107 protein-coding genes (2 of these 107 only partly in view) are annotated in these 113299 nt (G+C 63.2%); 58 read left to right on the top strand and 49 right to left on the bottom strand.

The window, feature by feature from the left end; genetic code table 11:
* Both BJG93_RS31985 and BJG93_RS31980 read right to left on the bottom strand, forming a co-directional pair.
* Window positions 1-378, bottom strand: partial view of a peptide ABC transporter substrate-binding protein gene (locus BJG93_RS31985; RefSeq protein ID WP_027194477.1) — the 5' end (the start) only. The gene continues 1239 nt to the left of window position 1, outside the view; only the first 378 of its 1617 coding nucleotides appear in the window; the start codon lies at window positions 376-378; its stop codon lies beyond the left edge, outside the window.
* Window positions 379-508: 130 nt separating this feature from the next.
* Window positions 509-3199, bottom strand: a complete 2691-nt coding sequence (locus tag BJG93_RS31980; protein WP_027194476.1) for a TonB-dependent receptor plug domain-containing protein — start codon at window positions 3197-3199, stop codon at window positions 509-511.
* Between the two features lie 1068 nt (window positions 3200-4267).
* Between BJG93_RS31980 and BJG93_RS31975 the strand changes: the two genes are divergently transcribed.
* From BJG93_RS31975 to BJG93_RS31945, 7 genes are all read left to right on the top strand, one after another.
* A complete protein-coding gene (locus BJG93_RS31975) occupies window positions 4268-4879 on the top strand; it encodes a MotA/TolQ/ExbB proton channel family protein (protein WP_027194475.1) in 612 nt (203 codons plus the stop codon).
* A 24-nt stretch (window positions 4880-4903) separates the two neighbouring features.
* Window positions 4904-5323, top strand: coding sequence for an ExbD/TolR family protein (locus BJG93_RS31970; RefSeq protein WP_027194474.1), 420 nt, complete (start codon window positions 4904-4906; stop codon window positions 5321-5323).
* On the top strand, window positions 5320-6048 hold the full coding sequence (locus tag BJG93_RS31965; protein WP_027194473.1) for an energy transducer TonB: 729 nt from the start codon (window positions 5320-5322) through the stop codon (window positions 6046-6048). The genes BJG93_RS31970 and BJG93_RS31965 overlap by 4 nt, the downstream gene beginning before the upstream one ends.
* Before the next feature lie 163 nt (window positions 6049-6211).
* Window positions 6212-8110, top strand: coding sequence for an extracellular solute-binding protein (locus BJG93_RS31960; protein WP_034477711.1), 1899 nt, complete (start codon window positions 6212-6214; stop codon window positions 8108-8110).
* 7 nt (window positions 8111-8117) lie between these two features.
* Window positions 8118-9170, top strand: coding sequence for a microcin C ABC transporter permease YejB (locus tag BJG93_RS31955; RefSeq protein ID WP_027194471.1), 1053 nt, complete (start codon window positions 8118-8120; stop codon window positions 9168-9170).
* A complete protein-coding gene (locus BJG93_RS31950) occupies window positions 9124-10236 on the top strand; it encodes an ABC transporter permease (protein ID WP_027194470.1) in 1113 nt (370 codons plus the stop codon). The genes BJG93_RS31955 and BJG93_RS31950 overlap by 47 nt, the downstream gene beginning before the upstream one ends.
* Window positions 10236-11882 (top strand): ABC transporter ATP-binding protein, encoded by a 1647-nt coding sequence (locus BJG93_RS31945; protein ID WP_027194469.1) that lies wholly within the window; start codon window positions 10236-10238, stop codon window positions 11880-11882. Before BJG93_RS31950 ends, BJG93_RS31945 begins: the two co-directional genes overlap by 1 nt.
* A 51-nt stretch (window positions 11883-11933) precedes the next feature.
* Here the strand turns inward: BJG93_RS31945 and BJG93_RS31940 are convergent, their stop codons facing one another.
* Window positions 11934-13463 (bottom strand): CYTH and CHAD domain-containing protein, encoded by a 1530-nt coding sequence (locus BJG93_RS31940; RefSeq protein ID WP_027194468.1) that lies wholly within the window; start codon window positions 13461-13463, stop codon window positions 11934-11936.
* Between the two features lie 224 nt (window positions 13464-13687).
* On the opposite strand from BJG93_RS31940, the gene BJG93_RS31935 reads away from it, so the two are divergent.
* Both BJG93_RS31935 and BJG93_RS31930 read left to right on the top strand, forming a co-directional pair.
* On the top strand, window positions 13688-14245 hold the full coding sequence (locus BJG93_RS31935) for a TetR/AcrR family transcriptional regulator (protein ID WP_027194467.1): 558 nt from the start codon (window positions 13688-13690) through the stop codon (window positions 14243-14245).
* A 175-nt stretch (window positions 14246-14420) separates the two neighbouring features.
* The gene (locus BJG93_RS31930; protein ID WP_051374189.1) at window positions 14421-15329 is read left to right on the top strand and encodes an alpha/beta fold hydrolase; all 909 of its coding nucleotides are present in this window, start codon (window positions 14421-14423) and stop codon (window positions 15327-15329) included.
* A 31-nt stretch (window positions 15330-15360) separates the two neighbouring features.
* On the opposite strand, the gene BJG93_RS31925 is transcribed toward BJG93_RS31930, so the two are convergent.
* Window positions 15361-16152 (bottom strand): DUF2182 domain-containing protein, encoded by a 792-nt coding sequence (locus tag BJG93_RS31925; protein ID WP_034477448.1) that lies wholly within the window; start codon window positions 16150-16152, stop codon window positions 15361-15363.
* Window positions 16153-16154: 2 nt separating this feature from the next.
* The gene (locus tag BJG93_RS31920; protein WP_027194464.1) at window positions 16155-16757 is read right to left on the bottom strand and encodes a DUF1326 domain-containing protein; all 603 of its coding nucleotides are present in this window, start codon (window positions 16755-16757) and stop codon (window positions 16155-16157) included.
* A 308-nt stretch (window positions 16758-17065) separates the two neighbouring features.
* On the opposite strand from BJG93_RS31920, the gene acnB reads away from it, so the two are divergent.
* From acnB to BJG93_RS31905, 3 genes are all read left to right on the top strand, one after another.
* A complete protein-coding gene (gene acnB / locus BJG93_RS31915; protein WP_027194463.1) occupies window positions 17066-19651 on the top strand; it encodes a bifunctional aconitate hydratase 2/2-methylisocitrate dehydratase in 2586 nt (861 codons plus the stop codon).
* Window positions 19652-20055: 404 nt separating this feature from the next.
* On the top strand, window positions 20056-20424 hold the full coding sequence (locus BJG93_RS31910) for a YciI family protein (RefSeq protein ID WP_027194462.1): 369 nt from the start codon (window positions 20056-20058) through the stop codon (window positions 20422-20424).
* A complete protein-coding gene (locus BJG93_RS31905; protein ID WP_027194461.1) occupies window positions 20421-21689 on the top strand; it encodes an RNA polymerase sigma factor in 1269 nt (422 codons plus the stop codon). The genes BJG93_RS31910 and BJG93_RS31905 overlap by 4 nt, the downstream gene beginning before the upstream one ends.
* A gap of 37 nt (window positions 21690-21726) precedes the next feature.
* On the opposite strand, the gene BJG93_RS31900 is transcribed toward BJG93_RS31905, so the two are convergent.
* Entirely contained in the window at window positions 21727-22347 is a 621-nt protein-coding gene (locus BJG93_RS31900) for an LPS-assembly lipoprotein LptE (RefSeq protein ID WP_027194460.1), read from the bottom strand.
* Window positions 22348-22477: 130 nt separating this feature from the next.
* Window positions 22478-23092, bottom strand: coding sequence for a TetR/AcrR family transcriptional regulator (locus BJG93_RS31895; RefSeq protein WP_027194459.1), 615 nt, complete (start codon window positions 23090-23092; stop codon window positions 22478-22480).
* A gap of 83 nt (window positions 23093-23175) precedes the next feature.
* Between BJG93_RS31895 and BJG93_RS31890 the strand changes: the two genes are divergently transcribed.
* The gene (locus BJG93_RS31890) at window positions 23176-24306 is read left to right on the top strand and encodes an MBL fold metallo-hydrolase (RefSeq protein WP_027194458.1); all 1131 of its coding nucleotides are present in this window, start codon (window positions 23176-23178) and stop codon (window positions 24304-24306) included.
* 97 nt (window positions 24307-24403) lie between these two features.
* Here the strand turns inward: BJG93_RS31890 and BJG93_RS31885 are convergent, their stop codons facing one another.
* Window positions 24404-25255 carry a LysR substrate-binding domain-containing protein gene (locus tag BJG93_RS31885; protein WP_027194457.1) on the bottom strand — a complete coding sequence of 284 codons (852 nt, stop codon included), beginning with the start codon at window positions 25253-25255 and terminating at the stop codon, window positions 24404-24406.
* Window positions 25256-25363: 108 nt separating this feature from the next.
* Between BJG93_RS31885 and BJG93_RS31880 the strand changes: the two genes are divergently transcribed.
* Window positions 25364-26227, top strand: a complete 864-nt coding sequence (locus tag BJG93_RS31880) for an alpha/beta fold hydrolase (RefSeq protein WP_027194456.1) — start codon at window positions 25364-25366, stop codon at window positions 26225-26227.
* A gap of 57 nt (window positions 26228-26284) precedes the next feature.
* Here the strand turns inward: BJG93_RS31880 and BJG93_RS31875 are convergent, their stop codons facing one another.
* Window positions 26285-26995, bottom strand: coding sequence for a FadR/GntR family transcriptional regulator (locus BJG93_RS31875; protein ID WP_027194455.1), 711 nt, complete (start codon window positions 26993-26995; stop codon window positions 26285-26287).
* 130 nt (window positions 26996-27125) lie between these two features.
* Between BJG93_RS31875 and BJG93_RS31870 the strand changes: the two genes are divergently transcribed.
* The 8 genes from BJG93_RS31870 (at window position 27126) to BJG93_RS31835 (ending at window position 35396) form a co-directional block, all read left to right on the top strand.
* Window positions 27126-28004 carry a fumarylacetoacetate hydrolase family protein gene (locus BJG93_RS31870; protein WP_027194454.1) on the top strand — a complete coding sequence of 293 codons (879 nt, stop codon included), beginning with the start codon at window positions 27126-27128 and terminating at the stop codon, window positions 28002-28004.
* Window positions 28005-28006: 2 nt separating this feature from the next.
* Entirely contained in the window at window positions 28007-28792 is a 786-nt protein-coding gene (locus BJG93_RS31865; RefSeq protein ID WP_027194453.1) for an alpha/beta fold hydrolase, read from the top strand.
* Window positions 28793-28944: 152 nt separating this feature from the next.
* On the top strand, window positions 28945-30282 hold the full coding sequence (locus BJG93_RS31860) for a metal-dependent hydrolase family protein (RefSeq protein WP_027194452.1): 1338 nt from the start codon (window positions 28945-28947) through the stop codon (window positions 30280-30282).
* Between the two features lie 28 nt (window positions 30283-30310).
* Window positions 30311-31330 carry an ABC transporter substrate-binding protein gene (locus BJG93_RS31855; protein WP_027194451.1) on the top strand — a complete coding sequence of 340 codons (1020 nt, stop codon included), beginning with the start codon at window positions 30311-30313 and terminating at the stop codon, window positions 31328-31330.
* An 8-nt stretch (window positions 31331-31338) separates the two neighbouring features.
* Window positions 31339-32865 carry a sugar ABC transporter ATP-binding protein gene (locus tag BJG93_RS31850; protein ID WP_051374188.1) on the top strand — a complete coding sequence of 509 codons (1527 nt, stop codon included), beginning with the start codon at window positions 31339-31341 and terminating at the stop codon, window positions 32863-32865.
* Window positions 32862-33872 carry an ABC transporter permease gene (locus BJG93_RS31845; protein WP_027194449.1) on the top strand — a complete coding sequence of 337 codons (1011 nt, stop codon included), beginning with the start codon at window positions 32862-32864 and terminating at the stop codon, window positions 33870-33872. The genes BJG93_RS31850 and BJG93_RS31845 overlap by 4 nt, the downstream gene beginning before the upstream one ends.
* 2 nt (window positions 33873-33874) lie before the next feature.
* Window positions 33875-34831 carry an ABC transporter permease gene (locus tag BJG93_RS31840; protein ID WP_051374187.1) on the top strand — a complete coding sequence of 319 codons (957 nt, stop codon included), beginning with the start codon at window positions 33875-33877 and terminating at the stop codon, window positions 34829-34831.
* Window positions 34832-35018: 187 nt separating this feature from the next.
* Entirely contained in the window at window positions 35019-35396 is a 378-nt protein-coding gene (locus BJG93_RS31835) for a DUF3022 domain-containing protein (RefSeq protein WP_027194448.1), read from the top strand.
* A 61-nt stretch (window positions 35397-35457) separates the two neighbouring features.
* Here the strand turns inward: BJG93_RS31835 and BJG93_RS31830 are convergent, their stop codons facing one another.
* The 8 genes from BJG93_RS31830 to BJG93_RS31800 form a co-directional block, all read right to left on the bottom strand.
* Window positions 35458-35679, bottom strand: coding sequence for a hypothetical protein (locus tag BJG93_RS31830; protein ID WP_407675340.1), 222 nt, complete (start codon window positions 35677-35679; stop codon window positions 35458-35460).
* 181 nt (window positions 35680-35860) lie between these two features.
* On the bottom strand, window positions 35861-36127 hold the full coding sequence (locus BJG93_RS31825) for a hypothetical protein (protein ID WP_027194446.1): 267 nt from the start codon (window positions 36125-36127) through the stop codon (window positions 35861-35863).
* A gap of 48 nt (window positions 36128-36175) precedes the next feature.
* Window positions 36176-36334 carry a hypothetical protein gene (locus tag BJG93_RS31820; protein ID WP_167544179.1) on the bottom strand — a complete coding sequence of 53 codons (159 nt, stop codon included), beginning with the start codon at window positions 36332-36334 and terminating at the stop codon, window positions 36176-36178.
* A 335-nt stretch (window positions 36335-36669) separates the two neighbouring features.
* Window positions 36670-36792 carry a hypothetical protein gene (locus BJG93_RS36160; RefSeq protein WP_269217474.1) on the bottom strand — a complete coding sequence of 41 codons (123 nt, stop codon included), beginning with the start codon at window positions 36790-36792 and terminating at the stop codon, window positions 36670-36672.
* A gap of 554 nt (window positions 36793-37346) precedes the next feature.
* On the bottom strand, window positions 37347-38234 hold the full coding sequence (locus BJG93_RS31815; protein ID WP_231337631.1) for a phosphatidylinositol-specific phospholipase C: 888 nt from the start codon (window positions 38232-38234) through the stop codon (window positions 37347-37349).
* Window positions 38235-38291: 57 nt separating this feature from the next.
* Window positions 38292-39143 (bottom strand): carbohydrate ABC transporter permease, encoded by an 852-nt coding sequence (locus BJG93_RS31810; protein WP_034477440.1) that lies wholly within the window; start codon window positions 39141-39143, stop codon window positions 38292-38294.
* Window positions 39143-40012 carry a carbohydrate ABC transporter permease gene (locus BJG93_RS31805; RefSeq protein ID WP_027194442.1) on the bottom strand — a complete coding sequence of 290 codons (870 nt, stop codon included), beginning with the start codon at window positions 40010-40012 and terminating at the stop codon, window positions 39143-39145. Before BJG93_RS31805 ends, BJG93_RS31810 begins: the two co-directional genes overlap by 1 nt.
* Window positions 40013-40052: 40 nt before the next feature.
* On the bottom strand, window positions 40053-41309 hold the full coding sequence (locus tag BJG93_RS31800) for an ABC transporter substrate-binding protein (protein WP_027194441.1): 1257 nt from the start codon (window positions 41307-41309) through the stop codon (window positions 40053-40055).
* Between the two features lie 441 nt (window positions 41310-41750).
* On the opposite strand from BJG93_RS31800, the gene BJG93_RS31795 reads away from it, so the two are divergent.
* The 4 genes from BJG93_RS31795 (at window position 41751) to BJG93_RS31780 (ending at window position 46502) form a co-directional block, all read left to right on the top strand.
* Window positions 41751-43016, top strand: a complete 1266-nt coding sequence (locus tag BJG93_RS31795) for an ABC transporter substrate-binding protein (protein WP_027194440.1) — start codon at window positions 41751-41753, stop codon at window positions 43014-43016.
* A gap of 113 nt (window positions 43017-43129) precedes the next feature.
* Window positions 43130-44005 carry a branched-chain amino acid ABC transporter permease gene (locus BJG93_RS31790; protein WP_027194439.1) on the top strand — a complete coding sequence of 292 codons (876 nt, stop codon included), beginning with the start codon at window positions 43130-43132 and terminating at the stop codon, window positions 44003-44005.
* A gap of 23 nt (window positions 44006-44028) precedes the next feature.
* Entirely contained in the window at window positions 44029-44955 is a 927-nt protein-coding gene (locus tag BJG93_RS31785; RefSeq protein WP_027194438.1) for a branched-chain amino acid ABC transporter permease, read from the top strand.
* The gene (locus BJG93_RS31780) at window positions 44952-46502 is read left to right on the top strand and encodes an ATP-binding cassette domain-containing protein (RefSeq protein ID WP_027194437.1); all 1551 of its coding nucleotides are present in this window, start codon (window positions 44952-44954) and stop codon (window positions 46500-46502) included. Before BJG93_RS31785 ends, BJG93_RS31780 begins: the two co-directional genes overlap by 4 nt.
* Before the next feature lie 19 nt (window positions 46503-46521).
* Here the strand turns inward: BJG93_RS31780 and BJG93_RS31775 are convergent, their stop codons facing one another.
* The 3 genes from BJG93_RS31775 to BJG93_RS31765 all read right to left on the bottom strand — a co-directional run bounded on the left by BJG93_RS31775 (window position 46522) and on the right by BJG93_RS31765 (window position 50818).
* A complete protein-coding gene (locus tag BJG93_RS31775) occupies window positions 46522-48069 on the bottom strand; it encodes a methyl-accepting chemotaxis protein (protein WP_027194436.1) in 1548 nt (515 codons plus the stop codon).
* A gap of 76 nt (window positions 48070-48145) precedes the next feature.
* A complete protein-coding gene (locus BJG93_RS31770) occupies window positions 48146-49504 on the bottom strand; it encodes a dicarboxylate/amino acid:cation symporter (RefSeq protein ID WP_027194435.1) in 1359 nt (452 codons plus the stop codon).
* A 147-nt stretch (window positions 49505-49651) separates the two neighbouring features.
* A complete protein-coding gene (locus BJG93_RS31765; RefSeq protein ID WP_027194434.1) occupies window positions 49652-50818 on the bottom strand; it encodes a mandelate racemase/muconate lactonizing enzyme family protein in 1167 nt (388 codons plus the stop codon).
* Between the two features lie 179 nt (window positions 50819-50997).
* On the opposite strand from BJG93_RS31765, the gene BJG93_RS31760 reads away from it, so the two are divergent.
* A complete protein-coding gene (locus BJG93_RS31760; protein WP_231337675.1) occupies window positions 50998-51894 on the top strand; it encodes a LysR substrate-binding domain-containing protein in 897 nt (298 codons plus the stop codon).
* 120 nt (window positions 51895-52014) lie between these two features.
* Here BJG93_RS31760 and BJG93_RS31755 read toward each other — a convergent pair whose 3' ends face one another.
* The 3 genes from BJG93_RS31755 to BJG93_RS31745 form a co-directional block, all read right to left on the bottom strand.
* Window positions 52015-52860, bottom strand: a complete 846-nt coding sequence (locus BJG93_RS31755) for a GNAT family N-acetyltransferase (RefSeq protein WP_027194432.1) — start codon at window positions 52858-52860, stop codon at window positions 52015-52017.
* 25 nt (window positions 52861-52885) lie between these two features.
* Window positions 52886-53215 carry a hypothetical protein gene (locus BJG93_RS31750; RefSeq protein ID WP_082194472.1) on the bottom strand — a complete coding sequence of 110 codons (330 nt, stop codon included), beginning with the start codon at window positions 53213-53215 and terminating at the stop codon, window positions 52886-52888.
* A gap of 91 nt (window positions 53216-53306) precedes the next feature.
* The gene (locus BJG93_RS31745; RefSeq protein ID WP_027194430.1) at window positions 53307-54614 is read right to left on the bottom strand and encodes a hypothetical protein; all 1308 of its coding nucleotides are present in this window, start codon (window positions 54612-54614) and stop codon (window positions 53307-53309) included.
* Between the two features lie 351 nt (window positions 54615-54965).
* On the opposite strand from BJG93_RS31745, the gene BJG93_RS31740 reads away from it, so the two are divergent.
* Together BJG93_RS31740 and BJG93_RS31735 are read left to right on the top strand one after the other, a co-directional pair.
* Complete coding sequence (locus BJG93_RS31740) at window positions 54966-55454, top strand: adenosine-specific kinase (RefSeq protein WP_027194429.1); 489 nt, start codon at window positions 54966-54968, stop codon at window positions 55452-55454.
* A 37-nt stretch (window positions 55455-55491) separates the two neighbouring features.
* Complete coding sequence (locus BJG93_RS31735; RefSeq protein WP_027194428.1) at window positions 55492-56394, top strand: ATP adenylyltransferase family protein; 903 nt, start codon at window positions 55492-55494, stop codon at window positions 56392-56394.
* Between the two features lie 121 nt (window positions 56395-56515).
* Here the strand turns inward: BJG93_RS31735 and BJG93_RS31730 are convergent, their stop codons facing one another.
* From BJG93_RS31730 to BJG93_RS31695, 8 genes are all read right to left on the bottom strand, one after another.
* Window positions 56516-57739 carry a YeeE/YedE family protein gene (locus BJG93_RS31730; protein WP_027194427.1) on the bottom strand — a complete coding sequence of 408 codons (1224 nt, stop codon included), beginning with the start codon at window positions 57737-57739 and terminating at the stop codon, window positions 56516-56518.
* A 307-nt stretch (window positions 57740-58046) separates the two neighbouring features.
* Window positions 58047-58496 carry an SET domain-containing protein gene (locus tag BJG93_RS31725; RefSeq protein WP_027194426.1) on the bottom strand — a complete coding sequence of 150 codons (450 nt, stop codon included), beginning with the start codon at window positions 58494-58496 and terminating at the stop codon, window positions 58047-58049.
* A gap of 118 nt (window positions 58497-58614) precedes the next feature.
* Window positions 58615-59442 carry an ABC transporter permease gene (locus BJG93_RS31720; protein WP_027194425.1) on the bottom strand — a complete coding sequence of 276 codons (828 nt, stop codon included), beginning with the start codon at window positions 59440-59442 and terminating at the stop codon, window positions 58615-58617.
* Between the two features lie 52 nt (window positions 59443-59494).
* Window positions 59495-60751 (bottom strand): ABC transporter permease, encoded by a 1257-nt coding sequence (locus tag BJG93_RS31715; RefSeq protein WP_027194424.1) that lies wholly within the window; start codon window positions 60749-60751, stop codon window positions 59495-59497.
* Between the two features lie 39 nt (window positions 60752-60790).
* Window positions 60791-61846 carry an ABC transporter substrate-binding protein gene (locus tag BJG93_RS31710; protein WP_027194423.1) on the bottom strand — a complete coding sequence of 352 codons (1056 nt, stop codon included), beginning with the start codon at window positions 61844-61846 and terminating at the stop codon, window positions 60791-60793.
* A gap of 2 nt (window positions 61847-61848) precedes the next feature.
* A complete protein-coding gene (locus BJG93_RS31705; RefSeq protein ID WP_027194422.1) occupies window positions 61849-63054 on the bottom strand; it encodes an ABC transporter ATP-binding protein in 1206 nt (401 codons plus the stop codon).
* Window positions 63055-63098: 44 nt separating this feature from the next.
* Entirely contained in the window at window positions 63099-64250 is a 1152-nt protein-coding gene (locus BJG93_RS31700) for an SRPBCC family protein (protein ID WP_027194421.1), read from the bottom strand.
* Between the two features lie 122 nt (window positions 64251-64372).
* A complete protein-coding gene (locus tag BJG93_RS31695; protein WP_027194420.1) occupies window positions 64373-65296 on the bottom strand; it encodes a LysR family transcriptional regulator in 924 nt (307 codons plus the stop codon).
* A gap of 209 nt (window positions 65297-65505) precedes the next feature.
* Between BJG93_RS31695 and BJG93_RS31690 the strand changes: the two genes are divergently transcribed.
* Genes BJG93_RS31690 through BJG93_RS31680 form a run of 3 tightly spaced genes read left to right on the top strand, consistent with a single transcriptional unit; the run spans window position 65506 to window position 67983 of the window.
* Window positions 65506-66864 carry a flavin-containing monooxygenase gene (locus BJG93_RS31690; RefSeq protein ID WP_027194419.1) on the top strand — a complete coding sequence of 453 codons (1359 nt, stop codon included), beginning with the start codon at window positions 65506-65508 and terminating at the stop codon, window positions 66862-66864.
* A complete protein-coding gene (locus BJG93_RS31685; protein ID WP_027194418.1) occupies window positions 66864-67295 on the top strand; it encodes a RidA family protein in 432 nt (143 codons plus the stop codon). The genes BJG93_RS31690 and BJG93_RS31685 overlap by 1 nt, the downstream gene beginning before the upstream one ends.
* Window positions 67296-67305: 10 nt before the next feature.
* Entirely contained in the window at window positions 67306-67983 is a 678-nt protein-coding gene (locus tag BJG93_RS31680) for a DUF1028 domain-containing protein (RefSeq protein WP_027194417.1), read from the top strand.
* Window positions 67984-68496: 513 nt separating this feature from the next.
* On the opposite strand, the gene BJG93_RS31675 is transcribed toward BJG93_RS31680, so the two are convergent.
* The 5 genes from BJG93_RS31675 to BJG93_RS31655 form a co-directional block, all read right to left on the bottom strand.
* On the bottom strand, window positions 68497-69492 hold the full coding sequence (locus BJG93_RS31675) for a M14 family metallopeptidase (RefSeq protein ID WP_027194416.1): 996 nt from the start codon (window positions 69490-69492) through the stop codon (window positions 68497-68499).
* The gene (locus BJG93_RS31670; protein ID WP_027194415.1) at window positions 69489-70967 is read right to left on the bottom strand and encodes an NAD-dependent succinate-semialdehyde dehydrogenase; all 1479 of its coding nucleotides are present in this window, start codon (window positions 70965-70967) and stop codon (window positions 69489-69491) included. Before BJG93_RS31670 ends, BJG93_RS31675 begins: the two co-directional genes overlap by 4 nt.
* 87 nt (window positions 70968-71054) lie before the next feature.
* The gene (locus BJG93_RS31665; protein WP_027194414.1) at window positions 71055-72149 is read right to left on the bottom strand and encodes a tartrate dehydrogenase; all 1095 of its coding nucleotides are present in this window, start codon (window positions 72147-72149) and stop codon (window positions 71055-71057) included.
* A 94-nt stretch (window positions 72150-72243) separates the two neighbouring features.
* The gene (locus tag BJG93_RS31660; protein ID WP_027194413.1) at window positions 72244-73167 is read right to left on the bottom strand and encodes a 2-hydroxyacid dehydrogenase; all 924 of its coding nucleotides are present in this window, start codon (window positions 73165-73167) and stop codon (window positions 72244-72246) included.
* A 6-nt stretch (window positions 73168-73173) separates the two neighbouring features.
* Entirely contained in the window at window positions 73174-74058 is an 885-nt protein-coding gene (locus BJG93_RS31655) for a GNAT family N-acetyltransferase (RefSeq protein ID WP_027194412.1), read from the bottom strand.
* Between the two features lie 254 nt (window positions 74059-74312).
* Here BJG93_RS31655 and BJG93_RS31650 point away from each other — a divergent pair, with 254 nt between their 5' ends.
* Entirely contained in the window at window positions 74313-74927 is a 615-nt protein-coding gene (locus tag BJG93_RS31650) for a cupin domain-containing protein (RefSeq protein WP_027194411.1), read from the top strand.
* Between the two features lie 36 nt (window positions 74928-74963).
* Here the strand turns inward: BJG93_RS31650 and BJG93_RS31645 are convergent, their stop codons facing one another.
* Window positions 74964-75110 (bottom strand): hypothetical protein, encoded by a 147-nt coding sequence (locus BJG93_RS31645; RefSeq protein ID WP_154671690.1) that lies wholly within the window; start codon window positions 75108-75110, stop codon window positions 74964-74966.
* Here BJG93_RS31645 and BJG93_RS31640 point away from each other — a divergent pair.
* The 10 genes from BJG93_RS31640 (at window position 75109) to BJG93_RS31595 (ending at window position 84427) form a co-directional block, all read left to right on the top strand.
* Complete coding sequence (locus BJG93_RS31640; protein WP_027194410.1) at window positions 75109-76602, top strand: aldehyde dehydrogenase family protein; 1494 nt, start codon at window positions 75109-75111, stop codon at window positions 76600-76602. The two genes, BJG93_RS31645 and BJG93_RS31640, sit on opposite strands and share 2 nt — an antisense overlap.
* 105 nt (window positions 76603-76707) lie before the next feature.
* Window positions 76708-77376 carry a haloacid dehalogenase type II gene (locus BJG93_RS31635; RefSeq protein WP_027194409.1) on the top strand — a complete coding sequence of 223 codons (669 nt, stop codon included), beginning with the start codon at window positions 76708-76710 and terminating at the stop codon, window positions 77374-77376.
* 81 nt (window positions 77377-77457) lie between these two features.
* Window positions 77458-78735 carry an NAD(P)/FAD-dependent oxidoreductase gene (locus BJG93_RS31630; RefSeq protein WP_027194408.1) on the top strand — a complete coding sequence of 426 codons (1278 nt, stop codon included), beginning with the start codon at window positions 77458-77460 and terminating at the stop codon, window positions 78733-78735.
* Between the two features lie 78 nt (window positions 78736-78813).
* Window positions 78814-79617, top strand: coding sequence for an ABC transporter substrate-binding protein (locus BJG93_RS31625; RefSeq protein ID WP_027194407.1), 804 nt, complete (start codon window positions 78814-78816; stop codon window positions 79615-79617).
* A 113-nt stretch (window positions 79618-79730) separates the two neighbouring features.
* On the top strand, window positions 79731-80387 hold the full coding sequence (locus BJG93_RS31620; protein WP_027194406.1) for an amino acid ABC transporter permease: 657 nt from the start codon (window positions 79731-79733) through the stop codon (window positions 80385-80387).
* Window positions 80388-80405: 18 nt separating this feature from the next.
* Complete coding sequence (locus tag BJG93_RS31615; RefSeq protein WP_027194405.1) at window positions 80406-81182, top strand: amino acid ABC transporter ATP-binding protein; 777 nt, start codon at window positions 80406-80408, stop codon at window positions 81180-81182.
* Window positions 81179-81490 carry a (2Fe-2S)-binding protein gene (locus BJG93_RS31610; RefSeq protein WP_027194404.1) on the top strand — a complete coding sequence of 104 codons (312 nt, stop codon included), beginning with the start codon at window positions 81179-81181 and terminating at the stop codon, window positions 81488-81490. The genes BJG93_RS31615 and BJG93_RS31610 overlap by 4 nt, the downstream gene beginning before the upstream one ends.
* Window positions 81469-82845, top strand: coding sequence for an FAD/NAD(P)-dependent oxidoreductase (locus BJG93_RS31605; protein ID WP_027194403.1), 1377 nt, complete (start codon window positions 81469-81471; stop codon window positions 82843-82845). The genes BJG93_RS31610 and BJG93_RS31605 overlap by 22 nt, the downstream gene beginning before the upstream one ends.
* Window positions 82842-84014 carry an NAD(P)/FAD-dependent oxidoreductase gene (locus tag BJG93_RS31600; RefSeq protein ID WP_027194402.1) on the top strand — a complete coding sequence of 391 codons (1173 nt, stop codon included), beginning with the start codon at window positions 82842-82844 and terminating at the stop codon, window positions 84012-84014. Before BJG93_RS31605 ends, BJG93_RS31600 begins: the two co-directional genes overlap by 4 nt.
* An 11-nt stretch (window positions 84015-84025) precedes the next feature.
* Complete coding sequence (locus tag BJG93_RS31595) at window positions 84026-84427, top strand: helix-turn-helix domain-containing protein (protein WP_027194401.1); 402 nt, start codon at window positions 84026-84028, stop codon at window positions 84425-84427.
* Window positions 84428-84455: 28 nt separating this feature from the next.
* On the opposite strand, the gene BJG93_RS31590 is transcribed toward BJG93_RS31595, so the two are convergent.
* The 3 genes from BJG93_RS31590 to BJG93_RS31580 all read right to left on the bottom strand — a co-directional run bounded on the left by BJG93_RS31590 (window position 84456) and on the right by BJG93_RS31580 (window position 87533).
* The gene (locus BJG93_RS31590; RefSeq protein ID WP_027194400.1) at window positions 84456-84959 is read right to left on the bottom strand and encodes an Lrp/AsnC family transcriptional regulator; all 504 of its coding nucleotides are present in this window, start codon (window positions 84957-84959) and stop codon (window positions 84456-84458) included.
* An 88-nt stretch (window positions 84960-85047) separates the two neighbouring features.
* Window positions 85048-86448: an aspartate aminotransferase family protein gene (locus BJG93_RS31585; protein ID WP_027194399.1), complete on the bottom strand. Its 1401-nt coding sequence runs from the start codon at window positions 86446-86448 to the stop codon at window positions 85048-85050.
* Window positions 86449-86642: 194 nt separating this feature from the next.
* A complete protein-coding gene (locus tag BJG93_RS31580; RefSeq protein WP_027194398.1) occupies window positions 86643-87533 on the bottom strand; it encodes a GNAT family N-acetyltransferase in 891 nt (296 codons plus the stop codon).
* Between the two features lie 319 nt (window positions 87534-87852).
* On the opposite strand from BJG93_RS31580, the gene BJG93_RS31575 reads away from it, so the two are divergent.
* The 5 genes from BJG93_RS31575 (at window position 87853) to BJG93_RS31555 (ending at window position 93911) form a co-directional block, all read left to right on the top strand.
* Window positions 87853-89433: an ABC transporter substrate-binding protein gene (locus BJG93_RS31575; protein ID WP_027194397.1), complete on the top strand. Its 1581-nt coding sequence runs from the start codon at window positions 87853-87855 to the stop codon at window positions 89431-89433.
* A 74-nt stretch (window positions 89434-89507) separates the two neighbouring features.
* A complete protein-coding gene (locus BJG93_RS31570) occupies window positions 89508-90461 on the top strand; it encodes an ABC transporter permease (protein WP_027194396.1) in 954 nt (317 codons plus the stop codon).
* Window positions 90458-91450, top strand: coding sequence for an ABC transporter permease (locus BJG93_RS31565; protein ID WP_027194395.1), 993 nt, complete (start codon window positions 90458-90460; stop codon window positions 91448-91450). The genes BJG93_RS31570 and BJG93_RS31565 overlap by 4 nt, the downstream gene beginning before the upstream one ends.
* Entirely contained in the window at window positions 91450-93405 is a 1956-nt protein-coding gene (locus BJG93_RS31560) for an ABC transporter ATP-binding protein (protein ID WP_027194394.1), read from the top strand. Before BJG93_RS31565 ends, BJG93_RS31560 begins: the two co-directional genes overlap by 1 nt.
* Before the next feature lie 128 nt (window positions 93406-93533).
* Window positions 93534-93911 (top strand): helix-turn-helix domain-containing protein, encoded by a 378-nt coding sequence (locus BJG93_RS31555; protein ID WP_027194393.1) that lies wholly within the window; start codon window positions 93534-93536, stop codon window positions 93909-93911.
* On the opposite strand, the gene BJG93_RS31550 is transcribed toward BJG93_RS31555, so the two are convergent.
* Both BJG93_RS31550 and BJG93_RS31545 read right to left on the bottom strand, forming a co-directional pair.
* On the bottom strand, window positions 93908-94714 hold the full coding sequence (locus tag BJG93_RS31550) for an SDR family NAD(P)-dependent oxidoreductase (RefSeq protein WP_027194392.1): 807 nt from the start codon (window positions 94712-94714) through the stop codon (window positions 93908-93910). The genes BJG93_RS31555 and BJG93_RS31550 overlap by 4 nt on opposite strands.
* Before the next feature lie 79 nt (window positions 94715-94793).
* Window positions 94794-95597: an SDR family NAD(P)-dependent oxidoreductase gene (locus BJG93_RS31545; RefSeq protein WP_027194391.1), complete on the bottom strand. Its 804-nt coding sequence runs from the start codon at window positions 95595-95597 to the stop codon at window positions 94794-94796.
* A gap of 237 nt (window positions 95598-95834) precedes the next feature.
* On the opposite strand from BJG93_RS31545, the gene BJG93_RS31540 reads away from it, so the two are divergent.
* The 3 genes from BJG93_RS31540 (at window position 95835) to BJG93_RS31530 (ending at window position 99061) form a co-directional block, all read left to right on the top strand.
* A complete protein-coding gene (locus tag BJG93_RS31540) occupies window positions 95835-97082 on the top strand; it encodes an ecdysteroid 22-kinase family protein (RefSeq protein ID WP_231337630.1) in 1248 nt (415 codons plus the stop codon).
* Between the two features lie 109 nt (window positions 97083-97191).
* The gene (locus tag BJG93_RS31535) at window positions 97192-98142 is read left to right on the top strand and encodes a spirocyclase AveC family protein (protein ID WP_027194389.1); all 951 of its coding nucleotides are present in this window, start codon (window positions 97192-97194) and stop codon (window positions 98140-98142) included.
* Window positions 98143-98257: 115 nt separating this feature from the next.
* A complete protein-coding gene (locus BJG93_RS31530) occupies window positions 98258-99061 on the top strand; it encodes an enoyl-CoA hydratase-related protein (protein WP_231337629.1) in 804 nt (267 codons plus the stop codon).
* A gap of 18 nt (window positions 99062-99079) precedes the next feature.
* Here BJG93_RS31530 and BJG93_RS31525 read toward each other — a convergent pair whose 3' ends face one another.
* The 4 genes from BJG93_RS31525 to BJG93_RS31510 all read right to left on the bottom strand — a co-directional run bounded on the left by BJG93_RS31525 (window position 99080) and on the right by BJG93_RS31510 (window position 103153).
* Window positions 99080-100660: an AMP-binding protein gene (locus BJG93_RS31525; RefSeq protein WP_027194387.1), complete on the bottom strand. Its 1581-nt coding sequence runs from the start codon at window positions 100658-100660 to the stop codon at window positions 99080-99082.
* A complete protein-coding gene (locus BJG93_RS31520; protein WP_027194386.1) occupies window positions 100657-101505 on the bottom strand; it encodes an alpha/beta fold hydrolase in 849 nt (282 codons plus the stop codon). The genes BJG93_RS31525 and BJG93_RS31520 overlap by 4 nt, the downstream gene beginning before the upstream one ends.
* A 99-nt stretch (window positions 101506-101604) precedes the next feature.
* Complete coding sequence (locus tag BJG93_RS31515; RefSeq protein WP_027194385.1) at window positions 101605-102588, bottom strand: phytanoyl-CoA dioxygenase family protein; 984 nt, start codon at window positions 102586-102588, stop codon at window positions 101605-101607.
* Between the two features lie 40 nt (window positions 102589-102628).
* The gene (locus BJG93_RS31510; RefSeq protein ID WP_231337628.1) at window positions 102629-103153 is read right to left on the bottom strand and encodes a carboxymuconolactone decarboxylase family protein; all 525 of its coding nucleotides are present in this window, start codon (window positions 103151-103153) and stop codon (window positions 102629-102631) included.
* Between the two features lie 210 nt (window positions 103154-103363).
* Between BJG93_RS31510 and BJG93_RS31505 the strand changes: the two genes are divergently transcribed.
* Window positions 103364-104212 (top strand): GlxA family transcriptional regulator, encoded by an 849-nt coding sequence (locus BJG93_RS31505; protein WP_231337627.1) that lies wholly within the window; start codon window positions 103364-103366, stop codon window positions 104210-104212.
* A 13-nt stretch (window positions 104213-104225) separates the two neighbouring features.
* On the opposite strand, the gene BJG93_RS31500 is transcribed toward BJG93_RS31505, so the two are convergent.
* Window positions 104226-105233 carry a LysR family transcriptional regulator gene (locus tag BJG93_RS31500; RefSeq protein WP_231337626.1) on the bottom strand — a complete coding sequence of 336 codons (1008 nt, stop codon included), beginning with the start codon at window positions 105231-105233 and terminating at the stop codon, window positions 104226-104228.
* 36 nt (window positions 105234-105269) lie between these two features.
* Here BJG93_RS31500 and BJG93_RS31495 point away from each other — a divergent pair, with 36 nt between their 5' ends.
* The 5 genes from BJG93_RS31495 to BJG93_RS31475 all read left to right on the top strand — a co-directional run bounded on the left by BJG93_RS31495 (window position 105270) and on the right by BJG93_RS31475 (window position 108563).
* Window positions 105270-106280, top strand: coding sequence for a LysR family transcriptional regulator (locus BJG93_RS31495; protein ID WP_231337625.1), 1011 nt, complete (start codon window positions 105270-105272; stop codon window positions 106278-106280).
* A 151-nt stretch (window positions 106281-106431) separates the two neighbouring features.
* A complete protein-coding gene (locus BJG93_RS31490; RefSeq protein WP_027194381.1) occupies window positions 106432-107217 on the top strand; it encodes an SDR family NAD(P)-dependent oxidoreductase in 786 nt (261 codons plus the stop codon).
* Window positions 107218-107500: 283 nt separating this feature from the next.
* On the top strand, window positions 107501-107698 hold the full coding sequence (locus BJG93_RS31485; RefSeq protein WP_027194380.1) for a hypothetical protein: 198 nt from the start codon (window positions 107501-107503) through the stop codon (window positions 107696-107698).
* Between the two features lie 107 nt (window positions 107699-107805).
* Entirely contained in the window at window positions 107806-108009 is a 204-nt protein-coding gene (locus BJG93_RS31480) for a hypothetical protein (RefSeq protein WP_231337624.1), read from the top strand.
* Between the two features lie 11 nt (window positions 108010-108020).
* Complete coding sequence (locus BJG93_RS31475; protein WP_027194378.1) at window positions 108021-108563, top strand: nuclear transport factor 2 family protein; 543 nt, start codon at window positions 108021-108023, stop codon at window positions 108561-108563.
* Window positions 108564-108688: 125 nt separating this feature from the next.
* Here the strand turns inward: BJG93_RS31475 and BJG93_RS31470 are convergent, their stop codons facing one another.
* Together BJG93_RS31470 and bktB are read right to left on the bottom strand one after the other, a co-directional pair.
* Complete coding sequence (locus BJG93_RS31470; protein WP_051374185.1) at window positions 108689-110386, bottom strand: MBL fold metallo-hydrolase; 1698 nt, start codon at window positions 110384-110386, stop codon at window positions 108689-108691.
* Between the two features lie 43 nt (window positions 110387-110429).
* Window positions 110430-111611, bottom strand: a complete 1182-nt coding sequence (gene bktB / locus BJG93_RS31465) for a beta-ketothiolase BktB (protein WP_027194377.1) — start codon at window positions 111609-111611, stop codon at window positions 110430-110432.
* A gap of 266 nt (window positions 111612-111877) precedes the next feature.
* On the opposite strand from bktB, the gene BJG93_RS31460 reads away from it, so the two are divergent.
* Window positions 111878-113299 carry the 5' portion of an AMP-binding protein gene (locus BJG93_RS31460; RefSeq protein WP_082194471.1) on the top strand. Its footprint extends 513 nt past the window's final position, so only the first 1422 of its 1935 coding nucleotides appear in the window; the start codon lies at window positions 111878-111880; the stop codon falls past the right edge of the window.

Genomic DNA, 113299 nt, shown 5'->3' with positions numbered 1-113299 from the left:
ATCGACCACGCGTTGCCATGAATAGACGAAATCGGCGGCCGTGACCGGCTCGCCGTTGCTCCAGCGTGCGTTGTGGCGCAGTTTGAAGATCCATGTATCGGGCGCGCTGCGGCTCCACGATTGCGCGACGCCCGGCACCACCGCGCCGTCGGCGGCGATGCGCGTCAAGCCTTCGAACAGGTCGAGTCCGATGGTATTCGCGGCCCAGGATTCGATATGCGCGGGGTCGATCGATTCTGCCTCGACAGGCGTTTGTCGCGTGAGCTCTTGGCTGGCTGCGAGCGTGACGCCGGGCGGGATCGTCACGGCGTGGGCGGGAGAGAGAAGGGCGAGCGCCAACGCGGCCAACGCCGCCCGGGTGGCGTGAATCGGTTTCATTGCGTGTTTCAAGTGGCATCCGTAAAGCAAAAAAGCTGGCGGTGCACGAGGCACCGCCGCCAATCCTCTTCAACAACGAAGAAGAGGCAAGAGGAGACCTACGCTCCTGCGATAAAGCCCGCTGTGACGATCAGAAGCGGTAGCTCGCACCGATCTGGAAGAAGCGGCCCAGATTCGTGTATAGCGACTGGTCGTAGCCGGTGATGTCCGGCGTGGCTTGCCACTCCACGTCGAACGGCGGCGCCCTGTCGAAGATGTTCTGGATGCCACCATAGATCGTCCAGTTCTTGAAGCCGCGATACGTCATCATCAGGTTGAACTGGCTATACGACGCCACCGAACCCGTGCCACCGTCGCCGAACTCGGCCGCCACCGCGTTGGTGTACGGACCCGTGTACTGCCAGCTCAGCGTCGTGGTCATCTTGCGGTAATCCCACGTCAGGTTCGTGTTGCCCTTCCAGCGGGGATTCGACGCACCGAACGGTTGCAGCAGCGCGAGGTTGTTGCCCGCGAAGTCCTGCGTTGCAGAGCCCGGGCTGTTCAGCTTGAAGTGCCACACGTACGCCCAGTCGCCCGACAGCGTGAACGTGCCGTACTTCGTGCCGACCGACTTGCGGAAGTTCATATCGAAGCCGTCGGTGTCCAGCGAGCCGAGGTTGATGAACTGTTGCGCGATGTAGCGGACCGTGCCGTCGGGATTGCGCACAACCCTTGACGGGTCGTTGGCATCCAGCACGGCATTCGGATCGTCGGTACCGATTACGCCGTCGATATGAATCTTGTAGAACGCTGCACCGATATCGGTCGACGTATCCGGCGACAGTTCGAAGCCGATGTTGTAGTTCTTGGTGTGCTCCGGTTGGAGGTTCGGGTTGCCGTTGACCTGTTCCGTCGTGAAGTGCTTGGTCGGCACGCCACTCGGGTCGTTGGGGTCGACGAGGTTTTGGTGAGACAGGTAGGTTGCCTGCGAATTTTCGACCAGCGTCGGCGCCCGGAAACCACGGCTGTACGACGCGTACGTCGTCAGCATCTGGACCGGCTGGAAGCGCAGCGCGAAGCTCGGCGAGAATGCACCGCCGAAATCGCTGTAGTGGTCGTAGCGGCCCGCTTGCGTGAACGTCAGGTTGCGGATGATCGGAATTTCGATCTGGTAATACGCGGCCGCGACGTTGCGTTCACCGTCGACGGACTGAATGTTCGCCGGTACGACGATCCCTTGCGAGGAGTACGTGCGCGCGTTGATCAGCGAGCTTTCGTGACGGAATTCCGTACCGAAACCGATGCCGACTGGACCGCCCGGCAGGTTGAACAGATTGCCGGTCGAGGTCTTCGCCGTCACGCTGTCGATCTTCGAGATCGCCTGCTGGTAGTCGTTCTGGAACAGACCGTTCAGACCGTTCGGCGTCGATGCGGGGTTCGCGAAGTTGTAGCCGCCGGTCGGGCCGAGGATGTTTTCAGCCGCGGCCGTGTTGATCATGTTCGAGTACGTCGTGTCGACCGTGCTCTGCGAATGACCATAGTCCACCGACCAGTCCCAGTCGCCGATCTTCGCCGTGGTGAACGAACCCTTCACGCCCGTCGACGCCTTCCAGAACGTCGATACCGTGTCTGCGCGCTGCGCGACGCCCGGGAAGGTCAGGTTGATCGGCGTATCGACACCGTACGGGTTGTACGGATTGAGCGCCGACACCGTGCGGTCGAGTTGCGACACCGAGCCGGTCACCGGATTGAACACGTTCGACGTGCTGCTGATGGCCGGGCTGCCGAAATACTGGACCGTCTCGTTGCGGCTCGCCCACAGGTCGGCGTAAGCCTGTATGTCGTCGTTGATCTTGAAGGTGCCACGCACCTTCGCGTTCATACGCGTCGTCTGTGGAATAAGCGAGTACGTGTTTGCGTTCTTGTACACGCACGATGCGCCCGCCGCGTTAGTGCTGCCCGGAGGGCATGGGCTCAACGCGGCCGTCGAGCCGTCGGGCAGTTGCCAGAATGACTGCTGATTCGGACCCAGAGGACCAGCCGACCCACCTGGGAACTGACTGAAGTCTTCGTTTTTGGTCATGTCGCGCTGGTCGAGCGTCGAACCGGAATCGCGATAGTAGCTGGCGGCTGCCGTCACGTTGAACCGATCCGAGTTCAGGTCGCCGAAGCCGCCGAGCACGCTGAAGTTGCCCTGACCGTCACCCGGATGCTGTGCCTTGCCGAGCTGCCCGTCGATCTGAAGCCCCTGGAAGTTCTTCTTCGTGATGATGTTGACCACGCCGGCAATCGCGTCGGAACCGTAGGCGGACACGGCGCCCGTCTTCACGATTTCGATGTGATCGACGATGTTCAGCGGGATCGTGTTGACGTCGAAGAACGTGTCGGTGAAGTTCACCGCCTGTGCGTAGTTCGCGACGCGTTGGCCGTCGACCAGCACCAGCGTGTACTTCTCGGACAGGCCGCGCAATGCGATCCCCGAGCCGCCCGGCGCCGTGCCGTTCATCGTGGTGGAACCCCAACTGGACGCGGAGTTGGCAGACATGCCGCGCAGGAAGTCGGCCACGGTCGTGTAGCCGCTTTGCTGGATCTCCTTCGTTGTGACCGTCTGAACTTCGACGTTGCCCGTCTTGTCCGATGTGCGAATCAGAGAACCGGTGACTTCGACTCTTTCGAGTTTGCTGACGGCGGGGGGCGTTGCCGCTGGCGTGCTTGCGGCAGTCGGAACCGCCGCTGTATCGGGTTGGCTTTGTCCGTGTGCCAGCGGTACGAACGCCGCGGTCAACACCAGCTCGGCTCCGATGATTCTTTTGATGGCCGAGGCCAATCGCTTCTGTTTCACTTGCGCTCCTTCTTGTCGTTGAGGCCACTTCCGTTGAACGATCACGCAAACGCAGGCGCGAGTTGCGCATGCGCTGCCGTGCGTTGAGGTCAGCGAGTTCTTCGCTGTCGGGCGCATCCCCGCGCCGTCCCGCACATCCCGTCCAGGGTGCGTCGTCGATCGTGTCGGACGCGCGCCTTGGTTTTGAAGCGAGCGCAGCAAGAGCATGAGATATGCCAGGCGCGAGGCCGCGGACTGTGGTGATGCCCGCGAGCCCGCGCCGGAAATACTTCAAAGCGATTGATTTGCTTAGGAATTCAGACTTACCAAAAATTTCCTTTGGACTTGTTCGCGCAAATGGAAGGCGTTCTCGCGCGTAACAGATCGTAAATAAAAATTCATTAAAAAAATATGCGACGGCCGGCTTTCATGGAATTGCAATTGGTGCAGAGTTCGCACCGCGCGAATGCGCCTAATTCTTAATTGGTGCAATGCGTAAAAGCTCAGAAATGCAATTTGATTCACTAACTATGGGCGTTTTTTATACCGGCCAACTGCGCTGTAATAAACGTAATAGAAATTTCTGAAGTAGCTCGATGCTGCCAGGAAACGCCAGCGAGGACTGAATTGGTCTGCAATTGGTGTTTAGCGTTGAACTAAACAGAAAGCGATTTTAAATGAACCTGTAATCAGGTTGTCTAGGCGGCAACCGAATTTGCACCAAATTACTTCAATTGCGATTTTCCGCACTATTTTGGCTATATTGAATTGGGCGCGGTGCCAGGCGAAGGCTTCTAAAGTGCTTTGCGCAGATTACCTAAATCGTTTTTGATTTGTTATATGCGTGCGAGGCACTATGCAAACCGCGGGCATACGACATGTGGGATGCAAAGCAAGTCGATGAAATAGAAGGAAAAGCGTTCGCGAGGAGAGACGAAGGGCGTCTTTGCGGAGCAACTGATGCTCAACCTGGTACGGGCTTTGCATAGGTGGCGGGCCTTTTTAGCCGGCGACTCACAAGGCAGCCGGCATCTCGAAACCCACCGTCATTCAACGGCCGCTTGAGCCCTGTACTAACCGGAGTCCGCTGTGCTGAATACCCTCATTAACTACTCGACCCAGTCGATGGGTCTGATCCCTCTCCTCGCGTTCATCTTCCTCCTCGGTATCGCGATCATCATCGAACGATTCATGTTCTTCTCGCGTGCCGTGCGTGCCGGCAAGACTCTCGAACATGACCTGAAACTCGTCGAGCCGGCCAATCTCGACGATGCCGCAAAAGTGGCCGAGCACTACAAGCAGACCGTGCAAGGCGAACTCGTGAAGTCGGCGATGAAAGTGAAGGGCAAGAGCGAAGCCGTGGTCGAACGCGAGATCGAGGAAACGATCATGTTCCAGTTGCCGCGTCTCGACCGTAACCTTTGGATACTCGATACGGCGGTGACGCTCGGCCCCTTGCTGGGTCTGCTCGGCACGATCATCGGCATGGTCGAATCGTTCAACGTGCTCGGCACCAGCGGCACCGCGAACCCGAACGGTGTGACGGGCGGCATCGGTCATGCGCTGACCGCGACCGCGTGCGGCCTGACCATCGCGATCACCTGCGTGATCTTCCTCAACTATTTCAACAAGCGTATCCGGATGACGGTCAATCAGTTCGACCTCATCAAGTCGCTGCTCGTTTCGCGCTTCGCAGTCTGACGCCCGCACCCAAGGAGACGGACCATGCGAAACCATCGCAGCCATTACCTCGGCGGTGAAGAGAAAGCGCGCATCGAGATCATCCCGATGATCGACATCATGATGTTCCTGCTGGTGTTCTTCATGCTCGCGACGCTGAAGATGATCCAGGGCGCAGGCATCAAGCTCGACCTGCCGCAATCGAGCACCGCCGAACAGTTGCAGCAGACCATCAAGGTATCGATCGGCGTGACGAAGACGGATGAAATCTATCTGGATTCGAAGCCCGTAACGGCCGACGAATTGACCGCGCGTCTGCAAGGTCTGGTGCACGACTCGAAGAAAGTGGATGTCGCCATTGCCGGCGACGAAGGCACCAGCTACAAGAATATCGTCAAGGTGATGGATCTGGTGCGCGCGGCGGGCATCAGTTCCGTTGCATTGGCCACGAACCCGACGACATGAGTTCACCGGCCATCGACATGAAAGACCCGCAGAACCGTCTGGACGGCGCGCTCTGGGCATCGACGACGCCGGCGCATCACGGTCGTATGCCCATGAAGCTGGCGATCGGCGTTGCGCTGCTGGTCGAGGCGCTGGTGATTGTGGGTGTGGCGCACATGAGGTTCCAGCCGCCGCCGCCTCCGCCGCCGAAGGAGATGCGCGTGCAGATCGCTCCTGCGCCACCGCCACCGCCGCCGCCCGAGGTGAAGAAGCTGGAGCCGCCGCCCGCGCCGCCGAAAGCGCAACCGAAGCACGAGATACCGAAGCCGGTTCCGACGCCGCCGCCGCCGCGACCGACGCCGCAGCCGGTGATCCAGCCCACGGCGAACCCGGCTCCGAACGCTCCGGCGGTTGCGTCGCCGACGCCTGCGCCCGCAGCGGCGCCGGCCGCGCCTCCCGCGCTGCATGGCGTGGTGGACGGCCGCGGTCACTGCCAGTCGGTGCAGCCGGTGATTCCGCGCAAGGCATTGACGGACGGTATTTCCGCGGACGTGATCGCCCATCTGACGATCGGTACGGATGGCAATGTCAGTGACGTCAAGATCATTCGCGTCACGCCGCCGACCTCGGTGTTCAACGAAGCGGTGATGACCGCGGGCAAGGCGTACAAGTGCGAGAAGAATGCCGAACCTTATGTCGGCGAAGTCCAGTTCTCGTTCAGGACCACGCCGTCCGACGACGAGTAGCGACGACAACAAAGCCCGGCTTTGACGCGAACTTGCAGCCTTCGCGATTGACCCATCCGGCCTTCAACCGGGAACCGCGCGAGCGGTGGCTACCCGCCGCCGCCCGCGCGGTTTCGAAGCATCGCGCATCGGCTACGAGCCGATGCGCGTCCAGACACGCATGATGACAATCAACAGGTTTCGAGGCCCACGCACATGCGTCGCCACGACGTTCGGGGCGCGGGTTGCGATGACGCTCGTCGCGGGGCTGCTGGTCGCACCGTTGACGACGGTGTCCGCGCTCGCGAGCGCGTCGATCGCGCAGTACGACGCGCCCAGGTATCCGTCCGGGTTCACGCATTTCGATTACGCGGACCCGGATGCGCCAACCGATGGCACGCTGGTTTTTCAGAACTACGACGAAGCGCAAAGCTACGATTCGCTGAACCCTTTTCTGACGCGTGGTGCGCCCGCGCCCGACATCCTGCATCTGATGTTCGATACGCTGATGCAGCGAAGCTGGGACGAACTCGCGTCGGAATACGCATTGATCGCCGACGACGTCGAGGTGGCGCCGGACGGCAAGTCAGCGCTGTTTCATATCGACCCGCGCGCGCGCTTTTCGAACGGCGATCCGATCACCGCCGCCGACGTCAAATATTCGTTCGATACGCTGACCAGCCCGCAGGCATCGCCGCTGTTTCACTCGCAGTTCGCGGTGATCAGCCGCGCCACGGTGCTCGACCCGTCGCGGGTACGCTTCGACTTCAGGCACGTGGAACGTGACGCGCCTTTGATCGCGGGCGACTTGCCAATTTTCTCGCGCAAGTGGGCAATGCAAGCCAACGGCACGCACATCCCGTTCGATCAGTTGACTAACGTACCGCCGGTGTCGAGCGGCCCGTATCTGATCGAGCAGCGCAAGAACGACACGCAGATCGTCTACCGGCGCAATCCGGCTTACTGGGCCGCCGATTTGCCGTCGCGGCGGGGTATGTTCCATTTCGCCCGCGTCGCGTTCAAGCTCTACCACGATCATTACACGCAGCTCGAATCGCTGAAAGCGCTCGATACCGACGTGATGGTCGAATACAGTTCGATGCAATGGGCGCGCCGTTATGTCGGCAAGAACTTCGACAACGGCGCGTTGCAGCGCAAACTGTTTCCGGACCACGGCGCGCAGATGCAGGGGCTGATGTTCAACACGCGCAAGCCGATGTTTTCGGATGTACGGGTGCGGCATGCCCTTGCCCTTGCGTTCGACTACGACTGGCTGAATCGGATGACCTTCTACGGGCAGTACCGGCGCACGAACAGCTACTTCGACGATAGCCCGTTCGCCGCGCAAGGCCTGCCGACCGATGCCGAACTCGCGCTGCTCGACCCGTATCGCGCGAGCTTGCCGGCCGCCGTGTTCGGTCCGATGGTCAGGCAGGCCGACACCATTGCACCGCACACGTTGCGCGATAACCTGCGGCAAGCGCGCGAACTGCTCGCGCAAGCGGGTTGGACAGTGCGCGACGGCCAGTTGCGCGACGTGCACGGCAACCCGATGTCGATCGAAATCATCGACGATCAGCCCGGTATGGATCGCGTTCTGTTGCCGTATATGCGCAACCTGCAATTGCTCGGCATCGGCGCCCATATGCGCGAGATCGATAGCGCGTTGTATCAGAAGCGGCTCGACAACTTCGATTTCGATATGACGAGTTTTGTCTATCTGCGCGTCACGATTCCCGGCTCCGAACTGGAGCGTCGCTTCAGCAGCGCATCGGCGTCCCAGGTCGGCTCGGAGAACTATCCGGGCGTGAAGTCGCCGGCGGTCGATGCGCTGGTGCGCGCGGTGATGCGCGCGAGCACGTTGAACGAACTCGAAACCGCGACCCATGCGCTCGACCGCGTGCTCATCAACAGCTATTACCTGGTGCCCGAATATTTCGCGCCGGATACGCGCATCGCGTACAAGAGCGCGCTCGGCTATCCATCGGTGACGCCGGTCAGTTTCCAGGGCGAAGACTGGATCGTCAGCTACTGGTATCGCAAGCCGACGTCTGCTGCGGGCAGCACCGCCGCCGCGAAGTGAGGGGCTTATGTTCATCTACATCATCAAACGTCTGCTGTTGCTGATCCCGACGCTGATCGGCGTCGTCACGCTGACCTTTTTCGTGACGCAGTTCGTGCCGGGGGGGCCGGTCGAACAGGTGCTGACGCAGTTGCGTCATGGCCAGCAGCGCGGCGGCGAAGGCGCAGGCGGCGGCAGCGCGTATCACGGTAGCCAGGGCGTCGATCCGCAGCAGATCGAGCAGATCAGGAAGCAGTTCGGCTTCGACAAACCGCCGCTTACGCGCTATCTGACGATGCTGAAGGACTACGCGCGTTTCGATCTGGGTCAGTCCTACTATCACCATCAGAGCGTCTGGGCGGTGATTCGCTCGAAACTGCCGGTGTCGATCACGCTCGGATTGTGGACGGTCGTGCTGACCTACATCGTGTCGGTGCCGCTCGGGATCGCGAAAGCGGTGCGCAACGGCTCGCGCTTCGACACCGCCACCAGCGTGATGGTGCTGACCGGCTACGCGATTCCCGGCTTCGTGTTTGGCGTGCTGCTGCTGATGCTGTTTGGTGGCGGCACGTTCTGGCAGGTCTTCCCGATGCGCGGCCTCACGTCCGATAACTTCGACGAACTCAGCGCGGTCGGCAAGGTGCTCGATTATTTGTGGCACATCGCGTTGCCGGTGACGGCTTCGGTGGTGGGCAACTTCGCGATCGTCACGATCCTGACCAAGAATACGTTTCTCGAAGAGATCGGTCGGCAATACGTGCTGACTGCGCGAGCGAAAGGCGCGACCAGGCGCGACGTGCTGTGGAAGCACGTATTTCGCAACGCCGCGATTCCGCTGCTGACCGGGCTGCCCGCCGCGTTTGTCGGCGCGTTCCTGAACGGCAACCTGCTGATCGAAACGCTGTTTTCTCTCGACGGCATGGGCCAACTGTCTTATGACTCGGTGATCCGCCGCGACTATCCGGTCGTGCTGGGTTCGCTGTTCCTATTCACGCTGATTGGTCTCGTGACCAAACTCATTGCTGACGTCTGCTATGTCCTCGTCGACCCCCGCATCCAATTCAACCGTCTGGACCGATAAGCTCCCGCCCGGCGCGTTGCCGGTGTCCGTGTCGCCTGGGCGACGCGTGTGGCAGCGATTCCGCCAGCAGAAGCTCGGTTACTGGAGCCTGATCGTGTTCGCGACGCTGTTCGTGCTGAGCCTGCTCGGCGAAGTGCTGGCGAATGACCGGCCGCTGCTGGTCCGTTACGACGGCCATTATTATTTTCCGACCTTGAAAGACTATCCGGAAACGATGTTCGGTGGCGATTTTCCGACCCGCGCGAACTATCTCGATCCGTTTATCCGCAAGCAGTTGACGGAGAAAGGCAACTTCGCGATCTACCCGCCGAATCACTACCACTACGACACGATCGACTACTTCGCGGCGCGGCCGTTTCCCGCGTCGCCGTCCGCGACCAACTGGCTCGGCACCGATCAATACGGCCGCGACGTGCTGTCGCGATTGCTATACGGCTTCAGGCTGTCGGTATTGATGGCGTTCGCGCTGACGATCTCGGGCATCGTGCTCGGCGTGCTGGCGGGCGCGCTGCAAGGCTTCTACGGCGGCCGCACCGACCTGATCGGGCAACGCCTGATCGAAGTATGGAGTTCGATGCCGGACCTGTATCTGCTGATCATCTTCGCGTCGATCTTCGAGCCGAGTTTGTGGCTGCTGTTTATCCTGCTGTCGATGTTCGGCTGGCTGGTGTTGTCCGACTACGTACGCGCCGAATTCTTGCGCAACCGTTCGCTCGATTACGTTCGCGCCGCGCGCACGATGGGTTTGAGCAACTGGCAGATCATCTGGCGTCATCTGCTGCCGAACAGCATGACGCCGGTGATCACCTTTCTGCCGTTCCGGATGAGCGCCGCGATTCTGTCGCTGACGAGTCTGGACTTTCTGGGGCTGGGGGTCGCACCGCCGACGCCGAGCCTCGGCGAACTGCTTCAGGAGGGCAAGAACAATCTCGACGCATGGTGGATTTCGATGTCCGCGTTTGCCGCGCTAGTGATCACGTTGTTGCTTCTGACGTTCATGGGCGACGCGTTGCGCAATGCGCTCGACGCGCGCTCGCGCGGGTCGGCGTTCGGCGGGGCGAAGTGATGAGCGACGCAACGTTGCACAGGCCTCTGCTGGAAATCGACAGGTTCTCGATCCGTTTCGGCGGCAAGGTCGCGGTCCACGAACTGAACCTGACGATCGGACGTGGCGAGCGGGTTGCGCTGGTCGGCGAATCCGGTTCGGGCAAGAGCGTCACGGCGCTGTCGATCCTGCGCCTCGTCGAACATGCGCGGACCAGCGGCCAGATACGTCTGGACGGCGTCGATCTATTGCAGAAAACGGAGCAGCAGATGCGCGGGATTCGCGGCGCCGATGTCGCGATGGTGTTTCAGGAGCCGATGACCGCACTCAATCCGCTGTTCACGATCGGTCAGCAGATCGCCGAAAGCCTGCGCTTGCACGAAGGTCTGCGGTCGAACGCGGCGCGCGCACGCGGCATCGACCTGCTGCGCCGCACCGGCATTGCCGAGCCGGAACGGCGGATCGACAGCTACCCGCATCAACTGTCCGGCGGACAACGCCAGCGCGCGATGATCGCGATGGCGCTCGCGTGCCGTCCGCGCCTGCTGCTCGCCGACGAACCCACCACCGCGCTCGACGTCACCGTGCGTCAGCAGATCGTCGATCTGCTGATCGAACTTCAGGAACAGGAAGCTGCAGATCGCGGGATGGCGGTGTTGCTGATCACGCACGATCTGAATCTCGTGCGCCGCTTCGCACAGCGCGTGGCGGTAATGGAAAAGGGTGTGCTGGTCGAAACCAATACGACTCAGGCGCTGTTTGCAGCGCCGCAGCATCCTTACACGCAGCGGTTGCTCGACAGCGACCCGCTTCGCGAGATCGAGCCGATCGCACCGCACGCGCGTCGGGTGCTCGAGGTGCAAGGCCTCGCGGTCGATTACCGGACGGCCGCGAAAGGCTGGCGCTCGCTGTTCAGCGGTTCGACGTTTCGCGCAGTGCACGACGTCGATCTGACGCTGCGTCGCGGTGAGACGCTCGGCGTGGTCGGCGAATCGGGCTCTGGGAAATCGACGCTCGCGGCGACGCTGCTCGGTCTGCAACGGCCCGCCGCCGGCAATGTCCATATCGACGGCGCGCCGTTGTCCACCTTGCGTGGCGCGAACTCGCGCCGCGCGTTGTACTCACGGATGCAGGCGGTGTTTCAGGACCCGTTCGGCTCGCTGTCGCCTCGCATGACGGTTGAGCAGATCGTCGGGGAATGGATCGAGGTGCACCGGCCGGAAATCGACGCGCGCACGCGTCGCGTGCGGGTCGCGACGATGCTCGAGGAAGTGGGCATGCCGCAGGAGTCGATGCTGCGCTATCCGCACGAGTTTTCCGGCGGGCAGCGTCAGCGGATCGCGATCGCGCGTGCGCTGGTGGTCGAACCGGAAGTGCTGATTCTCGACGAGCCGACCAGCGCGCTCGATGTGTCGATCCAGCGACAGGTGCTGAAGTTGTTGGCGGGCTTACAGAGGAAGTACGGGTTAAGTTATCTGTTCATCACCCACGATCTGGCGGTGATGCGTGCGATGGCCCATCGCGTGATCGTGATGAAGAACGGTCGCGTGGTCGAGGCGGGAGACACGCTCGACGTGCTGAATGCGCCGTCACATCCTTACACGCAGTCGTTGCTCGCCGCCTCGATGATCGCGCCGGAGCACGACGAACCCGAGGTGCTGCGATGAGTGAATCGCGCTGGCGCCGGCCGTCTGTGCGTTGGCGCAAAACCGGTCTGCTCAGTGCGGTGACGAAAGGAGTTTGAAGCGCTTCCACAGCTTCTTCAACGTCTGATGATCGGCCGCGACGCGCGACGCGAGGAAGCCGCGAGCGAAGGCTGCGCCCGGGGCCGCCTCGGGCGACGTTGTCAGCAGCGACTTCAGAAGATGATCGGCGACGACGGCATCGTTGCGCCAGCCGAGATCATCCTGAAGCGCGGTGAGCGCGTTCACATAATTGCGCACGGCTCGCTTCGGGCACAGCGACGCGAAAAACTCCGTCGCGTATCGAACTTTCTTCGCTGCGATGCGGGCGCGGTGACGACGCTGATCGTCGAGATCGGCCAGCCCCTTGCCGCGTTTAATCAGTTTCTTGTGCCGACGGCGCAGGATATCCGCGGCGAACGGCTTCACCGGGCTGCCGATCGCTTTGCGCTGTTCGTCGGACATCTCATCTCGCCAACCCTTTCGGTTCAACCAGCGCGTGAACTCGAGCGCGAGCCGCGTGTAGCGAACCGACTCCACCGCTGCAGCCGCACGCTGCCGGTTGTTGACGGCAATCTGCTCGCACGCCTGCCTCACGGGCTGGACCTCGTTCGCATTGCCGTTGGAGCCGGCATGTTCAAGCGTCGATCCCGCGAGCACTTCCCAGTCGCGCGCGGCGCCGAGTTCCGAAGCAATCCAGCGCAATTCCTCGTTGAATCCAGAAGAGCTGGGAATGACCTTCGCAAACAGATCGAGAGCCGAACGCAAGCGGCGAAGCCCCACGCGCATCTGATGGACGCTCGATGGATCGTGGCCCGACACGACCCCCTGTTCATTCGCGTGGACCTGGTCCAGGCAGTTGCGCGCGATCGCGCAGAATGCATCCTCGACCGAATCGCGTTTATCCAGTACCACGGGGTGTGCTTTCACGGCCTCGGTGTGCTCGGCCACGAGCAACGCATAGCCGAGATCGGCCTTGCTGCGATGATCGATGCGCAGCGGAACGGATTCCAGCATGTCCAGCGCGGTGCGGTACAGCGCGTCCGGATTGCCCTGTTTCAATTCCAGTTCCACGGCGGCGAGCTGCACCGAACCCGACTCCGCCTCGATGGTTCCTTCGTCGAGCGCAAGCTCGAGTTCATCGCCGGACGGTTGCTGCAGCGCAAACGCTGATCGGTTGATCCGCGTCACGAACACGGGCTTCAGTCGGGCCGCGACGGTTTCGTCGCGAATCAGTTTTCCGCAGTCGCTCTGCTCGGGGATCTGGTCGCACAGCAACTTCAGATCGGGCGCGTCGCCATTCACCGGCATCTCGAACTCGTCTCTGTCGAACAGTCCAGCCTGCGCCGATCCGTCGAGCTTCAGCGTCTGAATTTTCTCGTTGCCGACGGCGCGCACGCGCAGCGAAGCCTTGCACCAGTGAAACGAAAATTCGGGCGTATCGAAATACGTGCTCGTCAGCAGGTGGGGAGTTCCCGCTTTCGTTCCTGATTGCCCAAGCATCGGTACTTGACGCAAAGTGCCGAGGTCTTCTTTCGCCACGCGCAGTTTTAGCTCCCGTTCCATGCCGCCTCCGAAATGAGTACCAGACCGTCAGACTACACCGGATTCGCTCGACTGCGTCGGCGTCGATCTTTCGCAGTGACCGTGCTACTAAAAGTTGTGCACCCCCCGGCGTCACATCGCCACATCTTGATTTGGAAATGATCATTTCCTATAATCGCCGCATGACTACACGCAACCATGCTGCCAGACAGCCACGTGCTCCAGGTCGTCCACGCGAATTCGACATGGACGTAGCCTTGGACGGCGCAATTCGGATTTTTCGCGAGCGCGGTTATCAAGGCGCGTCTCTGGGGGACCTCGGTTCAGCGATGGGACTCACGGCCGGCAGTATCTACAAGGCATTTGCCGATAAGCGAGCGGTGTTCGTTGCCGCCCTCGACCGCTACATCCAGATACGAAATGGCCAGTTGCAGACCTTGATCGGCGCGCAGCAAACCGGTCGCGACAAAGTCAGGGCCGTTCTGCAGTTTTATGCTGAATCGGCGATTGGCGATGAGGGCAAGCGAGGCTGTCTCGTAGTCGGAAGTGCAATCGACTTGCTGGCGCTCGATGATGAAGTCGCAAGTCGTGTCGTCGCGGCCTTGCAGCGAACGGAGCGCCTGTTGTGCCGTCTGATCCGGCTTGGCCAGACAGACGGCTCGATCGCGTCCGCCGTGGATTCGGACGCGGCTGGCCGCACGCTGCTGAGCTTGACACAAGGCTTCAGGGTGCTCGGCAAAGTCGGGCAATCCCGCGCACGCATGATGGCGGCCGCCGATCAGGCCATGCGCCTGCTGGACTAAGCACGGCAAGACATAAACTCGCATCGGCATCGCATCCTGTCCACCAGTTAGGAAATGGATATTTCCTAATGGACATTTAACGATGAGAAAACCGCTCAGCGGTGTCATCGGCCAATTCAAAGGAATCTCGTTCGTGAAAACACATCATTCGCCCGTGCCATCAGGAAGTTCCACGATGGTGAACACGTTGCCTCCATCAAGACCCGTTGCGGAGCTAGCAGGATTCGAGCACAAATTCGCGACCGTAAACGGACTTCGACTGCACTACGTGACGGGTGGGAACCCGGAGGGCGACGTGGTTGTCTTGCTCGCGGGATTTCCCGAGAGCTGGTTCGCCTGGCGCAAAGTGATGGGATTGCTCGCCGATACCTACAGAATCGTCGCACCGGACCTGCCTGGGCAAGGTGATTCGGATCGTCCGATGGACGGCTACGACACGCAGACCCTTGCAAGCCATGTCCGCGGTCTGCTCCAGCAACTCGGGGTGACCCGCTACTTTCTTGCTGCGCACGACATTGGCGCCTGGGTGGCATTTCCTTACGCGGCGATGTTCGCCGACGAGGTCCGGCGACTCGCGCTGCTGGATGCGGGAATCCCCGGCGTCACGTTGCCCGATGCGTTGTCGATTGCGCCCGAGCGTGCATGGCGCACCTGGCATTTTGCATTTCACACGCTGCCGGACTTGCCGGAAGTGCTGCTAGCCGGCAAGGAACGCGAATACCTCGAATGGTTTTTGCGGCGCAAGACGGCAAATCCCGATACTTTCACTGATTCCGATATCGACGAATATCTACGCATTCTGCGCAAAGACGGCGGCTTGCGCGCCGGCCTCGCCTACTATCGCGCGGCGCATGTGTCAGCCCGGCAGAACGAGGCGTTGAAGGGGCGTGGCATGCTCGAGCTGCCGCTGCTGACGCTTGGTTCCGATCAAGGTTCCATCGCCGATATGGCGACTCCTCTGCGAGCCTTTTTCACTGATGTGCAAGGCCGGACCATTAGTCACTGCGGGCACTTCATTCCAGAGGAACAACCGCGCGCGGTCGCTGACGAACTCACTGCGTTTTTTGCAGGCGCCGAGAAATGACGGGGGCGGGCGAATGCCTGCTTTCGCTTGTTCACGCGATGCGGGCATGTTCCACGACGATCCACGCAGACCACGCCAGCAACGCGACGCCGAGCGGCTGACCGATGGACTTGCCCCAGCGGAAATTCTTCTCGGCCGACATGATCGCGCCCAACGCCAGCATCCAGCCGACGCTGCCTGTGCCGACCGCGAACATCAGCAGCATCAGCGCCCAACAGCAGCCGATGCAGAAAGCGCCGTGACTCATGCCGAGCCGAAAGCTCTCGCGGCGAGCATTCCTGCCGCGCCAACGCTCGGTGATGAAGATGAGCGGCGAGCGGCATTTGTCGAGACATCGATGCTTGAGTCTGCTGAACTGATAGAGGCCCGCGAACGCGATGATCGCGGCACCGATCAGCCAGCCGTTCGCAAGCAGGATCGGAGATTGGTCTGCGACGCGATGCAGCGCTGCATCCAGGCTGTGCGCGACGACGCCGAACAGCGCCCACGCCGCCGCATAACCGACGATCAGAAGCGCCATCAGCGTGCGCCGGTTGTCGCGCGCGATCGTCATCCGCCGGAACGTGTCGAAAAGCGGGAAGGCAGTGGGCAGCATCATCGCCGCGATCATCAGCAGCCATGCGACGCTGTGCAGCAACGCGGCGATCGTGACGCTCGCGCCGGGCACCTCGCGGCATATCGCGCCGACGAGCGGTAGTTCGCTCCAGCTCGCGTGACGCAGATAGCGCGCGTAGGGCCCGGCGTCCCACATCCATAACGCGATCCACGCGCTGGTCGTCAACGCGACGAACAGCGGCGCGAACAGCCGCGAGCGTTCGAGCATCTTCACGATGCGAAGCTGAACGATCCTTGAATGGCGTTATGCCCCGTCAACGCAAGATCGAGACCGAGCTTTTCATGTTGCAGGCGAAAAGAGTTCGCCCTGCCGACGAAGGCAGGCGACCCCGGTATCGTCGAAAAGATGCTTTCGACCAGTTTGGTCGGTTCTCCGGTCGGGCCGCGATACGGCTCCAACTCGGCCTCGATCACCTGGCCGACTTTCATCCTGCCCTTGCCCTCGACGACCGCGTATTCGATCGTCGCGCGTTCCACGGACACGACTTCGCCGATCAGCTGGACGAGATCCGCGAGAGGGCCGCCGCGCTCGCCACGATGCACGCTTACCAGCGCATCGAATTGCGCGTCGCTCGCGCGCTCGTCGACGAACATCGCGACACGCCAGCCGCCTTTCAGCACGTTGCCCGGAATGAACGCCGCGAACGCGACCGTCAGGCCCGATACATCGACGCCGTCGATCGCGCCTTGCTCATAGTGGTAAGCAAGCGCGCTGCGGCAAATGCCGTTATCGGGATCTTCTCCGATCCAGCACGGACACAGGACCTTGCATTCGCACACTTCGAGGATGCTGCCCATCAGTTGATAGCTCATTCGCGCCTCCGCTGCCGGTTGGATCCGGCCGGGAAGAACCTGGCTGGACATCTTGTGTTGTAGACCTTAGCGGGCAGGAATCAAAGCGTCTGGCGCTGCGAATGATTGAAGCGGCTTACACAGTAAGTGCTTTGCGGTGGCGCGAAGGGGCACCGCACTTGGCGGTTTCCCCGCCGAGTCTTATATAAGACATAAGACATTTGACCTCGGATACGTATTGCAATTAAAATCGCGATCGAAGCAGTGCCCGGCACAGCTTGGAGTGCCTTAAAAGCCTTTTCCTGAAACGCACATACCAGCAGGTCCCCATGCTTGAAAACTTTCGCGCTCACGTGGCCGCACGCGCCGCGCTCGGCATTCCTCCCTTGCCGCTAACGGCTCAGCAGACCGCCGAGCTGGTGGAACTCCTGACGAACCCGCCCGCCGGCGAAGAGCAGACTTTGCTCGAGCTGATCACCAATCGCGTGCCCGCCGGCGTGGACGAAGCGGCCCGCGTGAAGGCAGGCTTTCTCGCCGCCGTGGCCAAAGGCGAGACCGCCTGCGCGCTGATCTCGCGCGCGCGCGCCACCGAACTGCTCGGCACGATGCTGGGCGGCTACAACATCCAGCCGCTGATCGAATTGCTGCCGGACGCCGAAGTGGGCACCGTGGCCGCCGACGCACTGAAGAAAACCCTCCTGATGTTCGACCAGTTCCACGACGTCAAGGAACTGGCCGACAAGGGCAACGCCAACGCAAAGGCCGTGTTGCAAAGCTGGGCCGACGCGGAATGGTTCACGAGCCGTCCGGAAGTGCCGCAAAGCCTGACCGTCACGGTCTTCAAGGTGACGGGCGAAACCAACACCGACGACCTGTCGCCGGCCCCGGACGCTACCACCCGTCCGGACATCCCGTTGCACGCGCTGGCGATGCTGAAGAACGCGCGTCCCGGTATCACGCCGGAAGAGGACGGCAAGCGTGGCCCGGTCAAGTTCATCGAGTCGCTGAAGGAAAAGGGCCATCTGGTCGCGTACGTGGGCGACGTGGTCGGCACCGGTTCCTCGCGCAAGTCGGCCACCAACTCGGTGCTGTGGTTCACGGGCGAAGACATTCCCTTCATCCCGAACAAGCGCTTCGGCGGCGTCTGCCTCGGCGGCAAGATCGCCCCGATCTTCTACAACACGATGGAAGACGCCGGCGCTCTGCCGATCGAGCTAGACGTGTCGAAGATGGAAATGGGCGATGTCGTCGAACTGCGCCCGTACGAAGGCAAGGCGCTGAAGAACGGCGAAGTGATCGCCGAGTTTCAGGTCAAGTCCGACGTGCTGTTCGACGAAGTGCGCGCCGGCGGCCGCATTCCGCTGATCATCGGCCGCGGCCTGACCGCCAAGGCGCGTGAAGCGCTGGGCCTGGCACCGTCGACGCTGTTCCGCCTGCCGCAGCAGCCCGCCAACAGCGGCAAAGGCTTCTCGCTGGCCCAAAAGATGGTCGGCCGCGCCTGCGGTCTGCCGGAAGGTCAGGGCGTGCGTCCGGGCACGTACTGTGAACCGAAGATGACCTCGGTCGGCTCCCAGGACACCACGGGCCCGATGACCCGCGACGAACTCAAGGATCTGGCGTGCCTCGGTTTCTCGGCCGATCTCGTCATGCAGTCGTTCTGCCACACCGCCGCTTATCCGAAGCCGGTGGACGTGAAGACGCATCAAACCTTGCCGAACTTCATCAGCAATCGCGGCGGCATCGCGCTGCGCCCGGGCGACGGCGTGATCCACTCCTGGCTGAACCGCATGCTGCTGCCCGACACCGTGGGCACCGGCGGCGACTCGCACACGCGCTTTCCGATCGGTATCAGCTTCCCGGCCGGCTCGGGCCTGGTCGCGTTCGCGGCGGCCACCGGCACGATGCCGCTGGACATGCCGGAATCGGTGCTGATCCGCTTCAAGGGCAAGATGCAGCCGGGCGTGACCCTGCGTGACCTGGTCAACGCGATCCCGCTGTACGCGATCAAGCAAGGCACGCTGACGGTTGCCAAGCAAGGCAAGAAGAACCTCTTCTCCGGCCGCATTCTCGAAATCGAAGGCCTGCCCGATCTGAAGGTCGAGCAAGCGTTCGAACTGTCGGATGCGTCCGCCGAGCGCTCGGCTGCCGGTTGCACGGTCCACCTGAACAAGGAACCGATCATCGAATACCTCAACAGCAACGTCACGCTGTTGAAGTGGATGATCGCCCAGGGCTACCAGGACCCGCGCAGCCTGCAGCGCCGCATCAAGGCGATGGAGCAGTGGCTCGCCGACCCGCAACTGCTGTCGCCGGATGCCGACGCCGACTACGCAGCGGTCATCGAGATCGATCTCGCCGACATTCACGAGCCGATCGTCGCCTGCCCGAATGATCCGGACGACGTGAAGACGCTGTCGGACGTGGCCGGTGCCAAGATCGACGAAGTGTTCATCGGTTCATGCATGACCAACATCGGTCACTTCCGTGCCGCCTCGAAGCTGCTGGAAGGCAAGCGCGACATCCCGGTCAAGCTGTGGGTGGCCCCGCCCACCAAGATGGACCAGAAACAACTGACCGAGGAGGGCCACTACGGCGTCTTCGGCACAGCCGGTGCGCGTACCGAAATGCCGGGCTGCTCGCTGTGCATGGGCAACCAGGCACAGGTGCGCGAAGGCGCGACGGTCATGTCGACCTCGACCCGTAACTTCCCGAACCGCCTCGGCAAGAACACGAACGTGTACCTCGGCTCGGCGGAACTGGCGGCGATCTGCTCGCGTCTGGGCAGGATCCCGACCAAGGAGGAGTACATGGCCGACATGGGCGTGCTCAACGCCGACGGCGACAAGATCTATCAATACATGAACTTCGACCAGATCGAGGACTTCACGGAAGTGGCCGACACCGTGACGATGTAAGTGTGCTGTCGGGCTACGGCGCGTCGTTCTCGCCGTAGTGCCACAACATGGCGCCGTGGGCTGAATGCCTGCGGCGCCATTTTTTTTGGTGCGGCGCCGGAATCGAAGTCTGCGCGGGGCAGCCTCGCCGGGATCGGCGAGAGATCCCGCGGCACACGCATAGCGGTTCGGCATTGCTGCGCCGCCCTCCAGTCGCTGGTCGACAACGCGCGTCAGCCGCCCGACAATGCTTGACGAAACACGCCCGAACGGGCTGCAATCCGAACCTGTTTTTCCAACGCAGCGCGTCTCGGCGCCCGTCCGAGATTTTTTTGACGCCAGTTGTCCTTCAGCACGCGGCCCGCGCGTCATTGTGATGGCGGCCGATGTAATTCATCCGCCTCAACCCCATGACGGAGGCTCAAATGGAATACCTGTTGATGATCTACTCGGAAGAAAACGGCTGGAACAAGATGACCGACAGCGAGCGGCAGCAAGGCGTTGCCGCCTATCACGCCTATACCGAATCGTTGAAAAAAGCGGGGGCGCTGGTGGGCGCCAACCGGCTGCAGCACACGAATACGGCCACCACGGTGCGGCTCGTCGACGGCAAGCCGCAAGTTCTTGATGGACCGTTTTCCGATTCGAAGGAGCAACTCGCCGGCTACTATCTGATCGACGTGCCGAACCTCGACGCGGCGATGTCGTGGGCGGCGCGTTGTCCAGGCGCGGCGCACGGCGTCATGGAGGTGCGCCCGGTCTGGACCGCCCCTTACGAAGCCCCCTCTGCATGAGTTCGTTCGGCGGCGCCCGAGGCGATGACGGCGCCGCGCATGCGATCGCGGAGGCGGTCGCTCGCCGCAGCTACGGTAAGCTCGTCGCGCTGCTGGCGATGCGCACGCGCGACGTCGCCGCGGCCGAGGACGCGCTCGCCGACGCATTCGCGGCCGCGCTCGCGGACTGGCCGGAGCACGGCTGTCCAGCGAGTCCCGAAGCATGGCTGATGACGGTAGCGCGCCGCCGCGCGATCGATGGCGCGCGTCATCGCGCGGTCGGCGACGACGTCGCGAACCAGCTGGTGATTCTTGCCGACGAGATCGACGAGTGTGAAGCGGGCGCGTTGCCCGACCGGCGGCTTGCGCTGCTGTTCGCGTGCACGCACCCTGCGCTCGAAGCCGCGATTCGCACCCCGCTGATGCTGCAAGTGGTGCTGGGGATGGAAGCGAAGACGATCGCGTCCGCGTTCCTGATGTCGCCCGCCGCGATGAGCAAACGCCTCGTGCGGGCCAAGACCAAGATCCGCGAAGCGGGCATTCCGTTCAACGTGCCGGAGCGCGAGGAACTGCCCGGCCGGCTCGACGCGGTGCTCGAGGCGGTCTACGCGGCGTATGCGGAGGGTTGGACGGACCCGCTCGGCGGCGATGCCGAGCGGCGCGACCTCGCCGGCGAGGCGCTGTATCTCGCGCAACTGCTCGTCGAGCTGCTACCCGAGGAACCGGAGACCTTGGGTCTGCTCGCGCTGATGCTGTTTGCGCAGGCGCGGCGCGATGCGCGACGCGATGCAGCGGGCGACTATGTGCCGCTCTCGGCTCAGGACCCGGCAACATGGAACGCACCGATGCTCGACGCAGCGAACGCACTGCTGCGGCGCGCAAACGCGTTCAACGCAATCGGGCGCTTTCAGCTCGAGGCCGCGCTGCAGTCGGCGCATGTGCATCGCTGCCGGACGCGTCGCCCGAACTGGGACGAGATCGTGCATCTCTACGATGGGCTGCTTGCTATTGCGGCGTCGCCGGTAGTGGCCGTGAACCGCGCACTCGCCGTGGCGGAACGTGACGGCCCGCAGGCGGCGCTCGACGCGCTCGCGCCGTATGCGGACGACCCGCGGCTCGCCGACTATCAGCCTTATTGGGCCGCACGCGCCAACCTGCTCGCGCGGGCCGGCGCGACGGCGCAAGCACTCAGCGCGTACGACCTGGCGATCGGCCTCGAACGTGATCCGGCCGCGCGCCGGTTCCTGCAGCGCAAGCGAATGGAGCTTGCGTCGGGGAGCAGTTAGCGGCGCGCGATGCGTTTGCTAGCGGTCGCCGAAACCGTCAAAGTTTTGCAGCTTTCGACTGCTGCGCGGTTTGTGGCGTTTCCGGCGCGACCGGCTGATTGCGTGTCCAGTTGATGAATCCGTTCAGCATCGGGTGAAACAGCGGATCGTCAAGTCCCGCCATGTTGAAGGCGGTCATGTCGATCAGCAGAACAGTTTTTCCGGTGCTGGCATCAATCGCCTTCAGCGTTCCCTCGAAGTTATAGCCGCCCTTGAACACCGCATTGGGCTCGACGATCAGGAACGGCCCAATCTCTTTGCTGAGGTTATTGAGTCCGACAAGATCCGACACGTTCGGAACCTTGCTGCCGAGGTTGCGTTCAATCACGATGGCCTGCAGGTCGTCCTTTGTCGCGACCTTCTTGAAGGTATGCATTTCCTGAAGAGCGGATACAAAAAAATCGACAAACCGCGGGTTCGGCGTTTCCGCATTGATCTTCAGATAGACCATCTGGGCGTAAGCCGGGTCGAATTTCTCCGCAACGCGAACGTCAGCGGGTTTCAGTACCGTATGGGTTGCATAAAGGCCAGATGTCGGGTCGGGCTTTTCGACATGCAGGGTCGAGTTGCAGCCTGCAAGAAGGCCGGCGAACAGCAGTGCGAATGCGAAACGAAGCATAGATCCTCGAATTGATTGCGTAGTTCGCGCTATATCGGCATAGGACATGAAACCTTGAGCCTTGGAAGTCAGCCGCGCACGCTAGTCGGGAAGCGATCGACGTGTCGCCTCACCCCCCCGACGAGGCGACTCACGCATACCGCGCGAGAAACATATCCGCCGCCGCTTCCGCGATCCGCTTCTGTTCGCCGGCATCGAGCGGCACTTGCCCCAGCGCCACTTGTGGCCAGAACGCGAAAGCCTTGACGAGCGCCTGCAACTGCAGTGCCGCAAAGACGGGATCGTCGGTCTTGATGCGACCGTCCGCGTCAGCCGCCCGAACCCACGCCGTCAGATCTTCCTCGCGTTCCCCCATGCGAGCGACCATATCGCGCGCGCGGTCCGGCGAATGGATGCCAGCCGCGATCGCCACCCGTGCAAGCGACAGAAACGACTCCTCGTGAAGCAGCCGCAGCTTGCGCTCCAACAGATCGAGCAACTGCGCACGCAACGGTTGGTCGGCGCGATAACAGAGCGCGTCGCCGTCCTGGCTGGCGTCCCACAACTGATGGAGAATCGCCGCGAAAAGCGCTTCCTTGCTGGGGAAATGGTTATAGACCGTGCGCTTCGAGACGTTCGCGCGGGCGGCGATACGGTCCATGCTGGTGGCGTCGTATCCGGCTGCGAGGAATTCCTCGATCGCGGCGGCGACGATTGCGACGCGCTTGCGGTCGGTCAGACGTGGAGGGCGGGCACTGGATTCCATGCAAGGATTTTACACTGGCCAGTTTACTTTCCATGAAAACAAACTACACTGCCGGGTGTACATTTTCTTCGCTAGGTCAACTTATGACGTCGCTTCCCACCCTTGTCCGCCGAATGCTCGGCGTGAGCGCCGCGCAACGCAGTCGCGCGATGTTCAACCGCTCGCCGCAGCATGACGGCGAGCGCTTCCAGAACGTCAAGCCGCGTCCCGCGCAAAGCGTGCGCAAAACGCTCGGCCTCGCGTGGACGGTGCTGTTCAACAAGCCGCGCGGCACGGCGCCGACCGACGCATTGCCCGTCGAAACGCTGACGCGCGCGCAACTCGATGCGGCGCCCAACCGCAGCCTGTACCGGCTCGGTCATTCGACGATGCTGCTGAAGTTGCGCGACAAGTTCTGGCTCACCGATCCCGTGTTCGCCGAACGGGCGTCTCCATTCCGCAATCTCGGACCGAAGCGCTTTCATGCGCCGCCGATCTCGCTCGAAGATTTGCCGCCGCTGCGCGGCGTGATCTTGTCGCACGATCACTACGACCATCTCGATCGCGAGACCGTCCTCGTACTGGCGCAGCGTACCGAGGTGTTTCTGACGCCGCTCGGCGTCGGCGACCGGCTCATCGAATGGGGTATCGACGCGGCGAAGGTGCGCCAATTCGACTGGTGGCAGGGCACAGAGGTGGAGGGGATCGCGTTCACCGCGACCCCCGCGCAGCACTTCTCCGGGCGCAGCCTGTTCGACGGCAACCGCACGTTGTGGGCGTCGTGGGTGATCGTCGATCACGATTTGCGCGTTTTCTTCAGCGGCGATACGGGCTACTTCGATGGTTTCAGCGCAATCGGCGAGCGCCTCGGACCATTCGACGTCACGTTGATCGAAACCGGCGCATACGATGCGATGTGGCCATACGTTCATATGCAGCCGGAAGAAACCGTGCAGGCGCACATCGACCTGCGCGGCCGCTGGCTCGTGCCGATTCATAACGGCACCTTCGACCTCGCGATGCATCGCTGGCAGGAGCCGTTCGAAAGGGTGACGGGGCTGGCGCTTGCGCGCGGCGTCGCGCTGTCGACACCGCGCATGGGCGAGCGGCTCGATCTGAGCGCGGTGCATCGCGGCGAACGCTGGTGGCGCGACGTCGCGCAAACCGTTGTTGCGCCGAAAGCCTCGTGGCGGATCTGCGCGTCGCGCGAGGCCGGGGAAGGGGAGTCTTCCTGAGGTCGTTGGCAGGGCCACGTTTTTGCGGCCGGCGAGAGCGTCGCAGCCTTTGCGTCCTCCGTGGCGTTCCATGCGGACCGCTGCGTTGATCTCCGGGTCAATTCTTCAGGTCGGCGAGAATGCGTTCCGCGAGAAAATCGCACGGAGGCCGTTTAGAAGCGGCACTTCGCGCCAGCACGACTTCGAGCGTGCCGATTTCCGGCAGGCCGTTGGCGGCCCCCAGCAGCAAAAAGTGCGCCGGTACCGCGCACTTGGCCAGAGGCGTCACCGCGAGTCCGGCCTCGGCCATCGTCAGCAGACCCAGCAAACTCGGACTTTCATATGACGTTCGATACGTGATGCGCGCGCGCTCCAGACTCCGTATGGCTTTCTCCCGGGCGACGCTGCCGGGCAAAAACACCGCGATGGGCAACGGCCTTTCGCGCCAGATCTCGGTCGCGCCTGGCGCGGCGGCCCAGACCATCGGCTCGTGACGCAGAAATTCGCCGTGCAATCCTTTCACGCGCGTCGCGCAGACGAGATCGACCGTGCCGTCCTTCAACATGGGCTCGAGAGCAACGCTGGGCAGCCCCACCACCTGAATCTCCACCTTCGGATAGGTCGCCGAAAATTTCTTGAGGATGGGTGGGAACAATGACGTTGCATAGTCGTCCGGCACACCGATGACCACGCGTCCGGTCACGTCCGGTCGTACCACCGCTGCCCACGCTTCATCGCGCAGCGCGATCATCCGCCGTGCGTAGGTCAACAGCATTTCGCCGTCCTGCGTCGGCACCACGCTGCGGGGCTTGCGAACGAAAAGAGCCTTGCCGAGCGCCGTCTCGAGCGTCTTGATCTGCATGCTCACCGCCGATTGCGAGCGATGCACGAGCTGCGCTGCACGGCTGATCGTGCCGGCATCCGCCACCGCGATGATCATCGACAACACATCCAGATCAAGCGCTTTCATTTCCGTTGCCATCGTGGTTGATATCAGAAAAGTAGATCGATTCCATCAATATTATGCGATTTTCTTTTGCGAGCACACCATCGATAGTGGCGTCAAAGGAGCACTGTGATGAATGCACGTACCAGTCCATCGATTCTGGCCTCGGCCGACGGCGCGTCTGCGCCGTCGTTTGTGACCACCGCATCGAGTCTTGCCATACCGTACGTCGAGCGCGGGCGTGGCGAGCCGATGGTGTTCGTGCACGGCTCGCTTTGTGACTATCGCTATTGGGACGCGCAGCTGGCTTCCTTGTCCGGGCAGTTTCGCTGCTTCGCGCCGAGCCTGAGCCATTATTGGCCCGAGGTCGATGCGTTCGGACGCGGCGAGTTCAGCTGGGAGGCGCACGTCGAGGAGATTGCCGGATTCATCACCGCGCTTGACCTCGCTCCCGTTCATCTGGTCGGTCACTCGCGGGGTGGGTGCGTGGCGTTTCATCTGGCGCGCGAATATCCGCGCCTCGTGAAAACGCTGACGCTAGCCGATCCCGGCGGCCCGCTGCAAACCGAATCGAGGGGGCAGCCCGCGTTCATGCCGCCGGCGACCAATGTCTTGCGCGCACGTGTCGCCGAACTGATCGAGCGGGGAGAGTTCGACGCCGGCTTGTCGATGTTCGTCGACTCCGTGAGCATGCCGGGGTTCTGGAACAAAAGCCCGGAGAGCTTTCGTCGCATGGCGCTCGACAACGCGCTCACGCTGCCGAAGCAGTTGCTCGACCCGCTTCCCGCCTATACGCCGGAAGCCGCGCGCGATATCAAGTGCCGTACCTTGTTGATCGATGGCCAGAAAAGTCCGCGTATGTTCCGCAATACGGTCGACAAGCTGCAGCAGTGGATCGAGTTTGCCGAACGCGAAACGATCGACGGCGCATCGCATGGAATGAACGTCGCGAGACCGGATGCATTCAACAGGGCGGTCGCGAGGATCGCGGCGTAGCCGGCTCACATCCGGATGCTTTCCGGATCGAGAGCGGTGATGGGCGGCGCGATCGTCTCAACGCCCGAACAGGTTTTCCCGGATCTGCCGCAAGTGGTTCGTCAATAGCTCGCAAGCCGCCTCGGCATCGCGATCGCGAAGCGCATCCACGATCGCGCGGTGCTGCGCCTCGTATTGTCTACGCCGCTCGGGCGTGAGCGAGAGGCGCTTCAGACGTCCCCACTCGCCCTGTTCACGCACCTCATTGGTCAATTCGAGCACGCGCAGAAAGAACGTGTTGTGCGTTGCGACCGCCATCGCGCGGTGAAGCTCGCCGTCCCAGTGCTCGAACTCCTCGATCGTCTGCGCCGCTTCGGAACGTTCGATGCATTCGCTCATGTGCGCGAAGTCGGCCACGGTCGCATAACGGACGATGAGACGAGGCATCAGCGGCTCGATCAGAAGCCGTGCTTCCATCAGTTCGGCCGGGCTCGTCTGCACGGTGTCCCGCTTCGGCTCGGCAAGCGCAACCGGCACCGGCAAGCTCGCTCCGGGCTGCACGAACGTGCCGCTTCCGACCGTCTGCCGTATCAGCCCGCGCTCTTTCAAATCGGCGAGTACTCGCCGGACGGCCCCGCGCGAAGCACCGAATTCCTCACTCAGTTCGCGCTCGGGCGGTAGGCGCACGCCTTCGGGGAAGCGTCCGCTGCGGATCGCTTGCTCCAGATAGCTGGCGAGTTCCCGCGCTCCTTTCGCCCTGACTGTCAGCCTTGCGTCGACGTCACTCATACTCAGTCCTGCTGTGCGGCAAAACAGAACCAATTGGTTCTTGTTTTTGGTTAACCCTGGTTCTTTTCGTCAAAGTTTGGTCCTACAGTGGTCCCAGTTCGACCCACCAGACCTAGATTAAAGGCCCAACATGAAATTAGCAACCTTGCGGCATCACGGCGAGAGGACGGTCGCCGTTTGCGACGCGGACGCCGGTGTCTATTGGCCGGTATCGCAGTTGTGCGACGGCTTTTCCGGCGACATGGTCCAATTGGTACAACAATTTTCCGACCTGCGCGAATCGCTGCGCCCGCGTGGCGAAGCGCACCCGCTCGCGGCGGCGACGCTGCTGGCGCCGGTTGACCGGCCGCGCCGCAACGTCTTCTGTGTCGGCAAGAACTATCACGACCACGCCGAAGAGTTCAGCAAGTCCGGCTTCGACAAGAGCGCGCAGGCAGGCGAGCACATACCGGAAGCGCCGGTCGTGTTCACCAAGCCCGCTTCAACGATCATCGCGACGGGCGAGCGCATTCCGCGTCATGCCGACGTGACGCAACAGTTGGACTACGAAGTCGAGATCGGCGTGGTCATCGGCAAGGCGGGTCGCGCGATCTCCAGGGCCAACGCGCTCGATCACGTGTTCGGCTACACGATCATCAACGACGTCACCGCGCGCGATCTGCAAAAGCTGCATCGTCAGTGGTTCATCGGCAAATCGCTCGACGGCTTCTGCCCGATGGGCCCGTATCTGGTGACGGCCGACGAACTGGACGCGTCGAACATCGACGTGCGTTGCTGGATCAACGGCGAGTTGCGTCAGGAATCGAACTCGAAGCTGCTGATCTTCGATATTCCGACCATCATCGAGACGCTGTCGGCCGGCATGGAACTGCAGCCGGGCGACGTGATTGCGACGGGCACGCCGGCGGGCGTCGGCATCGGCTTCAATCCTCCGAAATTCCTGCAAAGCGGTGATGTCGTGCGCATGGAGATTGCGCGCATCGGCGTCCTTGAAAACGAGGTGGCGTGAACATGGCAACGACGCAAGTGCAACGGGTATTCATCGAGACCGAAGGCGAAGGCGCACCGGTGGTCTGCATCCACGGTCTCGGCGGTTCTTCGAACAACTGGACGCCGGTGCTGCCGGCGTTCGAAGGCAGGAAGGTCATCCGCATCGACCTGCCGGGTAGCGCGCGTTCGCCGTTGCCCGAGCAGAAGCTGTCGATCGATTGCTATGTGGAGACGATCGCCTCCGTGCTGCGCGAGCTGCAAGTGACTAACGCGGACATCGTCGCGCATTCGATGGGCACCATCGTCGCGCAGCACCTGGCCGTGAAGCATCCCGAGCTGGTCAGAAGCCTCGCGCTGTTCGGGCCGCTGGTCGCTCCGCCGGACGCCGCCCGCGAAGGCATGCGCCAGCGCGCGGGCATCGCGCGCGACGAGGGCGTGGCGGGCCTGCAGGAAATCGCCGATGCGATCGTCAAAGGCGCCACCAGCGACGAGACCAGGTCGCAGCGACCGGTGACGCTTGCGCTCGTGCGCGAAAGCGTGATGCGTCAATCGCCCGAAGGCTACGCGCAAAGCTGCGAGGCGTTGGCCGGCGCGCAGGCGGCGGAGATCGAACGCATCGAGGTGCCGACGCTGCTCGTGACCGGCGACCAGGACGGCGTCGGCAAACCCGATGCGGTGAACGCGATGGCCGCGCGCATCGCGGGCGCGAAAGTGGTCGTGCTGAGCGGCTGCGGTCACTGGACGACGTTCGAAAAACCCGCCGAAGCGACGGCCGAGTTGAAGCGCTTCTATCAGCGGGCTCAGTAAGGCATTAAACAGGCGGGCAAGCCGCGTCGATCAGAAAAAGCCGCACAGAACGGCGATCGACCGGCGCCCCATCGGCAGCTAACCAGGATCAGGCAGTAACCAACCGGCGGCGGACGCCCGCGCGCGTTCGGCCCCATGTGGAGGAGACAGACATGAGTTCGATCTTGTTCACCAACGTATCGGTTTTCGATGGTAGCGGCGCTCAGCCCTTCAAAGGTCAGGTGCTGGTGGACGGGCAGCGCATCGTTCGCGTCGCTCGTGACGAAGCGCCGATCAACGCGCCGCAGGCACAGCGCATCGACGGCCGTGGCGCGTTCCTGATGCCCGGCATGACCGAAGCGCATACGCATTTCTCGTGGAACGACCAGCCGTCGCTTTCCGCGATCCAGTTCATGCCGCCCGAGGAGCACATGCTCTGGTGCGTGCGCGTGGCGAAGCGTTATCTGGAAATGGGCTGGACCTCCGCGCTGGGCGCGGCCGCCGCCAAGCCGCGGCTGGATGTCGTGCTGCGCAACGCGGTCAACGCCGGCGAATTTCCGGGACCGCGCTATCTCGCGGGCAGCCAGGAGATCACCATTCTCGGCGGGCTGGCGGACAACACGCTGCCGCACATGCCGTTCAAGGAACTGAACTTCGGCGCGGTCGTGAGCGGGCCGGAAGAAATGCGCGCGACCACGCGCATGTTCGTCAAGTACGGCGTCGATCATCTGAAGATCAACCTGTCGGGCGAATACATCGCGGGCATTTCGGCGGAGTCGTCACCGTTTTCCGAGGAAGAGATCGCAATGCTCGCCGCCGAGGCCAAGCGCGCCGGCAAGCGCGTGGCAGCGCATGCCCGCTCGAGCGAATCGGTCAAGCAATGCGTGCGGCACGGGCTGGAACTGATCTTCCATGCGAGCTTCGCCGACGAAGAAGCGCTCGACATGCTCGAAGCGAACAAGGAGAAGCACTTCGTAGCACCCGGCATCGGCTGGCTCATCAGCACGCTGTATCACGCGGAGAAGTGGGGCATCACCGAGGAAATGGCGACGAAGATGGGCTACAAGCGCGAGCTCGAAACCGCCGCGGTGACGCTGCAGAAGATGCATAAGCGCGGCATCCGCATTCTGCCGGGCGGCGACTACGGCTTTGCGTGGATGCCGCACGGCACCAACGCGCGCGACCTTCAATACTTCGTCGACTACATCGGCATGACGCCGATGGAGGTGCTGATCGCGGCCACGCGCTACGGCGGCGAACTGATGATGATGCCCGAGGCGCTCGGTCAGATTCGCGAGGGCTATCTCGCCGACATCATTCTCGTCGACGGCGATCCGCTCGCGGACCTCACCGTTCTGCAGGACCCGAACAGGATCACGCTCGTGATGAAGGACGGCGAGATCTTCAAGACGACGCACGACGCGCTGCCGCCGCGCGGCGAACTTCATGCAGGCGCCGCATTGCCGGCCGATCCGGGCGTCGAAACGGCGGCATCCGCGCCGGTGCACTGAACAACACGAAACATCGGGAGACGACGACATGAAACCGCGCACTTTGCTGGCCACCGTGGCGACGAGCCTCGCGTGCGCATCGGCGTTCGCCAGCGCGCCCGACATCGGCCTGTCCAACGGCTATTTCGGCACCGAATGGCGCAACCAGATGATCGACGGGGCCAATCAGCAGTTCCAGACCTACAAGAACAAGGGCATGGCCGACAAGCTGGTCGTGCAGCAATCCGGCGCCAACACCGGTCAGCAGATCCAGGACATGCGCAATATGATTCGCCAGAAGGTGGGCGCGATCATGGTCGATGCGAACTCGGCCACCGCGCTCAACGGCGTGATCTCGCAAGCGCAGCGCAGCAAGATCCCGGTGGTGTCGTTCGACCAGGCCGTGTCGAATCCGTACGCGACCAACGTGACCGTCGATCATTACAAGTGGGGCCAGCGCTACGCGCAATGGATCGCGGAGCAACTGCACGGCAAGGGCAATGTCGTGGTGCTCGACGGCATTCCGGGACATCCGGCCGCGGAGGCGCGCAAGAAGGCCGCGCTCGATACGTTCGCGAAGTATCCGGGTATCAAGGTCGTCTGGTCCGGCTATGGCGAATGGGACGAGGCGAAAGCGCAATCGGTGATGGCAACGGTGATCGCTGCGCAACCGAAGATCGATGCGGTGTTCACCGAAGACGCGATGGCGCTCGGCGTGCTGCGCGCATTCGAGAACGCGAACCGTCGCGTGCCGATCATGACCGGCGAGGCGCAGAAGGGCTTCCTCACCGAATGGAAGAAGCAGCGCGACGCCGGCAATCCGATGAAGGTGTTCGTGCAGGTGAATCCGCCGGACATCAGCCGCACGGCGCTCGGCATCGCGGTGCGGCTCGCACAGGGGCGCAAGCTCAAGCCGCTGCCGGATAACACCTACTACTTCCCGATCACCAAGACGGTGACGGCCGAGAACCTCGACGCCACGCTCGCCACGATGAGCGACAAGCCCGACAGCTACTTTCTCGGCCAATGGCTGAGCGAACCCGAGCTCGACGCGCTGTTCGCGCAATAGCACCGATCATGTCCGTGCTCATCGCGAAGGGACTGACGAAACGCTTTGGCGGGGTGCTCGCGCTCGACGCCGCGAGCCTCACGCTGAATCCGGGCGAAGTGCTGGGGTTGCTCGGCGCCAACGGCTCGGGCAAATCGACGTTGTCGAGCATCCTCGCGGGCGACAGGGCGCCGGATGACGGCTCGATCGAGATGGACGGCGCGCCGCTGCGCCTCGGCTCGCCGAACTCGGCGCGCGCGGCGGGCATCGCGATCGCGCATCAGCATCCCGGCCTCGCGCCGGATCTGCCGGTCTGGGAAAACGTGTTTCTCGGCGCGGAGCTGTGCCGTATGGGCCGTTTCCTCGATCAGCGGCGCACGCGCGATTGCGCCACGCGGCTGCTGGAGAGCCTGAGGCCCGGCTGGGATATCGATGTGAGCGCAGGCAGCCTGAGCGCCGCGGATCAGCAACTCGTCGAGATTGCGAGAGCGCTCGCGCTCGAGCCGCGCATCCTGATTCTCGACGAGCCGACCGCCGCGCTGGCCGCCGCCGAAGTCGACAACCTGATGCGTGTCGTGCGTAGCCTGACGGCTCGCGGCACGGCCGTCGTGTTCATTTCGCATCGGATGGCGGAGATCGAAGCGCTGTGCGATCGCGTCATGGTGCTGTGTAACGGCCGCCCGGTCGGCGAGCTAGCGGTTCGCGGCCAGCTCGACGAAGCGCGCGTGCTCGAGTTGATGGGCGGCGCGGCTGCCGCGCAGGTGCACGACCGCGAGCGCGCAAGTGCCAGTCATCCGGCTGACACCGGCAGCACCGTCGCGTTCAGCGTCACCGATCTGCGCGCCGGGGCGCGGCTGCGCGGCGTCAGCTTCGCGCTGCGACGCGGAGAGATTCTTGGCATTGCGGGATTGCAGGGCCACGGTCAGGAGGAATTGCTCGACGCGCTCGCGGGCTTTCGCGTGCCGGACGGCGGGGAAGTCAGGCTCGACGGACCGGCCGGCGCGAGGACGATCGTGCCGCGCTCGCCACGTCAGATGATCGCCGCGGGCGTGTGCCTCGTGCCCAACGACCGGCATCGGCAGGGTCTGTGGCTCGATCACCCGGTCGAATTCAATCTGGCGCAGGTCAGGGTGAACTTCGAGGCGAGCCCGTGGCGCCTGCATCGCGCGCCGATCCGCCGGTTCGTCGATGACGTGGTGGCGCGTCTGCGCATCAAGACGTCCGACGTGCGCCAGCCGGTGCGCGATCTGTCGGGCGGTAATCAGCAGAAGGTGGTGATCGGGCGCTGGCCGAACCGTCAGGTCGACGTGCTGCTGCTGAGCGACCCGACCAAGGGCGTCGACGTGATCGCCCGCCGGGAAATCTACCAGACGATCGGCGCGCTCGCGCAAGCGGGGACCGCCGTGCTGGTCTATGCATCGGATACCGAAGAACTGCTCGCGGTTTGCGACCGGCTGATCGTCATGTACGAAGGCCGGATCGTCGCCGAGCTGGAAGGTGATGAGATGAATGAATCCCGAGTGACGAGCGCGCTGTTCGGCCGGAGCGCGGCATGAAGGCGCATATGGGAGAGAGGCTTGCCGACGCGGGCGCCTGGCCGCCAGGCAGACGGATCGGCGCGGCGCTGAGGGCGTCCGGTGCGCGTGTCGCGAGCGCGCTGCCCGCGCTCGTCATGCTGCTCGCGGTCGTGATCGCGAATGCATGGCTACAGCCGGATTTTCTGACGGCCGATTCGCTCGCGAGCAACATGCAGAACGCCGCGCCGGTGATTCTGATCTGCATGGCGCAGGCTGTCGTCGTGCTGATGGGAGAGCTCGATCTGTCGATGGGCGCGGGGATCTCGCTCGTCAACTGCGTGCTCGCGGCCGCGCCCGGTTTGTTCGGCTGGGGCATCGGCGCGACGTGTCTCGCCGCGCTGGGCGCCGCGCTGCTCGCCGGTGCGTGCAACGGTCTGCTGGTCGGCTATGCGAAGCAAAGCGCGCTGATCGCGACTTTCGCGACCGGCGCTGTCTGGTTCGGCTGCGCGCTGCTGCTGATCCCGCAGCCGGGCGGCGCGGTGCCCGACGCGTTGGGCGAATGGTTCGCGGCGCGCGTCTCGGTGATTCCGCTCGCGGCGCTGCCGGTGCTCGCCGCGATCGCGCTGTGGGCGCTCCTGCAGCGGCATCGCTTCGGACGTCGGCTGATCGCGACCGGCAGCCACGCCGACGCGATGTTCAAGGCCGGCATCGATGTCCGGCTCGTCAAACTGCTCGGCTATCTGCTCGCGTGGCTGTTCGTGTTCGCGGCGGCGCTCTGCCTGAGCGCGCAAACCGCGTCCGGCGACGCGCGCCTGGGACTGCCGTACACGCTGAACTCGGTGGCAGCCGTGGTGATCGGCGGCATCTCGCTCGCCGGCGGGCGCGGCACGATGCTCGGCGCCGTCTGCGGCGCGCTCGTGCTCACGCTGATCGGCAACGTCGTCTACTTCGCCGGCATCCCGAGCAATTACCAGGAAGTGTTCAAGGGCGCGGTGATCGTCATTGCGCTCGGCTTCACGTTCGTGGGCGCGAAAAGGAGAGTTTGACGATGAAACCGAAATCGCGCCGCGCCTTTTTGCTGGCGCTCGCAGTGATCGTGCTCGTCGGTGGGCAGTTCGCCGTGCCGGGCTTCGCGAGCCTGGGTCAGCTCGCCAATCAGCTGAAGATCGCGACGTTTCTGGGGCTCTTCGGCATCGCGCAATCGCTCGTGATGATCGCGGGAGACCAGGGCCTCGACCTGTCGGTCGGCGCGGCCGCGACGTTGGGCGGCATTCTCGGCGCCGCGCTGCTCGGACCGGCATCGGCGGGACTGCCTGCGGCGTTCGCCGTCGCGACGTTGGCTGGCGCGCTGGTGGGCGCGCTCAACGGCGTCGGCATCACGCTGCTGTGCATCCCGCCGCTCGTGATGACCCTTGCGATGGCGAGTCTCGTCGACGGCGGATTGATCGTCTGGTCGTCGGTCATGCACGTGAATACGGCCGCGAGTCCCGCACTCGCGGCGCTCGCCGGCAGGACGATCGCGGGCGTGCCGAGCGTCGCGCTGATATGGCTCGTCGCGGGCGCGCTGATGTGGCGCTTCCTTGACCATTCCGCCTGGGGGCGTCGCCTGATGGCGACGGGCGCGAATCCGATCGCTGCCGCCATCGCCGGAACGCGCGTGCGAGCCATCCGCATCGCGGTCTATGTTGCGAGCGGAATCATCGCTGCTCTGACGGGCGTGTTGCTCGTCGGCTACGTCGGCCAGGCGTTTCTGGGGCTCGGAACGACCTACGTTTTGCCGAGCGTCGTCGTGGCGGTGATCGGCGGCGTGTCGCTCGCGGGTGGGCGGGGCGACTACATCGCGGTCGCGATCGCCGCCGTGCTGCTCACCGTGCTCACGAGTCTGTTGACCGCGCTGCAGATAGGCGAAGCTGGGCGGCAATGCATTTTTGGTGCGACGTTGTTGGTCTTTCTCGCGCTTAACGGCTGGTCGTTCAACGGGGCGCTGCGACGGCGGCACGCATGAGGCGCTTCGAGCCCTGCCGGAGGCGTCGGCATCGCTGCGCACGGCGTGGATGAGCGGCCGCGTCGGCGTGTGCCGATGGGCTATCTCTCTTCGATGTACAGCAAGCGACAGCCGGACACGGTTCTTGCTCGCGCATTCATCCATCCGGCTGGACCTGCATCGGCCTCGACCACAAGGAGGGCTTTCAATGAAAGACATCGATCTGAATCAGCGCGTCGAAGAAATCGAACTGGCTTTATCGACGCTATTCGAATCGCCGAAAGCGCCGGCGATCAGCGGCTACGACGACGGCCGGACCTTCTTCATCCAGGCCTCCTGGGTGATCGAGTCACTTGGCGACACGACGCTGGATTCGCGATGCGTGCTCACACTCCACTTTTCGGAGTCGCAGATTCAGCGTTACGCGCAGATGGATACGGCACAACGTATCCTCGTGCGCGAACGCCTGTGCCAAATGGTGCGGGATCGACTCCCACTTGGAGGCACCAAGCCGCCATTGCAGGGAGATTGCGCCGAAGATCTGCACGTGGAGGATCGGCTGCTGGATGTCGACGATCCGCTTTGACCTTCTGTGTGCCGGGCGAGTTGCGCCAAAGTGTCCTCGATGTAGCGACGTTGAAACGTGATTAGCATGACTCTTCGCTCGGCACCGGGGGAGGGAGCGACTCGAGCAGCTTCACGAGCCTCGCCTGCTGCTGCGGCGTCAGTCCCGGCGTCGCGCTGACCTGCTGGACACGCGCGCGCCAATAGGTCCGGCTGAACACTGAATCCGCGCCATCCGAGGACAGAATCCGTTCAAGATGGGCAATCGCATCGCCGGCGGTCAGGGGTGTATAGGGACTCTCCATTTCATGGGGCCCTCTCTTGATTGTTGTTTTCATCCACTTCTCTCAGGTGGTGACCGGCTGGGTCCGGTCGTGTACGTCCGACTTCAGTTGGCCAGTTCGTGCTGAACAGCCAATGCGGGGCGCGTTCGCATGCCGGCCGACATCACGACGCGACCCATCGCAAGCGGCACGGCCCCGATGTTTAGCAAAGCTCCGCGGCGGCCACCCACGACATCGTCTCGAACTGCCTGAGAACGGTGTGCAGCGATCCGGAGAACCTGTCGGCAAACGCTATGGTTATGTGTTCGACGTCGCGTTCGCGACTGGTTGTGATCCGGACATGCTCGACGGCATCGGCGACCGGCATCAACACTTGCCAGACAGCGGCGACCCGCATGTCGCCGCGCCTCGTACGAACCGTGATCTGATGGCCTGTGGCCTTCGATAGTCCGGTAGTTTCTGGTGTCATTCTTCAGCCCTCTCTATCTATGTTTGTTATTGGCACGGACGAATGCATTCACATTCGACCGCGCGATTGATGCCACCACTCATGATGATCCAGATGTCGTAGCAGTCTTGCCCGTCTGCGTTCGCGGCGATAGTGATCAATCACCATGAGCAGTGCGATGCTGAGGGCGGAGCCCCCGATGACCAGGCCCATCCAGGTTTCACTCATGACACGTTCCTCTCATGGAAGCACAGGGGTGTTGCGTAATGGTTCACGCTGGTTCGTACTGTTCGCTTCTCCAAGGCCGCCTATGCCGCCGGTTACTACTACGATTCGTTTCGTCATGCTTCCATCCGTGATCGTCACGTCTGCGAGAGGTCGCCAATACCCGATGGGCGTCTCGAATAACCCGCCATTGCTTCGCCACAACGCGTTGCCGCCTCCAGCGTGATGCGAGGAACGGTTTCAGCATTGATTGAACTGCGCGGTTTTTTACAGCTTGTGGTATTGCGCGAATGGAGCCGGGTGGCCAGCGAGCGCGATATGCCGCGCCGGCGCACTGCTCAAAGATGCCAGGTGCCCCGAATGGTGCCTTCCGTCCGGTCGTTCAGGCCGGCGAGCGAAAAGCATTTCGACACATTCGTTCGGCAGAATTTCAGCGAAACTTCGGACGAAAGGTCGTTCATTCATGCTCCTGAATTGATGGCCGAAATAAGGCGTTCCGGATGGTCCGGAGCGCGAGGTGTTATTAGTAAGACTAAACAAACACTGCAAGCCAGTTCGGCATGTTTGCACTTCTCGCCGCCGGTATTCAACAGTCGAAAGCCGGTCGTCTATCGCCATGAAACGAGACGACAGCCGATTTAGAGGGTTCATTCTAGCGTCGAATTGTTAAATTTTGACTGCCAAAACCTAGGTAAATACCCTTACTTTCAAGCTCCATCGCGAAGGGCGAACGGCGCGCGAACACGGCTCGCGCGCGAGCGTAAGATGGAAGCGATCGATTGATGAGTTTCAAGGAGGCGCCATGAAGGCGGTGTGCCCGCTGCACGGGCCAACGACCATCGTCGGCACGAACGCGTACGGTTTTCCGGTGTATGCGTGTTGCCGCGACGACGTTCCTTACGTCACGCCGCCGGACGCCTGTACGCGTGAACCGACGCGGCGCGGACACGAATCGAGGCCGCAGCCGCGGCAACCTTCCGCAAACAAGGAACCACGCTGAGGTTGGCGGTCACTGTCATTCCTGCAACGAGTTGCAGTCGATCAGCGCATGCACGAGGCGCCAGCCGTTCCAGTCGCAAAAGTCGAGCAGCATGGTGCCGCACGGCTGCAAGCGAGCCGCGAGCCGCTCGGCAAGCTGCTCGTGAATACCGCGATGCTGTGTATCGCCAAATGCCACGACCGCCGGCGGTGCCGCCATCCCCGTGCCGCTGCAGAAGTTGATGACCCAACGCGCGCCGCCCGCATCGGCGGCGAGATCCAGCAGCGAATCGATCGCGCGCCATTTGTGCGGGATCGATGCCGGCACCGGCACGCGAAACTGGTCCTGGATGCTGAACGGCGTCGCCACGTGGTCGATATCGAACGTCGCGTTATCGGGCCAGTCCGTCAGATCGATGCCGAGCGGCTCGTCGCTCGCGAAGCGCCGCAGTAGCACGATGCCCCCACGTACCGCCTTCAGCCGCGGCAGTTCGGAAGCAAGGTGCCAGCGCACGTCTGTGTGTCGTTCCACATACCATGCGAAGGTCGCGGCGAACGTGCGGGTGCAGTCAAGCGCGGGCCATTCGTCCTTGACGGACATGACGATGCATTCGCTGGGGTGACCTGCGAGAAACTGGCCGCAGGTCCGCGCCACATCGTCGAAACTCAGGCCGAGCGCGATGCCGCCGTGATGAATCGCCAAGCGATCGCGCTCGTGGCGGCAGCGGATGTCGAGGACCCGGATGCCTTGGTGCAACTGAGCGTCGAGCGTGGCCCGTTGCGTGCGCGCGAGCCGGTCATCGACCGTATACGCGCAGGTGTCGTGGCTGCCCGGCAACGTCAGTGCGGACAACGATCGGCTGCCATCGATGGCCGACATCCAGTCGGCCGGTGAAGCGGTGAGATCGGTCAGGGCAGCGCGCAAGAAAACCTCTGGATAGGCAAAGCACATGCCGCAACGGCGACATGCAGTGAGAGTCCGCTACTTCAATCCGCCCGAGAAGCCCTGTAGCAGATAGCGCTGCACATAACCCGCGAGCAGCAGCGTCGGCACCGACGAAATCACCCCTGCGCTCATCAGTTCGCCCCAGTCGATGCCGTTCTCGGTGACGTAACCCGCCATCGCGAGCGGTAGTGTGAAATGACTCGGCGACGAGACGAATAACAGCGCCAGCAGAAACTCGTTCCACGCCATGATGAACACGAAGATAGCGGTGGCAACCAGCCCCGGTGCGCACAGCGGCATGACGATAAAGACGATGCGCTGCGCGAGATTCGCGCCGTCGAGCGCCGCGGCCTCCTCGAATTCGATCGGCACGTCGCGCACGAACGGCAGCAACATCCAGATCGCCATCGGCAACGCGTACAGTTGATACGCGAGTATCAGCCCGAGCAGCGAGTCGAGCAGATGCAGCCACTTGGCCAGCGAAAACAGCGGTACGGCCACCGTGATCGGCGGCATCAGCTTCAGTGCCAGCACGAGCATCAGGAACATCAGATCGAGTCGCGCCGGAAACGCAAGCCGCGCGAGGGCATAGGCGGCGGGAAAAGCCAGCGCGAGCGCGAGCAACGTGGCGCCTAGCGCGACCCACACCGAGTTCAGCACCGACTGCGCCATACCGCTTTCCCACACCGCCGCGAAATGCTCGATCGTGGGTGCGGAAGGCCACAACGCAAGCGGATGAGCGAGGCGTTCCAGCGTCGGCGTAAAGGCCGCGCCAGCCATCCAGACGCACGGCAGCAGCAGCACCGCCAGCGCCGCGACGCGCAACAGCGCTTGCACCGCGCCACCGGACGAGCGTCGCGCGAAAGCCGCCACGCGCGCGAGCGGCATCACCGGTCGCGCTTGACGGCCGATTTCCATATGTATCCCGAGACCAGCACCGCGCACGTGAGCAGCATCAGTACCGAAGCCGCGCTGGCAAGTCCAACGTTGAAGAACCGGAAGCCCGTGTCATAGATGTAGGTCGACAGCGTCTGCGTGGCATTGCCTGGACCGCCGCCCGTCAATGCGTACACCTTGTCGAACAGCTTGAAGGTGTCGATCGAGCGCAGCAGCATGGCCAGTGCGACGTGCGGTGCAACGAGCGGCAGCGTGATGTAGCGCAGGCACTGCCATTCGTTCGCGCCGTCGGTGCGCGCCGCCTCGGCGATTTCAGGCGGAACCGACTGTAGCCCCGCGAGAATGACGAGGAATGCCATCGGCGTCCATTGCCAGACGTCGACCAGCATCAGCGACCAGAGCGCGAGGTGCGGATCGGCTAACCACGGCACCCGCGGCAGACCTGCGGCCACGAGCAGCGCATTCAGGAACCCGCGGTAGTTGAGCCAGTTGCGCCAGATCGCGGAGCACACGAGCGTAGAGAGCATCATCGGCAGGACGGCGAGCGGCAACGCGATGCGCCGGCCCGGAAAGGCTCGGACGAACAGCAGCGCGAGCGCGAGTCCGAACAGGACTTCAGCGAGCGAGGCCACGATCATGAACTGGATCGTATTGACGAAACTCGTGCCGAACTCGCCGTCCGCAATGACCGATCGATAGTTGGCGATCCCGATGAACGAGCGATGCCCCGACGCGTAATCCACCGAGAAAAACGAATCGATCAGCACGCGCGCCATCGGGTAGAGCGCCAGTACGCCGAGCACGAGCGCGGCTGGACTCATCAGGATGAGCAGCGGCAGGTAACGTCGCAACCGGCTCATCGCCTTGTTCCCGCACTTGCCTGCGTTGCCACTGCCGCTATCACTGCAATGCGGCGTTGGCCTGGGCGATCTTCTGCGCGGCCTGATGCAAGACTGCGTCGGGCGCGGCCTGCCCCGTCAGAGCGAGTTGCAACGCGTCGCCGAGAATCGCCTCGATCTGCTGCCAGTCTTTCACACGGGGCCGCGCACGGCCCGCTTCGAGCGCCTTGAGCTGATCCGGATACCAGCGATATTGCTTGACGAGGGTCGGATTGGCGAAGACGCTCTTGCGCGTCGGCGGAATGCCGAGCACGGCCAATTGCGTTTGGGTCGTCGACGAGGTCAGATAGGCGAGGAAATCCGCTGCCAGTTTCGCATGGGCTGCATCTTTCGCAATGCCCATCTGCCAGATGCCGAGCATCGGCGCCGGCCCCTTGATCTCTCCGGGCGGAGCTTGCAGCGCGATCTGGCCGACGACGCGCGACTTCGCCGGATCGTCGAGCGCGGGCAGCCAGGCGGGCCACACTTCGATGGCCTGCGCGGCCGTGCCGCTCTGCAATGCGTCGCGCACTTCGCCGGCGCCGTACACGTCGACGTCCGCCGGCGCCCACTTCTTGAGAGCGAGGAGCATCTTCAGCGCGGCGAGCGCTTGCGGCGAATCGATCGTGACCTTGCCGTTCGTGTCGATGATGTCTCCGCCATAGGCCCAAAGGATCGGCAGAAAACCGGTGACGACCGGGTTGCCCTTCACGCCGCGAAACACGACAGCCGAAACGTCCTTGTCGGCGGTACCGATGGTCTGCGCGATCTTTAGCACGTCGTCCCAGTTGCGCGGCGGCTGCAGGCCGCGACTCGCCAGCAGATCCTTGCGATAAGCGAACATTTCGACGTTGCCGACGATCGGCATCGCGTACAAGGTGCCCGTCGACGCGCGTCCCAGCGCGACCGTGGAAGTCACCATGTCCGCGTCCGCGAGCGTGGCGGGCAGCGGCTGAAGCCATCCGTTGGCGATGAATTCGGGGGTCCAGGTGTCGTCCATCATCACCAGGTCATAGGCACGCGTGTTCTCGCGTAACGAGAGCTTCAGCTTCTGATAGAGGTCGTTGTTCGGCAGCTTCAGCAACTCGATATCGACGCCCGGGTGCTGCTTCTTGTAGCCGTCCACCGCCAGCGCAAGTCCGCGGCCGTAGATGTCGTCCCGGCCCGCGATCACGAGATCCGCGGCATGCGCGCCAAGTGCGGCGATGGACAGGGAAGCCGCGACGCAAGCCGCGCGCAGGCAAGCGAACAGGGTCGTCCGCTGGATCATTGAAGCCATGGCTCTTGAATTCCTGTTGGGAAAAGGCGTATGCGTACGATGAGTCCAGAGCAACCCACCCCGCTTTATTTCATCGCGCGCAGCGTCGCGAAAATAGATGCCAGATTGCGGCAGCGGGAATTGCAGCAACCTATCATGACGTACATGTGTCAGCAAGCAGGGTTGCCGCGTAGTGTTCGACCCGCACGCAGGCACGCTTCGCCATCGCAGAGCCTGCGCTGACACTCATCCGGAACTGAGCATCGAGGTGCGAAACGAGGACTGTCTGCGCTGTGAAACGTTTGGCCGTGAAAGCGGGTCACGAAATCAGTAGGGACCCGCTCATCGTTTGTACCGATTGAGCGCCCGAGGGCCGGTGAATATTGTTGTGTGCGCATTCTTCAAATGCTGCAATGTGGCGGGATGATGTTGCTCAACGATCATTCGAATCGGAGACGCATGATGTCCAGTAACAGCGTGTGGCGAAACCTTCATTGCGTCGTCGCGACGGGGATGGTAGCGGCGGGGCTAAGTCTGGCGGCTGGCGCTCAGGCGGCCGCCGAGCCGATCAAGATCGGCGTGATCAGCGAAGAATCCTCGGTGGCGGGCGCCTCGATCAGCAAGGCGGCGCAACTTGCCGCGGACCAGATCAACGCCAGCGGCGGCGTCAATGGCCGGCCCATCCAGATCGTCGCGTACGACGACCATTCGTCGGCTTCGGACGGCGTGCGCGCGTTCCAGCGCGCAGCGACCCAGGACAAGGTGGTCGCTGTGATCGGCAGCTATATCAGCGAAGTGGCGCTCGCCATGGAACCATGGTCGGGGCGCCTGAAGATGCCCTTCATCACACCCGGCGCGGCGAGCAACGACATTTCGAAGCACGTCCACGACGACTACGACCATTACAAGTACACGTTCCATGGCTGGATGACGTCGGCGTTCATCGCGCAGTCGATCTGCGACTTCTCGCACGACGTGCTCGTCGGCCAGTTCAAGATGAAGACCACGGTCGTTATGAGCGAGGATGCCGCGTGGACCAAGCCGCTCGACGAACGCTACCTGGAATGCCTGCCCAAAGCCGGACTCCAGGTGCTCGATCACATCCGCTTCAATCCTGATACGTCCGACTTCACGCCGATCTTTAACCAGATCGAGGCGAAGCACCCCGATACGATTACCACCGGCATCAGCCACGTTGGGGTGCAGCCGACGGTGCAATGGCACGATCAGCAAGTACCGATTCCGATGTCGGGCCAAAGCTCGCAGGCCACGACCACGAGCTTCTGGAAGGACACGAATGGCGCGACGGAAGGCGTGATCACGGCCTCGGCCGCGGCGCCGGGCGTGGCGATCACGCCGAAAACCATACCTTTCACGGATGAGTACCAGAAGAAATTCGGCGTCTCTCCAGCGTATTGCGGCTTCACGAGCTACGACCTCGTCTACATCATCGCGGACGCGATCAAGCGCAACAAGGGCTCGACCGATCCGGACCAGATGGTCGACGCGCTCGAAAAAACCGACTACGTGGGCACGATCGGACGCTGGCAGTTCTATGGCAAAAGCGATCAGTTCACGCACGCGCTGAAGTACGGGCCAGGCTATATCACCGGCATCAACCTGCAATGGCAGAACGGCAAGCAGGTCGCGCTCTGGCCCAAGTCGATTGCCAACGGCACGGTCAAATTCCCGAGCTTCATCAAGGTGCAGCAGGCAAGCGCGAACTAGCCGCGCGACGATCGCGATCACGATGGAGGCTGCTTCGGTCTGTCCGGACCTGCGCGTCACGAAGGCCCGGACAGCGCACGCATCGATACGCTAACCAGCATGAAGGGCCGGGCATGTTGCTACTGCAAATTCTCGTCGACGGCTTTGCAATCAGTTCCCTCTACGCGCTGGGGGCGATCGGTTTCACCTTGATCTTCGGCGTCTCGGGCATCTTGAACCTGGCGCACGGCGGCGTGATGCTGGTCGCGGCGTTGATGGGCTGGATGCTCGCGGGCGAGGCGGGACTCGGCACGTATCTCGGCACGCTGCTCGGCGTGTTGGCGGGTCTCGTGACGGCCTTCGTCACCTACCTGATGGTGGTGCGGCCGATTCAACGCTCGGCCGCCATTCCCGGCGAAGAGAAGGAAATCTTCGTGCTGACCGGCACCCTGCTGTGGGGCATCATGATCCAGCAGGGCATGGCTTGGCTCTTCACCGACAACCCGGTGACGATGCGCCCGCTCATCAGCGGTGTGGCGATGGTGGGCAGCGTGCGTGTGCCGTTCAACGAAATCATGATCGCCGTGGTCTGTTGGGCGGTGATCGGCCTGTTGTGGCTGTTCGTGAACCGCACGCGTTCAGGCAAGGCGCTGCTCGCGGCGTCGATGAATCCGCGCGGTCTCACGCTGCTCGGCTTCGAACTGTCGCGCATCTATCTTCTCGCATGGAGCATCTATGGCGTGCTGGCCGGCATTGCGGGCGTGCTGCTCGCTTCGTTCCTCGGCGTGAGTACGAACAATGCGGGGCAGCTCACGGCCAGCGCGTTTTCGATTGTCGTGCTGGGGGGACTCGGCAGCGTGTCGGGCTCATTGATGGCCGCGTATGTCGTGGGTTATCTGGAGACCATCACGGCCTATCTGATTGCGCCGACCCTGCGGCCACTGCCCGCGCTGCTCCTGCTGGTGCTGGTGGTGTATGTGCGGCCTCAGGGTTTCCTCGGGCGGCGCTAACAGTGCGAATGGAGCGTATCCCCATGTCCGTTCTTCTCCGTTCGCGCCGCGCATGGATCGCCGTCGCGCTCGTCGTGATGGCGGCAACGTTGCCGTGGTGGCTTTCGGGCTACATCCTCGGCGTGCTCACGGTGGCGTACTACTTCGGCGTGTTCGCGATGTCGTGGGACCTGTTGTTCGGTTTTGCCGGCGAGGTCAACTTCGGCCCGACCTTCCTGATCGGCCTCGGCGCCTATGCGGCTGCGATCCTCGACGCCCGATTTGGCCTGCCGATCCCCGTTTGCGTGATCGCGGGCGGCGGCGTCGCGCTGCTGGGCGGCCTGTTGCTCGCGGTGCCCGCACTGCGGCTGCGCGGTCCTTACTTCGGGCTCGTCACACTCGTGGCCGTACTGCTGCTGCAGAACGCCATCGTGATCTTCGCGGGCGTGACGGGCGGCGAGATCGGCATGATGGTGCCGGACGTGATGTCGGTCGATGCGAACCATAACTACTGGATCGCGCTCGCGTTCCTGATCGTTTGCGCGATCCTGCTGTTCGGCCTGTCGCGCTCGGCAGTCGGTCTGATTCTGCAGGCAAGCGGCCAGGACGCGACCGGCGCACAGGCGCTCGGCTTCAATGTGACGCGCCACAAGCTCGTGGCCTTTTGCGTCAGCGCCGTTTTCTCGGGCGTGGCCGGCGCGATGCTGGTGTTCTACCAGGGCACGGCCTCGGTGAGCACGGTCGTGGATCTGAGCGTAGGCGTACAGATCATCATCGCGGCCGTGCTAGGCGGACGCCGCACGATCCTCGGCGCGGTGCTCGGATCGATCTTCCTGATCGTCGCCGGCGAATTCCTGCGCCCGCTCGGCCAGCTCAACACGTTCGTCGTCGCGGCGGTCGCGCTCGCTGCGTTGCTGTTCTTTCCAGACGGCCTGCTGGGCAATCTGCTGCGTGCGAGGGAGCGCCAATGAACGAGTCGCCGCTGCTGTCCGTACGAGGGCTGACCAAGCGCTTCGGCGGTCTCGTCGCCGTCAAGGATATCGGCTTCGACATCCGGCCCGGCGAGATTCTTGGCCTGATCGGACCCAACGGCTCGGGCAAGTCCACGGTCATGAAGCTGATCATGGGCATCGAGCGGCCCAATGCGGGGTCGGTCAAGGTGAATGGCGTGGAGATGGCGGGCTGGGCGCCGCACCGCATCGCGCGCGCGGGCGTAGGCATCGTGTTCCAGCATTCGCGGCCGCTTCATCGGCAGACGGTGCTGGAACACATCAAGCTCGCGCTGCTACCGGATTCGCTGGTCAAGCTGGCCGCCGAACCGCACGTGCACCAGCGCGCCCAGGAAATCGCCGCGCGCGTGGGCCTTGCCGCCGTCATGCATCGGCATCCTGCGACGCTGCCGTTTGCGGACCTGCGCCGCATGGAGATGGCGAAAGCCATTGCGCGCGACCCGCAGGTCGTGCTGGTGGACGAGCCGTTCGCGGGATTGACGGTGGCGGAATCGGAGGCATTTTCCGAGCTGATTCGCGGCTTTCGCGCCGAAGGCCGCGCGGTGCTGCTCGTCGACCACAACGTCAAAAGTCTCTCCGCGCTCGCCGACCGCGTGCTCGCGATGTACCTTGGCGAGCATGTCGCCGAGGGTACCGCCGAAGAAGTGATGCGCAACGAGACGGTGCGTCGGGTCTATCTGGGCGGCAAGCTGGAGCTGCGCCAACGCACCGGAGCCGCGGGCGATGCGAAGCCCACGATCCTCGAGGTGGCCGGGCTGCGTGTGCTATACGACAAGGCATGCGCACTCGATGACGTCAGTCTGCACGTGCGCGAGGGCGAATTCGTCTCGATCGTCGGGCTCAACGGCGCGGGCAAGACGACGCTTTTCAACGCGCTGTCGGGCCTCGTGCGGTACCAGGGGACGATTCGCTTTGACGGGCGCGATCTGCGCGGTATGAGCGGTGCGGCCATCTCGCGCGCCGGCCTCGTGCAATGCCCGGAAACGCGCGAGCTATTCGGCGACATGACGGTGCTCGAGAATCTCGAACTCGGCGCCTATCATCTTGCCGATACGGTGCGCGCGAAACAGCTGTCGTGGCTATTCGATCTCTTTCCGATTCTCCAGTCGCGCCAAGGCCAAACGGCGCGCACGCTTTCCGGCGGCGAGCAGCAAATGCTCGCGATCGCGCGTGCGCTGATGGCGCAGCCGAAGCTCCTGATTCTCGACGAGCCGACACTCGGGCTCGCGCCCGTCATTCTCGAGCAATTGTCGAAAGCACTGGAGTCGCTGCAGAAGTCGACGCCCATTACCGTGGTGCTGGGCGAGCAGAACGTGAGGTTCGCACTGCCGCATGCTGACCGCGTCTATGTGCTCGAACATGCGCGCATCATCTGGGAGGGCAGTGCTTCGCGCTTCGAGGCGGAGATGGGGCGCGGCTTCCTTGAAGTGGTGCCTAACAATGGGTCCGGCGCCACGACGTCCGGCGACGCGCGGACTCAAGGACAGCAGCGGCGGGCGAGCTTCTAGTTCGCGTCACCGTCCCGCATCAGGACATGGACGCAAAGCGAAATCGGCCAGCCGCCTTCGTCAACAGACCCGTCTGCTCCGTTAGCGATGCGGCCGCGGCGGCGGCCTGTTCCACCAGTGCGGCATTTTGCTGAGACATGTGGTCCATCTGCGTAATCGCGCGATTGATCTCCTCGATGCCATCGCTCTGTTCGGCCGAAGCCGTCGCGATGTCGCTCATGATCGACGTGACGCGGCTGACGGCCGTCTGTACTTCGCCCATGGCCTCGCCGGCTCGACCAACCAGGCGCGAACCGTCCGCGACTCGGGCTGTCGACGCGTCGATCAGCTCCTTGATTTCCTTTGCCGCTGTCGCTGAGCGCTGGGCCAGATTGCGTACTTCGCCAGCGACGACGGCAAAGCCACGTCCTTCCTCTCCGGCGCGCGCGGCCTCGACAGCCGCATTCAACGCAAGAATGTTGGTCTGAAAGGCGATGCCTTCGATCACGCCGATGATCTCGCCCATCCTCTTCGCGCCGTCGTGGATGTCGCTCATCGCGGCGATGACCTGACGCACCACGTCCGCGCCCGCGCCGGCTGTCGCCTTCGTCGCGTCTGCCAGCTCGCGCGCTTCACGCGCGTGCGCCGCGTTCTCCGTGACGGCATTGGTGAGTTGTTCCATGCTCGCCGCCGTTTCCTCGATCGACGCCGCCTGCGTCTCGGTGCGCGACGACAGGTCCGCGTTGCCGGCCGAGATCTGCTGGGTCGCGGACGCGATCGACTCGCTTCCGTGTGCGATCTGTTCAATCATCGTGCCGATGTCTTTCTGCATCTGCCCGACGCTTTTGACGAGCCGACCCATTTCGTCAGCACTGTCGAAGCGCAATTCCTGCGACATGTCACCCTGAGCGAGTCGCTCGACATGGCGCACCGTCATATCGATCGGGCGCGCGATGGCGCGAAGCAGCGTGAAGCCGCATGTGAGGCAGGTCAGAAGACCGACGGCGATCGCGATTCCGGTAGTGGTCACGAGGATGTCGTAGCGGTCCTGCGCCGTCGCGTAACGTGCGTTGCCCTGCTCGTTGCGAAACTTGTCCAGATCGGCGGCTTTCTGCGTGAGCGCCGCCGACAGCGGTGGCATCACGACCATCGCATCGTGGTCGGCGGCTTCATGATCGCCACGACTCATCGCATCCATCATCGGTTCCAGTGCGCCGCGCAGCATTGCTTCGCGGGCGTCGGCCACAGCCTTCGACAAGGCCGCCTCTTCGTCGGAGACGGGCAGTGCGCGGTACGCTTTCCAGGCCTTGTCAGAGACCGCGAGATAGTTGCGTGCCTTGTCAATCAATGCGGCTCTGTCCGGTGCTTCCGGGTGCAGCAGCACGCGGTCGAGCGTGGTGCGCACTATCGTCAGGTTCAGGTTGGACTTGCCGAGCGCGGTCGCGGCAGCCACGTCGTTCGTGTACGCCTGCGCAACAGCATGGTTCGAACCACGCATGCCGACGATGCCCAGCGCGCCAGTCACCGTCAGCAGGAACCCGAGCAATGTGAGTGCGGCGAGAAGACGGAACTTGATGGTGAGTTTCATGCCGAATCCGGTAGAGTGAGATGCCGTTGTATTAACGGCATCTCGCGCGAAAAGTGCAGTGCTATCGATGAATCGGCTAGTGCGCGCTGGAACGCACGGCCGATTCGGTCGTCGATGTCGACGTGACTGCCGGTTGCGCGGCAGCGCCAGGCGTGCGGAAGTGAGCCGTGTTCTCGCGATTCAGCACCGCGCGCGCCATGTCTTTATCAAGTTCCCCTTCCCAGCGAGCGACGACGACCGTCGCAACGCCATTGCCAATCAGGTTCGTGACTGCACGCGCCTCGTTGAGAAAGCGATCGACGCCGAGCAGCAGCACGAGGCCTTCCACGGGGATCGTGTGCATCGAGGCTAGCGTCGCCGCCAGCGCAACGAATCCCGCCCCGGCGACGCCGGCGGAACCCTTCGATGTGAGCAGCAGCACGCCGAGCACAAGCAACTGGTCCCAGATGCTCAGGTGGACGTTCATCGCCTGAGCGATGAACAAGGCCGCCATCGTCAGATAAATCGCCGTTCCATCGGCATTGAACGTGTAGCCGGTGGGCAACACCATCCCGACGACGGGGCGAGAACAGCCCATCGCTTCCATCTTGATCAGCATCTGCGGCAACACTGCTTCCGTCGACGCTGTGCCAAGCGTAATCAGAATCTCGTCCCTGATGTAGCGGAGAAACTTCCACAGCGATAGCCCGCACATTTTCATCACGAGGCCAAGCACGACGAACACGAAGAAGAACGAAGTCAGGTACAGACAAAGCATCAACTCGCCGAACGATGCCAACGTACCGATGCCGTATTTGCCAATCGTGAAGGCCATGCCCCCGAACGCGCCGATCGGAGCAACGTACATCACGATCCGCACGACGCCGAACATCCCTTGAAGGAACATGTCGAGCATGTCGACGAATGGCGCGGCACGCGGTCCGAGCTTGGCCAGCGAGATGGCGAGCAGGACTGAAAAGAAAATGATGGGAAGCATCTCGCCTTTGGCGAACGCCCCGACGATGCTATTCGGAACGATGCTCATCAAGAAGTCGAGCATGCCGTGTTGCTGCGCCGCGTGCGTATAGGTCGAAATCGCAGCGGCATCGATTTGCGAAGGATCGATGTTCATTCCGCTGCCAGGTTTGATGACATTCACGACCACCATGCCCGCTATCAGCGCGATCGTCGATGCCAGTTCGAAATACAAAAGTGCTTTCACGCCTACCCGGCCCGCTTGATGGAGGTCGTTCATGCGCGCAATGCCAACCACGACCGACGCGAAGATGATCGGTGCAAGCAGCATCCGGATCAGCCTGATGAACAGGTCGCCCAGCGGCTTCATCTGTGAGGCGAGCGCGGGGTAGAAGTGGCCCAGCAGGACACCGGCCACGATCCCGATAAGGACCTGAACGTACAACTTGGAAAGTGTCCGTCTTGCTTTCGATACTGGCATGTCTTGTCTCCTGTGCGTGGCGTCTTCAAACGCAAAAATGCGGCCTTCCCGCGCAGGAGCGTGGGAAGGCCGCATGGCGCCGGCTTTGTTCCGTCTTGTTATGAACCATTCGACCGGAAATGTTGGTGGTGCCGTTGCAAACGGGCGTTATTCGGCCAGCTTGCGCATCTCGGCGATGAGGTCGGATTTGCCTTCGAAGCCGATGCCGGGCAGCTCGGGCATGGTGATATATCCGTTCTCGACGCGAACGCCGTCCGGGAAGCCACCGTATGGCTGGAACAGGTCCGGATACGATTCGTTGCCGCCAAGTCCGAGGCCCGCCGCGATGTTGAGCGACATCTGATGCCCACCGTGGGGAATACAACGGCTGCGCGACCAGCCGTGCTGATGCAGCATGTCGAGGGTTCGCAGATACTCGACGAGGCCGTAGCTCAACGCGCAATCGAATTGCAGCCAATCGCGATCGGGGCGCATACCGCCATAGCGGATCAGGTTGCGCGCATCCTGCATCGAGAACAGGTTTTCGCCGGTTGCCATCGGCTTGTCGTAGTAGTTGCGCAGCGTTGCCTGCAACTCGAAGTCGAGCGGGTCGCCCGCCTCTTCGTACCAGAACAGGTCGTACTGCGACAGGGCCTTCGCATACTGGATCGCCGTATCGAGATCGAAGCGGCCATTGGCATCGACCGCGAGCTTCTGGCCATCCTGCAGCACGCTCAGGATGGAGTCGATGCGTCGCAGGTCTTCGTCGAGTGAGGCGCCGCCGATTTTCTTTTTCACGACCGTGTAGCCGCGGTCGATGTAACTGCGCATCTCGTCCTTGAGCTTTTCGTGGTCCTGGCCCGGATAGTAGTAGCCACCCGCCGCGTAGACGAAGATCTTGCGCTGGGCCTGGCCATTGCCGTACCGGTCTGCGAGGAGCTGAAACAGCGGTTTCCCGGCGATTTTCGCCACTGCGTCCCAGACGGCCATGTCGATCGTGCCGATGGCGACGGACCGCTCACCGTGGCCACCGGGCTTCTCGTTGATGAACATCGTCGCCCATATCTTGTGGGGATCGAGGTTGTGGCCGGAGTCGTCGACGAGCGAGGCAGGCTCGGCCTCGAGCAGGCGCGGGATGAAACGCTCGCGCATCAGCTTGCCTTGGCCGTAACGCCCGTTCGAGTTGAAGCCGTAGCCGATCACCGGCTTGCCGTCGCGGATGACGTCCGTAACGACGGCGACAAGACTCAGGGTCATTTTGCTGAAGTCGATGTAGGCGTTCCGGATCGGGGAACTGATCGGAACGGTTTTTTCGCGGATTTCAACGATTCTCACGCCACTGTCTCCAGAGATTTGAACAGTTATCGAGCCACCTCGGCTTCAATGTGGTGCATAGCTTAGCCGCGAAAGAGCTTGCTAGAATTCACTTATGTTCACTACATATTTCACCAAAAGTGAGTACTGTCCCCGCATCCGACTTTGAATTTTTCATTCTCCTTGCAAAACTCAGGAGCATGTCCGGCGCCGCACGGGCGCTTGATCTCAGTCCGCCAGCGGCAACCAAGCGGCTGGGGATCATCGAGCAGCGGCTTGGCGCGCGTCTGGTCAACCGGACCACGCGTAGCGTCAGCCTGACGCCCGAGGGAGAGACTTATCTGCGCTATGCGTCCCAGATCGTCGGGCAGGTTCGCGAGATGGAGGAGGCCATATCCGGCGCCGGACGCGATCCGCACGGGCCGTTGCGCATCAATGCGACGCTAGGTTTTGGCAGGACGACCATTGCACCGCTCGTATCCGACTTCGCAAAGCGTTTTCCGAATGTCGAAGTTCAGTTCGAGGTGACGGACCGGCCGGTCGATCTCGTCGAAGGCGCCTTCGACATGGCGATACGCTTCGGCGAGCTACCCGACAGTCGCCTGAGCGCGAGGCGCATCATGAGCAATCGCCGTTTTCTTTGCGCGTCCCCGAAATATCTGGAACGTTTTGGGACTCCCGAGCGGGTAGAGGACTTGCATCGGCATCGCTGCATCATTCATCGGCAGAACGATGATGCTTATGGCGTGTGGCGCTACATCGTGAACGACCACATCGAGGCGATCAAGGTCAAAGGCGCGTTATCGAGCAACGATGGCGACATTGCGCTTCGGTGGGCGCTCGACGGTCATGGGATTCTGATTCGCTCTGAATGGGATCTGGCAAAGTATGTGCAGAGCGGGCGTCTTAGGCTGGTGCTGCCGAACACCGTGCTTCCTTCGGCGGACCTGTTCGTCTATTACCCCAGGCAGCGCAATCAGACGGCGCGGGCGCGAGCCTTCATCGATTTCCTCGTCGATCATTTCCAGGCGCCGTTCACACCGGTCGACACCGCCGTCGACATTCCGGAAAGGAAGAAGCGGGCCTCGCGAAAGTGACGTTCATGTCGCCAGGCGTCGCTGCGACTTGATCACAGGCGCATAGCCATTGATGGCAACAAGCGTTCGAGTACCCGAAGTTGCGCCGCGCGAAGCCGGTGCGTACCTCGATCTTTGCAGTCATCCTAGTTCGAACGAACTCACCCCGAACACGCGTTGTACGGGAACAGCCGGCGTGGCGCGAGTGTACATGCGCGCCGTTTCGAACACGCTAACCATGCCGTTGCGTTGAGCGAGCGCTACGGCCGCGGCGTTGATCTCCGGGACGTCCAATGTGATGACTTCGCCTGCGACGCTTGCGGCGAGTCCGTCGAACAGATCGTTCGCAATCCGTGCGTCGTCGGCAAACAGCGGGCCGATCTTGTAGCCGGTCCTGCAACGGCGCAGCACGCCGTACCCGCTGATCTGAGCGTTTCGCACATGCGCCAGAGCCAGCGCCTGTGGTTGCGCGATCCAGCCCGCGAGGAACCGGGAACGGGCGGTCGAAAAACACGCGCTGTCGTAGGCGACCAGTTGCGCGAAGGGTACAGCCCGCGCGTTCATCACATTTGCCGCCGACGCAGCTCGCACGACGCCCTGGAAGCGGATGTTGCGATACGCGAGCTGGAAGCCGGACTTTTGATAGTTCTGCTGTTGAGCAACGACACCGTCCAGGCCGATCGTACGATCGGCCAGATAGCGCATGGCGTGCTGCCAGGTGCGCCGACCGAAACCCATCGAGCGAAACGCCGGCTTGACGATGTAGAGGCCAATGAAACCGAAGCGCTCATCGTAGGCGACTGCCGAGATGCATGCTACCGGCTCCCCACGCCAGATACCGACGAAAAAGCCATTGGGGTCGGCGTTCCAGAAGCATTGCGCGTCGTGAAGGCCCGGGTTCCATCCCTCTGCCGCGGCCCATTCGATCGCCAGATCGACCTCGCTGGACGACATGTTGCGCACAAAGAAATCGCTACGATCATCCATGATGGGACTGTGCTCGGAAAGACGTCTACGCGGGTGTGAAGACGACGGCTCCATGCTCGGCAACTTGTGCGAAGGTCCGAACGAAGCGGTAAGCCTGTCCTTCAATGACCAATTCGTTGAGTCCCGACCGAGTGGCGTCCAGAAGGGCGCGGACCACGGTGTTGTGCATGGCCGCGCAGCTGATCCAGTCGGCATCTGGCTCGCCAGGATCACCGAGATAGACTTCATTGTTTTCGCGTTGAGAGAGCACCACAATCAGGCTCTTTCCTTTGTCTAGCGAAAGCTCCAGGTATGTCGAAAGCGTAGATGCCGCCGCTGTGGCTGCATCAAGCGGGTCGCGAGAGGAAGAGTTCATACGTGGCCTTGGTGGTCGTGCGTGGCATGAGGGTCGCAGGCAATACCCGCTGGATCCAAAGGTAACAAGACATAGCACACCAGCAAGATTATCAGTTTGGCAACTGCCCGGGCGCACCATCCAGAATGCGAAGCTTGTCGTCGATATCGGGAAGCGGGTGGCCAGCCGCGCGAAGCTCGGTCACAAGCCGATGCGCAGCCGCCCGACACTGCGCAAGCGTCTCATGCAGGCGAGGTTCGCCCCGCAGACCTGTCACCGCCTTTTCCACCTCGGAGGCGGGCTCACTGAGCAGGGCGGCAACGACCTCTTCTGGCGGAATCAGGGACCCGTGACTCAAAAGCTGAGCCGTCCAGTCGCATCCATACAGCATCGTCCGTCGCTCAGCCCGTTTCGCTTCTTCCTGCTCAAGGGTCGCGAGACCGTGCCGGTTTTTGTGAATCGAAGCGCGCCAGGTTGCGAGTATGTCCGCGCGCAACGCTGCAATTGCATCTGCGAGGGACGCGTTCTGTCCGCCTACGACGAGCCGGCGTTCATCGAGTCTGTCGACGTGGTCCCGGTATGTTTCGAGAAAGGACTGCCAGTTCAACGGCAATTCGGTCGTCTCGGAGAACGAGCGGCTAAGCTCATTGAGCTCGCTTCGGATGTCCTGAATGGCCTGAGCGTCGGCAAGCCGTGCCTCATAGACCTCGTGAGCGGTCACCATCTGGCGATGAAGGGCGAACAGCGGATTGTTGTGGCGGCGTTGCAGGTGTCGCTCGGCGGCGCCGGGATGAGCGCTCCATGTCCAGTGGGGCAGCGATTTCGCGTCGAAGTCGACCGCGTCTATCATGGGCCGGAACACCGCCAGCCCCTCCTCGGTTGCATGGCGAAAGCAGTCGGCCAGCTTGAAGTCATTGCCTTGCAGGTTGGCGCCTTCGATCCCAGCATAAGGAGAGTCCGGTGCGAGCCGGAGCAAGGCCGTAGCGAGGAAAAACTCCATCGGTAGCTCGACGGACAGACCCTCCAGTCGGAAGGTGCGCTGTTCGGCGGAAAGAGCCTCGACAGAATGCGCTAGCCGGTTGGCGAGATCGAGGAGCGAGTCGATCCGGTCGCCGGACGACGGTTGCATCGCGTCGGCGAGCAGGCACAAAGATTCACGCACCATTTTTGCCGCGATCGTGCCGTGCTTCTCGGCAAAAAGCCACAGCCAGAGGGCAAGCTGATATCCCCGGACTCCATTTCGGGCGAGCATGTCGACATCGGGCGCGAAGGTAATCCCGGGTGCGGCCCAGTTCGCGAACGGTGGCGAGTCGCTGCCGAGGTACATATCCAGAAGCTGCTTCAACGACTCATGCGTATTGCTCGGCCAGCTTCGCGTCTCGTCGTACCGCTTCTCGGTTTTCCACAGTTTCCAGGCCATCGTGAGCCTCGCAAGAGTGTGCGGGATACGCGTTGGTAACGATACTTGCACACTCGGTGGGGGGCGTAAACCGGCGCTTGACCTTGTTGACCCGAAGAACTTGCTGCGGCCCGAGGGGTTTAAAGCGGGTCAAAACGCGAAAGCGCCGCCCGGCCCGGACGGCTACCCGGTAATGAATGGAATTGCCGCGTGAAGGCGGCTCATGGTCGGTCGAGGTTTCGCTCACGCGCGGTTAGTACTAGGCTAGAAGCCAGGCCCGCGCCTACCGGCTGACGCGTGAACGATCGGCGTTCGCGTCGGCCCGTCTGCCACGTGTTTTCATCGGCGTTTTGCCGCAATGGAGCGAGGTCCATGATGCAATTGTCCGCCGTCAAGGTCGTCAAGCCCGAAGCGACCAACTTCATTCTCGGGCAGAGCCACTTCATCAAATCCGTCGAGGATATTCACGAGGCGATGGTCGGCGCGGTGCCCGGCATCAAATTCGGCCTCGCGTTTTGCGAGGCCTCCGGCAAGCGCCTCGTGCGGCGCTCAGGCACGGACGAAAGCCTCGTCGACATGGCATGCCAGAACGCAACCAACGTCGGCGCGGGCCATAGCTTTTTCGTGTTCCTGGGCGACGGCTTTTTCCCCGTCAACGTGCTGAACACGATCAAGGCGGTGCCCGAGGTCTGCCGCATCTTCTGCGCAACGGCGAATCCCGTCGAAGTGCTGATTGCTGAAACAGATCAGGGCCGTGGGATCGTCGGTGTGATAGATGGTTTCTCGCCGGTCGGCATCGAAAGCGCGGAAGACGTTCAATGGCGCAAGGACCTTTTGCGCACGATAGGGTACAAGCTGTAGCGGCTGCTTTCACTCACTGCACGCCTGCCGACGTTCTATGGAACAACAACGACGCCTCATTGCGGGCACGCTTTGGCCCGCCGTTGTGCGACAGACCGAACATGCACTGAGTCGCGGTGCGCTGCAACCGATCGACACGCAACAGTCCGTGATCGACAGCGGCGGCATCCGTTTTCTCGTGCGTCAGGTGTCGAGCCTCGCGCGCAAGGAGCAGCAGCGCGAGCAGGCGCGAAAGCTTCAGACGGAAAGGCGCCCTCAAGCGAACCCATTTCTTCCATACGACCCGGACCTGTTCGTCGCTGACATTTGCGACACGCATCTCGCATTGCTGAACAAGTTCAATGTGATCGACCATCATCTGCTGATCGTCACCCGCGAATTCGCACGGCAGGCAGCGCTGCTCGATCTTGCGGATTTCGAAGCGCTGCTCACGTGCATGGCCGAATTCGACGGCATCGGTTTTTACAACGCCGGCGCGGAGGCGGGCGCGAGCCAGCCGCACAAGCATCTGCAGATCGTGCCGTTGCCGCTCGGGGAAACCGGGCTGCCCGTGCCGATCGAGCCCTTGCTCGATGCGGAGAAACGCATGCCGGAGCTGCCGTTTCGGCATGCGTTCGCGCGCTTCGACGCGGACGAATTGACTCGCGCGGATGCGGCGACGCGGGTGCTTTCCCGATATCGCACGCTGCTCGAAGCGGCGGCTATAGGCGCGGTCGAAATCGACGGTGCATGGTGCCACGCGACACCATATAACCTGCTCGTCACGCGCCGCTGGATGCTGCTCGTGCCCCGATCGCGAGAGCGTGTCGAAGGGGTGTCGGTGAATGCGCTCGGCTTTGCCGGTTCGTTCTTCGTGCGTGACGCGGCTCAGCTGGATGTCATCGAAAGGCTCGGCCCGATGACGGTATTGGAACGCGTCGCGCTACCTGCGAATACTTAGCGCCGCCGCGCCTGTGGAAGTCCGGCAACGTCCCGATGCGATCCGGCGATGTTTCAACCGAAACCGCGGGGAGCGAGGCGGCAGCGCAGCCCCGCCCGATATCCGGCCCAGGCCGGTGCGATCAGCAGCCCGTCTGCTTCACGCGCTCGACCGCGAGGCCGAACAGCGGACGCAGCTTCGTGCCGATCACGTTGCCGGAAAATGCCGCGACGAGCCACAGCCAGCCGTGCACGCTGCCCGACACGATGCCGCTGAAATACGCGCCGATATTGCAGCCGTACGCGAGGCGTGCGCCATAGCCGAGAATCAGTCCGCCGATGATCGCCGCGATCAGCGAGCGCGGCGGCAGACGCCACACCGGCGCGAAGCGGCCGGCGAGCGAAGCGGCAACCATCGCGCCGATCACGATGCCGATGTCCATCACCGACTTCGCGTCGTGGCTGATTGGCGCGGCGAGGGCGGCCGCGTTCGGGCCGCTGCTCCACACATGCCAGCTCGCGACGTCGATGCCCATCGCGGAGAACGCCTTGGCGCCCCACAGCGCGAACGCCGACGTAATGCCCCACGGATGGCCCGACAGCGCGAGCGTCACGAAGTTGAGGATCGCGAGCGCGACGCCGCCGGCGAGGAGCGGCCACGGGCCATGCAGCCACGGCGATGCGTTCGGTGCGCGATCCACGTCGCTGACGAGACGGCCGTGACGGCGCTTTTCGATCAGCATCGTCAGCGCGGCGATCGACGCGAACACCACGAGGTTCAGCGCGATCGCCGGGCCGACGCCGAGCGTCTGCACGAGCGAGATCGGCGGCAGATGCGGCAGCGCGGACCAGAACGGCATGTGCGCGGTGCCGACCACCGAGCCGACGATGAAGGCGATCAGCGTGACGATCATCCGCGTGCTGCCGCCGCCGACCGTGTACAGCGTGCCGGACGCGCAGCCGCCGCCGAGCTGCATGCCAATGCCGAACATGAACGCGCCGATCAGCACCGACGTGCCGACGGGCGACACTTCGCCGACCACCGGATGACCGAACAAGGTGCCGGCGGAAAGCGCTGGAAAGAACAGCAGCACGCCGACCGCGAGCATCAGCATCTGCGCGCGCAGGCCAGCACCGCGGCCGTCGGCGATGAACACGCGCCATGCGGACGTGAAGCCGAACGCGGCGTGATAGAGCGTGACGCCGAGCAGCGCGCCGAGGACGTACAGCGCGGCCTGTGTGACGCTGACGGTCTGCGCGAGATAAATGGCGCCCAGCACGACGAGCGCGAGCGCGACGGCGAGCGGCTTCGGATTGATGTTGACGAGACGGCGGGGGGCGCCGAAGGAGGTGGAAAGATCGGACATGATGAGCGGGGCGGACGCGCTTGTCGCGCGAGCTCGGCACGCCTGTGAGACGGCGGTCGCCGCGCGGGAGAAGGACCGCGAAAGATCGTTAGGGAAAGCTCGCGAGTATACCGAAATGCTGCATCGCCGCAGGCGCCTGCCAAGCACCGCGCTCCTTGCAGACGACTCTGGCGCGCGCCGTGCAGTTAGCCTGCAAGGCCTGCTGCATGGGGCTTTGCGGGAATCGACACCGGCTGAGGTGGGACACTTAATAACCCTTCGTAATAGCGATATTTCAAATCTGCATTGAAATCGTTATCAGGCCTCGTTATCGAGTGTTTTCAGCTTCACCCAGCATGGTTCGACGACATGACGGCGCGCCGCAATGACACCGGTACTGGGCGCGAACGTCGTCGGTGACCGCGCCGTCCACTGTCAGACCGTAATTGATGAAAAGCTCGTCTCCCGGTGCGATCGTGACGAGCGCATGAATGAACACCCGGTCGCCCATTTCGATGGCCTCGCAGTTGGGCGCGCACGCATGGTTCAGAAAACGGGCGCTGTTGCCACCACGGCTGCCGTCGATCACCCGTCCATCGGACAGTCCAAACACGAACGTGTGGCCGGCCTCGACTCGCTGACGGGCGGCGGCGCGCCGCCAGCTGGTTACTTCCCCCTTGTATTCGATGACCCGTTCGCCCGCGGCGATCGGCTGCAGCGCGAACAATCCCATGCCATGCACAGGTGAGCGGCGTGCGCTGATGCGTCGTAATCGCATAGTGTCGGTTCCTTCGCGACCCTCGGTCGTTGCATGTGGTTTATCGGCGATGCGAAGCATATCGCCGCGCTGTCAGACTGGCAACGGTAGGGCGCGGCAAGCCGGCGTCGCGACCGGTTCAGGCAAACAAGCGGCTCGCCGCCGCCGCGCGCTTGCGCAACGCGTTCATGCAAGCGAACAGCGCAACGGCGAACACCATCAGCAGCGTGGCCACGGCAAGGATCGACGGGTCGATCTGGTCACGGATGCCGCTCCACATTTGCCGCGGCACGGTGCGCTGCTCGGGGCCGCCAATGAACAGAATGACGATCACTTCGTCGAACGATGTCGCGAATGCGAACACACTGCCGGTTGCGACGGCGGGCGTGATCAGCGGGAGCGTGACGCGACGAAATGCGACCCACGGCTGCGCGCCCAAACCCGACGCCGCGCGAAGCAGACTTTGATCGAACGACAGCAGGGAAGCCGTCACGGTGATCACCACGAAGGGCGTACCGAGTGCCGCATGCGCAAGCACGACGCCGACATACGAATTCACCAGCCCGAGCGGCGAAAAGACCAGATAAAAACCTGCCGCGACCACCACGATAGGCACGATCATCGGCGACACGATGATGGGCATGATGATCGAGCGGTAAGGAAACTGCGCGCGGCTCAAGCCGAGCGCGGCAAGCGTGCCGAGCACCGTCGCGATCAGCGTCGCGGCCGCGCCGATGCCGATGCTATTCGCAAACGCGCGTTGCCAGTCCGGCGAACTCAGCGCCTGCGCGTACCAGCGCAGCGAGAAGCCCTGCATCGGGTACGAGAAGAACGAGCCGGAATTGAACGACAGCGGCACGATCGCGAGAATCGGCGCGACGAGGAAAAAGAACACGAGTGCGCAATGCACGCGCAATCCCGCATCCGCGATACGTTCCGACAGTAACCGGGTTCGTCCGTCTTTCATCTGAGTCTGCCTGTTGATCAACTACACGAATGAGCGTCAGTGGCGCGGCGCATTAGCCGAAGCGCAGGCGGTCGATACCCACCAGCCGGTTGAAGATGAAATAGAACACCGCTGTGAATACGATCAGATAGCACGACAGTGCACCCGCCAGTCCCCAGTTGAGCTGATCGTTGGTTTGCGACGCGATCAGCTGGCTGATCATCTCGTCACCGGCACCGCCTAGCAGCGCCGGGGTGATGTAATAACCGAGCGCGAGCACGAACACCAGAAAACATCCGGCGCCGACACCCGGCAGCGTCTGCGGAACATACACGCGCACGAAGGCCACAGCCGGATGCGCGCCGAGGGATTTCGCCGCGCGCATATACACCGGCGACACCCCTTTCATCACCGAAAAGATCGCGAGGATCATGTATGGCAGCAGGATATGGGTCATGCCGATCAACACCCCCGTGCGATTGAAAATAAGCGGCAACGGATGATCGATGAGCCTGAAGCGGAGCAACGCACTGTTGATCACGCCACCGGGTTGCAGCAGCACGTACCACGCGGTGGTACGCACCAGCAGCGAGGTCCAGAACGGTACGATCACGAACAGAATCAGCCGGTTGCTCTGGTTCTGCGGCAGTGTCGCGAGCAGATGCGCCACGGGATAGCCCAGCACCAGGCACAGCAGCGTGACCGTCGCACTGATGGTGACGGTGCGTTCGAAGGCCGCGCGGTAGACCGCACTGTCTGCCGCGACCGACGTCACCGAACCATCAGGCGCGACTTGTGCGTCGACGGCGTTCAGCAAATAGTCGGGCGTGGGCGAGATCGACGCGCGCTTGAGCAGACGCCAGGTTTCCGGCGCATTCCAGCGTTCGTCCAGATCGATCAGCGCGGGCTTCCATTGCGCGGGCGTTTGCGAACGCGTGGCGCGCGCCGTCTTGAAGAGCAGGCTGCGGAACTCCGGTTGATAGAAGTTCATGCGTCGCGCGATATTGCCGAGCTGGCCGTATTCGCTGGCCTCCTTCAGGTCCTGCGCGAGGGCGGCAAATGCCGGCTCACCGGGTACGCCCGCGCCGTCCCATCCGGCCAGCGCCGCGCTCAACCGCGGCATGCCGGCATGCACTTCAGGGTTCTGCACGCTGCGCACGAGCAGGCTTGCGATCGGTGCAACGAACGTCACCAGCAGAAAGATGAGCAACGGCAAAGCCAGCAGCAATGCGCGCATGGCAGCCTTGCGGCGCGCGGCGCGGAACGACTCGCGGTTCGCGGCTTGCGGGCCGCGGCCGAAGGGGGCGGTGGATGGCAGCGGCGTGTTCATCGTGCTTGATCTCTCGGGTGACGTTCGTTCGATCTGGCGCTACTGCGTCAGCCAGTTCTGGAACCGCTTGTTGATCGCATCCGCGTTGTCGGCCCAGAATGTCGCGTTGATTTGCAGCGGCCGCTTGAAGTTCTCCGGCGCAGTCGGCAGATCGTTCAGCCGCGCCTTGTCGATCAGCGGGATCGCGTCCTTGCGTGGCGGCGCATACGCGATGTACTTCGACAGGTCCGCATAGGCCTGCGGCGTCGAGGCCGACACAATGAACTTGCGCGCCGCGTCGGCATGCTTCGCGCCATTGACCACGGCCCACCATTCGTAGTCGTACACCTGTGCATCCCAGACGATCTTGAAGGGCTTCTTGTCCTTGTGCACGGCGTCGTCGATGCGGCCGTTGTACGCCTGGGTCATCACGACCGCGCCGTCGGCGAGAAGCTGCGGCGCCTGCGCACCCGCTTCCCACCAGACGATGCTCGACTTGATCGTGTCGAGCTTCTTGAACGCGCGCTCGACGCCGGCAGGCGTGGAGAGTGTTTTGTACACGTCCTTGGGCGCGACGCCATCGGCGATCAACGCCCATTCCATCGCGACCTTCGGCGATTTGCGCATGCCGCGCTTGCCGGGATACTTGTTCAGGTCGAAGAAATCGTTGATGGTGGTCGGCGCGGATTTGAGCTTGCTTGTGTCATACGCATAGACGGTGGACCACACCATCGCCGCGACGGCGCAATCACTGATCGCGCCCGGCAGGAAGTTACTGGTGTTGCCGAGCGTCTTCTTGTCGAACTTCGCGATGAGGCCTTCGTCGCATGCGGTGATCGCATCGTTGGTTTCGAGGTCGATCAGATCCCAGGTGGGGTTCTTCGACTGCTCCATCGCCTGGAGTTTGGCGAGGCCGCCATCGTAGGACTCGGTGGAGAACTGGTCGCCGGTTTTCGCGGTGAACGGTTCGAACCATGCCTTTTTGGCGGCAGCTTCATACGCGCCGCCAAAGGTGACGACGGAAATCGTGTCGGCCGCATGAACCGTGGCCGTCGCAAACACCCCGAGCGCGCACGCCGCGAGGGTGGTCCTGAATGACGAGAGTGTGGTCTTCATTTCTAATTGGCTCCTGCGATAAGTGGCGAGGCGGACGACGGAACGGAAACAGCGGAATAGTCGGCGCCGCCGGATGCGGCGGCGGATTGAGGCGCGGCTGCCTCTGCGGGCAGCACCTTGCAGTCGTCGCGTCGCCAGGTCACGGCGGTCTGATGGCCGAGCGCGGGCAGATCGTGGTGCTGTGTATTCGGTAGCTTGACGACCATGCTTTCGCCATGGACGAGCTTCAGATGCACGCGATGATGATCGCCGCAGTAGACCAGTTCCTCGACCAGCGCATGCACGATGTTCATGTTCTGCCGCGCCGCTTCGCGCACAGCGTCCGGCGTGGCGGCGATGTGCGCGCGCTCGGGACGCAGCGCCAGCATCGCCGTGTCGCCGGACGCGAGTCCGACGCCCGGGCGTCCGCACACCGTGCTGCCGTCGGCGAGCTGCATCGCAGCCCATTCGCCACCGTCGACATTGACTCGGCCGGTCAGTCCATTGTTTTCGCCGACGAAATTGGCAACGAACGCATTCGCCGCGTTTTCGTAGAGTTCGGTTGGTGCAGCGGCCTGCTGGATGCGTCCATCGGAAAAGACCGCGACGCGGTCCGACATCGTCAGCGCTTCGTTCTGGTCGTGGGTCACGTAGACGATCGTCAGCGACAGTTCGCGATGGAGCCTCATGATCTCGTACTGCATGGTTTCACGCAGGCGCTTGTCGAGCGCGCCGAGCGGCTCGTCCATCAGCACCACGCTTGGCTCGAAAACGAGCGCGCGGGCGAGCGCGACGCGCTGCTGCTGTCCACCGGACAGTTGCGACGGACGCCGTGCCGCCAGATGCGATAACTCCACCATGTCGAGCACGCGCATCACGCGCGTTTTCTGTTCGCTTCGGCTGACCTTGCGCACGGACAGCGGAAATGCGACGTTCTCGGCAATCGTCATGTGCGGGAACAGGGCGTAGTTCTGAAACACCATGCCGATATCGCGCCGATGCGGGGGCTTGTCGTCCAGGCGCTTGCCGGCGAGGCGGATTTCGCCGCGCGTCGGCGCTTCGAACCCAGCGAGCATCATCAGTGTCGTGGTCTTGCCGGAACCGGACGGGCCGAGCAGCGAAACGAATTCACCGTGCGCGACGTCGAGATCGAGTCCCTCGACGACGCTATGCACGCCGTCGTACGACTTGCTGACGCCTGCGAACGAGATAAAGGGTTGGCTTGACATGGGTAACTCGGCAGAGTGGTGGCGGTCCACGCGAGGCGGCAACGTCATGTCGCGCCCAGGCGTCCGGCCAGATAGCGGGCGAAGTCGTAATTCGGCCGTTCGAGCGGGCTCAGATGGCCAGGCTTCGCGAGCGGCGCGTGCACGCCGCGAAACACCGCCTCGACGCCGCGCCGGTCCTCCGCGTTCACTTCATCGAGCAGCGTCTTCAGCGTGGCCATGTAACCGGCGGCCTGCGGATCGTCGACGAATTCCGGGGCGAGACCGCCGCCGAAGCGGATATGCACGCGGCCCACGCCCTGCGGCTGCAGGATCAGATACCAGAAGTAGCCAGGCGTCAGCGTGACCAGGTGTGTCGGGTAGATCGCGAGCAGCGCGGTGGTGCGGCGCCAGTGACCTTCCAGACGCGTGTTGGTGGGGTGGGCGTTGCCGATCGGCAGCGATGCTTCCTTGGTGATCCAGTGATAGTTGAACGCAGGCGAACCCGGCGGACATTCCATTTCTTCGAGCCTCGAGTGCGGTCCCACCGTTGCGCGATGCAGCATCGGCAGGTGGTAGCTCTCCATGAAATTTTCCGCGAGGATCTTCCAGTTGGTGTCCCACACGTGTTCTTCGTGGAAGGTCTCGACGTAGTCGCCCATGCCGTACGGCTCGATCAGCTTGCTCAGCTCGGACAAATGCGATTCCACCGCAGGCGCGTGCTCGTTGAGCGTCACGTAGATCCAGCCTTGCCACGTCTCGCAGCGCACGGCGGGCAGCTTGTATTGCTCCTTGCAAAAGCCCGGCTGCCGATCCATCAATGGCGCGGCCGCGAGCGAACCATCGAGCGTGTAGTTCCATGCGTGATAGGGACACACGATCCGGCGCACGTTGCCGCGCCCTTCAAGCAAGACTGACATCCGGTGCAGGCAAACATTCGAGAATGCGCGCAACGCACCGCTCGCATCGCGCAGCACGAACACCGGCTGGTCGTCGATTTGCGCGCTCAGGTAGTCGCCGCAGTTGGCGAGCGCGCTCGCGCGGCCCACGCACAACCACTCGGTGCGAAACACATCGCGTCGTTCGAGCGCGAGAAACGCCTCCGACGTATAGACGGCAGGCGGCATTGCGTGTGCATCCTCGAACGGACGCTCGCAGTTCTCGCGCAGCGCGCGAACGATGTCGAGCTCAGTGTCCGACGACTGAAGAATGGCTTGCATGTGGGCCCCCATCAGTGTGTGCATCCGATCAGCACCAATCTAACAATCCAAATTGCTAGGTAAAATATTGTTTTTGGATGCAATGCATAGCTCCAGCCTATGCGATGGCGCTTTTCGGGCTGTTAACGGAGGTGCAGACGCCGTATGTACGTTTCACAAAATGCCGAGAAGCGTTTGACAACCTCACGCGGCTTGACGGCGCCCGATAACGCAATGCCAAGCGTCGTTGCATTGACGCTTTCCTTGAAACGTTTAATCACGAAGTCTTCGCCGTCTACGGTCCGGGTCGACTTCAGCGGGAAGTTGAGTATGCTGTAACCCAAGCCGTTGGCGACCATGCCACGCACCACTTCAGGCTGTGACGACCGGAAAGCCGCAGTAGGGCGGCTGCCGACCGCGTCGAACAGCGCGGAAAAGTACTCGCGGCTATGCGGAAGGTCCAGCATCACATAAGGCTCGGGCAGCAGATCGGCCAGCGACACCTTGCGTGCCCGTGCAAGCCGGTGTGTCTTAGGCAGGATGACATACGGCGGCAGCGAAAGCAGCGGGGTAAACGCGATTCCATCGGTGATATCGAGGCTGTAGGTCAGTGCGATATCGAGCGAGCCGTCGTGCAGGCCACTTAATAGCGTGTCCTGATGCGCTTCCGTCGTACGAAAGGTGATCGCGGCGTAATCCTGCACGAAGCGGCTAATGATGCCCGGCATCAGCGGCGGGGCGAGGGACACCATGCAACCCAGAGAGATCGAGCCCGACATCCCGCCGTCGATTTCCGTCGCGGTCAGCTGCAATTCTTCGGCGTTCTGAAGCAGATTGCGAGCGTGGCCGAGCAGATCGCGGCCCGGTTGAGTGAGGGACAGGCCGCTGGCGTGATGGCGGATGAACAGCTGGACGCCGAACGATTCCTCCAGATCCGCGAGCGACGTCGAGATGGACGGCTGCGAAATATGCAGCCGCTTTGCCGCGGCGGTGAAGGAAAGCGTCTCGGCCGTGACGACAAAATACCTGAGCTGACGCAACGAGTAGCGTATCGAATTGCCGTCCATCAGTCGCTCCGTGATCGGTCCAATCGATTGTCGCTCGCCAGTTTGCGCTTGCATAGAGAAAAGCAATGCAAAGCATTTTTAAAATATAGTTTTTGTTGTCTGCGACGCGGCGTAGATTCTGTCCGACCGGGAGGGGACGTTCCTGTGACGGCGCATTGCGTCATGGAAGACAGACCTGAATCCAGACCGCTTTTCGGAAGGAGAAGGCCATGGCGGCTGAAATATCGTCGATCGACACACTAGTCATAGGCGCGGGTCAGGCAGGCGTGGCGATAAGTGAACACCTGAGCAATCTCGGCGTGCCGCATCTCGTGCTGGAGCGTGAGCGCATCGCCGAACGCTGGCGTACAGGCCGCTGGGATTCGCTGGTCGCCAATGGTCCCGCCTGGCACGACCGCTTCCCTAATATGGAGTTCGAAGGACTCGATCCTGATGCTTTCGCAGCCAAGGATCAGGTCGCCGATTACTTCGAAGCCTATGCGCGCAGGTTCAATGCGCCGATCCGCACAGGGGTCGAAGTCACGAGCGTCGAGCGTCAGAAGGGACGCGCAGGATTTACGATCGCAACGTCCGATGGCACGATCGAAGCCAGTCGTGTGGTGGTGGCGACCGGCCCGTTCCAGCGTCCCGTCATTCCCCGCATCGCGCCACAGGACGTCGAGCTCACGCAGCTTCATTCGGCCGACTATCGCAACCCGGCGCAATTGCCCGCAGGCGCAGTGCTCGTGGTCGGCGCGGGATCGTCCGGCGTGCAGATCGCGGACGAGCTGCAACGTGCGGGCCGCACGGTTTATCTGTCCGTCGGTGCGCATGACCGTCCGCCTCGCGCCTATCGCGGTCGCGATTTCTGCTGGTGGCTGGGTGTACTCGGCGAATGGGACAAGGAAATTGCCGTTCCGGGACGCGAGCATGTGACCATCGCCGTCAGCGGCGCATACGGCGGCCAAACCATCGATTTTCGCAGGCTCGCGCAGCGGGGCATGACGCTGGTCGGCACGACGAAATCGTTCACGAATGGCGTGGCGACCTTCGAACAGGACCTCGCCGCCAATCTGAAGCGAGGCGACGAAAACCTGATGTCGCTACTGGACGCCGCCGACGACTACATTGAGCGCAACGGCGTCGACTTGCCGGAAGACCCCGGCGCACGCTTGATTCCGCCGGATCCGGCGTGCGTGACGCATCCGCTTGCGGAGCTGGATCTCAAGAAGGCAGATGTGAGCACGATCATCTGGGCCACCGGATACGCCGTCGATTTCAGCTGGCTGCACGTGAACGCGTTCGACGATAACGGCAAACCGCAGCATCAGCGCGGTGTATCGAAGGAGCCTGGCGTGTATTTCCTCGGCTTGCCGTGGCTGTCGCGGCGCGCGTCGTCGTTTATCTGGGGCGTTTGGCACGACGCAAAGCACATCGCCGATCATATCGTCACGCAGCGAAAATACCTCGCGTATCGCGACGCGTCGCAGCGTCAGCAGGACATGCGCGCTACGCACGGCGCGAACCCAACCGATACCGCATGCGACGAATCGCATGCTCCGAAGGCCAAAGAAGTGGGAGTGAACTGATGCCTACGCATACCCGCATCCGCATGTTCAATACGAAGGATACGTACCCGAACCAGTCGCTCGACAACGATCTTTGCCAGGCGGTTCGCGCGGGCAATACGGTCTATGTGCGCGGCCAGGTCGGTACGGATTTCGACGGCAAGCTGATCGGTCTCGGCGATCCCCGCGCGCAGACCGAGCAGGCGATGAAGAACGTCAAGCAACTGCTCGAAGAAGCGGGCAGCGACCTGTCGCATATCGTCAAAACGACGACTTACCTCACCGACCCTCGTTATCGCGAGCCGGTGTATCAGGAGGTCGGCAAGTGGCTCAAGGGCGTGTATCCGATTTCGACTGGGCTGTGCGTCAGCGCGCTCGGCCAGCCGCAATGGCTGATGGAAATCGACGTAATCGCCGTGATTCCAGACGACTGGAAGCCCGGCCAGATGTAAGGAGCTGTCCATGACATTCTCTATCGTCGGACGTTGTGCAAAGACCGGTCAGCTCGGTATCGCGATCAGTTCGTCGAGCATTGCAGTGGGTGCCAGGTGTCCGTGGGCGCGCGCGGGCGTCGGCGCGGTGGCGACCCAGAACGTGACGTTGCCCGCGCTCGGGCCGCAGATTCTCGATCTGCTGGAAAGCGAGCGCGTCGCGGCGGATGTCGCTTTGGGACGAGCGCTAAGCGCGAGCGAATGGAGCGAATACCGGCAGGTGACGGTGGTCGACAGTGAGGGGCGAACCGCGCTGTTCACCGGCAAGGAAGCACTCGGGCTGCACCACGCTGTCGCGGGAAATCAGTGTGTGGCAGCGGGTAATCTGCTCGCCGGCAAGCCGGTGATCGACGCGATGGTGAAAGCGTTCGAGGGCGCACAAGGCGCGCTCGCCGATCGTCTGCTGCACGCGATGCATGCGGCTATCGAAGCCGGCGGGGAAGCCGGGCCCGTGCATTCGGCGGCTCTGAAGATCGTCGATACGCCGATCTGGCCGGTCGTCGATCTGCGTGTCGATTGGGCGGATGACGATCCGATCGGCAAGCTCGACGCACTATGGCAAGCGTATCGGCCGCAGATGCGCGACTACATCGTGCGCGCGTTGAATCCAACCGCGGCGCCGAGCTACGGGGTGCCCGGCGATGAGTGAACGGCGGAGCCGCGCTTGGCGCCGACAGTCCGACAGTCAATCCAGCCTCGAGGAGATCATCGCCAGAAGGAAATCCTGACATTCGAACCGGTCATTCCCGAACCCACAATCCGCCGACACCGATGGAAGCACGCTTTACGGCCGCCTACGATGGTTTCAACGGAGGGGGCGGCGATGGTGGAACAGCAGTCTTTGCGTACGGCCGTTGGGAAATGGCTCGGGCATACTCGCAGAACGGTCAGTGTGCTGACCGTGCATCGCTCGCGCTCGGGACGGATCGTGGGCGTATGCGTGACAGGGCAGGGCCCACGGGGCCGGTGCGAGCTGTTCTTCTTTCACCATAGCGATTGCGGTTGGCAAGTGTTTCCGCCATCGGCGGCTCGTCCATCGATGCGAGCCGAGCGGCTCGCGATCTAATCGATGCGCTTCGCGCCGAATCGTTCAGAAGTGGGCGCCTCGAGGCCCAGCTCGAGCACCGCGACCTCGCGCGCCGCCTTGAGTGACTGACAGAGATCAGCACGCTTCCTGTTGTCGTGAGCGCAGGTCGATACGTCGTTCGATCCGGCCTAGCCGGACCACCGTGACGCCGGCGCGCAACTGGCGCAGCGAGGGCATCACCAGCATGCAGTCGTCGTACGGAGTCGAGACGGGCTGGCCATCGGACCATGCGATCACGGTGCCGGCTTTGTCGAACGTTTCGAGCCCGGTGTAGGGGCCCGCGAAGCGGAAATCCATGCTCTTTGCGACGACGGCTTCGGTCACGCGCACGATCAGCATTTCCTCGGGCAGCGGCGCGATCCATCCGGCCGGCAGGTCGGCTGCGTCGACGACGCCCGACAGCAACAGAAAACGTGCGGTGCAGTCGCGCGCGACCGACACCGCGCTGGCTTCCCAGTGCTGGCCGCATTCGATCAACAGCGCATTCTTCGGACTCGCATCGTCGCCGAAGCCCTCGTAGTCGCGCATCCGGCGGCCTTCAGGATGGCCTTCGTCCTGGATCACGGTGGCGGGCGCGCCGAGCCGCTCGGCCAGTTCGGCGCCTTTGCGCAGCGGGCCCGCAACGATCAGCGGCGCGCTTTTTTCATGCATGGAATGCAGGTCGAGCAGCAGGTCCACCGTGTCGATCACCGGTCGCATCGCGCGCGCACGATCGAGCTCGGACGAGCGCACTGTCACGTCGTCGAGCTTCGCGGCGGTCCATACGCGGTTGAAGTCCTGGTCGACGAAACGCGCCTTGTCGGGTGTCGCCGGGTCGAACCGTGCGTAGGCAGCGACGTTCGCGAACGACAGCGTGAGCTTGCCGCGGCGCGGCCGCAGGCCGCTGCGCAACAATGCATCGACGGTGATCGCGCCGCACACTTCGTTGCCGTGCGTCAGCGCATTGATCATCACGTGCGGTCCGGGTTGGCCGGAGTCGAACGTGTGCACGTAAGCAATGCCGGTATTGCCGTCGGCGTGCGCCGAGAGGTCCGGAAATTCGACTTCGATCGGATAGGCTTGCATGTTCATTCCAGTCCTCCCTGGCACAGATACTTGATCGACAGATAGTCATCCAGTCCGTACTTCGATCCTTCGCGACCGTAGCCGGATTCTTTCACGCCGCCGAACGGCGCCGCCTCGGAAGCGAGCGCGCCCTCGTTGATGCCGACGATGCCCGCTTCCAGCGCGCGCGATACGCGCTCGATACGGCGCATGTTCTCACTATAGAAATACGACGCCAACCCGAACGGCGTGTCGTTCGCGGCCTGTATCGCTTCCTGCTCGTCGTCGAACGGGAACAGCGGCACGACCGGGCCGAAGGTTTCCTCGCCGCACAATGCCATCGACGCCGTCGCGTTGCCTAGCACCGTGGGCGCGTAGTAGCGCGGCCCCAGCTCGGTGAGCCGACGTCCGCCGGTCAGCGCGACCGCGCCGTTCTGCAGCGCGTCGTCGACATGACGCGCGATCTTTTCCACCGCCCGTTCGTTGATCATCGGCCCGATCTGCGAAGCCGGATCGCTCGCGGGCCCGACTCGCAGCTCGGCCACTTTCGCGCACAGCAGCGCGGAGAATGGCTCGTAGACGCCGCGCTGCACGTAGACGCGGTTCGGACACACGCAGGTCTGCCCGCCATTGCGGAATTTCGCGGCGAGCAGGCCATTCACTGCGGCATCGAGGTCGGCGTCGTCGAACACGATGAAAGGCGCGTTGCCGCCGAGTTCCAGCGAGAGCTTCTTCAGCGTGCTTGCCGATTCGCGCGCGAGGTGCTTGCCGATGGGCGTCGAGCCGGTGAACGTGATCTTGCGCACGCGGCTGTCGGCGAGCCAGTCGCCGACCGTCTCCGCTGCCGCGGCGCGCGAGGCGGAGATCAGGTTCAGCACGCCGTGCGGCACGCCCGCCTCGTGCGCCAGCATCGCGAGCGCGATTGCGGTGAGCGGCGTATCTTCCGCGGGCTTCGCGACTACCGTGCAGCCTGCCGCGAGCGCCGGCGCGATCTTGCGCGCGATCATCGCGAGCGGAAAATTCCACGGTGTGATCGCGGCGACGACACCGATCGGTTCCTTGATCGCGCTCATCCGTTTGCCGCGCTGTTGCTGCGGAATCAGATCGCCGTAGATGCGGATGGCTTCGTCGGCGAACCACGCGACGTACGACGCGCCATAGCTCACCTCGGCGCGCCCTTCGGCGAGCGGCTTGCCTTGTTCGAGCGAAATCAACGCGCCGAGCGCATCGCGATTTTCGACGATCAGCGCGTGCCAGCGGTGCAGCACGGCCGCGCGTTCGCTCGCGAGGCTCACACGCCATGCGGGCAGCGCTTGGGCGGCGGCGTCGGTGGCGGCGCGCGCGTCGCTGGGGCCGCTGTCGGCCACCTCCGCGATCAGCTTGCCGGTAGCCGGATCAGTGACCGCGAACCGGCGGCCGCTCGCGGCGGGGATCCATTTGCCGTCGATGAAGTTGTCCGTGCGGATCAGCGCGCGGGCCTGTTGTTCGAGGTTCGTGCTCATGTGACGTCTCCCATGCGGTTGGCGTGCGATCGCGGAGCGCCCGACACGCACCGGGCAATCACGCGATCGACGCGGCGAGTGATCGGGCTATTGACGACCCGCGCTGGCGACCTGCGCCGCGATCGCCGCGCCGACTTCCGCGGTCGACGCGCTGCCGCCCAGGTCGCCCGTGCGCGGGCCGTCCTTCAGGACCTGCGTGATCGCGGCGACGATCGTGTCATGCGCGTCGCGCTCGACGCCCGTGCCGTTGCCGAGGAAATCGAGCATCATCGCGGCCGACCAGATCATCGCGACCGGATTGGCGATGCCCTTGCCGGCGATGTCGGGCGCCGAGCCGTGGACCGGTTCGAACAGCGACGGAAAGCGCCGGTCCGGGTTCAGGTTGCCTGACGGCGCGATGCCGATCGTCCCCGTGCACGCCGGACCCAGGTCGGAGAGGATGTCGCCGAACAGGTTCGACGCGACCACCACGTCGAAGCGATCGGGGTTCAGCACGAAGCGCGCGCACAGAATGTCGATGTGCTGACGGTCCATCTTCACGTCCGGGTAGCGCGCGGCCATTTCATCCGCGCGCGCATCCCACCACGGCATGCTGATCGCGATACCGTTGCTCTTTGTCGCCACCGTGATCTTCTTCGCGCGGCGCTGCGCGAGGTCGAACGCGAACTTCATCACGCGCTCGGTGCCGTGGCGGGTGAAGATCGACTGCTGCATCACGACTTCGCGGTCGGTACCCTCGAACATCGTGCCGCCCACCGACGAATACTCGCCTTCGGTGTTTTCGCGCACGATCATGAAGTCGATATCGCCCGGTTTGCGGTTCGCGAGCGGGCAGGGCACGCCTTCGAACAGGCGCGCGGGGCGCAGGTTCACGTACTGGTCGAATTCGCGGCGGAACTTGAGCAGCGACCCCCATAGCGAAATATGGTCGGGCACCTTGTCGGGCCAGCCGACCGCGCCGAACAGGATCGCATCGCAGTCCTGCAGCTGCTCCTTCCAGTTCTCGGGCATCATCCGACCGTGTTGCGCATAGTAGCCGCACGACGCCCATTCGATAGGGCGATAGTCGATGCCGATGTCGAAGCGCTTGCAGACGGCATCCAGCACGCGCAGGCCTTCGGGCATCACTTCGGTGCCGATGCCGTCGCCCGGGATGACGGCAATGCTGTATTTGCGGGTCATGCGTCTCTCTCCTTCCGATGATTGCGCGCTGTCCGCCGGCACCGCGGCGATCGCCAATTGCGGTTGTGTGCCGGTGCCGGGCCGCGCATGGGTATCAGTAGCCGCGGGTTCGGTCGATCAGGCCGTTCATGCGCTCGCCGGCGCGATGAAGACGCAGGTTTTCCAGCACCGCATCGACAGCCGATTCGGGCCGCGTCGCGCTCGCGATATGTGGCGTGATACGCACGCGGGGTTGCGCCCACAGCGGATGGTCCGCGGGTAGCGGCTCGGGGTCGCTGACGTCGAGCACCGCGCTATGCAGCTGCCCGCTGCGCAGCGCGTCGAGCAGATCGCTGCTGACGAGTTGCGCGCCGCGCCCGACCTGCACCAGCGACGCGCCCCGGGGCAGCGTGTCGAATAGCCGGCGGCACAGCAGCCCACGCGTCGCGTCCGTCAGCGGCAGCAGGCAGATCAGCACGTCGGTGCGGGCCAGCAACGCAGCGAGCCCGGTGTCGCCCGCATAGCAGGCGATACCTTCGATCTCGCGCTGCGAGCGGCTCCAGCCCGCGCATGCAAAGCCGAACAGCCGCAAACGCTCCAATACCGCCGTGCCGAGCATGCCGAGCCCAAGCACACCGATCCGACGCGACGCGGCAGCGCGTAGCGGCAGCGGCCGCCATGCGCGCGCCTGCTGTTGCAACGCGTAATCGAACAGGTCGCGGTGAATCGCCAGCACCGCCTCGGTGACGTACTCGACCATGCCCTCGACGATTCCCGGTTCGAGCATGCGCACCACCGGCAGATGCGCCGGAATCTGCGACAGGTCCAGCTGATCGACGCCTGCGCCGACCGAAAACACGACTTCGAGATTCGGCAGCGCGACCGCGAGCTCGCCCGGTTGCCACGCGACCAGATAGCGCACGGCCGCGGTGTCGCCGATGTCCGGCCACACCCGGAATGGAATGTCGGGTGCAAGCTGGGCGAACCGCTCGGCCCATCGCACGCCACGCACCGGATCTGCTTTGTAGAGGACGGCCATCGCCGTTTATGCCATTGCCTGATTGATGATGCCGTACGCGCGCCAGGTCGCGTCGGGGGCCGCCTCGCGCGCGTCGGCGCCGGCGTTGCGCACCATCTTCTCGACGGAATCGACGCGCGTCAAGCCGACGCTCGTCAGCCAGTCGTCGATGCCGGCGTCGCCCGGCACATCGATTCGCGCGAAATCGCCGGCATGCTGCGCGAGCCAGTACGAGATCAGAGCGCGGGCGCGCAGATCGTCGGGTGAGCGTTGCGCGACCACCGGTCCGATCGAGTAGCCGCGTCCGAACGGGCGGCACAGCGAGAAACCGAGCACTTCGCCGTCGCGTTCCAGCACCACGCCTTGCGCGAATTCGAGCAGCGACGGTATCGTCGCGCTGCGGTCGAGACCGCTCGCACGCGACGCAAGCTCGATTAGGCAGGGTAGGTCCGCGGGCGTCGCCGCGCGCAGATGCTCGCCGGCCGGCGGCGCGACGGCCGCGACGCTGCCGAGCGTGCCCTGATGCTGGGTGAGTCCGCCGCAGGCGACGAAGCCCAGCTTTTCATAAAGCGGCTTGCCCGCGACGGTTGCATGCAGGAAGGTCACGCGGTTGCCGAGTTCTTCGAGCACCAATTCCATCAGCTTGCGGCCGATGCCGCGTCCCTGCTCATTCGGCGAGACGATCACAAGCCCTAGCGTGCCCCGGTCCGCGCCGAATTTCCAGCACAGCGCGGTGCCGATCACGCTACCGTTGTCTTCGGCCACGAAGCCGGTGCCGGCGTCGTACATGAAGCGCCAGTCCTCGGCGCGGTGCGGCCAGCGCACCGCTACCGAGAGGGCGTGCGCGGCGGCGATGTCATCGGACGTGAAACGACGGTAGCGGGGTGATTTCTTCACGGTGAATTCGGACACTACAAGCTCCTGCTGGCGGCATGATCAGCCTAGACTCTCGCATCCGCAGCGCCCGCTTCATAGGACGATCTTTTTGTTATTGGGGCGTACGCGTCGTCAAACTGCGCAGGTATTTTGTCGTTCACTTTGGCGGTGCTATATTCAATATAATGATGAAAAATTGCACGACCGTTCATCGCAGCGAGTGGGCACGCCTTTCGCACGCCACGGCCCGTGCCCCGCACAACAACCGCAACGTCACAGACAGGAAACCCATGCAGCGAACACAGATCAGCAAGAAGCGCGCGGCCGACCCGGGTCACGGCGACGTCGGCGCTCGTCTGCGCGCGTTGCGCGTCGCGCAGAGTCTGTCGATCAACGAGCTGGCGATGCGCGCGGGCGTATCGGTGGGCACGGTGAGCCAGGTCGAGCGCAACAAGGCCAATCCGTCGGTGCGTATTCTCGAGCGCCTGCGCCAGGCGTTGGCGGTGCCGCTTACCGCGCTTCTCGAAGAAGACGACGCGGTCTCGGACCCGGTCACCGGCGATTTCGTGCGCAAGGCGGCCGAGAGGCCGCTGTTCGAAGTCGGCAAGAACGGCATGCAGAAAGAATTGTTGTCACCGCACGGCGATCACGATTTGCAGATGATGATCATCATGCTGCCGCCCGGTGCCGGTTCCGAAGAAGTACTGGTCGGCATCGGCGAGAAGGCGGGGCTGGTGCTGGACGGCACGGTCGTGCTGAACGTCGGCGAGCGGCGCTCCGAACTGCACGCGGGCGACAGTTTCCAGTTCAAAAGCACGGTGCCGCACAGCGTGCGTAACGAAAGCAGGAAGATCGCCCGTTTGCTGTGGATCATGAATACGCAGCCGCCCGTCATTCACCTCTGAGCTTTTTCGCAAAGTTTATTTTTGACCACTAGTATTTCATTCCACGTTCATTAAAATGAACTTCATCCGATGTTCGTTCATTCGGCGGTCGCGATGGCGAACAGCAGTGCAGGTGGTGCCTGGCGTCATCAGTGCGTTAGCGCGCGGCACCACACACTTGAACCTACAGATCAGGCCGGACATGTCCACTCCGTCACTCGATTTCGATCCGTCAGCCGTGCCGTTGCCGCAGGGGCATTTCATTGGCGGTGCGTACTATTCGGCGGGCGAAGCGCAGCTCGCCGTTTACCGGCCGTCGGATGGCGCGCTGCTTGGCCATGTGCCGGACGCGTCGGACGCGACCGTCGATCACGCGGTGAGCAATGCGTTGGCTGCATGGAAGACGAGCGGGTGGGGCACGCGTTCTCCGCGCGAACGCGCGAAGGTGCTGAGCCGCTGGGCCGAGCTGATCGATCGCGATGCGGTGAGCCTCGCGCAACTCGAAACGGTCAGCTCGACACGTCCGGTGACGGAAAGCTACGCGTCCGATGTGCCGTTCACTGCCGAGGCGATCCGCTTTTTCGCGGAACTGGCCGACAAGCTCGGTGGCGATATCGCGGCCACGCGCCGCGACAGTCTCGGTTTTATCGCATCGGAGCCGTACGGTGTGATCGGGGCGATCACACCGTGGAATTTCCCGCTGTCGATGTGCTCATGGAAGTGCGGCCCCGCGCTCGCGGCGGGCAACGCGGTCGTGATGAAACCGTCGGAAATGACGCCCTTCTCGACGCTGCGCGTCGCGGAACTCGCCATCGAAGCGGGCATGCCGGCTGGCATCTTCAATGTGGTGAATGGCCGTGGCGCGACGGCGGGCGCCGCGCTGACGCGTCACCCCGGCATTGCCAAAATGAGCTTCACAGGTTCGACCCGCACCGGCGCCGCGATCATGAGCGACGCCGCGATGCACGGCACCAAACCCGTCACGCTGGAACTCGGCGGCAAGAGCCCGCAACTGGTGTTCGAGCACGTGCGGGACCTCGATCATACGGCGCGCTGCATCGCCCGCGGCTTTACGGCCAACGGCGGCCAGGCCTGCGTGGCCGGTACGCGGCTGATCGTGCACGAGCGCATGGCCGAGCCGCTGATCGACGCCATTCAACGGCAGCTGCGGCCGATCAAGCCCGGTCCGCTGTGGGACAGTCGCACCGCTTATTCGCCGATCATCAGTGCCGGCCAGGCGCGGCGCATCGAAGCGCTGATCGAGCAAAGCCGCGACAGCGGTGCGGAAGTGATCTTCGGCGGCGGCTTTTTCGAAGGCACCGGCGAAGGCTATTTCCACCGCCCCACACTGCTCGCCAATGTGACCGCCGACACGCCCGCGGTGCGCGAGGAGCTGTTCGGCCCGGTGTTGACGGTACAGACATTCAAAGACGAGGAAGAGGGCATCGCGCTCGCCGCGCATCCGACCTACGGTCTCGCGGCGGGCGTCCATAGCAGCGACATCGGCCAGGCGCTGCGGGCGATGCGCCGCATCGCGGCGGGCACGATCTGGATCAACCGCTACGGCCGCAGCGGCGACATGATCATTCCGACGGGCGGCTTCGGCCAATCCGGTATCGGCAAGGATCTCGGCCGCGAGGCGATGGTGGCGAGCATGCGGCACAAGAGCGTGCTGATCGATTTCGAAGCGCCGTGAAGTACCGCCTTACCCAGCTTTACGCCAGCATCAGCCGCACTGATTCAATTCGACACTGAACCCCGAGCCTGCGAACAGGTTCGCCATGACGACAGGATGTTCACCATGATCGATTTCGAGCCGAAGTACATCACTTTCGACTGCTATGGCACGCTGACTCATTTCCAGATGGGCCAGACCGCGCGCCAGCTTTACGGCGACAAGCTGGACAAGGCGAAGATGGATGAGTTCGTCGAGTTCTTCCGTGGCTATCGCCTCGACGAAGTACTGGGTGCATGGAAACCCTACCGCGACGTGGTCGTGAACTCGGTGCGCCGCACCTGTGCGCGCACTGGCGTGCCGTTCGACGAAGCGACCGCGCTGAAAATCTATGAAGCGGTGCCGAGCTGGGGCCCGCACCCCGACGTGCCGGAAGGGCTGTCGCGACTGGCCTCGAAGTACAAGCTCGTGATCCTGTCGAACGCGTCGGACGACCAGATCCACAGCAACGTCGACCAGCTCGGCGCGCCGTTCCACAAGGTCTACACCGCGCAGCAGGCGCAGGCCTACAAGCCGCTGCAAAAAGCATTCGAGTACATGTTCTCGCAACTGGATTGCAATCCGGAAGACGTGCTGCACGTGTCGTCGAGCTTCCGCTACGACCTGATGACCGCGTACGACATGGGCATCAAGCACAAGGCGTTCGTCAACCGTCGCCACGAGCCGCTGAACCCGTACTACGGCGTCAACGAAGTGTCGGGCATTCCGCAACTGGCGTCGCTGCTCGGCCTTTGATCGACAGCTTCGGTCTTCTCGCGAGATCGCTTCGCGTGCGCCGGTGAGAGCGGCGCAACCAACCGACAGGAATGCATCACGATGAAGCTCGACTCCTACTGGCTCGACACCGCGCCGCGCTTCGCCAAGGGCGCGCAGAGTCCGCTGCCGCAGCGGGTGGACGTCGCGGTGGTCGGCGGCGGCTTCACCGGACTGTCGGCTGCGTTGGAGCTCGCCAAACGCGGCAGATCGGTGATCGTGTTCGAGGCGGGCCGGCTCGCAGCGCAGGCATCGGGCCGTAACGGCGGCCATTGCAATACGGGCGTCGCGCAAGACTACGCCGCGCTGTCCGCACGCCTCGGCAGCGAGCGCGCGGCGGAGTTCTACCGAGCGTATGCGGGCGCCGTGGAGACGGTGAAATCGATCATCGCCGAAGAGCAGATCGATTGCGATGTGCGCCACTCCGGCAAGATCAAGCTCGCGGCGAAGCCGCAGCATTTCGCGTCGCTCGCGAAGTCGTACGAGGTGTTGCGGCGCGAGGTCGATCCCGATGTCGAACTCGTGCCGCCCGAGCAGATTCACAAGGAGATCGCATCGGACAGTTTTTTCGGCGGTCTGGTGCAGCGCAACGGCATGCAGATGCACATGGGCAAATTCGGCGTGGGTCTTGGCGAGGCAGCCGCACGCCGCGGCGCGCAGATCTACGAGAACGCGCCTGTGACGAACCTGAAGCCGCTCGGCGGCAACGCGTTCGAGGTGGAGTGTCCGCTCGGCACGGTACGCGCCGAGCGCGTGTTGATTGCCACGGGCACGTCGCAGGTCGGTCCGCTGCACTGGTTCCGCCGCCGCATCGCGCCGGTCGGCAGCTTCATCGTCGCGACCGAGCCGCTCGGCAAGGCACGCGTCGACGCGTTGTTGCCAACGCGCCGCTCGTATGTGACGACACTGAACATCGGCAACTATTTTCGTGCGACGCCTGACGAGCGTCTGCTGTTCGGCGGCCGCGCGCGCTTTGCGATGTCGAATCCGCGTTCGGACGAAAAGAGCGGGCGGATTCTGCGTGAAGGGCTCGCGCGTTACTTCCCGGCGCTGGCCGACGTGCGCATCGACTACTGCTGGGGCGGCCTCGTCGACATGACGGCCGACCGCCTGCCGCGCGCGGGCCAGCATGACGGACTGTTTTATTCGATGGGCTACAGCGGCCACGGTGTGCAGATGTCCGTGCACATGGGTCGGCTGATGGCCGACGTGATGTTCGGCGCCGCCTCGCGCAATCCGTGGCGAACGCTCGAATGGCCCGCGATTCCAGGACATTTTGGACGCGCGTGGTTTTTGCCGCTCGTTGGCGCGTATTACAGGTTGCAGGATGTACTGCATTGAACGGATCGACTGATCGCTACTGTCAGATGGCAGCGCAGCGCGCAGGTTGAATAATCACTATTCCCAGAGGAAATCCCCATGTTGCGTTTCATGTTCCAGCCTGCTTCCGCCGTCCGTTTCAACACTGTGCAGCGCGTTGCCGCGGGCGCGGGCCTCGCGATCACGATGATGTTCGGCGCCGCCCACGCCGCCGAGATGGCGACGCTCACCGCGGGCTCGCCGCCGTCGAGCGCACCGACCACGTTCATGGACCTCAAGACGCAGAAGATTGAAGGCCTGATGCCGGATGTCGTCAAGGAGATCGGCAAACGCGAAGGCTTCAACGTGTCGTACGACGCGGTGCCGTTCTCGGCGCTGATCCAGTCGGTGGTGTCCGGCAAGATCGACATCATCGTCGCCGGCATGACGCCGACGCCGAAGCGCGCCGAAGTGGTCGATTTCTCGCAGCCGGTGACGGCGTTTGGCGAAGGCATCATCGTGAAGGACACGAACAAGGCCGTCTATCACTCGGTGCAGGACATGAAGGGCATGACGGTCGGTGCCCCGACCGGTACCGACTACGGCGATCAGTTGAAGAAGCTCGGCATCTTCACCGAAGTGAAGATGTACGACAGCGCCGCCGACATGACGCGCGATGTCGCGCTTGGCCGCATCGTCGCCGGGTTCAACGACTATCCGATCCTGAAGGCTCAGGAGGCGGCGGGCGCGATGGCGGGAACGCGGGTCGACGACGCTTATGTGCCGATGGAAAAGTTCGACATCGCGATCGCGGTGAAGAAGGGCAACAGCGCGCTGATGGTGAAGATCAACGACGCGCTGACGAAGATGAAGGCCGACGGCACGCTCGACACGATCCTGAAGAAGTGGCATCTCACGAGCTGATCGGCTTGTCGTGACACGGGGCGGCCCGCTGTGAGGCGGGAGCCGCCCTGCGAGGTCCGCCGTCCGCCAGGACGGCGGGCTGAACGAATGCATAGAGCAATGGAAGGCACGACATGCACTGGCACGATATAACCGACTTTGTACCGATTTTGCTGCAAGGCGCGGTGATGAGCATCGTCATCACGCTGGGATGTCTGCTGTTGAGCACGGCGCTCGGCCTGACTTGGGCGTTGCTGAAAATGTCGCGCTATCCGCTGGTCGTGCGCGGTGTCGGCGCGATGATCAACATCGTGCGCGGTCTGCCGATGATCGTGCTGTTGTTCTACATCTACTTCGTGCTGCCGGAAATCCACATCCAGGTGTCGGCGCTGCAGGCCAGCATCATCGGGCTTGGTTTCGGTTATTCGACTTACATGGCGGAGATCTTCCGGGCGGGTATCGAGGCGGTCGATCCGGGCCAGTATGAAGCCGCGCAGTCGATCGGCATGGGTCGCGTGAAGACGATGGTGCGAGTGATCCTGCCGCAGGCGATCAAGGTCGCGCTGCCGCCGTACAGCAACACGCTCGTGATGATGCTGAAGGACTCGTCGCTTGCGTCGACCATCACGGTCGCCGAAATGACGCGTGAAGGGCAACTGATCGCGTCGTCGACGTTTCAGAATTTGACGGTATATACGCTCGTCGCGCTCGGCTACCTGGCGATGAGCCTGCCGTTGATGAGCATGACCCGCACGCTCGAACGACGTTTCGGTCGGCACAAGGCCAGATAAGCGCGAAGTGAGGATGCGATGATCGAAATCACGAATGTGCACAAGAGTTTTGGCGGCGTACCCGTTCTCCAGGGTGTTTCGCTCAACGTCCGCCAGGGCGAAGTGGTCTGCCTGATCGGTGCGTCGGGCTCTGGAAAGTCGACGCTGCTGCGCTGCATTAACGCGCTGGAGTCTTACGACGAAGGTGAAATTCGCCTGCTCGGCGAGCGCGTCGAACAGCGCGCGCGCCATATCAACCAGTTGCGCACCCAGGTCGGCATGGTGTTTCAGCGCTTCAACCTGTTTCCACACCGTACGGCGCTCGAGAACGTGATGGAAGGACCCGTGCATGTCAAACGTCTCGCGCGCGCCGACGCGCAACGCGAAGCGTCTGAACTGCTCGACAAGGTGGGGCTCGGCCACAAGCTGCACGCCTATCCTCATCAGCTTTCGGGCGGGCAGCAGCAACGGGTGGCGATTGCACGCTCGCTCGCGATGAAGCCGAAGGCGATCCTGTTCGACGAGCCGACTTCGGCGCTCGATCCCGAACTGGTCGGCGAAGTGCTCAACGTGATGCGCACGCTTGCACGCGAAGGGATGACGATGCTGGTCGTCACCCACGAAATGGGCTTTGCGCGTGAAGTGGCAGACCGGGTGTGCTTTCTGCACGCCGGACTCATCATCGAGGAGGGCACCGCGCAGCAGGTGCTGGGTTCGCCGCGCGAGCCGCGTACCCGCGAATTCCTGCGCCACGTGCTGACCCATCGCAGCGACACTCAGGTGTCACCGGACGGTATCGCGGGAGCCGCGGCATGAACGGCAGATTCGTACGCGTAGGCGAGACGGCTCGCAGCACAGTCGAGCTGACGATCGACGGCGAGACGGTCGAAGCGCTGGCCGGCGACACGCTGCTCACCGCGATGCTGTGCTCCTTGCGGCATGTGCGGCAGTCGGAATTCGGCGATGAAAAGCGCGCCGGCTTTTGCCTGATGGGCGCGTGTCAGGATTGCTGGGTATGGACCGCGGACGGCGAGCGGCTGCGCGCCTGCACTACCGTGGTCGAAGCAGGCATGCGCGTCGTCACGACGCAACCGGAGGCCCAATGGGCGAACCTCGCATCATAATCGTCGGCGCAGGGCCTGCGGGCGTGCGCTGCGCGCAAACGCTGCTGGCGGGCGGCATCCGTCCGATCGTCGTCGATGAAGGCAGGCGCGATGGCGGTCAGATCTACCGGCGACAGCCCGACGGCTTCACGCGGCCCTACGCGAAGCTGTACGGCACTGAAGCCGCACGCGCGGAAGACCTGCATCGCACCTTCGAGCGACTGCGCCCGCAGATCGACTACCGTGCGCAGACGCTGGCGTGGAACGTCGCGCAAGGCAAGCTGCATGTCGTGCATGAAGGACACGCGAGCGCGTTGGGCTACGACGCGCTGATCCTGTGCCCCGGCGCGACCGACCGGCTGATGCCGGTCAAAGGCTGGCAGTTCGCCGGGACCTACAGCCTCGGTGCCGCGCAGATCGCGCTGAAGTCGCAGGCCTGCGCGATCGGCCGCCAGGTCGTTTTCATGGGGACCGGCCCATTGCTGTATCTGGTCGCGAACCAGTATGTGCAGGCGGGCGCCAAGGTAGCGGCGGTGCTCGACACGTCGAAGACCGGTGCGCGCCTGCGCGCGCTGCCCAAGCTACTCGCGCGCGTCGACGTATTGCGCAAGGGCCGCGCGCTCGTGGCAGCGCTGAAGCGCTCGGGCGTGCGGGTCGAAAACGGCATCGAGCCGCTCGAGATTCTCGGCAATCCCGACGACGGCGTGCGTGGCGTGCGCTTTCGCGATGCGCGCGGCAATGTGGTGCAGATCGATTGCGACGCAGTGGGTCTCGGCTATCACCTGCGTCCGGAGACTCAGCTTGCCGATCTCGCGCGCTGTGCTTTCCGTTTCGATGTGCTCACGCGGCAATGGGTGCCGCACATCGATGAGCTCGGCCGCAGTACCGAAAAAGGCGTCTATATCGCGGGTGACGGCGCACGCGTGCTCGGCGCGGACGGCGCGGAGATTGCCGGACGGCTTGCGGCCTACGCTGCGTTGAGCGATCTCGGGCGCGCGGTTCCGGCCGCGACGCTCGACACCTTGACGCGCGAACAGCGCAAAATGGATCGCTTCAGGATCGGTCTCGCCCAGGCGTTCGGCTGGCCTGCGGAGCAGGCGGCCCGCCTGTCCGACGATACGATCGTGTGCCGGTGCGAAGGCATCACCGCGGGCGAACTGCGCCGCGTGGTGCGCGACGAAGGCGCGCAGGAAGCGAACCGCGCAAAGGCGTTTAGCCGCGTCGGCATGGGACGCTGCCAGGGACGTTACTGCGGCCATGCGGGCGCGGAGGTGATCGCGGCGGCGGCGCACGTGCCGCTCGAGCAGGTTGGCCGGCTGCGCGGGCAGGCACCCGTGAAGCCGCTCGCCATCGCAACCGTGGAGGAGACCGAATGAATCGCGCACAAGCCGATGTTCTGATCGTGGGCGGCGGGTTCATGGGTGCCGCCACCGCATTTTTTCTGCGGCAACGGGGCCGCTCGGTGATCCTGCTCGAGCGTCGGCTGATCGGTCAGCAGGCGAGCGGTACCAACTTCGGCAACGTGCGCCGGCAGGGGCGCTTTCTGCCGCAGTTGCCGCTTGCGAACCGTTCGCGCGACATCTGGGGGCGCCTGCCCGAGCTGATCCAGCACGACGCCGAGTTTTTGATGTCGGGCCATGTCCGCGTCTGTTATCGCGAAGAACAGGCCGATCAGTTCGAAACCTACGCGAAGGAAGCCGCGCATTACGGTCTCAAGCTCGACCTGCTGCGCGGCGACGCGCTGCGCGCGCGGTTTCCGTTTCTCGGTCCCGAGGTACTGGCGGGCTCGTATTCGCGAATGGACGGGCACGCGAATCCGCGGCTCGCGGCGCCCGCGTTCGGCCGCGCGGCGGCGCGGCTCGGCGCACAGATCGTCGAAAACTGCGACGTCGTGACGGTGGAAAAAGAAGGCGCGGAGTTTCGCGCGACGAGCGCCGACGGCCGCACCTTCCATGCCCCCGTGCTGCTGATCACCGCGGGTGCGTGGGGCAATCTGCTATCGGAGCAGTTTGGCGAAGCGGTGCCGATCGCCGTCAACGGTCCGCAAATGGCCGTGACCGAACCCGTGCCGTATGCGATCAGGCCGGTGGTCGGCGTGTCGTCGCCGCAGATGGAGGAGGTGGTGTATTTCCGCCAGGTCGCGCGCGGCAATGTCGTGATCGGCGGCTGCGCGCGTGCGCCAGCTTATCTCGACGAACGCCGCGCGAAGGTTCTCCCGCAAAGCACGTTGCTGCAGTTCAGGCAACTGCAGCGCGTCGCGCCGATGCTGCGCAAGCTGAACATCATCCGGGTATGGAGCGGCGTCGAAGGCTATATGCCCGACGACAGGCCGATCATGGGCGCGAGCGGTACGACCAGCGGCCTGTTCTATGCATTCGGTTTTTGCGGCCACGGGTTCCAGCTGGGTCCGGGCGTTGGCGACACGATGGCCGAACTGATCGACACCGGTGCGACCAGCACGCCGCTCGAGCCGTTCGACATCCGCCGCTTCGCGGCCGGTCGCGATGACGCGCCGGCGGCTGCGTCCACGTCGCGCGTTGCGTGAGCGGAGCGTCGATGCTGAGCCCGAGCCCAGCCTCATCATCATCCGCGCCCGAGTTCGCGGGCGCGAACCGTCATACGACACGCGCGCCGGATCGCGTGAGCCGCGCCGTCCAGCGTGCGGTCGACTTCATCGATGCGGGTTTCGCCCAGCCGATCAGTCTGTCCGACCTGGCGGCCGTCGCTGAGTTGAGCATGTCGCGGTTTGCGGTGCGCTTCAGCGCTGAGATGGGTGTGTCGCCGCAGCAATATGTGAGGCTAGTGCGCGTACGGCATGCGCAGCGCCTGCTGCGGCGAGGCTTGCCTGCGTCGATCGTCGCGGCCGAGGTGGGCTTCTTCGATCAAAGCCATCTGTGCCGGCATTTCAAACGCGTGCTTGGCACAACGCCGCGTGAGTGGCTGAGCGCCGACTGCTGATGGCTAAGGGCTGACTGCGACGACCGCTTCATTGATGCTGTTGCGAGAACAGCGCTTCCAGTGGGTATTCGGACTTCACGAACGGCGTCTTGATGATGACGTAGCTGAAATACTTCTCGATGCCGATGTCACGCTCCAGCAGCCCTTCGATCACGCTCTGATAGTGATTGACGCTGCGCGTGACGAACTTCAGCAGGTAATCGTATCCGCCGCTCGCCAGATGGCATTCGATGATCTCGTCGACAGGACGGATCGCCGCCTCGAACTTGGCGAAGTCCTCGCGGCGATGGTCGGCAAGGGTGACCTCGGTGAACACGATTTGCACGTCGCCGAGTTTCTGGAGCTGGATGTGTGCGCCGTAGCCGACGATATAGCCGGCCTTTTCAAGCCTTTTCACGCGAATCAGACAGGGGCTCGGCGAGAGCCCCACGGCGTCCGCAAGCTCGACGTTGGTGATACGGCCTTTTTTCTGCAGTTGCGAAAGAATCCGCAGGTCGATCCGGTCCAGCTTCGTGTCGCCGCTTGTCGTCATGTATCGGTCTGCCCGTCGAAGATTCTGCTTTTCGCTTCGTCGCGCTTCGCCTGAGTCAAGCGCCGCGCAGGCCGATGTTATCACGCGCTCAGGCGGCTGCGCGGCTCGCGCCGCGCAACGCGGCGCGCACCTCCGCATGGTCGAGCACCTCGTCGAGTGTGCGGCGCAACCGGCTGAAAAGTTGGTCGAACTCCGCTTCGCCGAAGCAAAGCGCGGGTGCGAAACCGAGGATGCTGTCGCCGAATGCGCGGAACCCGAGACGGTTGCGGTAGGCCGCTGCCGCGATCCGGTCCGGCAGCTTCAGCGACGGATCGAAGCGCGCGCGCGAATCCTTGTCGGCGACGAGTTCGAGCGCGCCAAGCAGGCCGCGATGACGCGAGTCGCCGACCAACGGATGATCGAGCAGCGCGTCGAGCCCGGCGGCAAAACGCGGCGCTTGCGCGATACCGTTCGCGAGCAGACCGCCCTCGTGATACAGGCGCAGTACTTCGAGTCCGATCGCGGCGCTTACCGGATGCGCGGAGTAGGTCTGGCCATGACCGACCACCGCGGTATCGCGCGCGTCGCCTGCAATGCCCTGGTAGATTTCGTCGGACATCAGCACCGCGCCCATCGGCGCATAACCCGAAGTCAGCCCCTTCGCAACCGTCATGAGATCCGGCTCGACCTGTTCCGCCTCGCAGGCGAACAGCGGCCCGGTGCGGCCGAAGCCCGTGATGACTTCATCGGCGACGAACAGGATGTCGAGACGGCGGCACGCGTCGCGCATTGCCTTGAGCCAGCCGACCGGCGGCACGATTACGCCGCCCGAGCCCTGAATTGGCTCGCAGAAGAACGCGGCAACGTTCTGCGCGCCGAGTGATGTCACTTTGGCTTCGAGCGCGGCGACGGACGCGGCGATCAGCGCCTGCGCGTTTTCGCCTTGCGGCTGGCGGTACGCATAGGGCGACGGCAGATGGTGTTGGTGCGGCAGCGGCAGATCGAAGTTGCGGTGGAACGCGGGCAGCGCGGTCAGCCCGGCGCCGACGGACGACGAGCCGTGATAGCCGCGTTCGAGCGCGATCATCTGCTTTTTCGCCGGACGCCCCGTCGCGTTGAAGTAATGCGTGATGAAGCGGATCGCCGAGTCGACCGCATCTGAGCCGCCGAGCGTGAAATAGACGTGTTGCAGCGAAGCGGGCGAGAGCGCAACCAGTTTTTCGGCCAGCTCGATAGCCGGTTCCGACGAGAAGTGAAAGTAGGTGGTCGCGTAGGGTAGCTTCGTCATCTGCCGCGTCGCTGCTTCGACGATGCTCTGCTGGCCGTAACCCACGTTCACGCACCAGAGGCCGGCAAACGCGTCGAGCAGTTCGTTGCCGTCGATGTCGCGCAGATACGCGCCGTGTCCGGATTCCAGTACGGTGGTGCCCCGCGCTTCGTGCGCGCGGTAGTTGATGACCGGGTGAATCAGATGCTTGCGGTCGGCGTCGATGAGCGATGATTTTGTCATGATGGTATTTCCGCGCAGGTTGCGATCAGGTGAGCGTCACCTCCTGATAGTAGCGACAGCGGCATGCAAGCCGTTCCGCCAAAAAAACGCCCAAAGAGCGTAGGCGCAGCGTTTTTTACCCCCAGACAGCATTTTCTGCCGCGCGTGCTGAATAGCGGCCCAAACGAGATTTCAGCGATGCGTTCGCGGCCGCGTCAGGCCAGCGACTGCGTGATCACCGCAAACTGACGTAGCGAGCCGTCGGCGAGTCCGGGCTCGGCAATGGGTCGCGCGGATGCGATCCGCCGCATCCTCACGACCGTGTCGGCGCGTGCAAGACCGAGGCCGGTGAGCCACGTTCGCAGGCCGTGCCCGTGCGGTACGTCGATGCGCACCAGCGCGCCTTCGTTCAGCGCCAGCCAATGACGGATCAGCGCCTTGGCGTGCACGGCGTCCGGGCTCGCACCGGCGACCACGGGGCCGATCAGGAAACCGCGTCCGAAGCGGCGGAACAGCGAGAAGCCGAGAAGTTCGCCGTCGCGATCGAGCGCGATACCGTCGGCCAGTTCGAGCAGCGGCGGCAGCACGTGGCTGCGGTCGAGACCGCTCGCACGCGATGCCAACGCGACCAGTTGCCCGGCATCGCTCGCGCCGAGCGGGCGCAGCCGCTCGTTGGCGGCCAGCGCGACGAGCGGCGCACGGAACGCCGCGCCCTGCATCTGGTCGAGCGCGCCGCAGGCCTCGAAGCCGAGCGCGTCGCACAATGGCTGGGCAGCCTCGGTCGCATAGAGCGTGACGTCGCGCTTGCCGAGTTCGTCGAGCGCATGCGTGAGCAACGTGCGGCCGATACCCACGCGGCGATGCTCAGGCGCGACGACCAGCATCCCGAGCGTCGCCTGATCCGCGCCGAACTTCCAGCACACCACCGTGCCGACCAGCGTGCCTGCCGTCTCGGCGACGAAACCGATTCCGGTGTGCGCGGAGAACCCCCAGTCTTCACGGCGGTGCGACCAGCCGATCGAGGCGGACAGGCGTTGCGCAGCAGGAAGGTCGTCGGCTGTCAGGCGTCGGTAGGTGACAAATGCGTGCGTGGTTGAATCGGACACGGGGCGCTCCGTGATTAATCGGCCGTGTCGCGACTGTTGCACGTTGCGCGCCCATCGGATAGCACGAACTTCTCATCGAAACAGCGAATTCCGTCGATGCAATCGTCAGGGTCAACGCCAGGGGCGGCAAATCATGCTGTTTGAACCACTCAAAACCGTGTTTTCGAATGGTCGAATCCATCGATACGCGAACAACGCCATTTTTTGCAGTGCTTAAATCGATTCATGCAGTGCCGCCGCGCCGCGATCAGCACGCGTAGCGCCGTCGAACACCAATGCTGGATATCCCGCGTTCAATCACGAGTGAGGAGCAGTTCGCATGTACGACGACGAAATCAAAACGGGCGGTTTCAACCGCCGCGACATGATGCGTTTGCTGGCCGCCGGCGGCATGCTCGCCACCGGCGCGGGAGGCCTGCTGGCGGGCGCTCGTCCGGCACTCGCGGCAGCCACGCCGAAGAAAGGCGGCAAGATCCGGGTGGCCAACGACGCCTCGTCGACCGCCGATACGCTGGACCCGGCCAAGGGTTCGGCAGGCGCCGACTACATCCGCTTCTTTATGTTTTACAGCAGCCTGACGCAACTCGACGGATCGCTGACGCCGAGGATGAATCTCGCCGAAGCGGTCGACAGCAGCGATGCCAAGGTGTGGGTGATCAAGCTGCGCAAGGGCGTCACCTTCCACGACGGCAAGGCGCTCGCGCCCGCCGATGTCGTCTACTCGCTGATGCGTCACAAGGATCCGGCAACGGCTTCGAAGGTGAAGACGCTGGCCGAACAGTTCGTGGAGGCGAAGCAGACCGGCCCCAACGAAGTCACGCTCACGCTCGCGTCCGCCAACGCGGATCTGCCCGTGATTCTCGCCACGCCGCAATTCGTGATCGTCAAGGACGGCACGACGGACTTCACGACGGCCGTCGGCACCGGCCCGTACAAGCTGAAGACCTTCAAGCCCGGCGTCTCGACCGTGGGCATCCGTAACGACAGTTTCTGGAAGACCGGCGGCGGCCCTTACCTCGACCAGATCGAGCTGATCGGTATCGGCGATAACGCGGCACGGGTGAATGCGCTGCTCTCCGGCGACGTTCATCTGATCAATTCCGTCGATCCGCGCGCGACGCAGCGCATTGCCGCGACGCCGGGCTATGAGGTGCGCGAGACCAAGTCGGGTCTCTATACCGATCTGATCATGCGCCGCGACAATCCGCTGACCGGCAACCCCGATTTCGTGCAGGGGATGAAGTATCTGTTCGACCGTGACCAGATCCGCAGCGCGGTGTTTCGCGGTTATGCGGTGATCGGCAACGATCAGCCGATTCCGCCCGGACACCGCTACTTCAATGCGTCGCTGCCGCAGCGCCCGCACGATCCGGACAAGGCGAAGTTCCACTTCCAGAAAGCCGGAGCGATCGGTACGACGCTGCCGCCGATCTATGCGACGACCGACGCGAACGGCTCGATCGAGATGGGTGTACTGCTGCAGCAGTCCGCCGCGAAGATCGGCGTGAACCTGAACATCAATCGCGTGCCGGCGGACGGTTACTGGTCGACCCACTGGATGAAGCATCCGCTCGGGTTCGGCAACGTCAATCCGCGTTCGAGCGCCGATGTGCTGTTCACGCAGTTCTTCAAGTCGGACGCCCCGTGGAACGAGTCGGGCTGGAACAACCCGAAGTTCGACCAGTTGCTGGCCGCCGCCCGCTCGGAAACCGACGATGCCAAGCGCAAGCAGATGTACGGCGACATGCAGATGCTGGTATCGGAGCAAGGCGGCATCGGCATTCCGACGTTCCTGAGCCTGCTCGATGCGAACGACAAACACCTGCAAGGGCTCCAACCCGTGCCTACCGGCGCGATGATGGGCTTTAACTTCGCCGAGTACGTGTGGTGGAACGCATAACCCACTGAAGCGCGCGGACGCGCCGGGCGGCCCGCGCCGCCGTGCCCCAAAGCCTGAACCGAGGAGTCATGGCAATGAACGGGAATATCGCCCAGTTGATCGGCCGGCGCGTCGCCGTTACTGCGCTGACGCTGTTGATCGTCTCGATCATCATCTTCGTGATCACCAATCTGTTGCCCGGCGATGCCGCGCAGGCCGCGCTCGGCCAGTCGGCGACAGCCGAAACGGTCGCGGCGTTGCGCCAGCAGTTCGGTCTCGATCAACCAGCTTACCTGCGGTACTTCCATTGGCTCGTCGGTCTGCTGCACGCGAACTTCGGCGTGTCGCTGTCGAACAATCTTCCGGTCTCCGAACTGATCGAAGGGCGCTTGCCGAAGTCGCTGACGCTCGCGGCGATCACCACCGCGGTGTCGGTACCGATCGCGGTGTCGGCGGGCATTCTGGCGGCAGTCAACCGCGACTCGCTGATCGACCGCATCATCAGCCTCGGTACGCTGTCGCTCGTCGCCACGCCCGAGTTCCTGATCGCGACGCTCGCGGTGCTGGTGCTGGCTGTCAAGCTGCACTGGCTGTCCGCGCTGTCGTACAGCGGTGAGATCGATAGCCTTCACGATTTTCTGCGCGCGTATGCGATGCCGGTCGTCACGCTGTGCGCAGTCGTGATTGCGCAGATGGCCCGCATGACGCGCGCCGCCGTGATCGTGCAGCTCAGTTCCTCGTATGTGGAAATGGCGATGCTGAAGGGCGCGAGCCCCGCGCGCGTGGTATTGCGCCACGCACTGCCGAATGCGATCGGCCCGATCGCCAATGCGATCGCGCTGAGCTTGTCTTATCTGCTCGGCGGCGTGATTGTCGTCGAGACCATCTTCAACTATCCGGGCCTCGCCAGCCTGATGGTCGACGCGGTGAGCAACCGCGACTTCCCGCTTGTCCAGGCCTGCACGCTGCTGTTCTGTCTCGGCTACCTGCTGCTCGTGCTGCTAGCCGACCTATGCGCCATCATCTCGAACCCGAGGCTGCGGATATGACGATGCTTCGACCTTCTTCCGATTCGTCCCCGCGGCTCGGCGCGCTCGAACCGGTGCAGCGCAGCAGCACGTTGCCGCAGGGCGCCGAGCCGCCACCGTCCTGGCGCGGCGGTGGCAGCCCGGCGCCTCGGCCGGTGCGCCGTCGCAGCGTCGCGCAACGCATGAATCTGTCGACCGGCGGCTGGATCGGCCTGGCGATGGTGACGAGCGCGCTGTTCGTCGCCGCGTTCGCGCCGTGGATCGCGCCGCATTCGGTCGGCGCGATCATCACGCCCGACGTATTCGCTGGCTTCAGCGCGAAGCTGCCGCTCGGCTCCGACTACCTGGGCCGAGACATGTTGAGCCGCATCATCTACGGTATGCGGCTGACGGTCGAGCTGGCGCTTGCCGCCGCGCTGCTCGCGGCGCTCACGGGGACGATGCTAGGGCTGCTCGCGGCCGTGGCCGGTCGCCGCATCGACGAAACCATGAGCCGGCTGCTCGATGCGGTCACGTCGATTCCATCGAAAATGTTCGCGCTGATGATCGTCGCCGCGTTCGGCTCGTCGCTGCCGTTGCTGATCGCGACAGCGGCGGTCAGCTACATGCCGGGCTCATACCGGATCGCCCGCTCGCTCGCGGTCGATATCGGCACGCTCGAATACGTGCAGGTGGCCCGGGCGCGCGGCGAGAGCGCCCTCTACATCGCGTGCTTCGAGATGCTGCCGAACATGCTTCACCCGATGCTTGCCGATACCGGTCTGCGTTTCACGTTCGTCGTGCTGCTTCTGAGTAGCCTGAGTTTTCTCGGTCTCGGCGTGCAGCCGCCGTATGCCGATCTTGGTTCGCTGGTGCGCGAGAACATGGCCGGCCTCGGCGACGGCGTGCCCGTCGTGATCCTCCCCGCGATCGCGATCGCGGTGCTCACGGTCGGCGTGAACCTGCTGATCGACGGACTGCCGCAGCGTAGCCGCCGCAAGAGCATGCCCAGTGCCGATGGAGGCCATTGATGAAGGCACCTCTTTTCAGGCGTGCTGGTGCGGCCTTGACTGCCGTCTCGGAGACCGCGCCGTTACCATCGTCCAATCTGGTCGAGGTGCGGGGTCTGCGCGTAGTGGGAAGCCGGCCCGGCGAGCCGGATACAACGATCGTGCATGACATCGACTTCGATATTGCGCGCGGCGAGGTGCTCGCCTTGATCGGCGAATCGGGCTCGGGCAAGACCACGATTGCGCTCTCGCTGATGGGCCATGCACGCAGTGGCTGCCGCATCGCGGGAGGCGCGATCCGGATCGGCGACACCGACGTGCTCGGTCTCGCCCCAACAGCGCTTGAGCGATTGCGTGGCCGCAAGGTCGCCTATATCGCGCAAAGCGCGGCGGCCGCGTTCAACCCGGCGCGCACGATCATGGACCAGGTGATCGAAAGCGCGCTGATTCACGGCACACTCGGCAAGCGCGCCGCGCAGGCCAAAGCAGTCGAACTGTTCCGCGCGCTCGCGTTGCCGGACCCGGGGAAGATCGGACGGCGCTACCCGCACCAGGTGTCGGGCGGCCAGTTGCAACGGCTGATGGCCGCGATGGCGCTGATCACCGACCCCGCTCTCGTGATTCTCGATGAACCGACCACCGCGCTCGACGTCACCACGCAGATCGACGTGCTGCAAGCATTTCGCGGGGTGATTCGTCAATGCGGCATGACCGCCGTCTACGTGTCCCACGATCTGGCGGTGGTGGCGCAGATGGCCGATCGCATCGTGGTGCTGAGCAACGGTGAGATTCGCGAAACCGGCCGCACCGAGCAGATTCTGCATGCGCCTGCCCATCCTTATACGCAAAGCCTGATTGACGCGGTGACGCCGGTTGCCCCCGCTGCATCGAGCGCGGCCGCGCCGGGCGCATCGCAGCGGGACGCGGCGCCGCTGCTGGAACTGCGCGGCTTGACGGCCGGCTACGGCGGCACCGACGCGAAAGGCTGGCCGCACAAGGTCATTCTGCGCGACATCGACCTCGCAATCGGCCGTGGCCGGACGGTGGGCGTGATCGGCGAATCGGGTTCGGGCAAAACGACGCTCGCGAAGGTGATCGCGGGGCTCGTGCCGATGGCGCGCGGCAATCTGCTGCTCGACGGTGAGCCGCTTGCCGGCAACCTGAGCCGCCGCAGCCGCGAACAGTTTCGCTGCATCCAGATCGTGTTCCAGAACGCCGACACCGCGCTCAATCCGGCGCATACCGTCGAGCGCACGCTGGCGCGCCCGTTGAAGTTCTATCACGGCATGAAGGGCGAGGCCGCGCGGCGCCGCGTCGCCGAACTGCTTGGCTTGGTGCGTCTGCCTGCCGAGCTGGCGCAGCGGCGCACCGGGGAGTTGTCGGGCGGGCAGAAACAGCGCGTGAATCTGGCGCGGGCGTTGGCCGCCGAACCCAAGCTGATCCTGTGCGACGAAGTCACGTCCGCGCTCGATACGGTGGTCGGCGCGGCCATTCTCGAACTGCTGCGCGATCTGCAGAAAAAGCTGGGCGTGTCGTATCTGTTCATTACGCACGACATCGCCAAGGTGCGCGCGATCAGCGACGACATCGTCGTGCTGTACGCGGGGCACCGCGTCGAGACGGGCAACCGCGACGCGTTGTCGGCGCCGCCGTACCACCCGTATTCGCATCTGCTGGTGTCGTCCGCGCCGGAACTTCGCGCCGGCTGGCTCGAAGAAGCGGGCGAGCGTTCTCACCAGACGCTGCCGCCGATCGGCGAGCCGGCTCACGAGCCGCAGCTGTGCACGTTTCTCGCGCGCTGCCCGCTGCGTGTCGATGGTGTCTGCAATCGCACGCCGCCGGCCGCGCGTACGCTCGCGAGCGGTGCTCAAGTGCTGTGTCATCGCAGCGAAGCGGAACTGGAGCAATACCAGAACGGGCCGCCCGACGGCGCGGCGGCGGGCGGGCTCGCTCAGTCCGTCACGCTGCGCGTCTGATGCCGACCTCGCGCGACGCGTGCCTGCCATGTCGTGCGTGCCGGCGATACGGCGATGACGGCATCTGCGTCGCGCAATCCGCGTCGTCGGAGTGGAGCGCCTGAGCTTGTGGCCCAAAGGAATACGACATGACTGGAGTCTTCGACTACGCCCCCAGCGATACGACCGCGGTCATGTCGCGTGCGATCAGGCGCGCCGTGGCCTTGATCGAAAGCTCGTTCGCGCAGCCCGTCAGTCTTGCGACGCTTGCGGCGACGGCCGGGCTGAGTGTGTCGCGCTTCGCGACGCTGTTCCGCAAAGAGGTCGGCATCTCGCCGCATCGCTATGTGTGTATGGTGCGGATCCGACACGCTAAACGGCTATTGCGCGACGGCGTCCCGCCGTGCGAGGTCGCGGCCGAAGTCGGGTTTTTCGATCAAAGTCACCTTGGCCGACATTTCCGGCGCGCGGTCGGTGTGACGCCGGGGCATTTCACGTCCTGCCCTTCGCGTGAAGAAGCAGCCTAGCTGAGCGTGAAGCCGCCGTCCGCGGCGATGATCTGACCGGTGACATAGCTTGCGGCAGGGCTTGCGAGAAAGAACACGCTCTGCGCAACCTCGATCGGCGCGGCCATTCGTCCCATCGGAACCCGCCCTGCGCCTACGATCGGCCCTCGAATCTTGAATGTCGCGCTGATGTTCTTGCCGCCCTCGCTGGCCATGCCGCCTGGGAGGATCGAATTGACGCGGATGCCGTCGACCGCGAATTCGCTGGCCAGTGATCGCGTGATGCTGTCCACGCCGGCCTTCGCGGCGTCGTAATGGACGTTGACGCCCCACAGGGTAGGCCGAAGCGCCCCAACCGAGGAAATGTTGACGATCGAGCCGCCGCCGCCCTTCGCCCTCATGCGCGAGATAGCCTCGCGGCAACACAAGAACGTACCTCGCAGCGTGACGTCCTGCATCTGATCCCATTGCTCGACGGACATGTCGAAGAATTCGGCCTTCGAACGGTGCGCCGCGTTGTTGATCAGAATGTCTACAGAGCCAAACTTCGCATCGACGGCTGCGAATAGTGCGGTGACGGATGCTTCGTCGGCCACGTCGACTTTGCATGGCATCGCAATGCCACCGTTCGCATCGATATCCGCCGCTGTTGCAGACGCGGCATCGGGGTTCAAGTCGGCAATCACGACATTGGCGCCGGCCTCGGCGAGCAGGCGCGCGGTCTCGCGGCCGAGACCTTGCGCAGCGCCGGTAACAATGGCGGTCTTGCCCGTGAGATTGAACATCTGCGCGAGGCGCGCGCCGATCTGGGTTTCACTCAACATGGGATGCTCCGTTTCGAGTGGTCGATGAAGGTCGCACCGTTCGGTTCGCTTCAGGCAGGAGGGTTGTTTGCGGACGCCTTCAGCTAATCAGAAATCCGCCGTCGAGCGTAATCGATTGGCCCGTCATATAGCGGCCTGATGGCCCTGCGAGATACAGCACCGCGGCGGCGATATCGGCGGGATCGCCCCATCCGAGCAGCAGACGTCGCTCCGCATCCGTACCGGGTCCCGTGAGCTTTCCTGTTTGCAGGCGAGCCTGCATATCCGGATGAAACTGAACCTTGCCGGGCACTGCACCGGGAAGCACGCTGTTGACGAGAATCTGGTCGCGGGCGTAGTCCAGCGCTGCGGAGCGCACCAAACCCGCTACGCCGGCTCGCGCGGCAGCATACGCCCCATTGCCATTCAGTACGGCATGCGTGGCTCCCATGGTCGTCACGTTCACGATGCGTCCACCCCGGCCCGCGGCGAGCATGTGCTTGATCGCTTCTCGCATGCAAAAGAACACAGACTTCAGGTCGATCGCCATCACTTCGTCCCACGCGGCTTCGGAGAACTCGGTAAGCGGCCCGTTATTGGTCATGGCCGCGCAATTGACCACGATGTCCGGGCTACCCCAAGCTGCGCTGATTTGATTGAATAACGCAATCACCGAGGCTTCATGTTCCACGTCTGTCTCGATAGCGATTGCTTCGCCGCCCGCCGAAAGGATCTTGTCGACGACCGATTGCCTATGCGCTGCGCTGTGATCGGCGACTACGACCCGTGCGCCGGCCTCGGCCAGCACAGGGGCGATATCGATGCTGGAATTGCATCCCTTGTCAGTCACGACAGCGACTTTTCCGCTGATGCCGAATAGCCGCTCTAGCAAGGAAGTGGTCATCGAGTTGTCTCCAGGGGGCTGTGTGTCGTTTTTTAGGAATTCTAGCGGCAACGTCCGACGCGCAATGGTTACCGTGGGGAACAATTAGAGTGAGCTGATTTCACTAATCCCGCGCGCTAACGAACGGCAGCAATGAAGCGACTCAGCGCCGCGCTAGCGGGCCTCGTCGGAACGGTGAACGAAAATACGCACATCGTTCTAAAAACGCAACGACAATACTAGCCGGGATTTCCCTCGTTGCGGGTCTTCGGACGGGCCGCGCAACATGCGCGTGGAGAACGTCGGCCCGGCAATGATGATGTCGGCGCGAACGCACATACAACCTCACAGGAAGGCGCCAAGATGAATGTTGCCAAAAGAAGCCCCGCCCAGATGGAATCGCATCGACCGCAGCCAGATACCGGCACGCTTCCTTTGCAGGTTGAGGACATCACCCGTTCGTGGCTGACCTCGGCGCTCGCGCGCAGCCATGAAGGCGTAGCCGTCGAATCACTGGCCATTGGCGAGGTGATGTACGGCACGGCTACCAAAGTCAGGGTGCGTCTTGCTTACAACGCAACAGGGCGCGAGCTCGGCTTGCCGGAGTCGCTGATCGTCAAGGGCGGTTTCGTTCCCGAGTATCGCAACTTGAACGCCTATATCTACGAATACGAGGCGAAGTTCTTCAAGGAAGTCCATCCCTGCTTGCTTGCAAATGTGCCTGCCTGCTTCTACGCAGAGACCGAAAGTCGAAGCGGGCAGTCGATCGTGATCCTCGAGGATCTACGTTCACGGGAGGTGGAGTTCTGTCGCGTGCAGCGGCCGCTGACGTTTGCACAGGCGGCAGCAAACCTGGACGCGCAAGCGCGGTGGCACGCGCAGTTCTGGCAATCGCCTGCGCTCGAAAGCGATGGCGAACTGGCGTGGCTCGCGTCGCAAGACCCGCTGCCCGATGGCGAGTCCGGCACCTATCACTGGGGCCAGTTGAAACCCGAGGTGTTCGCCAGCTATACCCAGTTGCCGCGCGGGGCCGCCGTGCCTAAGCGGTTTCACGATCGTGACTGGATGGAGCGGGCGCTCCTCGATCTGCGCGCTTTCGACCGCATCGGGCCGATGACGTTTCTCCATGGCGATGTTCACCTCGGAAACCTGTATTTCGACCGCGACGGCACGCCCGGCTTTCTCGACTGGCAGTCATATCGACGCGGACCGTGGGCTCATGACGTCACGTACTTCCTGATATCGGCTCTGGATATCGCGGATCGGCCGAAATGGGAGCGCGCGTTGCTCGAATACTATCTTGAGCGGCTCGCCTTTCACGGCGTCAACAACCCGCCGTCAATTGAAAGCGCGCTAGATGCCTACCGGCGCCACATCGTCTATGGGCTGTTCTTCTGGCTCGTGAATCCGGTGGAGTGGCAGGTCGAAGTCAACAATTGTGCAGTTGCGCCAAGGTTCGCGATGGCGGCACTCGATCACGAGATTCATGACCTCATGGGTCGATAACCCACCACGCGTTGAGCGATACGCACTTGACGTCGCCCTTTCCGCAAGGGTACAGTTTTACGATCGACATTCAATAATGTGAATGACGGGAGTGCAAAGGAGGCAATGCATGTCGGAAATGGTCGCTCGACAAAGCACAACCTGGCCCCGCGTGTATGCGTGGGCAGTGCTCGGTGCGCTTTTCGCTTTTGCACAAATCCGTGCCTATGTCGCATGGATTCGTTCGGAGGACTTCCGCCCCGTCGAGATGGGCGCGGATCCGCTACCGGAATCCGTGAAGGCGACGATCGACCATTACCAGTGGGTCAGCGTGCTGATCCTGATTCCCGTAGCGATCTGGTATGTCTACGGAATCGTCAAAAGTCGCCGCGTCGACGCGGTGCGTTTGATGATGATCGGTTGGCTCTCGGCATATTGGCTTGATCCGTGGCTGGACTTTCTTCGCCCGATGTTCACCTATAACGCCTATGCGCTGAATTACGGCTGCTGGTGTCGCTTCATTCCATTCTGGCAATCGTCCCATGCTCGCATCGCTGAGCCCATCCTGATCGACGCGCCAAGCTACTTCTATACCTTTACAGGCACCGCCGTAGTCGCGTTGTGGGCGATGCACGCGGTCCGCAAGCGTTGGCCTCGCGCGGGCAACGTACGACTCGCACTCGCTGGCTTTGCCGCCATCTGGATGACAATGGGGTTGCTCGACATCGCGGCCAGCCGCTTCATGGGCTTCGACGCGTGGCCGGGTGCGTTCCAGCGTGTCTCCTTCTGGGGCGGTCACTACTACCAGTTTCCGGTCTATGAGTTCCTGCTGTTTCCGTCTGTTTTCGTGGCGTCGGCCTTCCTTCTGCTGAACGTCGATGAAGACGGATATACGGCCATCGAGCGAGGTGTCGATCGGGTCGGGTGCCATCCAGCGGTGCGCACGGCGCTTCGGGTGCTGGCTTTCATCGCGTTTTGCAACCTACTGAACCTGGCCTACACGAGCGCGATGGGTGTGCACGCGGTGTACGCCGATCCGTGGCCGGCGGATATGCCGAGCTGGCTTGCTAACAACCGTTAGGCGCACAGTGCCCGCCATCGTCAAACTCCACAGCGGATAACCGATGACGCATTGCAAGCCGCATCGCTTCGCCGACGTCGAGTATCGCGTAGAAGACGACATCGCTATCGTCACGATGAGCCATCCGCCGGTCAACGGATTAGCTCTGGGCATCCGTCGCGGACTCGTCGCTGCCTTTGAAGCGGCCCGGCGCGACGCGCGGGTTCGCGCGATCGTACTCAATGGCAGTGGACGCGGCTTTTCCGCCGGAGGTGATATTCGCGAGTTCGGCACTTCCGCTGCCACAGCTTCGCCGGCGCTGTCGCTGCACGTTCATCCGGTGATCGAGGCGAGCGACAAGCCGGTTGTCGCCGCTATCCACGGATTTGCCATCGGCGGTGGCCTGGAAACCGCGTTGGTGTGCCACTACCGTGTGGTCGCGGACAATGCGCAGATCGGTCTGCCCGAATGCAAGCTCGGCCTGATTCCTTTGTCCGGCACGCAGCGCTTGCCGCGTGTGCTGGGCTTCGCCAGGTCGATCGAATTCATTCTTGGCGCTCAAATCGTGTGCGCGGGAACCTTCCGGGGCACCGCGTTATTTGACCGGATCGTCGATGGCGATGAGCATGAAATGTCGCGCCTTGCGATCGAGCTTGCGCGAGAGAAGATAGGCGGTACATCGTTGCCATTGATTCGCCGGTTGCCATTGCCTGATGACGACCCGGTTTCCATTGTCGCTGAAGCGCGCTCACGCCTCGGCTGTCGCGATGCAATAGAAAGCGAGTGTCTGAATGCCATCGCCGCCGCAGCCGAGTCGCCCGATTTCGACGCCGGCATGGCCGCAGCGCGTGCGATCTACGATCGGCTTGTTTCGTCCGATCAGGTGTCCACGCAGCGAGATCGGTTTTTCAAGTCGCGCCGGGATGGCGCCGCTCGATAAGCACCCGCTGATTTACTGCTACGCGGAAAGTTGCTTGCGCAGGTCGCCTTTGCGCACCTTTCCCGAAGGCGTGCGCGGCAGTTCTGCAACGATGTGAAGTTGCTCGGGCGTCTTTTGCTTCGCCACGCCGGCGGCGGCAAAGTGGGCCTGAACTGCGCTCAAGTCGAGCGACGTGCGTTCGCGCAAGACGACGACCGCGCAGACTCTTTCGCCATATCGTGCGTCTGGCTGCGCCACGACGGCGACATCGCGCACGGCCGGGTGAGCGGCAAGTACTCGTTCTACTTCGAGCGACGATATATTCTCTCCCCCGCGAATCACGATGTCCTTCTTTCGGTCCGTGATGGTCAGGCAGCCGTTTTCGTCGACACGGCCGATATCGCCGGTCCGGAACCATCCGTCGTGAGTGAACGCGGCCGCATTGAGCGCCGGGTCGGTGTAGCCGACAAACAGCTCCGGTCCCTTGAGCAGAATCTCGCCGTCGCGTCCAGCAGGCAGGTCGCTGTCCAACTCGTCGACAATGCGCACCCGCGAGCCGGGTTGAATGCGGCCGTCCGTGCAGGCCCGGATGTCAAAAGGCGAATCGGCCCAGCCGACACTCACTGTCGAATGCTCGGTCAGCCCGTACGCGCGGGTTCCCGCGAATCCGGCGCGATCGGCCATGGCGACGTGCTCCGGCGTGACACCCGTGCCGCCCAGACCGTAAGAAGCGAGGGACGCCAGGCTGCGCCCGTCGCGGCGGGCGGCTTCGAGGAGCCCCTGGAGATGAAACGGTGTGCCGCCCGAAAGGCGCACGCGATACTCGTCGACCAGTCGCGCGGCAAGCGAGGCGTCCCATCGGTCCATGAACACCATTTCGGTGCCTGTAATGAATGGACGCAACAGGAAATTGAAGCCTGCGATGTGGCCAGCAGGGAAGGGCGTCAGATACGGCCCTGGCCCATCGATGAACGGAATCTGCCACTCTGCGCCTACGGTGCGATGAGAGTGCCGCACGCCTTTGGGCGAAGCCGTCGTTCCCGACGTGTACAGCAGCAGGCAGATGTCTTCCGATGTTGGCGGGTCGGCAGGGCGGTGTTCCTGCGTTGTCGCGGCGAGTCGTTGCAGCGCGCCAAACGTGATGCCGTTCGAGGGCGCCCGATCACCAACGACGATAACGCGCTCGAGGTCGGGCGTGTCGCCGAGCGCGGCGACACGCTCCAGGTAGTCGGTTCGGGACCAGAAATCGGGCACGCACAGAACCCGGGCGCGGGATTGTCGAAGGATGAAGCCGACTTCGGCGGGACCGTAGACGTGTACGATCGGCACGAGTACCGCGCCGATCTCCAGTACAGCCAGATACAGAAGCGCAGTTTCGCGCTGTGTGGGAAGCTGTATCGCGATCACATCGCCTCGACGCAGACCGATGGCGGTGAGTGCCTTGCCAATCTCTCTCGCGTCGTGCAGCAGGGACTCGGTGGTGCAAGTGTAGGCACCGCCCTGAGTATGAAAATGGAGTGGCGTCGCGCCGTGCTTTTCGACCGCGCGCGCAATCAGGGCCGCGAGAGGCAAACCGCTCGACCACGGCTCGGTTTTCGATTCGCGCAGATCGGAATTCATGCTAACAAGGCTCGCAAGAGACTCACCAGCGCAAGTGGCTGGTCGAGCATCATGTGATGGCCGGCGCGTGGCATCGTGATCGGACCCTTCGCGCCGGGAATCGCGGCTACGATGCGGCGCGCGCGATCGGCGCTGACGACGCTGCTGCACTCGGCGTGAACGTAGCTGACGGGAACCGCGATGCGGCTCAGCAGGTCTTCTTCGCCTTCGACCGGCTGGAGATTGCGCAACTTTGGGTCGAAGCGCCATACCCAGCCGTCGGCGGTTTGGCGAAGTGAGGTCTGCGCGAGATGCTCGAGCAGCCACGGCTCGCAATCTTGTTCCGGGATGAGTCGAAAGCGACTGACTGCGGTATGCCAGTCCGGATAGGGACGGGGCGGCGGGCGTCGTTCCACCACGGGCAAGGTTTCGCCGCGTAGCATGAAATACGAATCGAGCACGACTGCATGCGAGAGACGGTCGGGAAAGGTCGCGCACGCCTGGAGCAGACGCGATCCGCCGAAACTGTGGCCCACCCCGACGCACGGTCCAGAGCCGATTGCATCCACGACAGCGACGAGGTCGCGCACGAAAACGTCGGCGCTGTATTCCTGCCTGTACGCGCTGTCGCCCATGCCGCTGAAATCCAGAGCAAAGACGCGAAAGCGATCGGTGAAGAAGGGTGCAATGAAGTCCCACCAGTGCGTGTGCCCGAGAAAACCGTGTGCGAAGACAAGTGGCGGCTTACCGGTGTCGGCGGCGTTCCACGAGACATAATGGACAGTGACCCCGCGGCCTTCGGTGAAGTGAGATCGACGCGGCTCGGCCAGGGCGTGGTCGAACCATGAAGGGACACGGTCATTCATTGCGGATGTTCCATTACCTGAGGCTTGCGCACGCGGTCCACAGACCAGCTATGCGAGTACGATGAAGACGAAGCTTCGTCTTTGCGCCTGACACGACGATCAATGCTGCGGGCGCAGCGTTTGAACGAGGCCGCCTTCATGTGCAACGATCACCTCGGATCCCGGCTGATAAACCCCGGCAATTTCGTCTCCGCGTAGGCGGTTGCCTTGGAGGCCGCGCAGATAACTCGTGTCGTCGAGTCGCAACACATGTTCGCCCTGCGCGTCGCGCACGACGATCTGGTCCGATGCGATCGACGTCAGCGTGCCCACATAGGGCAGGCGGGGCTCAAACGGGAACGTTCCGCCGTGCGGCAGGATGCGCGTGTCGAGCGACAGACGAAAACGGTCAGAGTGATTGCTGAGACCGGAGTGCGGCGTGCGTCGGCTCATCAACAGGACATCGCCCAAGCGGTAATTCGTGCGGCGCCATGCGTCTTCGGGCACGCTCGCGAGATCGATGGGAACGATCTTGTCGCCGTCCTTCCTGTGCAGGCACGCAAGCTTATGCAATCCTTCCGCCACGGCCAGTCCGCCGACTTGCGCATCGATATCGCTGAGCGGAATCCAGCAGATGATGAAATCGAGGCGGTCGCTGTAGATCGCATCTTCATGAATGAAGTCGAAGCGGGTGCGGCTTTTGTCGATAGCGGGCGGCGACGTGCGGTATTCGGTGAAGGGTACCCAATAAAGCGGTACGCCGAAGAGCCGCTGAAAGAATGCACGAACCGCGGGGTCTTCCATCACGGTGCGTGCGGCACGCTGCTCGTTCATCGCCTTCACGGGAAAGAAGCTGAAATTTTCGCGATCCTTGCCAGTCCATCGCACGTCTCGGTCGTTGCGGTCAACGAAGCCGTTGCGGTCGAGATGATCGACTAGCAGAGCGCGCATGCGCTCCAGCGGCTCGTGCTCGAGAACGTCGCGAAAGAACAGGTAGCCGTCTTCGTTCCAGCGTTCTTGCAGCGCGGCGTGATCGCCGAGCAGGTCGTTCGAAACGTTGAACTCGCGCATCGTCGGCACGATATCCACGCTTGGTGTGCTCATCACTTGTCTCCTTTCATCGCGGGGCGCTTTCGATGGCGCCTCACAGCAATCCGCGTTCTTCCGAGGTGCGGGTCGTGGTATCGATGCCCAACTCCCGTAGCGTCTCGAGAACAGCCGTGGTAGCGGAGGCGACGGCTGGGAAGCCTGCATACGGAAGCGCCTGAATCAGCACGCCTTCGAGCTCGCGTGCGCTCAGACCGTTGCGCACGGCAATGCGGACGTGGTTCTTCAGTTCGAGCGTCTGCCGGCTGGCGATGAGAATGCCCAGCGTCACGAGGCTGCGCTGCTTGCGCTCGAGTTTGTCGTCGCCCCATACATCGGCGAACGCGTAGTTGATGGCAAGGCGTGAAATGTCGGATCCGAAGCCGGTGGACTCGCTTGCGGCACGTAAGCCCGCTGCCTTGTCTTCACCCATGATTTCGCCGAATACCTTTAAGCCATAGGCAAGCTTTTCTTCGAGGCTCTTCACTTGTGTCTCCTGTTTAACCGCGGCGGCGCGGCTATTGATAGCGGATGCGACTCCGCGTTCCCCGCCGTTCTTGTCGCCGGCGATACCGACGATCATGCGTGCTAACATCGCGGCGAAAGAGGATCAAAATCTGCATATTGGGGGATCGAAATTCGCAAGCCCACCGCCCCGGCCGAGCCAGTGAAGGACGTTGCCGCACTCGTGCTGCCAGGCAGTTATCTGTCGAGCGTCGGCGCGCTGGTAGACGGATTCGCGCTGATTGCACGACACATATTCACCCAGTTCGCGCCCCCGTACCGGCACACGATGAAGACCCAGGTACGCCTTCTGGGCGCCAACGGAAACAGCCTGGAGTTCGCCGGCGAGCGAAGGATGGAGAGTGACGGGAACCTGCTGGGCGATACGGAGTACCGCATCGTTTATGTACCGGCTTTCGCCGTGGCCAGCGAAGAGGCACTCGCAACGCTCCTCGACCACGCCGAGCCCGTGACGGAGTGGTTGCGCTGGCAGCGTGCGCGGGGAGCGGTGTTGGCCGCGAGCGGCACGGGAGGAGCGCTGCTCGCGCAGGCGGGGCTGCTCGACGGCGGCCCAGCGGCAGTCCCGCGAGTGCTCAGAAGCCTGTTCCGGTCGCGCTTTCCAAAGGTGCGCGTGGACCCTGGCGCCACGATCGCCGAGCACGACGGCGTACACACTTGCAGCGTGCCCGCAAGCGAGTGGCAACTCGTGGCCCGCCTCGTCGATCGTGCAATATCTCCGCATACTGCTCAATGGCTCGCATCGACGACAGGAACGGACGGCGAGCGCGAGGAAGGCCGCCTGACGAGCGACGATCCGCTCGTGAGCAGCGCGCAATTCTGGCTCGCTCAGCGCTTTGCCCAAGACTTCAAGATCAGCGCGCTGGCGGACCTCCTCGCCGTCAGTCACGCCACGTTGCTGCGGCGCTTTACTCGGAGCCTGGGCGTGACGCCGCGTGCCTATGCGAGTTCACTGCGCATCGAGTCTGCCAAGCGAATGTTGCGCAACACGCAGATATCCGTCGAGCAGATCGCCGTGATGGTCGGCTATTCGGACGTGCGCGCATTTCGCAACATCTTCCATAAGCACGTTTCGACAAGTCCTTCCGCGTATCGGCGGCGTAGCACGGACCGCGAATGAAGGCGGCCAGGGTTCAGGCCGAATATTGGTCGAGTTCCGCTTTGCCGATATCGGTTGTCCGAAGGCGTTCAAGGAGATAGTCGACGAAAACCCTGACTTTCGCGGGCAGATACTGGCGGTGCGGGTAGTGCACGTAAATGCGTGGCCCCACACCGTCCCCCTCGTCTGCGCGCACCCTGTATTCGGGAAGGACGATCTTGAGTGCTCCCGAATGCAGATACGGCAGCACCGCAGGCACCGAGGACGGCGCGATGCCGGCGCCGCGGATCGCGGCGATGAGGCTGACATCCGGCTGACCCGCCACGGTGAGACGGCCGCGGGGATGATGAATGAACGTTTTTTCCCTGCGCGCGGCTCCTTTTCGTGTTCCTCCGGGCAAGCGTTCGAGATGAAGCGCTGCGAGTCCAAAAGGCGTCCGGATGCCGACGAAGTCGTGTTCCGCTAGTTCATCCGGTGATTGCGGCACGCCCTTGCGTCCGAGGTAGTCCCGGCTCGCGACCAGTACGATAGGGTAGTCACACAGCGGACGGCAGACATGGTTGGTCCCGCGTCCCCGCGCATGCTGGATGCTGACGTCGACACCGTCATTGACCAGGCTTGGCGCAGTTTCGTCGTAGTTGATGTCGATTTCGACGAGTGGGTAGCGTTGAAGAAACTCCGCGATCACCGGAGTCAGACAATGCCTTCCGAACGTGGGCGTCACCGAAACTTTGATCAATCCCTCAGGATGCTCGGGGCTGCGCCGCACATCCGTGACCGCTTCGTCCAGTTGAATTAACAACGGCGCCACGCGTTCAAAGAACTGCCGCCCCTCGCTCGTGAGACTGAGCTTGCGGGTGGTCCGGTTGAAAAGACGCACGCCCAGTTCACGCTCCAGCGCGGCAATGCTCTTGCTTACGGCAGGCGGTGTGACCTGGAGCCGGGTGGCTGCGGCGATGAAGCTGCCGCAACGGACGGCCTGAACGAAAGGCTGCAGGTTTGGGATTTCGGGCATCGTCACCGCCTCGGTCGTTGTTCGCATTCTAGAACCACATTCCAAAAGCTATGTTGAACGGTGTTGGACGTCAAGACAGTGCGCACCCGATATGACCAGGGTTCGTCCGCGGTGCACCGCAGCGGGACAAAGGCGATATGCTGGCGGCACCCGATATCAAAGCCATATCACGTCATGGAATTGCGGCATCTCAGACACTTCGTCGCGGTCGCGGAGACCCAGCACTTTGGCCGTGCGGCTGCGCGCCTGGGCATGGCGCAGCCGCCGCTCAGCCAGTCGATCATGCGGCTGGAGGAGCAGCTTGGCATCAAGCTGCTCGAACGTACACCGCGAGGCGTTTCGCTCACACCCGCCGGAGCCGCGTTACTTGCGGAGGCGAAGCCGCTGATCGCGCAAGCGGAGCTGGCCGAGCGGCGCGTGCGGCAAGCCGCCGACGAACTGGCGAGCCTGAGCGTAGCGTTCGTGCCGATGTGTGCGTTGCGAATCATGCCGCTAGCCATTCAGGGGCTTCGCAAGCAATGGCCGGGCGTCGACGTCCGGTTGATCGAGCGCGGCAGTGCCTTGACCGTCGCCAGCGTGAAAAATGGCAGCATCGACCTGGGCGTGGTAGTCACCAGCTCGGCGGACGTGTCAGGTTTGGAAAGCGTGGTCATCGAGCGTCTGCGTGTGGTGGCCGCCGTTCCAGCGAAGTGGCCCGTGGCGACGCAGCCCTCGATTCGCATCGCGGATCTCGCGCGATATCCGCTCATCATGTTCCCTCAGCAAATGTCGCAGCCGCTATTCGCTGCGTTCGAGACAGCGCGCCGTGAGGCGGGGCTATCGCCGCGGGTGACCCAGCAAGCCCGCCATCCCTACACGATGCTCAACCTCGTGTCTCATGAACTGGGCATCGGTCTGATGCTGGACTCGGCGCGATACCTGCCCGTGGAGGGCGTCGCCTTCGTGGACATCGAGGATGTGCCGGCTTCAGGCGAAACCGAAGTGTCGCTGGTGTGGGCGGATAGGCCTCACAAGCCCTACCACCGCTCGATGCTCGACATCATGCGCGACATCGCATCGCCGACGGCGGGCTGACAAGCACAGTCACACCGCTCCACAGCTTCGTTCACGCTGCTCCTATCGTCATTCGTTTCCCATTCACCTTGACACTCTGAGGTGGTGTGTTTATCTTTGCGAATGACGTTCAGAAAATAACCCGCTCGCGCGGCGAGCCAAAGGAGGAGCAGTGAGCACGAATGTGGCAAGTCTATTCAACCTCGATCAGAAAGTGGCGGTGGTGACAGGGGCAGGCTCTGGCATCGGCCGTGAGACGGCTCTGCTGCTCGCGTCGGCCGGCGCGGCGGTGGTCGCGGCGGACCTGAACGAGGAAGCGGCGCAGCAGACGGTCAAACAGATCGAAAGCGCGTCCGGTAGGGCTATCGCGGTCAAAGTGGACATCGGCGATGAATCGTCGATTCTTGCGATGTACGAAACGGTGCAGGCGAAGCTCGGGCGCCTCGATATTCTCGTGAACAACGCAGGTATCTATCCGAAGACGCAATTCGTCGAGACGTCGGCAGAGAAGTGGGACAAAGTGCTCGGCGTCAACCTGCGCGGCACCTTCCTCTGCATGCGTGAAGCGATCAAGCGAATGCAAGGTGCCAAAAACGGCGGTTCCATTATCAATATTTCGTCGGTGGCTTCGCTGCAGCCGGTGATTTTCGATAACGGAGACTACGGCGCATCGAAGGCGGGCGTGAACAACCTCACCAAGGTGGCGGCGCTAGAATTCGCAGCCGACGGAATTCGCGTGAACGCAGTGCTGCCCGGCGGCGTGGCAACCGAGGGCGCGGCTGCATCGACGAAGGTTCATCAGGCCCACGGGCCGATTACCCAGCCTGGCCGCATGCCGCTGGGGCGCATCGGCGTTGCCTCCGACATCGCGAGAGCGGTGTTGTTTTTCGCGTCGCCGGCATCGGACTATGTCACCGGTCAGCTGCTCGCTGTCGACGGTGGCTTCCAGGTCTCCTGATGCTCGTCGGCATGTCATTTTCGAATCGCCAAGCTGCATCCGGAGCGCGGCTTTAGCGCTTCGTTTTACTTTCCTCGATTGATGGCCGACCCGTTAGCACGCATGTCCGTGTGTGCTAACGGGCGCTCGCGCATGCACGTCAGTCCATGCCTGGTCGGGTAGTGAAAACACCGACGCCCTTAATTGAACGACTTGTTGCATATCCATTTTCCATCGCCTACGATGTCCATCTAGAGGCGCCGTGCAAGCGCCCGAGAGGCATAAGCCTGATCGGAGACATGCGATGTACTTTCTCGACAGCGATTTACGTGGTCCTCTTGCGGACTATACGTTCGACCATCGTCGCCAGCGCGCTGAAAATGGCACGCCCTCGCCGGACGAATCGGCTCGCGCAAAACAATCGAATTGGGCGGCGCGCGTGCTCTGTGCGATGGGCCCTCGTACTCTCGGCAAGATGCGCACGGAGGGCCGGGCGCGATGAAAACACTGACTCGCGAGAGCGCTCGAGAAGCGCGTCGAGTATGGCTCCCGCTCATACTGCTGTCGATTTCCGCAGCGGCGGTTTGGCTGCTGCAACGCGATCTGCGCATGGAAGAGCTAGGCCGGTCGGCACTCTTCGACGTCGTGATGATGTTTGCGGTGCTTGGGGCGACGGCATTGGCGGGCATCATCGGATGTGCGGTTGCGAGCCGCGCGCGAGCGCAGGAAGCCGATTTGTCGACAGGCGAGGGTTACTGCTTCGTGGGTGCCGTGATCGGTGCGGTGGTCTTTTTCGTCGCCATGACTATCTAACGGTAGAAGCCATGAACAAAGAGTTGAGCACGCGCGTCGAAGCACTGTTGGATAAGCAGGACATACTTGAATGCGTGCACCGGTACTGCCGCGGGGTCGACCGCATGGACCGGGAGTTGACGCTGTCGGCATACCATCCTGACGCAATCGACGATCACGGCGCATTCGTCGGGAATGCAGAGGAATTCGTCGACTGGGCCTTTGCGTACCATATCGAGCATCAGTTGTCGCACCACCATATGGTCTTCAATCACAGCGTCGAATTGCAGGGCGACGAAGCGCACGGGGAGACGTACTGGCTCTTCTTCGGAGAAAATCGCGTCAAGCCGGACACCTTAGCGGTGGGGCGCTATATCGACCGCTTCGAAAAGCGTGATGGCGTATGGGCGATTGCCGCTCGTGTCTGCATCTCCGAAGCGATAAACGAACTGACTCCCGCGCAAGTGCCCTCTGCGTGGCGCGAAATTCTGATGAGCAACGGCGTCAGCGCAAGAAGTCGTGAAGACGTGTCTTACGCTCGGCCTCTAACGACGCGTCAACCCAGCGAGGTTTAAAGCGAAACCAACGTCGGCAGAAGCCGACGTTGGCTTTCAGCTATTGGGTAATGGCGTGATCGTGCTGTGACCCACAATCGACAGAAACTCGCGGCGCGTGGACGGATGGTCACGGAGGCGCGCACTCATTCATGGCCGGCTGGTTGCGCTGGTAGCAGAGAGCTGAGTCGAATTTGCGAAGTCGGATGACGTTGTTCGTCGAGTCGTTCCAGGTGAGCCAGTAGCGACCGGGACGCGGCTGGCCAAAGCCGTTCAGGAACATCGGCATAAGCAAGACGCAGCCAGTCGTCGATCGAACCGGTCGGCAGTGCGTTTACCGCGTCGGCGATCTTTGCCTCGCGGGCTAGACGGTGTGCCGTGAGGCGGGCGATCTGGTCATGCGGTCGGTCCAGCACGTACCCATGTGCGGGCAGAATGAAGTCGATCTCACGTTCGGCGCAAATCGCGTCCAACCGGTCGAGTGACGCAAGGTAGGCCGTCATGTTGCCGTCGGGAGGATCGATGATGGTCGTGCTGCCATTCAGAACGTGATCGCCGCTGAATAGCAGTCCGTCCTCGATAAGGACCAGGCACACGTGGTTGCTTGCGTGCCCGGGTGTCGAGACGACGAGCAATCGATGCGTGTCGCCATCATGCGCAAGCGCCAGCCACTCGCCGTCGAGCAATTCACGGTCCGGGACGAAGTGATGGCTTGCCCTGTCGGCAGGCCCGGACGACCGGCCGAGGACGGGTGGCCTGTGCGGGCACATGGACTGCAGCGGCCTCGCCCCGGGCGCATGGTCCACGTGGGAGTGCGTGCAGACGATCATTCGAATGTCACCACCCGTGGCCGCGAAAAGACGCTGAAGGTGCGCCTGATCGTTCGGCCCCGGATCGATCACGATGAAGCCGGTCGCCGCCGTACCGACGATGTAGCTATTCGTGCCTGGACCCGTCATCAAGCCGCCGTTCCCGGCGGTCAACCGCATCACGTTTCCCAGGAGCGGGACGGCTTCGGTCGATTGCCAGTCGAGGGGGTGGAGCACCTGGCCGTCAGGGCATACGAGGCGCAGTTCGCCATACGGCGGGTCACCTTCCATGCAGCGCACGACACTGCCTGCCCTCATCCCCCCGCGCGGACAACTGCGCCAGAGCGACCTTTCAGACCCGCACGCCGTGAGCACGGCAGCAACCGAGCCGAACGAGCGGAGGCGTTCAAGCGTGCGCATGGTCGGGAAGATCATCATGAAGTCGCCCGCGGCATGGCGCGCCAGCGCCTCGTCGGGACGGACCCACACCGGTTCGAACTGCTCGGCGCCGTCCGCGACCGCAGTTTGACCGACGGGCATGCGCGCCACGAAAAACTGCACGTCGAAGCGCCGTGGCAGGTCTCGGTCGGTGATCCAATGCGCGAACGGATAAACGCAGTCGACGGCGACTGTCAGGCCATGCTGCACGCATTGTTCCTCGATCGCAGCTCGCCGGTCGAGCTTCGCAATATCGCTATCGTCGGCGAATGTGCCGTCGTGTCGCCATGCGAGCAGCACGCCGAGCTCTTCGAACGTTTCGCGGATGGCGGCCACGGCATGAATCGCCTGAGCATCGTCTTGCGTGGCGCGCCGTCGTGCGCTGCCGGCGGTTTGTCCATCCGAAGGGTCGATCGCGCCGCCAGGAAACGCGAACGCGCCCGGCGCGAAGCTGGCTTGCGCCGAACGCCGTGTCATCAGCACTTCAACGGCGGGTGCACCGTCGTATTGCGCGTCTCGCAGCAACAGCATCGTTGCTGCAGGGCGTGGCGAAACCGCTTGTCGTTGTGGGTGCAGCAATTGTTCGGGGCGTACCACGTCACTCCCTGCTGTTGAATGAATGGCGGCTGCGACAGGTCTGCTAAACGCGTTCGAAGACGACCGCGATGCCCTGGCCTCCGCCGATACACATTGTCACGAGCGCATAGCGCCCACCGCAACGATGCAATTCGTGAATGGCCTTGACCGCAATGACAGCACCGGTTGCGCCAATCGGATGGCCAAGCGAGATGCCCGAGCCATTCGGGTTGACTTTGGCGCTGTCGAATTCCAGCTCCTTCGCCACGGCGCAGGCTTGAGCGGCAAACGCCTCGTTCGCTTCGATCACATCGAGATCAGCGACGGTCAAGCCCGCGCGCTGCAGCGCCTTGCGTGTCGCAGGCACCGGGCCGATGCCCATGTATTGCGGATCGACGCCCGCGTGAGCCCAGGAAACGAGTCGCGCAAGCGGACGCAGGCCTCGTTGTTCGGCGGTGCGACGGGCCATCAGCAGGACCGCCGCGGCGCCGTCGTTCAGACCGGACGCATTGCCGGCCGTGACCGTGCCGTCCTTCTCGAATGCCGGACGCAATTTGGCGAGATCGGCGAGAGTCGCGCCCGATCGCACATGCTCATCGGTGTCGAAAACGAGCTCGCCTTTTTTCGTATGCAGGGCTACGGGCACGATCTGTTCGCGGAAGTGGCCGTGATGAATCGCTTGCGCGGCGCGTCGATGCGATTCGACGGCGAGCCGGTCCTGGTCGTCGCGCGAAATGCCGTACTTCTTGGCGACGTTCTCTGCGGTTACACCCATATGGCAAGCGCTGAACGGATCAGTCAACGCGCCGACCATCATGTCGATCAGGCGGATGTCGCCCATGCGCGAGCCCCAACGCGCGCCGGTCGCAACGTAGGCCGCGCGCGACATGCTTTCCGCACCGGCGCCGATCGCGATTTCCGCGTCACCGTGCGCGATCGTCTGCGCGGCGGAGATGATCGCCTGGAGTCCGGAGCCGCAAAGCCGGTTGAGCGTCAACGCCGGTGCATCCGCGCTGACGCCGCCTTCCATCGCGGCGACGCGCGCGAGATACATGTCGCGGGGCTCGGTATGGATCACGTTGCCGAACACCACGTGGCCCACATCTTCGCCCGGCAGATTCGTGCGCTCGAGCAGCGCGCGAACAACTGTTGCGCCTAGCGTCGTGGGCGGAACGCTCGACAGCGCGCCACCGAAATCTCCAATCGCGGTGCGAACGGCAGCGGTGACGACGATCTCTTCCGACATGATGGCTCCTTGGCCCCGATCATTGTTTACGACCGGCGTGGTGTTTAACAATGCGAATGACGTTCATAAAAGTAGCGTATTTTTGGCTTGGTGTCCACGTGGGTGACAACGGATAGACGTGGGTTGGATTCCGCGTTATGCTTGTTCAACAACATGATCGACGTTCAATTATTGGTTGCTCTCGGTCCGCAAGAATTTCCGGGTATGGGAAGACGATGCGACCACTCTCGGGACGCGGGTTGCCAGATAACAATAGGACGACTCAGATGGATGCAGGAACGGCTTCGCACGATGCCCTGATGGATGTGCCGTTTCGCCCGATTCGCCTCGGCAGCATGGATGCCATCGTCGAGCGAAGGGCAGACGGAAGCGTGGTGTATGAACTGAAGGAACCGCTCGAACCGTATCCCGTCCGCTTGACGGAGCGGCTCGAACACTGGGCGAGCGTCACGCCCGAGCGCGCGCTGCTCGCGCGGCGCACGCCGGACGGTCAGTCGTGGGAGTGTCTGACCTATCGGCAGGCGTTCGACGGTGCGCGTGCGCTGGGGCAGGCGCTGCTCGATCGGGGATTGTCGCCGTCCCGTCCGTTGATGATTCTCTCCGACCGAAGCTTTGAACACGCGCTCTTCGCGCTCGCCGCATTGCACGTCGGAATTCCCTACATTCCGGTGACGCCCGCGTATTCGCTGTTATCGCAGGACTTTTCGAAGCTCAAGCAACTCGCGGCCGTATGCACGCCCGGCCTCGTCTTCGCGGATGACGGCGCGCAGTATGGCCGTGCATTGCGCGAGGTGTTTGGCGGCGTGGAATGTGTGGTCGTCGGTCCGTTGCCGGACGGTCGTGCCGGCTCGCGTGTCGCGGAGTGGCTGAAGACGCCGGTCACGGCCGACGTCGACGAGGCGTTCAAGGCCGTAGGCCCGGATACGGTGGGCAAGATCATGTTTACTTCGGGAACGACGGGCGCACCGAAAGGCGTGATCTACGCGCAGCGCATGCTGTGTAGCAATCGGCAGCAAGTCGCCCAGGTGTTCGCGTTTCTTCAGGACGGGCCACCGGATCTGCTCGACTGGCTGCCGTGGCATCACACTTTTGGCGGCACGCATAACTTCGGCATGGTGCTGTACGGCGGGGGGACTTATTACCTGGACCCCGGCAAGCCAACGCCGGAGGACATTGGCCCGACCGTGCAGGCATTGCGTGAAATCGCGCCGGTGATCTACCTCAATACGCCCCAAGGGTTGGCCTCGCTCGTCCCGCATCTGCAGGCGGACAGGGCACTGCGCGAGACATTCTTCAGCAAGCTCGCGCTCATCTACTACGGCGGCGCAAGCCTGCCCACATACATCTGGGCTCAACTCGACGAGCTCGCGGTGCGCACCATCGGCCAGCGCGTTCTTATCATGTCGGGTATTGGCGGCACGGAAGCGGGCCCCACGCCGATGTCGGCGGCCTGGGATCCGCGGCGCGAGGCGATTGCGGGGTTGCCGGTGCCCGGCGTCAAAGTGAAGGTGGCACCGGTCGGCGCGAAGCTGGAAATCCGCTTTCTCGGCGACTGCGTCACACCCGGCTATTGGAACGATCCCGAGCGCACCGCCGCCTCGTTCGACGAGGAGGGTTATTTCCGCTCCGGTGACGCGGCCACGTTCATCGACCCGCAGCGCCTCGAACTTGGACTGCGCTTCGACGGA

The organism is Paraburkholderia sprentiae WSM5005, from assembly GCF_001865575.2.
Taxonomy (GTDB): domain Bacteria; phylum Pseudomonadota; class Gammaproteobacteria; order Burkholderiales; family Burkholderiaceae; genus Paraburkholderia; species Paraburkholderia sprentiae.
The sequence above is the reverse complement of the archived record's forward strand: the minus strand, read 5'-3'. Positions and strand labels throughout refer to the sequence as shown.

Excerpts from the sequence above, each read along its gene's own strand:
- bktB (WP_027194377.1), bottom strand. The coding sequence starts at position 111,611 with ATGTCGGAAGAGATCGTCGTCACCGCTGCCGTTCGCACCGCGATTGGA.
- BJG93_RS31910 (WP_027194462.1), top strand. The coding sequence starts at position 20,056 with ATGGAATACCTGTTGATGATCTACTCGGAAGAAAACGGCTGGAACAAG.
- BJG93_RS31870 (WP_027194454.1), top strand. The coding sequence starts at position 27,126 with ATGAAATTAGCAACCTTGCGGCATCACGGCGAGAGGACGGTCGCCGTT.
- BJG93_RS31735 (WP_027194428.1), top strand. The coding sequence starts at position 55,492 with ATGGAACAACAACGACGCCTCATTGCGGGCACGCTTTGGCCCGCCGTT.
- BJG93_RS31945 (WP_027194469.1), top strand. The coding sequence starts at position 10,236 with ATGAGCGACGCAACGTTGCACAGGCCTCTGCTGGAAATCGACAGGTTC.
- BJG93_RS31940 (WP_027194468.1), bottom strand. The coding sequence starts at position 13,463 with ATGGAACGGGAGCTAAAACTGCGCGTGGCGAAAGAAGACCTCGGCACT.
- BJG93_RS31965 (WP_027194473.1), top strand. The coding sequence starts at position 5,320 with ATGAGTTCACCGGCCATCGACATGAAAGACCCGCAGAACCGTCTGGAC.
- BJG93_RS31775 (WP_027194436.1), bottom strand. The coding sequence starts at position 48,069 with ATGAAACTCACCATCAAGTTCCGTCTTCTCGCCGCACTCACATTGCTC.
- BJG93_RS31550 (WP_027194392.1), bottom strand. The coding sequence starts at position 94,714 with ATGTTGAGTGAAACCCAGATCGGCGCGCGCCTCGCGCAGATGTTCAAT.
- BJG93_RS31610 (WP_027194404.1), top strand. The coding sequence starts at position 81,179 with ATGAACGGCAGATTCGTACGCGTAGGCGAGACGGCTCGCAGCACAGTC.
- BJG93_RS31825 (WP_027194446.1), bottom strand. The coding sequence starts at position 36,127 with ATGACACCAGAAACTACCGGACTATCGAAGGCCACAGGCCATCAGATC.
- BJG93_RS31805 (WP_027194442.1), bottom strand. The coding sequence starts at position 40,012 with ATGAGCCGGTTGCGACGTTACCTGCCGCTGCTCATCCTGATGAGTCCA.
- BJG93_RS31640 (WP_027194410.1), top strand. The coding sequence starts at position 75,109 with ATGTCCACTCCGTCACTCGATTTCGATCCGTCAGCCGTGCCGTTGCCG.
- BJG93_RS31875 (WP_027194455.1), bottom strand. The coding sequence starts at position 26,995 with ATGAGTGACGTCGACGCAAGGCTGACAGTCAGGGCGAAAGGAGCGCGG.
- BJG93_RS31680 (WP_027194417.1), top strand. The coding sequence starts at position 67,306 with ATGACATTCTCTATCGTCGGACGTTGTGCAAAGACCGGTCAGCTCGGT.
- BJG93_RS31745 (WP_027194430.1), bottom strand. The coding sequence starts at position 54,614 with ATGGCCTGGAAACTGTGGAAAACCGAGAAGCGGTACGACGAGACGCGA.
- BJG93_RS31700 (WP_027194421.1), bottom strand. The coding sequence starts at position 64,250 with ATGCAAGCCATTCTTCAGTCGTCGGACACTGAGCTCGACATCGTTCGC.
- BJG93_RS36160 (WP_269217474.1), bottom strand. The coding sequence starts at position 36,792 with ATGAACGACCTTTCGTCCGAAGTTTCGCTGAAATTCTGCCGAACGAAT.
- BJG93_RS31800 (WP_027194441.1), bottom strand. The coding sequence starts at position 41,309 with ATGGCTTCAATGATCCAGCGGACGACCCTGTTCGCTTGCCTGCGCGCG.
- BJG93_RS31475 (WP_027194378.1), top strand. The coding sequence starts at position 108,021 with ATGAACAAAGAGTTGAGCACGCGCGTCGAAGCACTGTTGGATAAGCAG.
- BJG93_RS31520 (WP_027194386.1), bottom strand. The coding sequence starts at position 101,505 with ATGAATGACCGTGTCCCTTCATGGTTCGACCACGCCCTGGCCGAGCCG.
- BJG93_RS31810 (WP_034477440.1), bottom strand. The coding sequence starts at position 39,143 with ATGCCGCTCGCGCGCGTGGCGGCTTTCGCGCGACGCTCGTCCGGTGGC.
- acnB (WP_027194463.1), top strand. The coding sequence starts at position 17,066 with ATGCTTGAAAACTTTCGCGCTCACGTGGCCGCACGCGCCGCGCTCGGC.
- BJG93_RS31510 (WP_231337628.1), bottom strand. The coding sequence starts at position 103,153 with ATGATCGTCGGTATCGCCGGCGACAAGAACGGCGGGGAACGCGGAGTC.
- BJG93_RS31935 (WP_027194467.1), top strand. The coding sequence starts at position 13,688 with ATGGACGTAGCCTTGGACGGCGCAATTCGGATTTTTCGCGAGCGCGGT.
- BJG93_RS31895 (WP_027194459.1), bottom strand. The coding sequence starts at position 23,092 with ATGGAATCCAGTGCCCGCCCTCCACGTCTGACCGACCGCAAGCGCGTC.
- BJG93_RS31955 (WP_027194471.1), top strand. The coding sequence starts at position 8,118 with ATGTTCATCTACATCATCAAACGTCTGCTGTTGCTGATCCCGACGCTG.
- BJG93_RS31850 (WP_051374188.1), top strand. The coding sequence starts at position 31,339 with ATGTCCGTGCTCATCGCGAAGGGACTGACGAAACGCTTTGGCGGGGTG.
- BJG93_RS31880 (WP_027194456.1), top strand. The coding sequence starts at position 25,364 with ATGAATGCACGTACCAGTCCATCGATTCTGGCCTCGGCCGACGGCGCG.
- BJG93_RS31565 (WP_027194395.1), top strand. The coding sequence starts at position 90,458 with ATGACGATGCTTCGACCTTCTTCCGATTCGTCCCCGCGGCTCGGCGCG.
- BJG93_RS31830 (WP_407675340.1), bottom strand. The coding sequence starts at position 35,679 with ATGGAGAGTCCCTATACACCCCTGACCGCCGGCGATGCGATTGCCCAT.
- BJG93_RS31845 (WP_027194449.1), top strand. The coding sequence starts at position 32,862 with ATGAAGGCGCATATGGGAGAGAGGCTTGCCGACGCGGGCGCCTGGCCG.
- BJG93_RS31585 (WP_027194399.1), bottom strand. The coding sequence starts at position 86,448 with ATGACAAAATCATCGCTCATCGACGCCGACCGCAAGCATCTGATTCAC.
- BJG93_RS31970 (WP_027194474.1), top strand. The coding sequence starts at position 4,904 with ATGCGAAACCATCGCAGCCATTACCTCGGCGGTGAAGAGAAAGCGCGC.
- BJG93_RS31820 (WP_167544179.1), bottom strand. The coding sequence starts at position 36,334 with ATGAGTGAAACCTGGATGGGCCTGGTCATCGGGGGCTCCGCCCTCAGC.
- BJG93_RS31785 (WP_027194438.1), top strand. The coding sequence starts at position 44,029 with ATGTCCGTTCTTCTCCGTTCGCGCCGCGCATGGATCGCCGTCGCGCTC.
- BJG93_RS31615 (WP_027194405.1), top strand. The coding sequence starts at position 80,406 with ATGATCGAAATCACGAATGTGCACAAGAGTTTTGGCGGCGTACCCGTT.
- BJG93_RS31835 (WP_027194448.1), top strand. The coding sequence starts at position 35,019 with ATGAAAGACATCGATCTGAATCAGCGCGTCGAAGAAATCGAACTGGCT.
- BJG93_RS31555 (WP_027194393.1), top strand. The coding sequence starts at position 93,534 with ATGACTGGAGTCTTCGACTACGCCCCCAGCGATACGACCGCGGTCATG.
- BJG93_RS31505 (WP_231337627.1), top strand. The coding sequence starts at position 103,364 with ATGAAGACCCAGGTACGCCTTCTGGGCGCCAACGGAAACAGCCTGGAG.
- BJG93_RS31530 (WP_231337629.1), top strand. The coding sequence starts at position 98,258 with ATGAGCCATCCGCCGGTCAACGGATTAGCTCTGGGCATCCGTCGCGGA.
- BJG93_RS31485 (WP_027194380.1), top strand. The coding sequence starts at position 107,501 with ATGTACTTTCTCGACAGCGATTTACGTGGTCCTCTTGCGGACTATACG.
- BJG93_RS31525 (WP_027194387.1), bottom strand. The coding sequence starts at position 100,660 with ATGAATTCCGATCTGCGCGAATCGAAAACCGAGCCGTGGTCGAGCGGT.
- BJG93_RS31855 (WP_027194451.1), top strand. The coding sequence starts at position 30,311 with ATGAAACCGCGCACTTTGCTGGCCACCGTGGCGACGAGCCTCGCGTGC.
- BJG93_RS31770 (WP_027194435.1), bottom strand. The coding sequence starts at position 49,504 with ATGCCAGTATCGAAAGCAAGACGGACACTTTCCAAGTTGTACGTTCAG.
- BJG93_RS31950 (WP_027194470.1), top strand. The coding sequence starts at position 9,124 with ATGTCCTCGTCGACCCCCGCATCCAATTCAACCGTCTGGACCGATAAG.
- BJG93_RS31930 (WP_051374189.1), top strand. The coding sequence starts at position 14,421 with ATGGTGAACACGTTGCCTCCATCAAGACCCGTTGCGGAGCTAGCAGGA.
- BJG93_RS31670 (WP_027194415.1), bottom strand. The coding sequence starts at position 70,967 with ATGAGCACGAACCTCGAACAACAGGCCCGCGCGCTGATCCGCACGGAC.
- BJG93_RS31500 (WP_231337626.1), bottom strand. The coding sequence starts at position 105,233 with ATGCGAACAACGACCGAGGCGGTGACGATGCCCGAAATCCCAAACCTG.
- BJG93_RS31575 (WP_027194397.1), top strand. The coding sequence starts at position 87,853 with ATGTACGACGACGAAATCAAAACGGGCGGTTTCAACCGCCGCGACATG.
- BJG93_RS31625 (WP_027194407.1), top strand. The coding sequence starts at position 78,814 with ATGTTGCGTTTCATGTTCCAGCCTGCTTCCGCCGTCCGTTTCAACACT.
- BJG93_RS31760 (WP_231337675.1), top strand. The coding sequence starts at position 50,998 with ATGTCCGGCGCCGCACGGGCGCTTGATCTCAGTCCGCCAGCGGCAACC.
- BJG93_RS31865 (WP_027194453.1), top strand. The coding sequence starts at position 28,007 with ATGGCAACGACGCAAGTGCAACGGGTATTCATCGAGACCGAAGGCGAA.
- BJG93_RS31620 (WP_027194406.1), top strand. The coding sequence starts at position 79,731 with ATGCACTGGCACGATATAACCGACTTTGTACCGATTTTGCTGCAAGGC.
- BJG93_RS31685 (WP_027194418.1), top strand. The coding sequence starts at position 66,864 with ATGCCTACGCATACCCGCATCCGCATGTTCAATACGAAGGATACGTAC.
- BJG93_RS31630 (WP_027194408.1), top strand. The coding sequence starts at position 77,458 with ATGAAGCTCGACTCCTACTGGCTCGACACCGCGCCGCGCTTCGCCAAG.
- BJG93_RS31960 (WP_034477711.1), top strand. The coding sequence starts at position 6,212 with ATGACAATCAACAGGTTTCGAGGCCCACGCACATGCGTCGCCACGACG.
- BJG93_RS31660 (WP_027194413.1), bottom strand. The coding sequence starts at position 73,167 with ATGGCCGTCCTCTACAAAGCAGATCCGGTGCGTGGCGTGCGATGGGCC.
- BJG93_RS31535 (WP_027194389.1), top strand. The coding sequence starts at position 97,192 with ATGTCGGAAATGGTCGCTCGACAAAGCACAACCTGGCCCCGCGTGTAT.
- BJG93_RS31695 (WP_027194420.1), bottom strand. The coding sequence starts at position 65,296 with ATGGACGGCAATTCGATACGCTACTCGTTGCGTCAGCTCAGGTATTTT.
- BJG93_RS31840 (WP_051374187.1), top strand. The coding sequence starts at position 33,875 with ATGAAACCGAAATCGCGCCGCGCCTTTTTGCTGGCGCTCGCAGTGATC.
- BJG93_RS31705 (WP_027194422.1), bottom strand. The coding sequence starts at position 63,054 with ATGTCAAGCCAACCCTTTATCTCGTTCGCAGGCGTCAGCAAGTCGTAC.
- BJG93_RS31480 (WP_231337624.1), top strand. The coding sequence starts at position 107,806 with ATGGAAGAGCTAGGCCGGTCGGCACTCTTCGACGTCGTGATGATGTTT.
- BJG93_RS31795 (WP_027194440.1), top strand. The coding sequence starts at position 41,751 with ATGTCCAGTAACAGCGTGTGGCGAAACCTTCATTGCGTCGTCGCGACG.
- BJG93_RS31905 (WP_027194461.1), top strand. The coding sequence starts at position 20,421 with ATGAGTTCGTTCGGCGGCGCCCGAGGCGATGACGGCGCCGCGCATGCG.
- BJG93_RS31900 (WP_027194460.1), bottom strand. The coding sequence starts at position 22,347 with ATGCTTCGTTTCGCATTCGCACTGCTGTTCGCCGGCCTTCTTGCAGGC.
- BJG93_RS31605 (WP_027194403.1), top strand. The coding sequence starts at position 81,469 with ATGGGCGAACCTCGCATCATAATCGTCGGCGCAGGGCCTGCGGGCGTG.
- BJG93_RS31890 (WP_027194458.1), top strand. The coding sequence starts at position 23,176 with ATGACGTCGCTTCCCACCCTTGTCCGCCGAATGCTCGGCGTGAGCGCC.
- BJG93_RS31920 (WP_027194464.1), bottom strand. The coding sequence starts at position 16,757 with ATGAGCTATCAACTGATGGGCAGCATCCTCGAAGTGTGCGAATGCAAG.
- BJG93_RS31545 (WP_027194391.1), bottom strand. The coding sequence starts at position 95,597 with ATGACCACTTCCTTGCTAGAGCGGCTATTCGGCATCAGCGGAAAAGTC.
- BJG93_RS31710 (WP_027194423.1), bottom strand. The coding sequence starts at position 61,846 with ATGAAGACCACACTCTCGTCATTCAGGACCACCCTCGCGGCGTGCGCG.
- BJG93_RS31740 (WP_027194429.1), top strand. The coding sequence starts at position 54,966 with ATGATGCAATTGTCCGCCGTCAAGGTCGTCAAGCCCGAAGCGACCAAC.
- BJG93_RS31925 (WP_034477448.1), bottom strand. The coding sequence starts at position 16,152 with ATGCTCGAACGCTCGCGGCTGTTCGCGCCGCTGTTCGTCGCGTTGACG.
- BJG93_RS31750 (WP_082194472.1), bottom strand. The coding sequence starts at position 53,215 with ATGAACTCTTCCTCTCGCGACCCGCTTGATGCAGCCACAGCGGCGGCA.
- BJG93_RS31560 (WP_027194394.1), top strand. The coding sequence starts at position 91,450 with ATGAAGGCACCTCTTTTCAGGCGTGCTGGTGCGGCCTTGACTGCCGTC.
- BJG93_RS31665 (WP_027194414.1), bottom strand. The coding sequence starts at position 72,149 with ATGACCCGCAAATACAGCATTGCCGTCATCCCGGGCGACGGCATCGGC.
- BJG93_RS31595 (WP_027194401.1), top strand. The coding sequence starts at position 84,026 with ATGCTGAGCCCGAGCCCAGCCTCATCATCATCCGCGCCCGAGTTCGCG.
- BJG93_RS31570 (WP_027194396.1), top strand. The coding sequence starts at position 89,508 with ATGAACGGGAATATCGCCCAGTTGATCGGCCGGCGCGTCGCCGTTACT.
- BJG93_RS31715 (WP_027194424.1), bottom strand. The coding sequence starts at position 60,751 with ATGAACACGCCGCTGCCATCCACCGCCCCCTTCGGCCGCGGCCCGCAA.
- BJG93_RS31725 (WP_027194426.1), bottom strand. The coding sequence starts at position 58,496 with ATGCGATTACGACGCATCAGCGCACGCCGCTCACCTGTGCATGGCATG.
- BJG93_RS31720 (WP_027194425.1), bottom strand. The coding sequence starts at position 59,442 with ATGAAAGACGGACGAACCCGGTTACTGTCGGAACGTATCGCGGATGCG.
- BJG93_RS31600 (WP_027194402.1), top strand. The coding sequence starts at position 82,842 with ATGAATCGCGCACAAGCCGATGTTCTGATCGTGGGCGGCGGGTTCATG.
- BJG93_RS31650 (WP_027194411.1), top strand. The coding sequence starts at position 74,313 with ATGCAGCGAACACAGATCAGCAAGAAGCGCGCGGCCGACCCGGGTCAC.
- BJG93_RS31860 (WP_027194452.1), top strand. The coding sequence starts at position 28,945 with ATGAGTTCGATCTTGTTCACCAACGTATCGGTTTTCGATGGTAGCGGC.
- BJG93_RS31885 (WP_027194457.1), bottom strand. The coding sequence starts at position 25,255 with ATGAAAGCGCTTGATCTGGATGTGTTGTCGATGATCATCGCGGTGGCG.
- BJG93_RS31780 (WP_027194437.1), top strand. The coding sequence starts at position 44,952 with ATGAACGAGTCGCCGCTGCTGTCCGTACGAGGGCTGACCAAGCGCTTC.
- BJG93_RS31730 (WP_027194427.1), bottom strand. The coding sequence starts at position 57,739 with ATGTCCGATCTTTCCACCTCCTTCGGCGCCCCCCGCCGTCTCGTCAAC.
- BJG93_RS31675 (WP_027194416.1), bottom strand. The coding sequence starts at position 69,492 with ATGAACATGCAAGCCTATCCGATCGAAGTCGAATTTCCGGACCTCTCG.
- BJG93_RS31755 (WP_027194432.1), bottom strand. The coding sequence starts at position 52,860 with ATGGATGATCGTAGCGATTTCTTTGTGCGCAACATGTCGTCCAGCGAG.
- BJG93_RS31690 (WP_027194419.1), top strand. The coding sequence starts at position 65,506 with ATGGCGGCTGAAATATCGTCGATCGACACACTAGTCATAGGCGCGGGT.
- BJG93_RS31515 (WP_027194385.1), bottom strand. The coding sequence starts at position 102,588 with ATGAGCACACCAAGCGTGGATATCGTGCCGACGATGCGCGAGTTCAAC.
- BJG93_RS31590 (WP_027194400.1), bottom strand. The coding sequence starts at position 84,959 with ATGACGACAAGCGGCGACACGAAGCTGGACCGGATCGACCTGCGGATT.
- BJG93_RS31790 (WP_027194439.1), top strand. The coding sequence starts at position 43,130 with ATGTTGCTACTGCAAATTCTCGTCGACGGCTTTGCAATCAGTTCCCTC.
- BJG93_RS31635 (WP_027194409.1), top strand. The coding sequence starts at position 76,708 with ATGATCGATTTCGAGCCGAAGTACATCACTTTCGACTGCTATGGCACG.
- BJG93_RS31645 (WP_154671690.1), bottom strand. The coding sequence starts at position 75,110 with ATGTCCGGCCTGATCTGTAGGTTCAAGTGTGTGGTGCCGCGCGCTAAC.